Origin of the sequence: Haloarcula rubra (assembly GCF_019599465.1) — an archaeon.
Lineage (GTDB): Archaea > Halobacteriota > Halobacteria > Halobacteriales > Haloarculaceae > Haloarcula > Haloarcula rubra.
Genome location: NZ_RKLR01000013.1, coordinates 1 through 85,384 on the forward strand (window position 1 = coordinate 1; position 85,384 = coordinate 85,384).

Here is an 85,384-nt window from a genome sequence, read left to right on the forward strand (position 1 = left end):
GTGCGCTCATTCTCCCAAACGTCTTCATTGTCCTCGTTCAACGTCTCGCTGAGGAGGTCTGCGAGTTGCATGAGCACTTCTCGCTACGGCCTCCTCGCTTCTCAAACTCGCTCAACTAGACAGTGCCCCGTTACGAGTGTTGTTATGATATTGAAATGATTATATTAGGACGTATCGGCTCGTCTTCTCGGGGCTGACGCGGCGGATACGGGTGAGCGGTGCTGTCTGTCGCCTGCCGGCGTCGAGATAGCCACCGGTTTCGGATACGTACTAGTGGTGTATAATTGCATATCGTGCGATGGAAGTCCTAGCCGACGAGCCTTATGTATCAGAACCGGTGACTGTCGGGTATGTCGACTACTGAGACGTGGAACGACCCGAACCGATGTCCGTTCTGTGACGAGGTACTCGCCTCGCCGGGTGCGGGGTTCGTAGCGCACATCGAATCTCGGTCCGAGTGTGCGGACGCCTTCGGCCGGTGGCGCGACCGTATCGGCGACGACGTCGCGGGTGGCTGGAGCGGGTGACCCTCCCACCGACGGAACCGACAGCGGAAAGACCGTCGGTCGCTAACGGCCGCACATGACAGAGGCCGACGAGCCGGTCGACCCCAGCGAGGTCGGCGAGCAAGACGCGCCGCCGGTCGAGGAGAAGCCGTACAAGATAATCTTCGAGGCCAACAAGTGCTTCGGCGCGGGGAAGTGTGCCGAGGTGTCGACGAACTGGTCGCTGGACCTCGACACCGGCATCGCCAAGCCGAAGACGTACTTCTTCGGCGAAGCGGAACTCGACCACAACGTGAAGGCGGCGGAGGTGTGCCCGGCGAAGAAGGACCGCGGGGTCATCCACGTCGTCGACCGGCGAACCGACGAGGAGATCGCCCCCGACCCCGACGGCGACGGCACGCTCTCGGTCGACTGGTAACCGAAACCCGTTTTCCCCCTGAGTGTGGAGAGGTGCATACGCGAGGGTCGCCTAGCCTGGCCAATGGCGGTGGGCTTAAGACCCGCTCCCGTAGGGGTCCATGGGTTCGAATCCCATCCCTCGCACTTTCCGACTCGCCAGAACACGTAGCCGCAGTGCTCGCAGTCGTAGGCGGCGACACGGCCGACGATGTGTCTCGTGCCAGCCTCGACGATACGACGCGTTTTTCCTGTCGAGACGGCTAGAGAGGGACGATGACTGACGTGCCAGCAGACGTCGAGAAGGTCTTCGGTGACCGCGAGGGGTTCGTCGCCAGCGGCGACGGCTACGCGTTGGAGACGACGCGGTTCGACGGTCGAGTGACGGCGACCGAGGGCGAGGCGTGGCGGACGGACTACGAGGTGACGGTTCGGGCCCCGTCGTTACAGGCCGCGACGGCCGACGAGGTGGGGCCGGCCGTCGTCGACGGGTGGTTCGAGACCTTCGAGCGGCGCCTCGAGGACGTGCCGAAGTCGACCCGCGTGGCCGTCGAGTTGGACGAGTACACCGTCGAACGTGACGGCGAGGACGTGGTCGTCACGTACCGCTACAGCCTCGGCGGCGAACGGGAGGCCGCCGACGCGGCGAAGGCGTTCGTCGAGTACGTCGAAGGGACGTACGTCGAGGGCATCGTTCCCGGCTACGACTACGTCGGTACCGTCGCAGACCTGATGGACTCGGCGAGCACCGGCGGGAGCGAGGGGACGCGCGGCGGCACGCCGCTGTAGGCAGGAGTCACAGGTTCATCTCGACGGCAGTTCCGGCCTCGCGACAGGTTTCGAGGGCGTGTTTGGCGGCCATGCCCGCGCCCTGTGCGGTGCGGTCCCGGCCGACGCCCACCTTCAACTCGACGCCGACGGCGTCCTCGACGTGGTCGATGGCGTCGGCGTACTCCTCGGCGTCCATCTTCGGGCAGACGGCGATGACGTTGTCGCCGCCGACGAAGAAGGAGAGACCGTCGTGGGCCCGACGCATGTACTGCATGAGTTCGGCGTAGCCCTGCTCTATCTCGATGAACGTATCGAACTCGTTGAGTTGGTCGGTGTACTTCTCGGTCGCGTTGTCGACGTCGAAGTGCGCGAGTTGGACGTCCTGTCCCGTGCGTTCGACCTCTGGGAGGGGGTCGCCGCGGAGCACTTCGGTCCGCTCGGCGTCCTGTGCGGAGCCCTCGTCCTGTAACTGCGAGGTGGCCGTTTCCAGCGCCTCGGCGGGCGACCCGTCGACGGCCACGCTCATGCTGATCGTCACGGGGTACCGGTTGCGCACCGACTCCTGAATCAGCGAGTGGTCGGCCATCGAGAGGCCGTTGGTGACCGCGATCATGTTGTCGAACCGCGAGAAGAACACGTACCCCTCGCGGTTGCCGACGAGTTGCGAGAGGTCGGCGTACAGTCGTGACTGCAGGGTCTGGAGGTCGACTTCGCGCCGCGGCGACGGCGTCACCGTCCACGGCCCGTAGTTGTCTATCTGCAGTAACGTGACTTGCGTGTGTGTCACTACCGACTGCTTGTAGGTAGGGCTATTCGACTGTTTGGATTTCCCGCGAAGACTGCCGGAGAGTCAGTCCATCGCGATGTACGTCTGGGTGCTCTCGACGCCGGAGATCTCCTGTATGTGGGTGGCGGCGACGTCCTTGACTTCGGCCGGCGTCGCCACGTCGACTTTCGCGATGAGGTCGACGTCGCCGGCGACGATGTGAGCCTCCACGACCCCGTCGATAGCCTCGATTTCGTTCTTCAGTCTGTCCGCGTCGCCAGTGTGAGCTTTGACCATGACGTAAGCAGTAACCATCGTTAGGCACCTCCGAGTGCAGTCGCGTGGCCGCTCTCGCCGACGACGATAGAGCGGACGTCGGCGAGCGTGTCGAAGTCGGCGAGGACGACCACGTGGTCGCCCAGTTCGAGCGTCTCGTCGGGGTCGGGAATCGTCAGCGCCGACTCGCCTTTCCCGTGGGCCATCAGTTTGGCGTTGGCCGGCAGTTCCAGTTCGGAGAGCGAGTAGCCGTTCATCGGCGAGGACTCGGTGATAGTGAACTCCACGAGTTGGAGGTTCTGGGCGATGTCCGCGACGGCGCGGATGTTCCCGCCGAGGAGGGCGTTCTTCGCGGCGATGGCACCGAGCCGTTCGGGGTAGATGACCTCGTCGACTTCCGAGGCGTAGCGGCGGTATATCTCCTCGCGGTAGTCCTCGTCGATGCGCATCACCGTCCGACAGCCGTGTTCTTTCCCGATCATGCAGGCGACGAAGTTGTCGTTGAGGTCGCCGGTCAGCGCGCCCAGTGCGTCGGCGGCGTCGAGGTCGGCCCCGTCGAGGATGGTCTCGATGGCGCCGTCGCCCTCGATGACCTCGAAGCCGGCGGTACGCGCTCGCTCGACAGCGCCCTCGTCCTGTTCGATGAGGACGACGTCGTGCCCGCTCTCTTGCAACACGCGTGCGGTCCGGAGACCGACGCGTCCTGCACCCACGATAACAAATCGCATGTGATGCCGTACGCAACGGGAGTGAATAAAAGTATCCCGCCGGACCACCGGCGTTCGGGGAGTCGGTCTCGGACACGCCGGGCCCACGAGGCCCCGGAGCGCTCCCGTTGGTCGGTCGCGCGAAACTTTTTGAGGTATGGTACCGCATAGCACTGTATGGTCAGCGCGTTCATCATGATAAAGACCGTCGCGGGCAAGTCCGACGAACTGCTCTCGGCGGTCACGGAGTCCGAGGGAATCACCGAGGCCCACATCGTCGCCGGCCAGTACGACATCATCGCGGAGGCCACCGGCCCCGAAGTGTACGACGTGATGCAGTCGGTCGCGACGCGGGTCCGTAATCTGGAGGGCGTGGCGGACACGCGGACGTACATCTGTCTAGAGTGACCGATTCCGACACGGCAAAGAGCGTCGCCACCCTAGGTCGGGTATGGTCAGCGTCGTCGGTCTCGTCGGACTGGTCGTCATCGTGCTGGTGAACAGCGCCGTGGCGGCACTCGTGACGCGCTTCTTCCGCGTCCGCATGAACACGCGGTGGGGCGGTGCGCTCTACTCGGTGCTGTTCGGGGCGTTCGCGCTGTTGCTCCTCTCGGTCCTCCTGTCTGTACCCGTCGGCCCGTTCGTCACGCTGGGGACGGTGACGTTCCTCACACTGGGCGTCGTGTTGCCACTGGTCGTCGGGATGACCTTCGACTACGTCTGGATGCCCTCGCCCGACGAGATCGACCTCCCGACGTCGACGAACTAGTCGCGCCGGTCGAGAATCGCCGACCGGACGCGGTCGTACACGGTGTCCGGGGCCGCCGTCGCGTCGACCCGGACGAATCGCTCGGGGTCGGCCGCGACGAGTCGCTCGTAGTTCTCGCCGACCTCGGCCAGATACTCGGCCGTCTCGAACTTGTTGGTGGCACCGCTCCGACGGGCCGCCGTCTCGGGGTCGACGTCGAGGTACACCGTCAGGTCCGGCGGGCGAGTCCACGGCGCGTGGACCTCCCGGACGTAGTCGAGTGGGTCCTCGAAGTGGTCGGACGCGGCGAGGGTCGCGCCCTGATAGGCGTACCGCGAGTCCGAGTAGCGGTCCGAGACGACGAGGCGGCCGTCGTCGAGGGCCGGCCGGACGGTGTCGGCGAGGTGGGCGGCGTGGTCGGCCGTGTAGAGAAACAGTTCCGCCAGCGAGTCCGCCTCGTCGTCGTCGATAGAGCGCTGGACGGCCTCGCCGTACCAGCTATCGGTCGGTTCGCGCGTGAACGTGGCGTCTCCCGGCAGGGCGTCGTCGGTCCGGAGTCGCTCCCAGACCGTCGTCTTGCCGCTGCCGTCGAGGCCTTCGAGCGTGACGAGCATATCCGACCGTCGGTGCCGGGGTACGTAAGCACCCCGGAGCGCCGTCCGGTCGATTCTGAACGGGTCGACGGGCGGAAATCCAAACCAGTTGCGCCTTACCTTTACGGTGATTGGCGGCGACGGAACGGGTATGGACGTACTTGTGGTCGGCGGGACCGGCTTCATCGGACAGTATCTGTGTCGGGAACTCGACGACCGAGGCCACGAGGTCACCGCACTTGCACGGAACCCTCACGACGCCGACCTACCGACGGGCGTGATCCGGAAGGAAGGCGACGTGACCGACTACGACAGCATCGAAGGTGCCTTCGAGGGGCAGGACGCCGTCGTCTTCCTCCCGGCGCTCTCACCACTGTTCAAGCCCGACGGCGGCAACGAGATGCACGAGGTGGTCCACCTCGGCGGGACCGAGAACTGCGTGCGGGCCGCCGAGGAACACGGCGTCGAGCGGTTCCTCCAGATGAGCGCGCTGGGTGCGGACCCGAACGGGCCGACACACTACCTCCGCGCGAAGGGGAAGGCCGAGCAGGTGGTCGAGGGGTCCGACCTCGACTGGGTCGTCTTCCGCCCGTCTATCGTCTTCGGCGAGGGCGACGAGTTCGCCTACTTCACCAAGCGACTCAAACAGATATTCGCCCCCGGCGTCCCCGTGTATCCGCTGCCCGGTGGCGGCGAGAAGGCCCACTTCCAGCTCATCTGGGTCGAGGACCTCGTCCCGATGCTCGCCGACGCACTGGAGGACGACGAGCACGTCGGCGAGATATACGAGGTCGGCGGCCCGGAGACGCTGAGCCTCAAGGCGGCGACCGAACTCGTCTTCGAGGCCGAGGGGAAGTCCATCACCATCGTGCCGCTGCCGATGGGGTTGGCCAAAGTCGGTCTTCCGGTACTGGGGGCGCTCGGCTTCCCGATGGGGAGCGACCAGTACGAGGGACTGGACTTCGACAACACCCCCCGCGACAACGACGTCGGCGTCTTCGGCGTCGACCCCGAGTCCATGCGGACCTACGGGGACTATCTCGGCGTCGAGTAGCGACCCAAACGCCGTTTTTTCAGACCTAATAGCGGATTGACTCGGACAGGCGTACGCCCGGAACCGCTCGAAACCGGACTGTCCGGGACGGAACGGGGATAATGCCTCCCTAACATCAGGATATTTTTGTTTCTGATACGGACTTTCATCGGTGAGATTTGGGCAAAAAACTTATACGCGCAATCCTACTTAGGCCTTTTAAGCGGAGGACCATATTCATGAAACTCGCGATGATCGGCTTCGGGCAGGCCGGCGGCAAAATCGTGGACAAGTTCCTCGAGTACGACCAGAACACGAACTCGGGAATCGTCCGCTCGGCCGTCGCTGTCAACACAGCGAAGGCAGACCTGCTCGGACTAGAACACATACCGGAGGAGAATCGAGTGCTCATCGGCCAGGCCCGCGTCAAGGGCCACGGCGTGGGCGCGGACAACGAACTCGGCGCGGAAATCGCCGAAGAGGACATCGACGAGATACAGGGAGCCATCGACAACATCCCCGTCCACGAGGTGGACGCGTTCCTCGTCGTCGCCGGCCTCGGCGGTGGGACCGGGTCCGGTGGCTCGCCGGTCATCGCGAAACATCTCAAGCGCATCTACACCGAACCCGTCTACGGACTCGGCGTCCTGCCCGGGAGCGACGAAGGTGGCATCTACACGCTGAACGCCGCCCGCTCGTTCCAGACGTTCGTCCGTGAGGTGGACAACCTCATGGTGTTCGACAACGACGCCTGGCGGAAGACCGGGGAGTCGGTCGAGGGTGGCTACGACCACATCAACGAGGAGATAGTCCGTCGGTTCGGCGTCCTCTTCGGCGCCGGGGAAGTCGAGGCCGGCGACAACATCGCCGAGAGCGTCGTCGACTCCTCCGAGATCATCAACACGCTCGACGGCGGCGGCGTCTCGACGGTCGGGTACGCCTCCGAGGACGTCGAAGTCTCCTCGGGTGGCGGCGGCCTCCTCTCCCGGTTCAAGGGCGACGACGGCGGCGACGAGGGGATGGACACCGCCAACACGACCAACCGCATCACGTCGCTCGTCCGGAAGGCCGCACTCGGCCGCCTGACGCTCCCCTGCGAGATCGAGGGTGCCGAGCGCGCCCTCCTCGTGATGGCCGGCCCGCCCGAACACCTCAACCGCAAAGGTATCGAGCGCGGCCGCAAGTGGCTGGAGGAGCAGACCGGGTCCATGGAGGTCCGCGGTGGGGACTACCCGACCAACGCGCCGAAGGTCGCCGCCTCTATCCTGCTGGCGGGCGTCCACAACGTCCCGCGCATCAAGGAGCTTCAGCAGGTCGCCATCGAAGCGCAGGACAACATCGACGACATCAGGAAACAAAGCGAAGATAACTTAGAGGACTTGGTTGAAGACGATGAGGATGAACTCGATCCGCTCTTCTAAGGGCATCGTAACCGTCCTCTGTGTGGTCGGCTTGCTCGCCGTCGCCGGGACGGCCAGCGCCTTCACCGTCTCTGCAGAGGGCGTACCGTCCGAATCAGGCGTCGGCGACGAGGTGACGGTCACCTACACCGTCGACGACCCCTTCACCGGGACGTCGAACGAGTGGACGCTCGCGGGCGAGACGGAACTGGAGAACGTTAGCTGGACCGTGACGGTCCTCCGTGCCGGCAGTCAGGTCAGCCAACAGACCTACGGCGACCAGTCGTTCAGTCAAGACCTCGACATCGACAACAACGGCGATCAGGTCCGGGTCGAACTCACCGGGACGACGCCAGCCGTCGAGAACTACACGTACCAGCCAGAAGAGCAGTACGTCGTCGCCAGCCTCACGCGAGTGAGCGGGAGCAACGAAGAGGAGTTCCAGAACAGCACGGCCCACCACTACACCGCCGACAGCCGTGAAGCGCGACAGGCCATCGACAGCGCACAGGCGGCTATCGACGCCGCCGGCGGCAACAGTGACGCCGAGCAACTGGTCGACAGCGCCGTCTCCTCCTACGAGAACGGCAACTTCGAGAACGCCGTCAACCTCGCGAATCAGGCCCGGAACACGGCCCAGCAGGCCCAGCAGAGCCAGCAGACGACCCAGACGCTGCTGCTGGCCGGCGGCGGACTCGTCGTCCTCCTCCTGCTCGCGGGCGGCGGTTACTACATCTACACGCAGACCCAAGGCGACGACTACAGCAAACTGTAATGCGAACCGTCGTCCCCGTCTCGGGGAGCGACCCCAAAACCCGGCTTTCGCCCGTTCTCGGTCCCGACGAGCGGCGCGCGTTCACCGAGGCGATGCTGGCGGATGTCCTCGACGCACTCGACGGCGCCGGCCACAGTCCCGACGTCGTCTCGACCGGGCCGGTCGAGTGTGACGCGCCCGTGACCGTCGACGACCGGGGCCTCGACGCACTCGTCAACGACCTGCTCGCAGAGGGGCCGCTGGCGGTGGTGATGGCCGACCTCCCGCTTCTCACCGCCGACGCCGTCGAGCGCCTGTTCGCGCCCGCGGCCGACGTGGTGCTGGCGCCGGGACTCGGCGGCGGGACCAACGCGTTCGTCTGCCGGCACCCGGAGTTCCGCGTCGACTACCACGGGGCGTCGATTCGGGACCACCGGCGCATCGCCGACGACGTGGGCGCGAGTCTCGCAGAGGTCGACTCGCGGGTGCTGGCGACGGATATCGACGAACCGGCCGACCTCGCGGAGGTCCTCCTGCACGGCGACGGGCGGGCCGCCGACTGGCTCACCGACGCCGGGTTCGAGTTGTCGTTCGACGACGGCCGCGTCGGCGTCGCCCGTGAGTGAACCCTTTTGGTCGTCCGGCACAGACCGGCGGACGTGATTCCCGGGGCCGAGGCGTACGACGTCGACGTGACCATCGACGACGCGGCGATAGAGCGCCTGTTGTCGGTGACGCCGGCCGACGTGGAGAGCGCCGACGCACTCTCCTACTGTCGGAACGTGTTCGTCCCGCTGACGACCGCCTGTCGGTACACCTGTACCTACTGCACCTACTACGACCCGCCGGGGCAGGCAGACCTCATGACGCCCGAGGAGATACGCGAGACGTGCCAGCGAGGCGCCGAGGCCGGGTGCACGGAGGCGCTGTTCACGTTCGGCGACGACCCCGACGACCGCTACACAGCGATGTACGACCGGCTGGCCGAGCTGGGTCACGAGACCATCCACGAGTACCTCCGCGAGGCCTGCGAGATAGCGCTCGAGGAGGGACTGCTCCCGCACGCCAACCCCGGCGACCAGACCCGCGAGCAGATGGCGACGGTCGCCGACCTGAACGCCTCGATGGGCGTGATGCTGGAGACGACCGCGGACGTGCAGGCCCACGGCGGCCCGCGGGCGAAGAACCCCGGCCAGCGACTGGCGACCATCCGCACCGCCGGGGAACTCGGCGTTCCGTTCACGACGGGCATCCTCGTCGGCCTCGGCGAGGACTGGCGGGACCGCGCCGAGAGTATCCTCGCTATCCGCGAGATGCACGACCGCTACGGCCACGTCCAGGAGGTCATCGTCCAACCGGTCGTGGAGAACGAGCGCTGGCAGAACGGGTCGCCCGACCTCGCGACGATGCGCCGCGTGACCGCGATGGCGCGGGCGGGCCTCCCGGAGGACGTGTCCGTACAGGTGCCGCCAAACCTCGCCCCGGCCCGGGACCTGACCGACTGCGGCATCGACGACCTCGGCGGCGTCTCGCCGGTGACTGTCGACCACATCAACCCGGAGTACGAGTGGCCGGCCCTGCAGGAACTGCGGGCCGTCGCCGACAGCGCCGGAGTGCCACTCGCCGAACGCCTCCCGGTGTACGAGCGGTACGCCGACGCGGAGTGGCTCTCGCCGGAGATTCGCGACGCCATCCGCGCCGACACGCCCGCCGGTGAGCGCTTCCGGTCCGTGCTCGAACGGGGCGAGAACCCCGTGCAGACGTGAGGACGGCGGCGACGTTCCGGTTCGGAGACATCGCTCAGCGACACGGACCGAGTACCACCTAGACGGCTAGGTTCTAGATATATACCCCCTCGAACGCTTATTTGATACCGTCCGGGGCGTGCCTCTGACAGCCAACCCGGGCAACGACGTCGTCTCGGGGCGGCCGAGGACGTGGTCACCCCGATTTTACGACGGAGACATCTACTGGGGAGCGACGTCTCAGTCCAACAGCGGCGTCCCGTCGGCCCTCGGTCCGAGTTCCGGCCCGACCACGTCGGCGTCCGGGTCGACGACGCGGCGCTGTCGGTAGTCGGTCGACCGTTCGACCGGTGTCCGTCCGATGGCGGTAATCATGTCCGAGTACTCGCGGACGGAACGGAACTCGCCGTAGCCGCCGCCGGCGCGTTTCGTTATCTCCTCAGAGAGGATGGTCCCCATGAAGTCGTCGGCGCCGCAGGTCAGCATCTTCAGGCCGTGAGCGTCGCCGTACTTGACCCACGAGGACTGGACGTGGTCGACGTTGTCGAGAAACAGCCGCGAGACGGCGATCATCAGTTCGTCCTCGTCGCGGCTGGCGCCGCCCGAGACCATGTCGCGGTCGTACAGCGGCGTCTCCTCGTGGACGAACGACAGCGGGACGAACTCCGTGATAGCCCCGGTCCGGTCCTGGAGGTCCCGGACCTTCTGGAGGTGCTGGACCCGGTGTTTCGCGTTCTCGACGTGGCCGTACATGATGGTCGCCGTCATGTCGAGGCCGACGTTCGCGGCGGCTTCCATCGCTTCGAGCCACTCGCCGCTGTCTATCTTTCCGGGGCAGATGACGTCCCGAACCTCGTCGACGAGAATCTCCGCCGCCGTCCCGGGGACGCTGTCGAGGCCCGCGTCTTGCAGGCGCTCGAACACCTCCTCGTAGGTCCAGTCGGTCCCCCGGCGAGCGTGATACGCCTCCTCTGGGGTCATCGAGTGGACGTGGACGCCGTCGACGCTCATCGCCCGCAACTGCTCGCAGTAGGTGCCCGGGTCGACGTCGTACTCGCTCGCCGGGCGGTAGTTCAGGTCGCCGCGCTCGCTGGCGTCCATAATCTCCAGATGCTCGCTGTCGAGCGCCAGCGCCGGGTGGAGCCCGGAGACGGACGTGACCTCGTAGATGCCACGGTCGACGGCGTCCCGGACGACGTCACGCGATTCCTCGGGCGTCTTGGTGAACCCGCCGTGGTCGTCCTGATAGCTGCTGCGGAACTGCTCGGAGCGGTCCTTGAAGTTACAGAACAGACAGCCGGTGTTGCAGGCCGTCGTGACGTTGTTGTTGAGGTTGGCGACGAACGTCACCTCGTCACCGACCACCTCGGCCCGTCGGCGGTCGGCGGCCTCTAGGACCAGTTCTTTCCGTCGGCGGTCGATGCCCTCGTGGTCGGTGCCGGTGGTGACGAGTTCGACGCCGTCGGCGACGGAGAGGCGGTGTCCGTCGCGGGCCTTCGCGAGTGCGTTCTCGAAGGACTGGTCGGTCACCGGCCGGTGGGCGAAGTCGAACTCGCCGGCGGGGTCCGCGGCGTCGAAAGCGTCCGGCATTGCTCGTTCGAACGGGAACGACGGCCAAAAACGTGTGGGTGTCTGCGGACGGCGCGGTCCCCCGCCGGCGGCGGACTACCCCGACGGGAGGACGCCGGTGACTGCACCGACAGTCTCGGCGACCACCCACGCGACGAACGTGACGTACGCCGCCAGCAGTCCGTACGACTCCGCGGTGCTCAGCGAGAGGTCGGTCCGCAGGGCGGTGAAGAGGAGGATGGTCGCCAGCGTGAGGACGCCGAACATCGGGACGGCCATCTCGAAGTCGACGGTCCACGCGCCGACGAGGAGTACGCCCATCGGAATAGCGACGAGCAGGTCGAACGTGTTCGAACCGAGGACGTTCGCCAGCGAGGTGACGCCGCGGTTCTGGCGGGCGGCGCGGACGCTGACGAGTGTATCGGGGAGGCTGGTCGCCCCGGCGAGGACGGTGACGCCCAGCAGGAACTCGTCGGCGCCGACCGTCTCGCCGATGACCGACACCGAGTGGACGAGGTTCTCGACGGCGACGAGGATGACCGCGAGGCCGGCCATCAACAAGAGCCACTGTCGCCCGACGGCGACGTCGGCGGCCTCGCTCCCGTCGCTCTCGAAGTCGGCCGTGTCCTGATACTGGATGAAGACGTAGAGCCCGTACAGCGCGAGCGGTATGGCCGCCAGCGGGCGGGTGACCGCCCCCGAGAGCGGCGCCTCGCCGGGGTAGTAGATGACCGCGAGCGCGAAGGTGATGAGGAGGACGGAGACGGCCAGCATGTAGAACTGCGCCTCCTTGTAGACGAGCGTCCGGTTGGACTCGATGTCGTCGTCGGTGGCGATGCCCGCGACGGCGGGAATCACGAGAACGTTGAAGATGGCCGACCCGACGATGGCGCCGACGCCCAGCGGCATCGACCCGTCGAGCGCCGCGAACACGACGGTCGCGAGTTCCGGGAAACTGGACCCGACGGCGACGAGTATCGCCCCCTGCACCACGTCCGGCAGGCCGTAGTGGGCCGCCAGCCGTTCGCTCGCCGTCTCCAGCCACTCGCTACCCTTCCATATCGCCACCGTCGCCGCGACGACGACGCCGACCGCGACCAGCAGATTCCCGGCCATGTGGTCGTGGATGACCGGGCGACGGCAAAGTGGTTGTCCTCTCACGGTTCGAACCGCTAGCAGCCCCTCCGAGTCTCACAAGTGTTTAAGGACTAGTCGTATATGCCGCCGTTCGTCAGGTCTCCACGTAGGAGCGATACAGACGTACACCAATGACGAATCAGATGCAGTCTCCAGACAGTTTCGTGCAGTCCCCCTCCGACGACGTGGCCGAAGTCGAGTCGGCCGTCGTCTCCTTTCTCCGGGAGCGCGTCCGGGCCGCCGACGCTGACGGCGTCGTCGTCGCGATGAGCGGCGGCCTCGACTCGACGGTGACGGCCACGCTCGCCGCCGAAGCGCTCGGCCCGAAGCGCGTCCTCGGGCTCGCGATGCCCTGCCACAAGACGGACGCCACCGCGGCGATGGAGGCCGAAACCGTCGCGGACCAGCTCGGCATCGCGTTCCAGCGAGTCCACCTCCGTCCGTTGCTCCACCAGTTCGACCACGACGTCGTCCCCAGCCTCGACCCCGGCGAGACGGACGGGTCGGTGCCGACCGACGACCGCGCGCTCGGCAACGCCGTCGCCCGGTTCCGAATGACCTGTGCGTACTACGCCGCCAACCGGACGAACCGCCTCGTCGTGGGCACCGCCAACCGGTCGGAACTCCTGCTGGGGTACGTCACGAAGTTCGGCGACGGCGGTGCCGACCTGTTCCCCCTCGGCGACCTCTACAAGACGGAGGTCCGGGCGCTCGGTCGCCACCTCGGCCTGCCCGACGCCATCGTCGAGCGGACGCCGACCGCCGGCTTCCGGGCGGGCCAGACCGACGCCGACGACCTCGGTGCGACCTACGACGTCGTCGACTCGGTGCTGTGGCGCGTCGTCGAGCAGGGCGACCCGGTCGACAGCGTGGCCGACTCGCTCGGCGTCGAGACGGCGACGGCGAGCCGACTCGTCTCGATGTGTTCGGAGACGGCCCACAAACGGGCGATGCCGCCGACGCCGGGACTCGGTGAGCGGCCCCGGCGGCCCACGGACTCCGACCCGGCGTGACCTGCCGCGGAGGCACTCTGACGCCGCGGCTCGGTTGCCTGCCGCGGAGACTCTCAGACGCCGCGGCTCGGTTGCCTGCCGCGGAGACTGTTCGCGCCGAGTGAGAAACGTCTTTGTCCCCGCCCGCAAAGCGCCGGCAATGACGAGCGTCAAGGAGTTCCGTATCGACGAGGCGGCGACGGCCACCGACCTCGGCCGCGGCGCGTTCGTGTTCACGGACGACTACTCGGTGTTCGACTGGGGGAAGATGCCCGACCAGATTCCCGACAAGGGGGCGTCGCTGTGTACGATGGGCGCGTTCAACTTCCAGCTGTTGGAGGAGAACCACATCCCGACGCACTACGAGGGCGTTCGGGTCGCCGACCACGACGAGGTACTGGACCTCGGCGAGGCGCTCTCGACGGGCCACACGCCGGCGGAGATGGTCATCTCGCTGACGCAGGTGCCGGACCTGCCGTTCGCGGACGGCGAGTACGACTACGAGGCCTACCACGCCGAGGCCGGGCAGAACTACCTGATTCCGCTCGAAATCGTCTTCCGGAACCGCGTGCCCGTCGGGTCGTCGCTCCGCAAGCGCACCGACCCCGCGGACCACGGCCTCGACTTCGAGACGTGGCCGGACGAGGCGGTCGATCTGGACCAGCCAATCGTCGAGTTCTCCACGAAGTACGAGGAACAGGACAGCTACCTCGACCGCGCAGAGGCCGACCGCATCGCCGGTGCCGCCAGTATCGACCAGCTAGAGGAACTGGCGCTCGCGGTCAACCACGTCGTCACCGACCAGGCGGCCGACGCCGACCTCGTCCACGAGGACGGGAAGATCGAGTGTCTCTACCACGAGGGACAGATTCACGTCGCCGACGTCGTCGGCACGTTCGACGAGAACCGCTTCTCCTACGACGGTCAGCAGGTCTCGAAAGAGGTCATCCGCCAGTACCACAAGCGCACCCAACCCGAGTGGGTCGAGGCCGTCGCCGAGGCCAAACAGCAGGCCACCGAGCAGGGCGTCGCCGACTGGAAGTCGCTGTGTGACGTCTCGCCTGAACCGCTCGACGAGTCGGTCGTCATGGCCGCCCGGGACCTCTACTGTGCCGGGACCAACGCCTACGTCGGCGGCGACGTCTTCGACGCCCCCTCGCTGTCGGCCGCCGTCGACGCCGTCCGGGACCTGTAGCGAGTTCGACACCCGGGTCTCAGTCGTCGAGTCGCACGTCCACGTCGGTCACCGCCACCGTCGTCTCGTCGGTCGTCAGCACACAGGAGACCGTGTCGCCGGCCGCGGGCGTACAACTCACCTGTGGCCGGCTATCGAGGTACCGACCCCACGCCTCGTGGCGCGGCGAGGTCACGTTGAGGTAGACGGTGTCGCCTGCCGTCCCGGTCTGTGCGACTGTCGTCTCGTTGCGGGTCGTCCGGACGCTGGCGGTAGTCTGGCCGCCGACAGACGTCGCCGCCACCGGTCGTGTCCGGACGACGTGAAGCCGTGCGTAGTCGGCCGTGACGAGCAGTCGCGGCGGTCTGGCCATCACCTGTCCGTCCCGGTCCGCGCGGATGACGGCCCCGTTCGCGTAGACGACCCGCGTCCCACTCTTGGCGTCCAGCACGAGCGGACGGGTCTCGACCGTCTTCCGGACCCCGTCGGCCGGGACGTGGACCTCGAACGTCACGTCCTCCCCGACCGACAGCGAGACGCCGTCGAGTTTCACCGTCGTCGTGCGACTCGGGACGCCCTCGCCGGCGACGTCGTCGACGTTGGCCGCCAGCACCTCGAACGACCGGACGCCGTTGGTGACTCGTTCCTCGTCGCGCACGTCCTCGAGGGCCGCGAATCCGCCGACGCTGACGAGACCGACCATCACGAGGACGGTGCCGAAGATGACGACGAACCCGACGGTCGTGCTCTGAGCGCGGTCGGTCACGCGTCCACCTCCAGCGTGTCGGCCCCCTCGTCGTAGGTCACGACGACCGGGCCACCGTCGACGGTCGTCTCCGCGATTGCGGTGCCGGTCTTGAGGTGGACTGCGACGGAGGTGTCGGCCACGTCGCTCACGAGGACGATACGGTACCGGTAGAACGCGCCCGTATCCGCTCGCTCGTCGATACTGAGGCGGTACTGCCCGTTCGCGACTCGGTCGGGGAGAGCGGCCCGCACCGTGACCGCCTCGGGTGCGTCGGCCGCCCGGGCCATGCTGTCCGCCGAGGTCAACGCCGAGGCGAGGCGGTTCCCGAGGACGGACAACTCAGAGTGGACCGCTTTACTGCGCTCGTCCTCGACGAGCGAGACGGATACCGAGAGCAGGGTGACGACGAGCAACAGTGTGATGCCGAGCGTCAGGACGTACCCGACGGCCGTCGAGGCGCCGCGGTCATGCATCGGCATCACCCGCCAGCACCGTCGTCTCGGTGACGTACTCGGTCGTCGGCGTCTCGTAGGTCACTCGAATCGACACACTGTAGATGCGCTCGGTCACGTGCGGGTCGCCGCTGCCCGCCGTCCCGTAGTCGCTGTCATCGACGAAAGGTCGAGACCGGTCGACGATCATGGAGTAGTTGCCGGCGGCGTTCGAGCCCCAGTAGTAGGCGACGTCGTAGGAACTCCCGACGGCGTCGAAGCCCGCGACCTGCGGACAGTCGGTCCCTTCGACGGACCCGTTCGAGAGGTCGACGACGGCGTAGCCGTCGGCCCCCGCCGAGACGGAACACGCGGGCAGTAGCGACCCACTCGTGTCCTGCACCCTCACGACCACGTCGCCGCCCTCCCGGTAGACGAACAGTCGCCAGACGTCGGCCCCGTCGGCCACGTCGAGGTGGAACACGCGGTCCTCGTGCAACGTGGTCGCGTTGGTGTCGTCCGGCGAGGCGACGAGTGCGCTCTCCGAGACGTTCAGTCGGGCGTCGCGGGTGCCGGAGACGCCGCTGGCGAGCGTCCAGTTGTCGGCCCCGGACACGTTCGTCATCGGGCGCGTCGCGTTGGCCTGTAGGATTCGGGTCCCCTCGGTCGTCCCGGTGACCGAGACGGTCGCTCGCGCCCCGCGCCGGGCCGCGTAGCCGTCGGCCTGTTCGCTCCAGTCGGCGACGCCCTCGTCTAGTTCGGTCTGGAGCGTCGTGTAGCTGGTGTCGTTGTGGCGGTTGACGTACGCGAGCGTCCCGTCCGCCCCCTCGGCGGCCGCGTCGGCGAACGCGACGGCGTCTCCGCCGTCGGCGTCGTGGCTCGCGACCATCGTCTGGGAGTACGCCGACGCGTTCAGCGCCAGCGCGAGCACCACGAACAGGACGGCGATGCCGAACGTCGTCACGAGCAACACCTGTCCGCGGTCACCCCGCTCGCGTCGCATCAGGTCGACCACAGGACCACCTCCACCCGGACCACGTTGTAGACGCCGCTGTTCGGGGCGCTGTCCGGTATGTAGAGCGACGCGTTCGCCAGCGTCTGCTCGGTCGGCGTCTCCGCGGCCGTGTAGCGAACGTCGTCGTCGTAGAGCGTGAGGAACGCGGCGACGCTGACGGCGTCGTCGCTGGGGGTCCCACTGTCGACGACCGCTCTCGTCTCCGTCGCGCCCGACGCGTCGCGATACTGGACGTCGACGTTGTAGGCCACGCCGTCGGCGCCGACGCTCCGGTCGAGACGGTCGCCGAAGTCGGTCGGGAGCGTGCCGTTGGCGTAGGCCGACTCGTACGGTTCGAGGCCGTGGAACGTCCCCGTCGCGTCGTTCCAGTACAGCACCGTCCGGCGGAGCGACCCGTCCTCGACGGCGGCGTCTAGCACGCCGCTCCCGACGCGTTCGAGTTGCTGCTGCTGGGACTCGCTGGCCGTACTCGCGGTCTGTGGCGTCACGGCCGTCGACTGGAGCGCGAAGACGACGGCGCCGAGGAGGAGGAGTGCAGCGACGAACGCTTCCAGCGTGTACGCCTGTCCACGGGTCGACATCGTCACCACACCTCCACTCGTAACGTCGCCGCCGTGCCGTCGAGCGAGACGTGCCGCCGTGCCGTGGCGACGGACGCGTCGCCGGTGTGGGGCGGGGGTCCGACCGCCAGCGGTGACCCGCCGCTCGAACACGGCACGACGGTCCCGCCGTCGGCACACAGTACCTCTCGGGTCGCGTCGCCGGCGACGTCCCGCCGGAGCGTCACGTTCACGCCGTAGCGCTCGCCGACACCGACCTGATCGGTGAGCGTCGCGCTCGTGTCGAAGGTGGCACAGGGGTTGGCACCGCTCTGGTTGAAGAACCAGAAGGCACAGGTCGAGAGCGTCGTCGTCCCGGGGTCCCCGAGGTGCAACTCGACGAGTTGGGTCCCCACCCTGTCCGCGACCAGCGCCGTCTCCTGACCCCCGTCGGTCGGCGTGAGCAGGTCCGGGACGAACAGGAGGACGAACCCGACGACGACGAAGAACACCGCCATCCCCGTCAGGAAGTCGATGGGCATCTGCCCCCGCGTCGACGATGCTGGCGCCATCTCACCCCACCACCATCCAGACGGCGAGCGAAATCGTCAGGAGGACCACGACGAACTTCGCGCCGCCGCGCAGGGTCGCCTCGCGCAGATACCCCGCGATGAGCCCCGCGGAGACGGCCTGTATCGTCACCGCGTGGAAGAACATCAGCGAGAGCAGGTCGGCGTCGACCCCGGCCAGCGACATCCCGCCGCCGGTCCGGGCCGTCTGGTCGGCGCCGAACTCCGCCATGACGTCGATGAACTGCACTTTCAGCAACGCCATCACGCCCAGCAGGGTGACGTACGTCATCAGGACGATGGCGACCTGCATCAGCGTCCGCGACCGACGTTCCCGCGCCAGGTCGTCCTGCACCTCGCTCGCCTTCGCGGCCGTCGACAGCACCTCGGAGATGTGACTGGACGCCTCCTGGGCCTTCGTGACGAGTTTCACCGTCCGCGCGAGTCGCGGAATCCGGTACTTGTTGTTGAACTCGATGAGCGACTCCTTGAGACTCATCCCGTAGTTGACCTTCCGGTAGATGACTCGGAACTCGTCGGCGAGTTTGTCCGAGGACGTCTCCGAGACGGTCTTGATAGATTCGAGCGTCGTCGCGCCGGTGTCGTTGACCGTCGAGAGTTTCAGGAGGGTGTCCGAGAGGGACCCGAGCAGTGCGCGACGGGAGCGGCGGTCCCACTCGTGGAACACCGCGAGCGGCGTCACGACGAGGAACAGCGGCACGTAGCAGTAGACGAACGTCGCCCACACCGGTCGTGCGACGACGCCGTCCCACGACACCGGGACGGCCCCGGAGAGGGCCGCCGCGCCGACCAGCGAGACGGAGGCCGGCACGGAGAGGGCGAGGGTGTACAGCGGGTTGTCCCGGAAGAACAGGTGCGGGTTCCGCAACAGGTCGACCGTCTCCTGAAGCCCCTTCTTGCGTTCGATGCGGTCGAAGATGTGGTAGGTGCCGCTGAAGGCGGTGATGAACCCGAGGTCACGGAGGCCACGTCGACCCTGCGTCTCGAGCCACGCACTCTGCTCGCGCGGTCGGATGACCCCGTCGCCGAACTCGTCTTGCTTGACCGTCGTGACGAGGACGAGGAAGGCGGCGGCGATGAGCGGAATCAGCCCGTAGACGGTGACGTACAGCAGTAGCTCCGAGGCGTTCCCGAGCATGTTCATGATGACGAGGATGATGACGAGCAGCAAGGGGAACAGCGACAGCGTGATGTACATCTCCCCGAGGAGTTCGAGGACGTCGAGCGTCTGTTCCTGCTCCTGTTTGGCCGCTCGCATGTACTTGTGCTTCTTGTTGTCGAGGAACGAGGTCATGTCACCGCCGCTGTTGATGACCGCGAGCATGTCGACGAGGAACTCCCGGAGTTCGTCGCTCGGTGTCTGTTCTAGCTGGTGTCGAATCGCCGTCCGGTAGTCGGTGTCCAGCGAGTTCGTCTCCCTGACGATGGCCTGGAACTCCTGTGATACCTCCCCGTAGGTGTCCTCGGCCTTCGCCATCGCCTCCAGCAGTTCGAGTTGGCTGAGGCCACCGATGGAGAGGGCGTACATGAACGACACCGAGTCAGAGAGGAGCATGTTTATCTCCCGACGGCGGGCGCTCGCACGCGAGTACGGAATCGCGAGAAGGCCTCCGAAGCCGAGTCCGAACCCGAGGCCGCCGAGGACGAAGCCGAGGACGACGACGACGAACGGCACGCGGAGCGTCCGGACGAGCGTGACGAGCGTGCTGTTCTCCGGGAGCGGGACGCCCAGTAAGGGGCCGGACAGGAAGCCGATAGTGGCGAGCAGGTAGCCGAGGGCGATACCGACGAACCAGAGAGCGACCCCCGTGACGAGACCGACACCGACGGCTCGCGAGAGGTACATCTCGACGGTCACGGGCATCCGCGCCTCGGCGAGTTTCCGCTCTACGGTCGTGACGAACTGGTCGTCGTCTTCGAACACGTAGTCGTAGACCGGGTAGAACGCGTTCCCGAGTCTGTCCGCGCCCCCCTCGAGCGTGCGGACCGTCGGGTGGTCGCCGGTCTCGGTACTCATCTATGCCCCCGTCTCGTCGTCTGAGTCCGTGTCCTCGCCGGCGTCGAGCGATCGCTCGTCGTCCGACGTCTCCCCGACAGCGTCCGCTGGTCCGGGCCCCTCGTCGTCGTCGAACAGGGTATCGAGCGACCCGCTATCCGAGGGGCCGTCGTCCACGGCGGCGGGTTCGAGGTCCGTGTCGTCGCCGTCGTCGGGCACCGCGAGTGCGGCCTCGCCCGCCGGCATAGTCTCGGCTTTCGTCGCGGCGAGGTCGACGTCTTCGAGTGCGGCCACGATGGCTTTCACTCGGGATTCGGTGACCTCCTCGCCCGCGGACTCGAGGACAGCCGTGAGGTTCGATTCGTCGATCTCCGCGCCGGTCTCGTGCAGGATGAGTGCTGCGTAAACGTATTCCATGGTGTATCACTCCGTGTCGCCGTCGGTCCGTTCGTCGCCCTGTTCCACGACCACGGGGTCGGCAAGGGGGGCCGTCCCCATCCCGTCGGCCGCCAGCCCGCTCCGTATCTCGGCGCCCTTCGCCCGCGCGTGTTCCGGCAGTGCGTCCATCAGCGAGAACGCGTCGCGGTCGCGGTACTCCTCGAAGAGTGTCCCGTCGGCGGTGTCGAGAATCTCTCTGGCCGCCTGTCGCGTCTCTGGGTCCGGGTCCGGTCGCGGGACGACCGCTTCCTTCTCCGGGTCGATGTCTATCTCGACGCTCTCCATCTCCCGGAGGTCCGAGAGGCTCTCGCCGAGTTCCCCCCGGGCCAGCAGTGCGAGAATCGCCTCGGGGTCGTTGATGAACGCCTGCAGCGTCGCGGCGACCTCCGCGTAGTCGTTGAGGTCGCTGTCGACGAGGTACGCCAGCACGACCTTCCGCTTGAACAGTTCCGTCTGGAGGCGGTCGTGGTCCCACCCCCTGTCGAACTGTATCTCCTGGAGCGTGTTCGAGCGACCGAGTTGCAGGAACTCGTCGCTCTCGGGTTGCCACTCGAAGATGTCGCGGATGTTTATCTCGTCGTTCTCGGCGTCGTAGTGGTTGACCTCGGTTATCGTCTTGTTCCGCCGGACCTTGCGGCCCTGCACCCGGGTCTGGGTCTGAATCGAGACGAGGTCGAGGCCGGTGAACATCGTCTTCGAGACGTTGATGGGGTCCGTCGTGAACCGCTTCAGCACCTCGCCGACGGAGTCGGCGTGGAACGTCGTCAGCGTCGTGTGCCCCGTCGACATGATCTGGAACAGCGTGCGGCCCTCCTCGCCGCGGACCTCGCCCATGACGATGAACTCCGGCCGCTGGCGGAGCGCCGCTTCCAGCAGGTCGAACTCGTCGACGTCGCCCACGTCGTCCTCGCCGAAGGAGGGGCGGGTGACGCTGGCGACCCAGTTGCGCTGTGGCAACTCGACCTCGCGGGTGTCCTCGATGGAGACTATCTTCGAGTTCGAGGGGATGAACAGCGAGACGGCGTTCAGACTCGTCGTCTTCCCGGACGCCGTCCCACCGGCGAAGATGAGGCTCCGGTTGTTCTCGATGGCGAGCCAGAGGAACGCCATCTCCTCCAGCGAGAACGTGTTCCAGTTGATGAGGTCGATGGGGGTGAACGGGACGTCCTTGAACTGCCGAATCGTGTAGTTGGTCCCGTGGTCCGAGACCTCCCGACCCAGCGTCAACTGGGCGCGAGAGCCGTCCGGCAGCGTCGCGTCGACCTGCGGTCGCCGCTTCGAGATGCCCTTCCCCGAGCGCTGTGCGAGTTTGACGACGAAGTTGTCCAGTCCCGTCTCGTCGTGGCTGACGTTCGTGATGACGTTCTCGTACTCCGTGTGGTAGACGAAGACCGGCGAGTCGTAGCCGTCACAGGAGATGTCCTCGACGTTGACGTCGTGCTTGATGGCGTCGATGCGCTCGTAGCCGAGGAAGTCGCGCTGGAGTTCGTACAGGAGGCGCTCGACCTGTGCCTCCGTCAGCGTCCCGGCGTCCTCCTCGATGACCGCCGGTTCGGGTCGGGCCGCGAGACCCTGTAGCTCCCGATCGGAGCGCTCCACGGCCTCGCCGATGTCGAACAGGTCCTTGAACTGCCCGACGACGCTGTCGTCTCGGACGCCGTCGCGGAGGTCGTACTGGTCCAAGAGCCGGAGCGTCTCCGAGCGGATGACGTCGGCTCTGTCGGCCTCGCTGCCGTCGATGAGGGCGTCCTCGTCGGAGTACTTCACCGCCGTCCTGAGGCGGCCGGTCAGGTACTCCTTGACCCGCGCCTCGATGTCGTTCATGTACGGTTCGACGACGGTGTACTTCTTCTCGTTCTCCTTGATGGAGTGGAAGACGACGACGCAGGCGTAGGGTTTGTTCACCCAGTAGCGCTCCACCTCGACGAAGTGACGCTTCTTCTCCATCGGGACCGCCTTCTCCAGGTCGTAGCGGTTGGCGAGCGTCGTCAGCCCGTCGTGGGTCGAGAAGAAGCTGTCCTCGTCGATCTCGGGGTTGACGTTGACCGTGCGCCGGTCGACGATGTCGTCGACGGCCGCGGCGAAGTCGCTGGCCCGCGTGAGACGGTCCTCCATCTCCTCGGGCGGGAAGCCGAGGAACGATTCCGGGTCGAACGGCTCGGCGGTCCCGTCGCCGTCGCTCGGCGGGTGGCCGTCCTCGTCGTAGTGGTACTCCCACTTGAAGTGTTCCCACGTGTACGCGTCTTTCGTGACCGGCGTGGCCGCTATCCACTCGGCGTACTGGTCGTAGAGCCGGTTTGCGTTCGCCTTCGCGTGGCCGACGCGTGCGGGGAACTCGTCCGGGTGACACCCGAGGTACGTCGCGGGCGAGAACTCTGTCGCCGCCCAGTCTCGCGTCCGGACGGGCGCATCGTCGGTCGTCTTCCTACCGAAGGCCCCGAGGACGCCGCCGTCGTCGTCGGACTGCTCCGTCTCGACGATTCGCTCGACGTCCGCGCTGTACCCCATCTCGGCCAGCAGGTCGTCCCACGTGTACGTGCCGACCGCGACCGGGCGGTCCCGCTGGTCGTCGTCCGTGGGCGGTCCGGACGCGGACGTCACGGACCGTCACCCCGCCGTTGCGAGTCCCCACCGTTCGGATTGCTGTGTTCACTCATTGTAGTCCCGACACACTGCCCTCGGCGCCGTCGGCCACCGATAAATCGGTGCCTGACCCGGCGACGCCGGAGCGCGTGTGGCTGGGTATCACCACACACCTACACGGTGTTGGTAATGTGTGGTTTACCTGAAATTATAGACGGTATACCGCTGCTACGACCACGTCCGGGACGGCGGCCCACAGACCCACGTGTGGGAGTAGCGGGCATATACGCCAGTATCCGACGTGAGAACGAGACGTGACGAGCGAAGGCACCACGTTATCTCGGCGTCGAGCGGAACGACACCCGAATGATAGAAAACCAATACGAAATCACAGGGCAGACGAGATGGACGAGCAGTAAGCGACTACTGTACCGAGCGGCGACCGACAGAAAGTATCAGTCAAGCTATATCTCGGCTGGTGTCGATGGCGACTTCCTGCGTCAGTTCGAGTTTCACCGTCTCGTCGAACGGCGCACCGCCCCGGAACTTCGGCACGATGAGGCGGTTCTCGATACTCTCGCCCCGGACCTCCGTCGAGAGCTCGAAGATGATGTCGGCGAGGTACTCGGTGACGTCGCGCTGGACGGGGACCTGCCGACCGTCGAGGCCGTGCATGACCGCGAAGCTATCTTTCTCGGCGAGTTCGTCGCGGACGTCGTTGAGGAAGTGGAGGTACTCCTGGGTGTTCCCCGTTTCGAGCATGTCGACCGTGTCGACGACGATAGTCGACTGGGCCGGACTGTCGCGGATGACCTGATACGTCTCTTTCAGCGGGCGCTCGCCGATAGCGTACAGGTCCGTGGTGTCGAGCGTCCCGCCGGCGTTCCGCATCGCGGTCCCGACCGCCCGCTTCGACCGTGCCGTGGTGAGATAGGCTGTCCGCCGCGGGGTGGTCAGCTCGTAGAGGAACTGTTCGGACTGGCTCGCCGGGTCCGCAGAGAGGAGCGCGAGGCTCCCCGGCGGGACGCCGCCGTTCAGTTTCCGGTCCAACACGTCGATGCCCGTCCGGAGGACACGCGTCATCGTCCACCCCGCTGGTCGTCACGCACTCGCTCGCACACCCGTGCGCGAGGTCCGTCACTGCTTGGTCGGTCAGTACTGTGTGGTCCCATCGATATGGGCCCTTTCGACAGTACACACGTTGTTACAGCCCCCATACGACCGACGTGGCGCGGGAAGAAACCGGCTACTACCGTAAACGGTTCTGAACAGTAGTTGAACGTTTCAGGCACATCTATCAGAGTAACGAGGTATTTATCGAATAACAATATCCCACTGAGCGGTTGGATGAGGTGCAGCGATGGTCGAGAGTGCAAGGGAGTCGGCGCGGTGGGGAGATACGACGGCATCCGCTGGCCCGCGACGCCGCGGGCGGGACGGGTGTGCGGCCGTCGAGGACACCAGTGTCGGGCGGCGTGACGTGTCGACGCGACTGCCGAACCGTACTCGGGAACCATCCACCACAGAACCATGCAACTACGAAACCTCAAAGCACTGTTCGCAGACGACGACGCGGTCTCACCGGTCATCGGCGTCGTGCTGATGGTCGCGATTACGGTCATCCTCGCAGCCGTCATCGGGTCGTTCGTGCTCGGGCTGGGCAGCTCGACGAGCGCGACGCCGCAGGCGAGTTTCACGTTCGACTACGATAGCGGAAACGTGACTATCGCCCACGACGGCGGTGACACCCTCAGCAAGGCAAACCTAAAAATTACGGACAGCAACAGTGACGACCTTTCGATATCGGGGGCTGCGCCCTCGGAGATATCGGCAGGCGACGAGCTCGTGTCGAGCGGCACCTACGACTCGGGCGAGACCATCAAGGTCGTCTACAACTCGCCGAACAGCGACAAGAGCGCGGTCCTCGCCACGTCGACGGCACCGTGACCGCGCACGCACAGACATAACACCAAACTGCGGTCCCGGTCCCCGTCTGGCGTTCGGTATCCGTCGTCGGTGACGGATAACTCCGGGCACAGGGGACGACGACACACGGGACACGACGAGACACACAATGAACGCAGACACGACCCGACGAACCGAGGAGACGGGCACTACGACCAGCGGTCGCCGGACGACCGCACGCGGCCAGTCGGAGGTCATCGCCGTCGTCCTGTTGCTGGTCGTCGTCGTTCTGAGCCTGTCCGTCCTCGTCGCGAGCGGGACGACGGCCATCGTCGAGACGCGCGACAGAGCGGAGATAGGCGCCGCCGAACACGCGTTCGCGGCGTTCGATACCGACGTGAGCGCCGTCGCGTTCGGCCAGTCCCGCGCGAGTACCGATCTGGGCCTGCGTGCCAACGACGGCGAGGTACGGTACCACGACACCGGGTGGGTTCGCGTCGTGGTCGACAACGAGACGAGCGCCGAGGCCGTCGTCGTGAACGAGTCGCTCGGGACGGTGCAGTACAGGCAGGGCGAGACGACCATCGCGTCACAGGGTGGCGGCGTCTGGCGGCGTGACGGCGACGGGTCGGTGATGCTTTCTCGGCCCGAGTTCCACTACCGAGACCGAACCTTGACGCTCCCACTCGTCTCCATGGACGGAGAGACGGGGCTATCGAGCCGACTCGACAGCCGGCCCGACGGCGCGCCGGTCCAGCGGTACCCGAACCGGACGCTCGGGTTCTCGAACCCGCCCGACAGCGGGTCGGTGACGGTGACGGTCCAGAGCGAGTACTACGACGCGTGGGGTCGCCACTTCGAGGCCGAGACCGACGCCATCGTGAGCTACGACCACGCGAACGAGCGCGTGACCGTCACGTTCGTCGTCTTGCCGGGCCACACCACCTTCGACGCTGGCATCATCGCGACGTCGAGTACGGGTGAACTGGCCGTCGCGGGGACCGGCGCCTACGTGAACAGCTACGACTCCGCCGACGGGAACTACTCGCAGACTCGCTCGGCGGACGGGCTGATACAGTCGGCTGGCGACGTCACGGCGTCGGGGAACTCGCTCGTCGACGGCGACGTCAACTCAGGGGGGACGATCGAACTGCAGGGCAGTACGACCATCAACGGAAGCGTCTACTGGACGAAGGTCCCCGAACCGGACAGCACCAAAGTATCGGGCGAGGTGAGTTCTAGCAACGGCGTACAGTCGGTGAATCCCATCGACACGTTCGTCGCGACGTACGCCCAGCGTGTCAGAGACCGGAACGACAACGACCGGACGTCGGCCATCAGCGACGAGCAACTCACGATAACGGGGTCGTCCGCCGAACTCGACGCGGGTCGGTACTACGTCCACAACGTCACGCTGGACGGCGAGTCCATGACGCTGAACACCACCGACGGCGACGTGACGGTGGTCGTTCGCGACTACGTGAAACTGGAACAGGGCGGGAATCTCACCGTCGAGGGCGACGGCATCGCTCGTCTCGTCGTCGCCGGCGAGAACGACACGACCGTCTCGCCGACGGGGCTCGGGAGCAAAGCTGTCAACTTCCACGTCGGCAAGGGCAGCGCCGTCCACGTTCCCGGCGAAGACTCGCGGCACCTCAGAGTGTACGGCAACCGGTCGTTCAACGCGACTATCGCCGGTTCGAACAGCAACCGGGCGAGTTTCGACGGCCTCGTCTACGCGCCGGCGGGCACCGACGGGAGCGGCTACGTCTACATCAAACAGGGCGACCTGTACGGCCTCGCCGTGACCGGTAACCTCACCGTCGGCCAGTACGGCGCCGCCCACTACGACTACGGGCTCAAGGGCAAGACCCGGATACGCTCGCCGTTCTCGGAGCTAGAGCAACTGTACGTCACAGTCCACCGAGTGCGAATCGAGTCTGGGAGCTAACACGATGGGACGAACACGTATCTCGACACGACGGACGGCATCGACCCGCCCCGACGGGCGTCGAGACAGCGCAGTCGACCACGCGGGCCGTCGTCGGTCCGCTCGCGGGACGGACAGTCGCGGACGGTGGAGGGACGACCGATGACCGTCGTGGAGCGGTTGGTCGCGTACGTCGCGTTCGGTGGGTCGTCGTGTCCCCGGTGTGGCGACACGTCGACGGTGGTCCACGAGTGCTGTCGCTGTGGGACCTCGGTCGACGCACACGTAGAACGGTGCCCTCGCTGCGCGTCCGTCGACATCGCTCGCTACGAGATTTGAGCACGACGGAGAGTCGCGCCTGCGAACGGGTGGGGAAGAATCCGGCACGCGCTCCCGCGCGGTCGGCTACGTCTCAGTCGTCTGCCTCGGCCCCCGGTTCGTCACCGGCGACGAACTCGCCGAGGCCGTCGATGGGGCGGTCCGGGTTCTCGTCGTCGAGCGTCTCCGGCGCGCCCAGTTGGACCTCGGTCTCCTCGGGGTCCCGGAGCTTCGTCCGGCCGCGGTGGACCGTCACCTCGTCGTTCAGGTGGAGTTTGATGGCCTCGATGAGCGCCTCCGCCTCCAGCGGCTGGCCGAGTTCCTGCAGTTCCTCCTCGGTGGCGTCGTCGGGGACGTTGAACGCTCGCTGGGTGATGATGGGGCCCTGGTCTAAGTCGGTCGTCACGTAGTGGCCGGTGACGCCGGCGATACGGACCCCCTCCTCGATGGCCTGCATGTACGCCGAGGCACCGGGGAACGCGGGCAGGAGGCTCGGGTGGACGTTGATGATGCGGCTCTCGTAGCGGAAGACGACGTCCGGCGAGAGGATGCGCATGTAGCGGGCCAGCGCGATGAGGTCGGCGTCGTACTCCGCGAGCAGTTCGAGAAGTCGCTCCTCGTCGGGCGTGCCCTTCTCGTCGCCGATGTCGTGGAAGGGGACGTCGTACTTCCGGGCCAGCGGTTCGAGGTCGTCGTGGTTGCCGATGACCACCTCGATGTCCGCGCCGAGGTCGCCGTTGGCCCACGCCTCGAACAGGGCTTCGAGGCAGTGGGACTCCTTCGTGACGAGGACGGCGATGGACTGGGTCTCGCGGTCGGCGGGGAACCGGACCTGTAGGTCGACGCCCAACTCGTCGCCGAGTTCGGTGAGGTCTTCCCGGAGTTTCTCCTCCGTCGTCACCATCTCGGCGGTGTCGACGTGCATCGTCATCCGGAAGACGCCGTCGCGGACCGCCTGGTCCAGGTCCTCTATGTTGATGCCGCGCTCGAACAGCAGGGACGTGACCTCGGCGATGAGTCCCGTGTCGTCGTCACCGACGACGGTAATCTCGGTGAGACCGTGGGTCATACCTGCCACCTCCGGCGGATACAGGGGTTCATTGGCGTCCAGTTCGGCAGGGGCGATGCAAAAGCCTTCGTTTTCCGCCCTCCAACGGCGGTATAGCTTAGTTGTTGGGGCCACAGGGTGGGCACGTGAGAGGTACGTTGGCGACTGTGGTCTGTGCCGACGCCGACGACGAGCGTCGGTCGGCAACGGTGACAGCGCTCGAATCGGCCGGTTTCGACGTGCTGGCGGCGTCGTCCGTCTCGGCCGTCGAGGCCGCGCTCGACGACGACGTCGACTGTGTCGTGACCGCGTTCAGGTTCCCCGACGGCGACGGGTTCGACGTGGTGGGGACCGTCCGCGACCGACGTCCGGACTGCGCCTGTGTCTTCTTCACCTCTGCGTCGCCCTCGGAGTTGCCCCGTGGCGGCCGGGACCAGATCGTGGAGTACGTCCCGCAGTCGGTCCCGGACGCCCGCGACCGACTCGTCGACGTCGTCGAGGGGGCCACCGCCGAGGCGACGCAGGCGGCCTACCCGCTCCCCGAGAACGAGACCGAGCGACTGGCGGCGGTCCGGGCGTACGACGTGGCCGAACTGTCCGCCGAGGCGACGTTCGAGCGCCTGACGGCGCTGATGACGACGCACTTCGACATCGACGTCGCCTTCGTCGGTCTGGTCGACGAACACGAGGAGCGGTTCGTCGCCTGTACGGGGGCCAACTGGCGAACGCTGGCGCGGGAAGACAGCATCTGTACCCACACCATCCTCACCGACGAGGAGATGGTCGTCGAGGACACCCACGAGGACCCCCGTTTTGCCGAAGTCGACCGGCTGGACGAACTGAACATCCGGTCGTACGCCGGCGCTCGCATCACCGACGAGGAGGGGAACGCGCTGGGCGCGGTCTGCTGTATCGACGACGAACCGCGCTCGTACACGCGGGCAGAACTGGACGACCTCCGGCGGTTCGCCGACGAGGTCGAAGAACAACTCCTGTTGCGCCGTCGACTCGGCGGCGGAGGTGAGTGAGGTGTCGTTACAGGGGGACACGGTCTACGAGTTCGAGCGCCTGCCGCTGGAACCGGTGGCGACGGGGACGAACCTGCTCGTGACGGGGCCGACGCTTGGTGGGACCCGAGAGTTGCTCCTCCGCCTCTTGCTCGGCGACGACGCCGTCCTCGTCATCACGGCCGACACGAGCGCTCGCGAGACGCTGGCGGACTACGAGCGAGTCGGCGGCGAGGGCCCCAGCGAACGAGTCCGCGTCGTCGACTGCTCGCAGGACGACGACGCCGACCTCGGCGAGTTCGTCTCGGCCGTCGGGTCCCCCGGAGACCTCACCGGCATCGGTATCGAGTACGCCGGGCAGTACGAGTCCGTCTACGCCCGCGGGTACGACACGGCCCGGACGGGCATCTACACGCTGACACCGCTCCTCGTCTACAACGACGACGTTCGGCCGGTGTTTCGCTTCGTCAACACCGTCACCAGTCGCATCCGGACCGCCGACGGACTGGGCGTGTGTGCCATCGACCCCGACGCCCACGAGGACCGAGTCCTCGGGAGTATCGCCCAGTCGTTCGACGGCCGCGTCGAGGTGCGCGATACCGACGACGGCGTCGAAATCCGGGTACGGGGGCTGCCCGACCAGCCACGCGAGTGGACGGCGGTGCCCGCGCTCCGATAACACAAGCGTTTTCTCCGCCCCCCGCCCGGCTCTCAGTAATGACTGCCTTCACCGCGACCGTCACCGTTCGCCTCAAGCGGGGCGTCCTGGACCCCGAGGCCGAGACTACCCAGCGGCAACTCGAACGCCTCGGCTTCGACCTCGACGACCTGCGGTCGGCCGACCGGTTCGAGATCGACCTCGACGCCGACGGGGCCGACGAGGCCGCCGAACGCGCCGAGGAGATGGCCGAACGCCTCCTCGCGAACCCGACCATCCACGACTACGACGTGGAGGTCGCCGAACGGGAATGATAGCCGTCACACTGACGCCGATGCTCGGTTCCCACACGGGGTGGTCACTGTGACCATCGCCGTCATCCAGTTCGGCGGGTCGAACTGCGACCGCGACTCCGTGCGCGCCCTCGAGACGCTGGGCTTCGACGCCGAACTCGTCTGGCACGAGGACGGTCTGCCCGACGACGTCGACGGCATCATGCTCCCCGGTGGGTTCTCCTACGGTGACTATCTCCGGGCCGGCGCGATGGCCGCTCGCTCGCCCATCATGGAGGAGGTGCGGGAGGCCGCCGCCGACGGGACGCCGGTGCTGGGCGTCTGCAACGGCGCCCAAATCGGCTGTGAGTCCTCGCTCACCCCCGGCGTGTTCACCACTAACGAGAGCGCCCGCTTCCAGTGTGAACACGTCCACCTCCGCGTCGAGAACGCCGACACGCCGTGGACCCGCCACTACGAGGAGGGCGACGTCGTCGAACTCCCCATCGCCCACGGCGAAGGGCGCTACGAGATTACCGACGAGCGACTCGACGAACTCGAAGCCGAGGACCGAATCATCTTCAAGTACTGCGACGCCGAGGGCAACGTCACGCCCGAAGCGAACCCCAACGGGTCGAAACACGCCGTCGCGGGTGTCACCGGTGACTCGGACCACGTCGCCGTGATGATGCCCCACCCCGAGCGGGCGTCGCTCGACGATTTGGGCCGCACCGACGGCAAGCCCGTCCTGCAGGGCTTCGCCGACTAACCGCAGGCTATCGTCGTTCCCGTTCTCGTGAGTGCGGTCCGGCCGTCTGTTTCTATCGCGACGCCGTCGCGCTGGTCGTCGCAGTCGAACTGGTCCCGATAGAGTGACTTCGTGCTGTGGCCGCTCGCTGTCGTCACTCTCGGTCGGTAACAACCCCCTCTGTCCGGTCGCTACGGGAGTGTGGTCCAAAGGGGATAGGATGGGGCCAGTGGAGCGTGTGACATGTTCCGCGGCCCCTACGAATCAATATAGCCCCCGATGGTAAAAACGCCAGCCTACCGGAGTGAAAGTGAAACCGGCCGTCTCGAGGACTGGGAACAGTCACCACACTCATCTTCTGCCGACACCTACCCGACAGTATGAGCACGGACGACACCACCGCCGCCGACGAGTCGGTCCGAGTATGGCTGGTCGAACGGACTTACTCCGACGACGAGCAGAACCTCATCGTCCTCACCTACGCCACCCCGGACGGCCAGCGGGACTTCCGCAAAGAGCGGGCGCTGACCTCCTACACCGGCGACCACCGGGAGACGCCCGTCTCGATGGCCGTCGACCCGGACAACCTCGGGCGCGTCGACGACGCCGAGACGCGAGACCGCTACGCTGGCGAAGTCGAACGGATGCAGGCGAAACACGACCCGGACGACGTGCTCTGACACGCCGGTCCGTCCTGCCGTCCCAACCCCGCAGTCTACGCGGCGCTCTCGCGACGCCACAGCGAGACGTACACGGCGGCAGTGGCGAGCAGTCCGACGCCGACGGCCACCTCGACGGTGAACAGCGACCGGCCGACGTTCACGTACGAGAGCGCGAGTACCAGCAACACCGCCGGCCCGAACGCGGCGTAGGCGAACAGCAGACGGCGACGCTCCGGCGGCAGGTCCGCGAGTTCGAGCGCCACCGCCATGAGCGTCCCGAGGCCGGCGAGGAGTCCGAGGGGGAGCGCGACGAGCGCGGAGAACTCGACGTTCACGAGTTCGATGATGGTCACAGTCACTAACAGGAAGGTCGTGACCGCCCCACCGACCGCAGCGAGCGATGTCCGGTAGTCCACGTGGACTGGTTGGGCGAAATCCGGTATAAACGTACGTGAAAGCGGGACGATTACCGCGCCAGCGGCATCGAGTAACTGGTCTCGCGTTCGATGACGGCCTCGTAGGTGGCTTCGCACTCGCAGTCGACTTGCTCGAAGACGCTCGGGTCCTGTCGCAGGTCGAAGTCCTTGATGGCTCGCTGGACCCGGTCGTCGCACTCACCGCAGTTGTGCGGGCCGCGGTCGCTGCCGTGGCCGACGGGGTCAGAGACGACGATGACGTCCTCGTCGGCGGTCGACTCGAGCACTGCGGCGACCGACCAGAGCCACGGCGGGCGGTAGCCGCCGTCGTGGTACAGTTCCTCGACCATCGTGTACCGCTGGACGTTACAGGGGTTCATCGAGACGGTGTGACAGCCGTCGACGGCGGCACACTTCCTGACGGAGCGCTTCATGTCCGCGACGGCCTCGCTCTCCGAGAGGAACGGCGGCTTCATCAGGAGGTAGGCCTTGACGCCGGCACCCGCGTCCCGTGCCGCGGCACAGGCCTCTTCGAAGTCCGCGAAGTCGAAGTACTTGTTCACGCAGTCGTGGCGCACGCGGTCGGTCGCCGTCTCTAGCCCGACGGCCACGTCCGTCTCTAGTCCGGCGTCGACGAAATCCGCGACGCGGTCCTCCTGGACGAAGTCCGGCAAGGACTCGACGACGATGCGCTCGCGGTCGGCGAACGTGTCGGCGATGGCCTGCCGCGTCTCGGCGGGGACTTCACGCTCGTCGAGGAAACTCCCGGAGGTGTAAATCTTGATGAGGCCGCTCTGCTCGTCGGCCTCCTCGGCCTCGTGGTCGAGACAGTGCCGAATCTGTGCCATCAGGTCCTCGTGGGCGACGCTGCCGCCCTCGACGGACTCGGCGACGTACCCGCACATCGTACACCCGCCGGCGCGGGCCCACCGACAGCCGCCGGTGTTGAGGATGATGGTCAGGCTCTGGTAGACGCCGTCGGGCGTGTTGTCCTCGTCTAGCCAGACGCGCGTGGGTTCACGGGGGTCGTACGTCGAGTCGTTGCGCGACCGGATATCGCGCATCACCGAATTGTGGGCGTCCATGCCCTTGCCCTGCTCGTAGACGTCGGGACTGGGCTTGCTCATTACGCCGCTTTTGCCGACGGGTGCGTATATCGCCTTCGTTAGGCCTCGCGAGCGATGCGGTCGCGCACCGCCAACCATCCCACGCCGGCGAGGCCGGCGCCGACGGCGTTGGCGAGGAAGTCCGCACCGCTCGTGTCACGGGTCGCGACCAACCCTTGCAGGAACTCGATGCCGGCGCCGTAGCCGACGGCGAGAGTCGCGAGAGCGGCGACGACGGCGACAGTCCGGGTTCGCCGCCCCCACGCGAGGAGCGTCGTCAGCACCCCGTAGCTCCCGGCGTGGACCCACTTGTCGAGTGCGACGCCGAGCAGTGTCGGCACCGCGTCCGCGCCGCTCTCGGGCACCGGCACGAGCGACGTGACGAGTAACAGGCCGGCGAACGCGACGGCGGGCGCGTACCGACGGAACCGCGACGGGTCCATACGCGTCGTTCGTCGCGTCCGCCGATAAGTCACGCGGTGCTCAGGCGACGCCGAAGACGAGCGCCAGCGCCCGGAGTCCCACGAGGACGCCGACGGTGCCGGCCACACCGTACATCGCCGCCCGGTTCCGGTACCGGGTCGCCGCCGTCGACAGCGACCCCACGGCGATGTGGACGTCCTCGCCGAGGACGAGTCCGTCGTCGGTCTCCCGGACGGTCCCCGCGACGGCGACGTGGTCGTCCGGCGCGACGACCGACTCCGCGTACCGGCGGGGTTTGTCTCTGTGGTCGCGTTCCACCTCCGGCGCAGGGTTCGGGAACGCCTCTGGCGGGCGCTCGTCGGCCTCTCGGACGAATCGCTCCTCGGTCGGTACCGAGAGCGTTTCCGGAGCCGCTACCCCGGTAACGTGCTACTACTTATCCTGACACATGTTCACAATAAACACAGATAACTCGGAGGAGGATAGCCAAAACTGGATGAGAAGCAGCCCGTCTCGCCGAAACAGTGGATTGAGAAAAACTGAGAAAGAACGAACATGACTGATCGACCTTCAATCGAGGAATTGGACCTCAGTGACGCAGAGCTACTCGAAGTAATCAAAAACCACGGTATCGACCGTCGGTCCGTGATGAAGCTTCTCGGTGTCGGAACTGCAGTATCTCTTGGTACCGGTAGCGCGGTCGCAAAGCACGACGACCCGCATCCGCCGCGTATCGACTCACATTACGGCTATTCGACCCCGAACGCCGACGATATCCCGAAGAGATTGGAACCGGACCACGTGGTCGAACTGCACGTAATCCCGCCAAACCCTCCGGAGCCGCCGATGTTCCACTTCGCGCCCAGTGGACTCTCCGTGGACCCCGGTGATATCGTCCAGTTCACATTTAAATTCCCGGACCACACGATTACGGCGTATCACCCGGCACATGGGTTCCAGCGGCGGGTTCCAGAACAGGCCCCACCGTTCTCGTCACCGGTCGTCAACGCCGGTGGAGCGTGGCTCTATCGGTTCGAGACCGAAGGCCTCTACGACATGTACTGCGGGCCACACCACGTTCTCGGTATGGCAATGCGAATCGTCGTCGGCGACCTCAGCGGCGAGGATATCCCGGACTACGAGGGTAAGTTCGAAGCTCCATCGCCGCTGTTGGCACCGTTCAGTAAGGAATTTCTCGAACACGAACTCCATGATTTCACTGCGTTCATTGATGGAGACAACGAAGGCTGTAAATGGGTATGGCTGACCCCGAAAGAAATCCTCGATACGGACGCGCTCGACCCAGAGAACATACAGGCGGATGATGGAAAAGTGTCGTTCGACGAGGTTCTCGCGGACATCAATCGTGCCGACGTCACTCACGAACACGACTAGGTCGTGAGGGCAATCGAGACGGGTCTGCTACCTTTCGATTTTTGCTGCGCGGGTGGCCCTACCGCTCTTCGACGTGGCGCATCTGGACGGCGATGCCCCGCGTCGAGGACTGCATCTCAGAGCCGTGCATCTCCGCGCGACCGACGCCGAAGGCGGCGTCGCCCCGCACGACGACTTCGTCGCCGACGCGGATGTCGTCGCTGGCGTCGACGATGCCCGGCGCGAGCACCGACCCGTGAGGGACGAACGGCTCTATCTCGACGGTCTTCGTCGGGACGGCGCTCTCGACCCAGCGGCGTGCGCCCGCGAGCGTCATCGAGAGGACGCCGTACTGCTGGGCCAGCGCCGCCAGTTGCTCGCCGTCTTCGTCGTCGGCCCGTAGCTGTGGGTACCGACCCTGCGTGCCGATGTCGGGGAACAACTCGTCGCCGGCACCGGCGCCGAACTGGTAGTCGGCGACGGCCCGAATCGTGTTGGCCTCGCGGGTGGACTTCTGGTAGGTGTCCCACCCCTCCAGTTCGGCCGCGAGGTTACCGAGCGAGTCGGCCGTCGTCGGGTGGTCCGTGACGGTGTACGTGAAGTCCAGTCCGAGCGAGTCCTCGACGCGTTCGCAGATGTCGCGGTACCCCTCGCCGGGGACGTGCGCGATGATGTCGGGGTAGTCGGCGTCGGCGAGGTAGCGTTCGAGCACCTGCGAGACGAACTCTATCTCGTTGGCAGTCCAGCGGCCGGTCACCACGGAGTCGTAGTGCTGGGCGGGGTAGGTGAGTTCGAGTTCCTGCGGAACGACGCCGATGGGCGACGTCATCGACAGCATGTGGGCGCGCCAGTGGACGGCGTCGTGGTACTGCTTGTGGCTCTGGGAGTCGCTGTAGGGCTTGCGGGCCGAGCAGGGGACGATGACCAGCGGCCGGTCGTCGAACCGCGGGACGTAGCGGTCGGTGACGCGCTCGGCGAAGCGCTGAATCTCGACGCGGCGGATGGAGTCCTCGCTCGCCGCCGAGAGTTGGGCGCGGCGGATGAGCGGCGTGCGCTGTTCGACGTATCCGTACTGCTGGTCCAGTCGGCGGAACGTCGCCGTCAGCCAGTTGTCCTGTCGGGCCTGCCCCTCGACGTAGTCACGCAGACGGCCGTCGCGGATGCGGCGGCGGACCCGACGGAGTTCGGCGGCGAGGGCGTTGACGTTGTGTTCGACGCAGTCCTCGCGCGTGAACGCCTCGCGCGGCGTCTGACAGGCCGGACACGAGCAGGGGAGTTCGTCTAAGTCTTCGAGGAAGTACGCCTCGTCCGTCGTGAGGTAGCGACCCTCGGTGCCGCGAATCACGGCCCGGTGTGGGTCGACCACGTCGGCGCCCGCGTAGACGAGCGTCGCGACGTTCCGGGGGGTGGCGACGCCCGGGAGATAGAGTGCGGTGTCGGCGGGGACGGCCTCGCGCGTCGCCGTCACGGCATCGACGAACGCCGAGGCGTGGCCGACGTAGCCCGGCGCGCCCGCGAGGACGTACACGTCGCTGCCGTGGTCGGTGGCGGTGTCGGGCGAGACGACGGCGCCGCTCGGGAAGTCGACGTCGGGGTAGTCGGGAGCGAACGCGTCGGCGACTTCGTCCGGCGTGCCCGCTGGCAGGCCGCGGTGGGGGAGTATCGTCACCTGCGAGTCGTCGCCCGCCGGCGTCTCCTGTGGCGTCGGCCAGCGACTGCCGGCGTCGTGGAGGAGACGGTGGACGTCTCCGGGCGTGTCGGCGTCCACGTCGTCGACCAGCGCCGGGGTCGTCACGGACTCGGCGAGGCGCAACTCGCCCAGTCGCGCGGCGCCGTCGCGCTCGTGGACCTCGAAGTAGTCGGTCATGCCACCTTCTCTGCCACGGGCGCTCAACTATCTTGCTCTTCGAGGGCCGAGACGGGCAAGGGTAATCCCCGCCGCGTCCGAAACCGTGTCCATGGAGGTCACAGTGTACGGCCACCTCCGGGGAGCCACCGGCGAGAAGACGGTGCCCGTCGACTTCGACGGCGGGACGGTTCGTGAGGCGGTGTCGGCTCTCGTCGAGGCGTACCCGCGTGCGGAGCGTCACCTCTTCGACGACGGCGCCCTCGAATCGAGCGTCCGGCTCTCTGTCGACGGGACCACGGTGGATGCCGACGACCACTGTCCGGCCGACGCCGAACTCAGCGTCCACCCGCCGATGCAGGGTGGCTGAGCGCGACGCGGCGCACGTCGACGGCACGCACGCGGCCGACTACGCTATCCGCTCGCCGCCGTCGGTGACGTCGTCCAGCGGTCGGAGGCGATACTCGCCGGACCCGGTGTGCTGTTCGAGGACGGCCCGTTCGGTGTGGGGCGGCGCCGTCACCGTCGGCGTCGTGATTATCTCTCGCTCGACGATGGCACAGAATCGCCAGTACCCGTCGGCGTCGGACATGGCTAGTCGACTATCGTCCCGCGGCAGACAAAAGCGTGCGGTGTGGTCACGTGGCACGTCCCGGGAGCCGTGGGGTTTTGCCCCTCGGACGGTAACGCCCCGGCATGGTCGGGTCCCGAACCGTGACGGCCGTCGTCGGCCTCGTCGTGAGCCTCCTCGTCACTGTGGCGCTCTGGTGGTACTTCGATAGCCTGTTCGTCTTCCTGTTCCTCCCGTTCGTCCCGTTCCTCTTCCGGGGGTTGGGCGACGACGAACCGACTGTCGTGCAGGAGTGTCCCCACTGCGGGTTTCAGGCGACGGTGGACTCCTACGACTACTGCCCCAGAGACGGTACACGGCTGGAGCCGGCGTCGGACCGGTAGCACCCGTTCCTGACAAGCATTTATTACGAACGCGTTGATAGGTCCGCGTATGTCGGGGGTTCGAAAGGGGACCTGCGAGGACGTGCCAGCGGTCCAGCGCGTCGCTCGCCGGGCGTGGCACGGCGCCCACGACGACATCGTCGGCGCGGCCACCGTCGACGCGTTCCTCCAGCGGTACTACACGCCGTCGCGGCTGGACGACGCCGTCACGGACTCGGACCGCGTGTTTCTCGTCGCGACGGTCGACGGCGACGTGGTCGGGTTCGCCGAGGCCGGGCCGACGGAGGCCGACCGGACGTGGTCACTCGCACGCTGTTACGTCGACCCGGGGCACTGGCGCGAGGGTATCGGCACGGCGTTGCTCGACGCCATCGAGTCTGGCGTCCGGGACCGCGGCGGGCGACGCCTGCGGTTGGTCGTCATGGCCGACAACGACGACGCCGTCGCGTTCTACGAGTCGCGTGGGTTCCTCCGCGTCGACGACCACTACGACGAGTTCCTCGACGTCGACGGCTACGTCTACGCGAAGTCGCTCTAGTCTCGGCGCTCTGCGACGAGGACGCCGACCTGTTCGGAGACCATCTCGACGGCCGTGAGTGCGTAGCCCGCGTCGGTGAAGGCATCGGCGAGGACGCCGACCGTCGCCGGGTCGTCCACCTCGGGGCTGTAGAAGGGGTCCTCTGGGTTCGGTTCGCCGAAGAACATCACGTCGCCGAGGACGATGCGGCGCGGCCCCAGTTCGGCGATGACGTCGATGGCCTCGCGCTTCTCGTCGTCGCCGAGGTGGTGCATCGCGAAGTTCGAGGTGACGATATCGACGGCGACGCCGTCGGGCACCTGCGGGTCGCGGAAGCGACCCTCGCCGAAGGTGACGTTCGCGACGCCGTCCTCGGCGGCCTTCTCGCGGGCCTGTTCGATCATCCCCTCGCTGATGTCGCGGCCGACGACCTCGCCGGCGGCGTCGGCCAGGCCGAAGGCGATAGCGCCCGTCCCGGTGCCCAAGTCGAGTACCACGTCGTCAGATTGGGGGTCGGCGTGGGCGACGACGAGGTCCGCACAGGCCCGGTACTCCGGGGAGTCCTGACTCTCGTCGTAGTCGGCGGCGTGGTCGGAGAAGCGGTCCGCGTGTTCGTCAAGCGACTTCTTCATACCCGCCGCTACGGGCGGTGGCGTGAAAGGCGCCGCGGATGCGGTCGGCGCCCTGAGAGGGGTGGCAGAGAGGGCAGGAACCGAGCGGGGACCGGGCGGCGAGAGGGGTGGGGCTCGGTGGAGTGGGGTCACGCGCCGGTCGCCATGTCGACGGCGCGCGTGGGAGCGTCAGCGGTCAGGGGACGTTACTTGCCGGACGCGCCAGCCGCGGCCTCGCTCGCGTTGGCCGCCGTGTCGGCGCCCTCACCGCCGCCCGGTGTCAGACCGCTGATGGTCTCACCGATGCCGTCCTTGGCCTCGCCGGCCGAGGGGCCGACCTCCCCGAGGATGTCGCCGACGAACTCCGGTACCTGCGCGGGCAGGTCTGCGGGCGGGCCGGCCTGCATCGCCATCCGCGCCGCGTCGTTTGCGAACGTTGCCATCGTGAGCGGGTCTGCTTCGAACATCGCAACTCGGTCTTCCGGGGACAGGTGTAAAGTGGGGGGTGGCAGTGAAGGCGATTTCCGGCCGGTTTCGGGCCGACTTTACGACGTTTAACGCAGATTAAACCGGCCTAAAGCGAATCGATCAGGTCGCAGGCGCCGGGTTCCAGATTCGGACCGATTCGCCACCGAGGGCGCGCCGTGCGCGGCCGACTACAGGTCGTACTGCTCGCGGACGAGGTGGTCGAGCCCCCGGTCTTCGAGGCGGTCCATCGGTGCGAGCATGGTCAACTGGACGACCCCCGGTAGCCGACCGATTTCGACGCCACCGGTGAACGTACACCGAGTGCGCACCTCGCCCTCGGTCATGTCCAGCAGCGTCCCCGCCCGGTCGAAGGCGTTCTCGGTGGCGTCGTTGACCGTCGCGCCGGAGCCGACCACCTGAATCGGCCCCATGTCCGTCTCGACGTCGACGCCGTACTCCGCGCCGAGTGCTTCGCCGGCCTCAACGTCGTCGTCCGTGTACGGTTTGGCGATGTGCGGGAGGTCCTCGTCGTTGGGCAGGAGTATCGGCCCATCGATGTCTAGTCCCTCGATGACCTCCACCTCGAACTCGGTGTGGCCGCTGACGTCGGTGGTGTGCAAGGCCAGTTCGCCGTCGCCCTGATTGGCGTGCATGTCGCCGACGTAGATGCCGCCGCCGTCGATCTTCACCGGGCAGACGAGGATGGCCCCCTCCCGAACGGCGTTGATGTCCATGTGCCCGTCCGTTCGCTCGGCGAGTTCGTCTTCGCTGTCGAGGCCCCAGTCGTGGTCGGCGCCGATGAGGAACTGGCCGAAGTCCCCGGCGTTGTGCGAGTCCGGCAGTTCGATGGGCGGCGTCGTCCCGATGTTCCCGAGGAACGGCCGGAGGTGTCCGAGCGTCCCCGGCATCTCCGAGGGTTCGTACAATAGGATGGGGTGCTGGCGGGAATTCTCCGGGAGCGCCATGGCCTCGTCGGCCCGTTCGGCGAGGTCGTGGGCGGCCTCGCTGTCGACCGTCAATCCCACCTCGCCGTCGTGGTCGAAGACGGCCGTGATACCGTACTCGAAGGCGAAGGAGGAGGCGTTGGCCCCACACTCCGCACACCGGATGGACTCCTCGCCGGTGCCCTCGACGACGCTCTCGGGCCACTCGGCACCGCACTCCGGGCACTTGTGGTCGACGAACGGGTCGTCACCGAAGGCGCCCTCGCGTTCGTCCATCGACCCGGTGCTGGTGGCGACGCTGGTCACCTCGATGTCGTTGATGCGGATGGCGATGGCGTCACCGACCTCTGCGCCGTCGACGCGAATCGGTTTCGTCACCTCGTGGCCACCCCGGAACTCGGGCGTAATCATCGGCCCCCAACAGGCCGGTGGCGTGTGTGTCCGCACCGTGCCGCCGTCGGCGACCGTTCCCGCCCACTCTTGCTCTGGCCCGACCAGTCCGAGCGTGTACTCGTCGACTTCGAGCTCTTTCGTGACTTGCTGTGACATACCACGCTACTGTTGGGAGTCGAACAGAATAAGCGTACGGCCCAATCGACGACCGGGTTCGCGTCGACGGCCCGGAGACGACCGTTCGCCGTCGGACTCGCTACTGCTCGTCGGTTCCCTGCGGTCACCGCGTCGCTTCGAGGGCCGCTCCTCCGGTCGCGCCCCTCGCTACTGCTCGCGGGTCGCTCCGCTCCCCGCTCGCAATCCGAGACCCCTCACTTCGTTCGGGCTCTCGCTAGTCCCTCGCGTGCAGGTCACGCAGTCGCACCCCGTCGGGCACCGTCTCCAGCGCCGTCGCGGGCCAGTCGTCGTGGACCAGCGTGAACTCCACGTCGGGGTGCAGGCTGACGAGACGGGCGACGCCGTCGGCGGCGGCCTCGTAGGCCGCCCGGTCGGTCCGCTCGGGCACCTCGGCGGTCAGCGGATACGTCTCCGCGAGTTCGCGGGGGTACGGACCGAACGGTGGGACGACGCCCCACGTCTCGTCGTAGCGGTCGTTCGACCCGCCCTCGGTCAGGAGCACCGAGTCGGCGTCCAGTTCGAACCGGTCCAGTCGCTCGTGGTGGCGCAGCACCTCGGGTCTGCGCGCGCTCTCGGTGGAGGTGTAGAAGAAGGCGTCCTTCGAGACGGGGTCGGTCCGTTCGAGTTGCTCGGCGTGGGAGAGCAGTGCGCGGTAGCCGTCGAGCATCGTCGGGTGCCCGCGGGCGCGAGAGTCGACCAGTTCCATGAGGTTCCCCGAACGGATGGCCTGCCGGACGGTCCGAATCTCGCCGTAGGTGACGTGGAGGTTGTGCCGGGCCAGCAGGTCCTCGCGGGTATCGTCGGCCATCGAACGAAGTCCCGCGGGGGTGTGGTCGGTACAGACCGGGCACTGACACGGGAAGTACTCGAGGTCGTCCAGCAGTTCGGTGCCCCGGACCGTGAGGTAGCGGTCGTCGCGGGCGTACAGGGCGTAGGCCGCCGAGTCGAAGAGGTCACAGCCCAGCGCCGCCGCCATCGCGAACATCATCGGGTGGCCGGCACCGAACAGGTGGACCGGTCCCGTCTCGCCGAGGCCGCGCTTGCAGGCCGCGACGACGTCCGCGAGGTCGGCGTAGCGGTACTCGTTCATCAGCGGCACGACGGCACCCAGCGGGAACACGTCCAGCCCCGTCGATTTGGCGTCTCGCGCACCCTGCTCACGCAGGTCGGGGTACGTCGACCCCTGCACCGGCGCGGAGACGAGCATCTCGCCGGTGTCGACCGCGGTCGCTCGCTCCAGTCGCTCCTGCGTGGTCTCGAGTTCCGACTCGGCGCGTTCGCGGTCGACGTCGGGCGGCGTCGGGATGTCCACCGGCGTCCCGATGTCCGACCCGATGTCGTGCTGGAACTGGAGAATCTCCTCGGTGGTCACGTCGATGTCGCCGTACTCGGCGAGTTGGAACGACCCCGAGTCGGTCATGATGGCACCCGAGAAGTCCAGCAGGTCGTGCAGACCCCGTTCGAGGGCCGGCTCACGGAGGTCCTCGGAGCCGTGGAGGATGTAGCTGTTCGTGATGAGAATCTCCGCGCCGAACTCGGATTCGAGCGCCGACGGGTCGACCGTCTGGACGTGGGGGTTGACCACGGGGAGGATAGTCGGCGTCTGGACCGTGACGCCGGCGCGCGGCACCTCGAGTTCGCCGAGACGGCCCGCAGCGTCGTAGGCCCGGACCTCGAAGTTCGTCATGAGCGTCGTCGGCGGGGCGCGCGCCTAAGGGTTGTGTTCTACAGGTCGGTCGGGTCCAGTCGGTCGACGAGGCCGTCGAAGTCGTCGTCGAAACTGAGGACTGCATCGATGTCGTGATGCTCAGCCTGCGCGACGAGAATGGAGTCGGTGAAACTCAGGTTCTGGTCGTCGTAGCGCTCGAACACGTCGATACCGTCTGTGAACAGCGCGTGAGACACGTGCAGAATCTCGTACACCTCCGGAAACGACCCAGTTCCACGGAGGCGTCGTCCCAGTCGATGAGCAGCCTCGATAGAGTTGCTCCGCTTGAGCGTCAGCGTGACCGCCTCGTCGTAGACGTACTCGCTGACGTAGGGCTGCCCGTGTTCGCCGTCGTACACCGTCTCCAATGCATCGCTGGCGGCTGTGTGCCGAGCCGAATCGGTGTCGTGGTCGGCGTAAAGAACACCCGTATCGACGAGGACAGTCATCCGTAGAGTATATCGTCGATATCTTCTTCGTCAGTCTCGGTGCCCGAACTGAATCTACCGCGCTGCATCGCTTCTTTCTCGTCGTCAGTGAGTGGGACCGCGGACTCCCGGAACGAGTCGACGACCTCTGCCCGCGACTCGTACGCGTCGTCGATGAGCCGTGAGAGGAGTTCCTGCTGCGTGACCGTCTTGCCGGCTTTCAGCCGAATCTCGGCCTGTAGCTCTTCGAGACGGGACTTGGCGTCCTCGTCGACCTTGACCGCTGTCGCCATGATTACTTGGTAACTCTCTCTACCCGATAAACGTTGGTACGAGTCAGCGCTCGAACAGCGCGTAGTACATGATACCCACCGCCGAGCGGCCGTCCTGCAGGTCGCCGGCCTGCACGGCCTCTAGTAGCGCCTCGAACGTCGTCGTCTCGACGCGGATGGACTCGTTGAAGTCGAGGTCCTGTTCGGCCGTCGGCGTACACCCCTCGGCGAGGAAGTAGTGGAACACCGAGTCGGCGTAGCCGTTGGCCGGTTCCGCGGTGTAGAGGTGGCGCACGTCGTCGGCCTCGTAGCCCGTCTCCTCGCGGAGTTCCCGGTCGACGGCGGCCCGCGGTGCGTCGTCGTCGGCCTCCATACTCCCGGCCGGGAGCGCGCGATTGAGGCGCTTGACCGCCTGTCGCCACTCTTCGATGACGACGACGTCGCCGTCTGCGGTAAAGGGCAGTATCACGACACTGTCGCCCTCCCGCAGGAAGTCGAAGTCCGACTCGGTCCCGTCGGGCAGTCGCACGTCCTCGTGGACGATGTCGAACCCCGGGCACGTGTAGGCCGTCTCCGTGTCGAGCGTCTCCCACGCGAGGTCGTCTGGCATGCGCGGGTCTGGGGACGGGACTGATAAACCCGTGGCGATTGCAAGCCTAGCGCGTATCCGAGCGGCCGTCGTAGTAACGACTCGATGAGAACATCCTCGATAGTCCTCGTCTGTGGCGCACTCCTGTTCGCACTCCCGGTTCCCGGCACGTTCATCGCCGGCGCACTCGTGATGCTCGGCGGCGGCGTGGCCCGCTGGCTCGGGTCGTAGACGGCCTCGAGCGCGGGTTCGCGAGCGGTCTTCCTCGAATATTTCGACCGGTGAGCGACGGCAGTCCTCAGAGTTTCTCGGCGTTCCGGGCCTGTTCCGTGCGGCGCCGTGCCTGTTCGAGGCGGCGCCCAGCGGCGTTGGCCAGCGGGTCCGGCAGGTCGTCGCTCGCCTCGGCGAGGCGGGTCGCCACTCGCTGGAGTCGCTCGGCGACGGCGTCGAGTCGCTGGTCGGCACCGTTCCCGTCGCCGGCCCGCGCCCGTTCCGCCGCCTTCCGGGCCGACTCGGCGACGGCGGCGAGCGCCTGCTCCAGTCCCTGCACGGCGTTCTGCGAGCCGCCGTCTTCCACCCCGTTGCGACTATCGGCGTCCGTCTGCTGGTCGCCGTCGCCGCTGCCGTCGGCCGTCTCGGCCACCTCGCCGCGGGTCTCCTCGGCGATGTCCGCGAGGAACGTCGACAGCGACGCCTTCCCCGTGTCGGGCCGCTCGATGCGGACCGACTCCTCGGCCGCCGGGTCCGGGTTCACGCGGAACGCGCCGACGGCGTCGTCGGCGTCCCGGACCTCCGTCGTGTAGGCACCGCCGTCGTGGACGTACACCGCGTCCGCGCCGTCGAGCGGCGAGTCGTACAGTCGGCCGGCGAAGTCGTCTTCGACCGCGAGGTCGGTCAGGTCGCTGTCGGCGTCGGCCGGGTCCAGTTCGAGTTTGCGGGCGCGCTCGTTGGCGACGGTCGGTATCTCGCCGTCGACGCCGGCCAGCGTCGGCCCGCCCTCGTCGGCGACGGCCACCTGCTCACTGTGCGGGGCTGCCCCGGCGCGGTTGACCGTCAGTCGGTGGTCGCCCGCCGGCACGTCCTGTACGGCGGCGACGCCGTCGAAGGTGGGCACCGCCTCGGGGTCGCTCTCCAGCAGCGCGAACGCCTCGACGGTCGACGACTGCGTGGTCAGGCCCTCGTCCTCCGGGGCGTCGCCGCTCGGGACGGCCTCGGAGATGCTCGCGACGATAGTGTTGATAGGGGCCGCCTCGCCGATGGCGTCGTAGCGCTCGGCGAGCGCCGCGCGGTGGTTCGGTTCGGAGATGTCCGCCGCCGGGTTCTCGTACCGTGGCTGGCCCCACGGCGCGCCCGTCGTCGTGATGTGGCCAGCGATGGCGTCCTCGCCGAACTCCGGGACGGCGAACTCGAAGCTCAACTGCGGCCCCGTGAAGTCCGTGATAGACTCTATCTCGCCGGTCGGGACGAGGTCGTACTCGACGTCGGCCTCGTCGCCGCCCTCGCGTTCGGCGTGTTTGAACACGAGTCCCGTCGACCGGTCGGGGAGGTCCGTCGGCGGCGACGAGAGCGAGTCCAGCGAGCGCACCGTCAGGGCCTCGTCGACGAGGTCCGAACGCTCGACGGACGGGAGGTCTGGGTGGTCGTACAGCGGAGCCCCCTCGTACTCGGGGACGACGTAGGGCAGTCGGTGACCCTCGTCACGCGGCAACCCGTAGGCGAAGGGGATGGCGGCCACGTCCTCCAGCGTCTCGATGGCGCTGTTGGTGATGTCCGCGAAGGACCCGTCCTCCGGGAGTCGCTGGAACTCGTCGGCGGAGTCGTTGACCGACAGCGCGCTGGAGTGCGAGCCCAGTTCCGAGAGGATGCGCGGCACCCCCTCCGGGTCCGGGTCGAGGAACTCGTTGTTGGGCACCTTCCGGGAGTGGGAGCTGGCGACGTACAGCTGTGGCTCGTCGGTCTCCGTGTCCACGAAGACGTGCAGCACTTCCCAGTCGTGCCAGTGGAAGTTGGTCGTGAACTGGTCGAACGCGGAGTACAGCCAGAACTGGACGACCGCCAGCGGCGAGTCCTCGTACTCGACGGCGTGGTAGAACACCGTCGGGTTCGGCGGTTGCTCGCCCGTGAACCGCTCGTGGTAGCCGTCGAAGGCGTCGAACCCGTCGACGACCGTCTCGCCGTCGCGTTCGCTCGTGTACGGTCGCGGGTCCGTCGGGAACCACGGTTCGTTCTCGTCGAAGTACAGGGTGGGTGCGAAGCGGGTGGCGAGTTCGCTGGCACGGTCGGCGTCCACCTCGCTCGCGTCGCTGTCCTCGCCGCCTTCGAGGACCGAACAGCCGGCGACCGAGGCCGCCCCGACGCCCGCCAGCGACGCGAGGAGCGTCCGTCGGTCGAGTGTCGACTCAGACATCTCGTCTCTCACCCCGTCGCACGTGCCCGTCGCCGGTGGGCGGGCAGCGCTCGTCGGTTCGACGGACCGTCTGCATCATACGGCGTCGTCGGGAGCGCGAGTGAAATGTCTTCTGGGGCCGGTCAGTACCGCGTGAAGCCGTCCGTGTCGAGATAGTTGTGTGCGACGGTGACGGCGTGGTCGGCGTGCAGTCGCTCGGGGCCGAGCGAGACGCGCTCGTCGGCAGCCTCGGCCAGCAACTCGGCCTCGCTCGCCGCGAAGTCGTGGTGGTCCGAGAGGACGAACACCGGGTCTGTCGGCGGCCCGACGTCGACGACTGGGTCGCCGTCCTCGTGGAGCTGGACGACGGTCCCGTCTCGTGCTACGTCCTCCAGCGTTCCCTCGAACCCCCGGCGAGTGAGCGAGACGCCGGGCGACGTCTCGACCGGGACGTGACCGATAGCCTCCGCGCGCTCTTCGAGCGCGTTGCGGACGAGCGCCGCCGTCGACCGCTCGTCCGGGTTGAGTCGCCGCAGGTCGCTCCCCTCGAAGGTGACGGTGTACTCGTCGGCGAGGACGAGGTGCGTGCGGACGTCCTCGCGGATGTCGTGACTCAGGAAGAAGGCGCTGTTGACACAGCGACAGAGCACGTCTAGGCGACCGGCGGCCCCGGCGAGGTCGTCGAGCGAGAAGTCGGGCGTGGTGGGTGCGTCGTGGCCGACGACGACGAACTGGCGCATACTCGGTGGTGACTGTCGGGGCTGTTAGGTGTGTCGAGACGGCCGGGACGACAGCGGACCACTCGAAGACGTCGGGGTGCCAGTCGTCGTTTACAGACGACGGCGCACGGTCGGTGGACCGACACCGCTCCGGTCGGCCACCGGTAATCCGAGGTTGTCCCGTGGCTAGTTCTGATAAGTGCGCCTTTCGAATCCGGGCTAGTGACAACGTCAGAATAACAATCAGCACGACTCCGTATACCTGCGACAGACCATGACGGAGTCGAACGGGGCTTCACGACGGCTGTTTCTTCGACGAACCGGCAGTGTACTGGGTGTCGTCGGTAGCCTCTATCACACATCTGACATCGCTCGCGGACACGACGACGAGGACGAAGACGACGACCGGGAGCGGGACCGGGAACGGGACGCCGCCGTCGACGAGTTGCGAACGGCGTTCGCCAGCCCGGACCGATACGTCGACGTCGGGGACCGCGTCGACGACTTCGAAGATCTCGACGAGTGGGATGTCGAGAACGGGTCGCTCAACGTCGAAGAGAGGGACGTCTATCAGGGCACCCAGTCGGCGCGGCTATCCCTGGAGTCCGGCGATGGCGGGACGCTCGAAATCAGTCGCGAGTTCGACGACGACCTCGACCTCTCGGACCGGTCGCTCTCGCTGGCGCTCAAACTCGAAGCGCCCGAGGTCGAGCAGTTGACCGTCACCGTCGAGGACGACGACGGCGACGAAGTGCGGATGCGCCGCCGGACCATCACGCCGACCTACGGGTGGTTCCGTCTAGACCTCGGCATCACGGGGGTCGACGGCGACCCGGACCTCGCGGAGGTCGAGGAGATTCGGCTCAGCATGAACCAGGACTACGGACGCCCCATCGAACTGTTGGTCGACGACCTCCGCGCGACCGAACGCGGCGACGGCGGCTACGTCGTCCTGACCTTCGACGATACAGAGGCGTCCCAGTACACCCGGGCGTTCCCCGTGATGGACGAGTACGACTTCCCCGGGTTCGCGGCCGTCAATCCCGACCGAGTGGGGGACGACGACTACCTCTCGGTCGACCAACTCCGCGACCTGCAGGACGCCGGGTGGGAGATCGGGAGCCACACGGTCGACCACGAACGGCTCACGGAACTCGAGACCGACGCGATTCGTTCACAGGTCCGCGACGCCAAAGCGTGGCTCCTCGACAACGGGTTCGAGGACGGCGCCAGCAGTTTCGTCTATCCGTGGGGCAGCAACGACCCGCGGACGCGCGACGTCGTCGAGAACTACCACTATCTGGCGTTCACGGACGGGAGCAACACGCACGGCCACCAACTCGGCGGGCCGCTGACCGTCGGCCGCATCTTCGCCGAGGAACGGGACCGGGTCGATGACGCAATCGAGTTGGCCGCTGAGTACGACCAGCTCGTCGTCCTCGCCTACCACGAGATCGGCGACGAGGACTGGATCAGCGAGGCAGGGTTCCGCAACCAGATGCGACGAATCGACGAGACCGACGACGTAGAGGTGGTCACCCCGTCGTACCTCCTGACCGACCTGTTCGACCCGCCGGTGTTCGAGTCCGACGACGGCCTCTTCGACTGAGCGGCGAGTTTTTGTTTCCGGTCACCGGAACGTGACCGGTCCGTGTACAACAGTTTCGATGAGGGCAGGCAGATTGGCGGAGACGCCCCTCGGATTCGCGACTCGAAGGCACGCCGTCGACACAGCGACAGCAGACGTGGGGTGGCCAACGACGTCGTCGGCAGCGGTGTTCTGGCCAAGGTGCGCTTTAGCACCTGTGTCCGTGCCATACACGATGTTGGCCAGACCGACGGGTATAGTGCTACGTCGAGGGCGTGACGGAAAGTCGAAACACCGTCCCCTATCGAGGAGGAAACGTGGTGTTCGGATCCGGCGATTCCCGATACAGGTCGGTGACCGAACGATGCCCAGGAAACTCTCTGTCTGGGGATTACGCAGGTGAAGGAAAGTAGTCGAAACCGGTCCTGATGGACTGAATGGATGGTGTTAGAGCGACAGCGACTGGTTCACCACAGCAACACCGTTCAGATTAACATTGACGAATGTCCGGCCGTCGATATTCGCGACGTTGGATGGTTGCGTGTTCACGGAAACCGTGAGGCGGTTCTCTGGTGTAGCTGCAAGGTAGAGAGTATCACCGCCGCTAATCGTCGAGGACGTTTGCCCGAAGGCACTACCGTCGGCGAAAGAGAGACTACCAGAGATATTCGATGGGAGTGACCCGTCGCCCTCGATGTCTATGGCGACGTACTTCGGGTCATCGCCGCCGGCAGGGCGTGCGGTGAACGTGACCGCGTCTGCCCTGGCAGTCGAAAGCCACGATGGTTCCGATACAGAAGTCGAACCGACCGCCTTGGTTGCGAACGAGAACTCTGTGTCGGTCGAGCGGTCGTTCCGAGAAAAGGTCATATCGTATTTCAGATCGACTATGCGGCCGTCTTCTGTCAGGAGAACAGTGCCACTGTAAGAGTCGATAGTGTCGATAGCCCGGCGTCGGAATCGCTCTGTCAGCGAGGCATCGTCTGCTTCGGCCCGAATCAACAGACTGCCGTTCTGTTCGACGGCGTCGGTCGGCGTATAGTTGCCTGCTTCGATATGCCGACGGAGACGGCGGATCTGTGAGACAGCATCGCGGTTGACTGTCGGATCGACAGTGAAGTGGAACTCACCGTCGTTTGCACTCGCGAACCCGATATCTCCGTTTTTGTAGAACGACCGGTTGGACGTGTTCGAAGAGACCTGTTCCTGATGAATACTGTTCGATCCAATCTCGACCGTCGTCTGCGTGAGACGACTCCCCTCCACAGACTCCATCTCGATGGTATACTGTTCACCGAGCAACTGACGTTGGTGGCTCGTCACCACATCAGCCGAGACGTCATCGCCGGTTACTCCGTCGGGAAAAGAAACATCCTCCAGCGTTGGTTCGGGCGTCGCAGTCGGTGTATCGGTCGGCGTCTCTGTCGGGGTCGAGGTATCTGTATCAGTCTCGGTCGTGGAAGAATCGCTCCCACTGGAACAACCAGCGAGCAAAGACGTTCCGACAGCAGCGAGATACGTTCTACGTTGCATGCATTTTCAGGCCTCCATCCAATTATATAAAAGCTGTTAATTACACTTATAATATAAAATATTACATACTGGTCGCGGTAGTGTCAGTCCTCTGTTTCAGCTATTACGTACGTCATGTACCTTGCCGCGTGGAAGGGAGGTGCCGTTCGAGTTTCCGACGGTTCCGGCGTCGCCATGGGTGGAATGCTGCAATCAAATCCGTCGTATTCTTCTCCGAAAATCGAAATGCCGGACAGTCATCACTCGCTCCGTCATCCCCCAAACTCGTTCTCTTCGCACGGCTGTTCGACAGGAGCACCGAATCAACCCCTACTCGTAGCCCCGAAAAATATCGTCGTACCTGGACGGACTACCGTTGGGCGGTACGGTCTGTACTCCCGTCGTCGAGTGCGGGCAGCGTTGGAGTGGTTCGTCGCTATACTCGCCGCAGAAGTCGCGGATAAGCCGCTCGTTGGTGTCCAAGAGACTCACGGAGACCGCCCGTAGGGCGGCCGCTAACTGTCAGGAAACCCATAAAAGAGGGTTTGTAGGTAGTGGGCCGGCGCGAATTCGAATCGCGGTTACGGCCACCCGAAGGCCGAAGGATACCAGGCTACCCCACCGGCCCGTGCGATAGCATCTGAAGGAAGGCGAGGGCGATTTTTAACCCTTCCGGAACGGCCGAGCGGTCGTGGGTCACCGGCACGGCCGACCCCTCGAAATGGCAGAAGATATTTACCCGAGTGTAGTTACTCACGAGTTGAGTAACTATGAGCATCCTCGTCACCGGGGCCGACGGCTACATCGGCTGGCCCACCGCCTTGCGCATCGCGAACCGAACCGACAACCGTGTCCTCCTCGTGGACAACTTCGCCCGCCGTGAGTGGGTCGAAGAGGTCGGCGCGACCAGCGCCACACCGGTCGCGTCCATCGACGAGCGCATCCGCGCCGCCGAGGAGACGCTCGGCGTCTCGAACATGTCCTTCGTCGAGGGCGACCTGACCGAGCGAGCGTTCGTCGACGAACTCCTGCAGGTCCACGAACCGGAAACCATCGTCCACGCGGCCGCCCAGCCCTCCGCGCCGTACTCGCAGATCAACGGCGAGCGGGCCAACTACACCCAGCACAACAACATGCAGGCCACGCGGAACCTGCTGTGGGGCCTCGAAGAGCACGACCTCACAGATACGCACTTCGTCGAGACGACGACGACGGGCGTCTACGGCGCGCCGGAGTTCCCCATCCCCGAGGGCGGCGCGACGATGGAGAATCAGGGCGAGGCCGACGACGTGCCCTTCCCGGCGATGGCTGGGAGCTGGTACCACCTCACGAAGTCCCACGACGCGGCCAACATGCGACTGGCCCACAAGCAGTTCGACATCCCCATCTCGGACGTGCGCACGGCCATCACCTACGGCACCGAGACCGAGGAGACCCGGGAGGACGACCGACTGAAGACCCGCTTCGACTTCGACTACTACTTCGGGACCGTCGGCCACCGCTTCTGCGCCCAAGCCGTCGCCGGCTACCCGGTCACCGTCTACGGCAAGGGCGAACAGCGCAAACCGTTCGTCTCGCTCGAGGACGCTGTCGAAGGCCTCGCACAGCTCGCACTCGGCGACGCCGACGACCGACCCGACGGCCTGACCGTCTACAATCAGGTCACGCGGGCCATCAGCATCGTCGAGATAGCCGAGACCATCGCCGACGTGGGGAGCGAGTTCGAGTTGGACGTGGCCGTCGAGCACTTCGAGAACCCGCGCGACGAGGACGAGACCCACAAGATGGAGATCGAGAACGAGCGCTACGACGACCTCATCGGCGGGCAGGCTCAGACCTTCGAGGAAGGCGTCGAGGACATCTTCGAGACGCTGACGCGGTACACCGAGACCATCGAGTCCCACGAGGACCGCTTCCTGCCGGGCGTCCTAGAGGAATGACGACCGACGTCCTCGTCACGGGTGGCTGTGGCTACATCGGGAGCGACCTGATTCCGCGCCTCCAGGCCGACGGCCGGGTGGGCGAGGTGGTCGTCCTCGACAGTCTCACCTCGGGGTCGCCGCGGGCCCTGATGGGTGCCGTCGACGGCAATCTGGAGTTCCGCCGCGGCGACGTCCGCGAGTACGGCGACGTCGAGAGCGCCATGCGCGGCGTCGACACCGTCGTCCACCTGGCTGCCATCACCGGCGCGTCCAGCACCCGCGACCGGCGCGAGGAGACGGTCGCGGTCAACTACGACGGCACCGAGAACGTCCTGAAGGCCGCCGGGAAGTTGGGCGTCGAGAACGTCGTCTTCGCCTCCTCGTGTAACGTCTATGGCCGGGCGACCAGCACGGACATCGACGAGACGGTCACGCCCGACCCCATCAACCCCTACGCCGAGACAAAACTCGACTCCGAGACCCTGCTGCGGGAGTACTGCGAGGAGTTCGGCATGGACGGCACCGCCCTGCGGATGGCGACGAACTTCGGCTACTCGCCGGGTGTCCGGTTCAACCTCGTCGTGAACTACTTCGTGTTCCGGGCGCTCACCGGGCGCACGCTCACCGTCTACGGCGACGGGTCGAACTGGCGGCCGTTCATCCACGTCTCCGACGCCGCCCGCGCCTACAAACACGCCGCGCTCGAACCGGGCGAGTGGGACGAGACGGTGTACAACGTCGGGAGTTCCGACGCCAACTACCAGATTTCGGAGATAGCCGACGTCGTCGACGAGGAGGTCGGCGCCGTCGACATCACCTACCTCGAAGACGAACACCCCGGCCCCTCGTACCACGTCAATTTCGACCGACTTCGCAGAACAGGCTTCGAACCGCAGACCACCCTCCGCGAGGGGGTTCGCGACCTCGCACGGAGATTCACCGATGCCTGAACGAGACATAGACACGCCACACATCGCTATCACGGGCGCGGCCGGCTACATCGGCAGCCGCGTCCTCGTCGAACTGCAGGAACAGCACCCCGACTGGGAACTCACCGCCGTCGACAACTTCTACCGGGGCGACCTCCGGACCGTCGGCGACGTCGACGTCGACCACGTCGACATCCGGAACCGCGACCGGCTGGAGGCCGCGTTAGAGGGTGCCGACGTCGTTCTGCATCTGGCCGCGGTGTCGGGCGTCGACGACTGCGACGAGAACCCGGACCTGGCCTACGAGGTCAACGTGCAGGGGACCGAGAACGTCGCGTGGTTCTGCCGGAAGACCGGTGCGGCGCTGGCGTTCCCCTTCTCGATGGCCGTCATCGGCGACCCACAGGCGTTCCCCATCACCGTCGACCACCCGCGGGACCCCATCAACTGGTACGGCCGGACGAAACTCCTCTCGGAGCGAGCCATCGACACGTTCTCCGACGGCGCGTTCCCGGCCCACCAGTTCATGATATCGAACCTCTACGGTGGCCACGAGGTCGGCGGGGAGCGCATCTCGAAGGGGACCGTCATCAACTTCTTCCTCGGCCGGGCGCTGGCCGGCGAGACGCTGACCGTGTACGAGCCCGGCACCCAGTCGCGGAACTTCGTCCACGTGAAGGACGTGGCGCGGGCGTACGTCCGGAGCGCGGAACGACTCGTAGAGCAGCTACAGGCCGGCGAGACCGGCGTCAAGAAGTTCGAGATAGCCAGTGACGAGGACCCGAGCGTCCACGAAGTCGCGAGGCTCGTCCGTGACACGGCCGTCGAGTTCGGCTACGACCCCACGGTTGAACTCGTCGAGAACCCCCGTGCCGGTGAGGAGACACTCGTCGACGACTTCCCGGTCGATACCACGGCTGCTCGCGAACATCTCGGCTGGGCCGCCGAACACGACGTGGCCTCGGTCGTTCGGGACGCACTGGCCGACACGGAGTAGCGCCCACACGCCGCCTGCGGAAACCGCAACGACCATCTATCTGACTGCGCTCACCGGATGACGTGAAGGTCCGGTACCGTGCCGTCGTCGCACTCCTGTTGCTGTCGGTCCTCGGGGCGAGTTTCGTCCACTACGAGGCCACCGAGGACCAGCGCTGGCCGTATCCCGACGCCGACGAACTGGCGGCAGATTACGACACCTACGTCGGCAAGCAGGCGTTCCTGTTCGGGGAGGTGACCGCTGTCGACGCCGACGGGGCTGCATTCACTATCAAGGTCGAAGCTACCGGTGAGATTATCACCCTCAGCGTAAACGGTAGCGACGCCGATGTCGAACGAGGCGGGACCGTCCAGGTGTACGGGACACTCGAACCCGACAGGACCGTCGACGCGCAGGTCGTCAGAGTGGTCAACGCGAGTACCGGGGCGCTTCTGTACAAGTACGGGGCCTCGTTAGTCGGTGTCCTCCTGTTCCTCGTCCTGTTCGCCCGGTACTGGCGCGTCGACACCGGCCGCTGGGTTCTGGAGGCGAGACGCGATGGCTGACCTGCTGACACACGTGCTGGTCCCGTTCGTCCTGCTGACCGTCGCCAGCTGGCGTGTCGACTGGCTGGACCGGCGCTGGGTCGTCGTCGGGATGGGTGGCGGCGCCATCCCTGATCTAGTCAAGGTCGACCTCGTGCTCGAGGCCGATAGCGTCGGCGCGATGCTCGGTGTGCCACTCTCCTACGGTTCGTTCTCGACGCTCGGCGGCGTCCTCGTCGTCGCAGCACTCATCACGCTGGCGTTCCGGCGCGACCACTGGCGGCGGGTGTACGGCCTGCTCGTCGCCGGGGGCCTGAGCGCGCTCGTCCTCGATGGCCTTCGGGTGTTCGCCGACGGCCACGCTTCGGCGTGGCTCTATCCGTTCACGAACTGGCGTCCGCCGACGCCGAGCCTCTACGTCTCCTCTGACCCTACGGTACTCGTCGTGACGCTCGCGCTCGCGATGGTCGTCCTCGTCGCCGACCGGTACCGGGAACCGTCGTAGCCCGACCTACCACGTCAGGCCTTCGTACGTAATCCCGTCACGCCGCTGGACAATCCGCCGACCATCTACCACCACGGGGTCGGCCATCGCGCCGAACTCGTCGTCGAGCGCCGCGAACTCGTCCCAGTCCGTGACGACCACCGCACCGTGAGCGCCTTCCAACGCCTCGGCAGCGGACCCGGCGTACTCGACGTCGGGATATCGCTCACGCATGTTCTCGACGGCGACGGGGTCGTACGCCACCACTTCGGCGCCCCGCTCTCGCAGGCCCTCGATGACCGGCACGGCGCGCGTGTTCCGGATGTCGTCGGTACCGGGCTTGAACGCCAGTCCGAGCACGGCGACGCGCTTGCCGGCGACGTCGACGTGGTCGTCTAACAGGGAGAGCAGGCGCTCGGGTTGGGTGTCGTTCACTTCGACGGCGGCCGACAGGACCGCTGGGTCGTAACCCTCTTGGCGGGCCGCAGAGATAATTGCATCCGTATCTTTCGGAAAGCAACTCCCGCCCCAGCCGACCCCACTCCGCAGGAACTGCTCGCCGATGCGGTCGTCGAGACCGATGGCCTCGGCCACCTCGTAGGCGTCGACACCGAACTCCTTGCAGACGTTCCCGATGTCGTTGATGAGCGAGACCTTGCTCGCGAGGAAGGTGTTGTTGGCGTACTTTATCATCTCGGCCTCGGCGATACCCGTCTCCACCACGGGCACGTCGTCGTCGGCGGCCTCACGGAGGGGCGCGTAGAGAGCGCGTAACCGCTCGAACGCGCGTTCGTCGTCGGCGCCGAAGACGAGTTTGTCGGGGTTCAGGAAGTCCTCGACGGCGGTACCCTCCCGCTGGAACTCGGGGTTCGAGGCGACGAGGAAATCCTCCCCCCGTGTGAGTCCGGCGTCGGCGATGCGCGGGGCCAGTCGATCGTCGGTCGTCCGCGGGATGACCGTCGACTTCGTGACGACGAGGTGCGGGTCAGCAGCGTCGTCGGCGTCGGCGAGTGCTTCTCCGACGGACGTCGCGCCGGCCTCCATGTACTGCAGGTCGATACTGCCGTCTTCGTTGGAGGGGGTCGGCAGGGCCAGCATCGTCAGGTCCGTCTCGCGGACGACGCCGTAGTCCGTGGTCGCGCGCAGTCGGTCGCCGCCGTGGTCGGCGACCAGGTCGTCCAGTCCCGGTTCGTGGATGGGCGACTCGCCGGCGTTGACCGCGTCGACGATAGCCTCGTCGACATCGATTGTCGTCACCTCGTGGCCCAACTCGGCGAGACAGGCCGCCACGGTCGTCCCGACGTAGCCGCTCCCGACGATGCTGACGTTCATCGGCGGAGGGTTGGCCACCACCGCACTTGAGAACTCGGGTCCTTCGCCGGCGTCGTTCGGCGCTCTCTTCCGCTACGGCCTCGGGGATAATCCCCCTATAACAACGCCGTGCTGTGACGCAGGCGTGACCAGTCAGGCGACTCAGGTCGCCGTTCGGACACCAATGGACACTGAACGACTCGTGTCGGTCGGCGTCGCCTCTGTCGTCGTCGTCGCCATCGGCCTCTCGGCCGCGACGCTCGGTTCGTCGATGTCGACCGACCCATCGGACGCGATAGACCCGGATTACGACATGCTCCCCGTCGGTGACGACCGGGCCGGCGAGATAGAGGACGCTGCACAGAATCTCCACGACCGCTACACGGGCAATCCAGCACCGACCGGAGAGCGGAGCGAGAACGCGAACAGGGACCCCGACGGCTCCGATAGGCAGTCAGCCAGCGAGTCGAGTAGCGCGAACTCGGAATCGAACGCGGGGTCGGGCGGCGAGAACAACCAGCAGCAAGCGCCGAGCGAGGGCGAGGGGACCGGCGTCGTGCCGTCGGAGTCGAACCTGCAGGCACTCCTCGTGGCGCTCCTCTCGCTGGTGGCGCTCGCGGCGCTCGTAGGCATCGCGTACCGCTACCGCGAAGAGATTATCTCGCTGTTAGGAATGATAGTGGGGGCCGAAGCCCCGCCCGACGAGGGGAACGAAACGTTGCGACCGGCACCAGAGAACGAAGTCCAGCGAGCGTGGGTAGCCCTGCTTCGACGCGCCGGTATCGTCCGACAGCGGACGAAGACGCCCCGAGACTGTGCCCGTGCGGCCGTCGAGACGGGGTTGGACGCCGACGCGGTCCACCAGCTCCGGCGGACGTTCGAGGACGTCGAGTACGGTGGCGCGCCGCCGTCGGGCGAGCGAGAGCGGATCGCCCGGGAATCGCTCGAGACGCTGGGGGACGACGCCGATGAGTGAGCGAGCGGTGACCGGCGTCCGGCGACTCGGGTGGTACCTGCTCGTGGCCGTCGGCGTCCTCGCGTTCGCGCTGGCGGTCCTCCCCGGCGGGTCGGGCCTCTTCCCGACGGAGTCGCTCATCGACCGGGTCGGCAACGAGTACTTCCTGCTGGGGATTCTCGGCGGCGTCGCCGTCGGCGTCCTCGGGTGGATGGTCGTCCGCCGAGCGAGAGAACACGTCACGCAGGCGGACCCGCCGGAACCGGAGACGGTTCGGGACGCGCCGCCGCCCGGCGCCGAGTTCGACCGGCTGGTCGAGGGCCTGCCGACGCTCTCGGCGCGTGAGGGGAGCGAAGACGCCGAGGAACTCCGCCGGCGGTTGCGGTCGACGGTGGTCGCGACGCTGATGCGCGAGGAGGACCTGAGCGAGGAGCGTGCCGAGCGGTGGGTCGCCGAGGGCGCGTGGACCGACGACCCGGTCGCCACGCGGTTCCTGGACGAGACGGCGAGCGGCCCCCCACTGAGCGAGCGCGCTCGACTCCTGCTCCGCGGTGACTCGTGGGTCCAGCACGGCGCCAGAGCGGTCGCACGCGCCCTTCTGGAGCAGACCGACGCGGCCGACGAGCGTGGGGAAGGGAGCGAGGAGGCATGACCACGGTCCGGACGACCGGCCGCTGGCGCGGTATCGTCGCCGTCGGCCTGTTCGCCGTCGCCGTCGGCGTCCTCGCCGACCGGCCCGCAGTGTTGCTCGTCGGGGCCGTCGGCGCCGGCTACGCGGCGTATCCCCGACTGCTCGGCCCACCGTCCGTCGAGTTGGAGTTGGAGCGCCGGCTCGACGACGGCCATCCGGCACGCGGCGACCCGGTGACGGTGACGACGCGGCTGACGAACACCGGCGACCGCACACTGACGGACGTGCGCGTCGTCGACGGCGTCCCGCCGATGCTCACCGTCGCGTCGGCCAGTCCGCGCCACGCCGCCGTGTTGCGGCCCGGCGAGACGACGGAGTACACCTACGCCGTCGAGGCCGAACACGGCCGCCACCAGTTCGACCCCGCTACCGTCGTCGTCAGGGACGTGACCGGCGGGCACGAGGTGGAGACGACGGTGGCGACGGGCACCGAAATCGACTGCGCCGAGTCCGTCCCCTCCCTGCCGGTGCGCCAGCAGACCAACGGCCACGCCGGTCGTCTGGTCACCGACGACGGCGGGAGCGGCATCGAGTTCCACGCCGTCCGTGAGTATCGCCGTGGGGACCCGCTGGGTCGCATCGACTCGAAACGGTGGGCCCGCACCGGCGAACTCACGACCATCGAGTTCCGCGAGGAACGGCGCACCTCGGTCCTCCTGCTGGTCGACGCCCGCGAACCGGCCTACCGGTCAGCGCGCGAGGGAACGCCCAACGCCGTCGCCCACAGCCTCGCGGCCGTCGAGCGACTGCTGGCGACGCTCGACGACACCAACGACTTCGTCGGCGTGGCCGCGCTAGGCCGGGAGTTCTGCTGGGCCGCGCCCGGCGTCGGCCCGGACCACCACGCCGACCTCCGCCGACTGCTCGGGACCCACCCTGGCCTGTCGGCGACGCCGCCGGTACCCGGGGAGGACGGCGACGTCGCTCGGCAGACGGAGATGCTCAGGAAGCGCCTCGACACCGACACGCAGGTGCTCGTCTGCTCGCCGCTGGCCGACGACGCCATAGTACGGACCGTGCGGACCCTGGAGGCGGCGTCCCACACCACGACGGTGCTGTGTCCGGACGTGACCGCCGACCGGACGCCCGGGCAACGGCTGGCACGCACCGAGCGCGAGAACCGGATACACGCGCTCCGCGAGGCCGGCGTCCCGGTCATCGACTGGACGCCGACCGAGTCGCTGGGCACCGTGCTTCTGGGCGAGCGACGACGGCGGTGGTCGGCGTGACTGGCGTCGACCACCGGCCCACGCCCGTCGCCAGCGCGCTGGCGATACTGCTGGCGGGCGTCTCGACGGTACTCTTGGCGCCCGGCCCCGACCAGCGCCTGGCCGTGTTCGGGACGGTCGCGGGCGTCGCGCTCGTCGTCTTCGGCGACCGGGACGACCTGACCGGCGAGTACCCCCCGCTGGTCGGGCAGGCGGTCGTCGCCGTCGGGGCGATAGTCGTCGTCGCGTCGCTCTCGCACGCCCTGAGCGCGGTTAACGAGTTCGGCGCACAGGCGGAACTCGTCCCGGGACTGGTCGGTATCGTGTGCGTCGGCCTCGGAACGCGGCCGCTCAGACAGCGCATCGCCCGCCGGTTCGTCTCGGCGGGGCTGGCCGCCCTCGTCGTCGGCGTCGTCCTCACCGGCATCTTCGAGCGCGCGGAGCCACCGGCACTGCTGGCGGCGACGGCCGCCGCTATCGTTGCGTGGGACCTCGCGGAACACGCTATCAGCCTCGGCGAGCAGTTGCGGGCCGACGCCCGCACCTACACCGTCGAACTCGTCCACGCCGGTGCTAGCGGCGGCTACGGGGCCGTGCTGGTCGTCGGTGCGCTGGTCCTCTACGAGAACGGGGGGACCGGAGTGCCGCTGGGTGCGCTGGCCTTGCTCCTCGCCGCCGCCGTCACTCTGATGGCTGTTCTGTATAGGTGACCGTGGGCACCTCGACGTCGTCCAGCAGGTCCGCCACGACGGCGCGCTTCTCGACGTCGTCGACGCGCGCGTCCGGCGTCAGGACGAGGCGATGCGAGAGGACTTCCGGCGCGATGCGGGCCACGTGGTCGGGCGTGACGTAGTCCCGGCCGCGGACGACGGCGAGCGCTCTGGCCGCCTCGAACAACCGCTGGGTCGCTCGCGGGGAGACGCCCGTCTCGACGCGCGAGTCCTCGCGGGTCGCGCGGGCCAGTCGGACGACGTACTTCCGGACCTCTTTCTCGACGTGGACCGATTCTGGTGCCTGCCGGAGTTCTGCGGGAGCCATGGAGACGGCCTCCGTCACCGACGGCGTCCGGTCGGTGCGGGCCGCACGCCGGTCGATAATCTCCAGTTCGCCGTCCTCGTCGGGGTAGCCCAGACTCGTCTTCACGACGAAGCGGTCGACCTGTGCCTCCGGCAGCGGGAAGGTGCCGTCCTGTTCGATTGGGTTCTGGGTCGCGATGACGAAGAAGGGGTCCGGGAGGGCGTGAGTCTCCCCGTCGATGGTGACCTGCCCCTCCGCCATCGCCTCCAGCAGTGCGGCCTGCGTCTTCGGCGACGCGCGGTTTATCTCGTCGGCGAGGACGACGTTGCCGAAGATGGGGCCCTCGCGGAACTCGAACTCCTGGGTCTTCTCGTTGAAGACGTAGGTGCCGGTGACGTCGGCCGGCAGGAGGTCCGGCGTGAACTGGATGCGCGAGAACTCGAGTCCGAGCGCGTTCGCGAGCGACCGCGCGGTGAGCGTCTTGCCGGTCCCCGGCACGTCTTCCAGCAGGACGTGGCCGCGAGCGAGGAAGCCCGACAGGACGGTTTCGAGCGTCTCTCGCTCGGTGATGACCGCGCCGGAGACGGTGTCGAGGACGGTCCCGCAGTGGTCGGCGACAGCGTCGACGTCGGTGTCCGTACTCATCGAGCGGTGACAGAGGGATTGCGGGCTTAGTTATCGCCGGCCTACCGGTTCCCCTGGCGACGAGAGGGGACAGCAGTCGGGTCGGTACGAAACGGGTACTGGGAGACTGGGACGGTGGTCTGTCTGCGTGGACGTCGACACTCCCCCTCCCAGCGCCACCGGTCGGTCTTTACACGTGAAGCACTCCACATCGAGCTATCGCGCCACTCAGCTAGCGTCGAGCAATGCGCGGCTCAATTCGCTCTTCCGGTGTGCGGTCTGCAGATGTCGATAGAGCGTCTTCGGGTCGTTCTCGAAGACGCAGAGCGGACAGCGGGCCGTCCCGTCGTCGCTCGGGTCGCCGCCGTCAACGTCCTCGGTACGAGTAGCGAATGCGATTTCGTCGGTCGCCATGATACAGTAGCCAGTATCGCTGTCGACGGTCTAACTCTTGACTGCAAGTAGCTAGACCGGATGGTTCGCGACGACACCGAGAGCGACAGTACCGGGCCGAACGCCCGTGCGTACTGGTGCGCTACACTGTCGCACTCGGATCCGAATCGACAGCCAGCACGGTCGTTCGAGGCGAACGGCGACTGGGCCGTGCGTAGTGTCGCAATGCCTAAGCTGTATGGTTGTGATTACCAAGCATGGGCAAATCGAAACTATTCAGACGTGAATTGCTATACGGACTCGGCGGGGCCGGTGCCGGAGCGCTCCTCCTCGGAACGGGGACGGCGGGTGCCGTCGACACGGCGCGTCACATCGTCGGGACGAGTACGCCGGCCGCGACGGCCGCTGCGAAACGAAAGGCAGACTCGGTCTACCGGGTCCTCGATTTCGGCGACATCGGGCAGGCAGTCGCCGGTCGGTTCTCCACACAGGCGCTGGACGCCCTCAGACGAAACCCGAACGTGCGGTACGTCGAGGCCGACGGCAAGATGCGCGTTATCAGCATCGACTCCAGTGACCCCGAAGTCCCGTGGGGCGTCGACCGGGTCGACGCCGAGAAGGCCCAGGCCGACGGTGCCACCGGTGACGGTGCGGACGTCTCGATACTCGACACTGGTATCGACTCGAACCACCCGGACCTCCAGGGCAACCTCGGCACGGGTAAGGCGTTCGTGAAAGCGAAAGGGCCCTACGCCGAGGCGTGGGACGACGACAACGGCCACGGGACCCACTGCGCGGGCACCGCCGACGCGGTGGACGACGGCGAAGGCGTCGTCGGCGTGAGTTCGGCGGCGACGCTGCACGCGGTGAAGGTACTCGACAAGAACGGAAGCGGGTCCTACTCCGACGTCGCCGCCGGCCTCGAGTGGGTCGCAGACCAGGGCTACGACGTCGGAAGCCTGAGTCTCGGCGGCCCGAAATCGAGCACTATCAAAGACGCCTGTCAGTACGCCTACGACAGGGGCGTCCTGCTCGTCGCCGCCGCAGGGAACGACGGCAGCGACGTCGAGGGGACGGCGCCCGCTACCTACTCGACGGTGATGGCGATAAGTGCCACCGACGACACCGACGGCTTCGCGAGTTTCTCGAACTACGGCAGCGACATCGAACTCGCCGCCCCCGGCGTCGACGTCTACTCGACGTACAATGGCGGCGGGTACGAGACGCTCTCGGGGACGTCGATGGCCTGTCCGCACGTCAGCGGCGCTGGCGGGCAGCTGATGGCACAGGGCTACGGGCACACCGAGGCCCGCACGCAACTCAACGATACGGCGGAGGACATCGGGCTGTCGGACAGTAAGCAAGGGAACGGGTTACTGGACGTCGAAGCCGCAGTGTCGGGGTCCGGGTCTAACGATGGTGCGCCGACCGTCTCGTGGGTCACGCCCGCCGACGGTGAGACGGTGTCGGGGACGATAACGGTCCAGATAGACGCCAGCGATAGCGAGGACAGCGACGACTCGCTCGACGTCACGTACACTGTCGACAGCGGCTCCGCACGCGCGACCACGTACAACTCCACCTCGGGCTACTACGAGGACTCGTGGGACACCACGGGCGTGGCGGACGGTGACCACACCCTGACCGCCAGTGCGACGGACTCCGCTGGCAACACGACCAGTGCGAGCATCACCGTCACGACCGACAACACCGAGAGCACCCTCGCCGTCGACGGCCTCTCGGTGAGCGAGGACAACAGCGGCGGCAGTCCACACGCCGACTTCGACGCCTCGTGGCGCGTCAGCGACTCCGACGGCGACCTCCAGACGGTCGACCTGACGCTCACCGATGCCGATACGGGCGCGACCGAAGACACGGCCAGCGTCGACGTCAGCGGGTCCGATGCCTCCGGCACGACCGGCCTGAGTGCCAAATTCGACGAGAACAACGGCCACACCTACGAGGTCGAACTCGTCGTGACCGACGCCGCCGGCAACACCGCGTCTGCGACCGCCACCGAGGTCGAAGACGGGAGCTAGCGACTCTGGCGGACAGTGCGATTGAAACTGGACGCACAATTCGACAGGTGAGCCGTCACCCCGCCGAATTCACGAGAGCCTGCGAGCGAGCCACGACCGCGCTCGCTGTGGACGCGTGGCGACTATGACGGTCGTCTCGGCGCGCCGGCCGACTGTGCGGGCGGTCGACCCGACGACGACCCGGCGGAGTCGACCGCCACCGCCGCCACCGATGACGGTCACGTCCCGTTCCTCGGCGGCCGCGACCAGCGTCTCGGCGACATCCTCGCCTTCCACAACGTTCGTCGTCGTGGCCACGTCTCCGACCGCGGACGCCGCCTCCGCGACGAGCGTCTCGGCCTCCTCGCGCGTCTCGTCGGAGGCGTCGGGTGCCACCACTCTGAGCACGTCGACGCGGGCCTCGTTCGCCCGAGCGATGGCGTGACACACTCCCGCCGCGAGGGCCGTGTGTGCCCCGGGTCCAGCGGGGAGGCAGATGGTCTCGACGCCGTTCGCGGTCGGGCCTATCTTCTCGACGAGGACGTCACAGGGGGCCGAGGCGACGACGTCGTCGACGATGTGTCCCAGCACGATGTCGCTGTGGCGACGCGCGTGCCAGCCCATCAGTATCGCGTCGGCGTCGCAGTCCGTCGCCGCAGTGACGATGCCACTGGCGACGCTGTCGGCGACGACGAGGCGCCCGTCTACGTCGACGTCGGTTCCCTCGGCGACGTCGATTGCACGGTCCAGTAGCTCGCGGCGGTCACCGCTGAACTCCTCCTTGATGACCTCGTCGCGGAACACCCAGAACGGCGACGACCGGGACTCGCCCACGACGCTGATGACGAAGACGTCCCCGTCGCGGTCGCGGGCGATGTCGAGCGCCGTCCGCATCAGCTGCCCGATTTGGTCGGATTCAGCCACCGAGACGGCGACTCGATAGTCGGTCGCTGTTGGGTCGGTCGCCATTGTTCATTGTTAGCACTACATTGACAAAAGTATGAGCACGAATAGACGAGTCGGAGAGACGGGGCGGCGACACCGCACGTCACGCCCTCAGTAACCGCCGTCGTCGTCCGGTACCGGCGTCGGCGTCGCTGTCTCTGTGGGGGTGTCCGTCGCTGTCGACGTGGTCGTCGGCTGCTCGGCCGCCGTGACGACGAGTCTGCCGAGCATCCGCGGCGGGTGAAACGTACAGACGTAATCGAACGTCCCGGTCTGCTGGACCGTGAACGACACCGACGCCCCGCTGTCGACCGTCTCGTCAACGTCCAGCGCCGGCACCGTTATCGTGTGTCTGGCCACGTCCTCGTTGGTGACCGTCAGCCCGGTACCCGACGTGACCTCGGCGACCAGCGGGTGGAACTCGGTGTTCGCCATCCGAATCGTGGTCGTCGGTTCGGGTTCGACCCCCGAGAGCCGGCCCCACTCGTAGCCCGGATACGCCTGCTGTCCCGCCGTCGGCGTCCCCGTCGTCGTCGGCTCTGACGCGGTCGGCGTCTCTGTCGCCGTCTGCGTCGCTGTGGGTGTTCGCGTGTCCGTCGGCGTTTCCGTGTCGGTTACCGTCGGTGACCCGCCGCCGTCGCCCTGCTGGCCCGAACACCCCGCGACCAGCGGTGCCGTCACGAGCGCACCGCGAGTCAGAAACGTCCGTCGGTCCATCAGTACCCGCCTCCCGCGTCGCCGCCGTCACCGCCGTCGCCGCCTCCGAGCGGTCGCTCAATAGTCGCCTCGCCGACGCCAACCTTCATGCTCATCCCCGTCAGGTCCGAACTGCCGTGGAACCGACAGTACACGTCGTACACGCCGTCGCCGTCGAACGTGTGGGTCGCCGTCTCGCCGCCCGGCACCTCCACGTCCGCGTCCCAGTTGTCCGACGCGCTGGTCACGGTGTGGGCGTCGCCGTCCTCGTTCGTCCACGAGACCGTCGCGCCCGCCTCGACGTGGACGTTCCGCGGGTCGAACTGGCTGTCGACCATCGTGACGTCCGTCGTGTCTTCGACAGACGACTCGCCACCGTCACCACCGCTGGCACACCCCGCGAGTACCCCGGCCACCGCGCCGCAAGTCATCTGGAGCACTGTCCGCCTGTCTGGAGCCATAGTGGAGCCTCCAAGTCTAGTGTTGAGTGTCCAACACGAAGTAGGTGCGGTACGGGTCGTACGTCTGTCGATGAGGTCGGAGAGACTCACTACCAGGTAGAGACGACGTGGTTCGAGGGCTGTCCGTCGGTGCCCGAACACCCTCGACGAACGCACGAGCGAATCGCAACCGCCGTTCGACGGCCGCTGTGGATTCCCTGTCGGTCGTTACTCTCGACAACTCCCGGAAGAGTCAGAGTGACCGTCTGCATCCGACGCAGTGTCCAACGTGATACCACAGCGTCGTTCGGCCTCGGACAGCTGGACGACGCCGACGTCCGGTGCTGTCTGTTCCATGTCGTCCGTCTGTTCACACTCGCCATCCCGCTGATTCGTAGCCTCACCCATGGCGGGCGTCTCGCCGGATACGTGATTGTTACGCGGTGTATACCACCGGCAGCGAGCACCGGTGAGTTCGTCAAGGTCGGTGCCCGTACGTACTGGACAGACGGATTGCTCACTCGGGTATCGTCGGCCCGCAGGCAACCGAAGTGGTCTCAGTACCGGAGTAGACTGAATCGAAATATGCCAGTCGGCAATCTACACGGTCGGCGTCCCGAGTCGTATCAATGTCTGCAACCGGAGGAACATTTTAGTCGACGTCGTGCTTCGGGCGATGGACCTAGTGCCTGACAAGCGCTACGACAGCGCGACGATGCTACGTCAGGACCTCGCCGAGAGACTACAGTAGCGATGGCCGGCTCGTCGCACCCAAACTACCTACGGGTCGAGTGAGTAGGGCGGGACACGCTGATTGAGTGAGTCTACAAGCATGAAACAGTACCCGTCGATTCCACACGCCGAAAACGCGCCGGCCGGACTCTTCGAATCAGGCCACCTGTGGCTGCTGGAGAAAGTCGACGGGGCGCTCCTTCGCTTCCAGTTGCAGGACTCGGGCCTCGTTCGGTTCGGCGACCGGGACCGGGTCTACGACGACCCCGATACCGTCCCCGACCCGTACCAGCACGCCGTCCGCCACGTCCGAGAGCACCTCGACCGGGAGGCGCTTCGGACCGCCGTCGACGACGTCGAGGACGTCGTCTTCTTCGGCGAGGCGACACACCGCCACACGATCGCCTACGACTGGGCGCAGACGCCGTCGTTTCTCGGCTTCGACGTCTGGTCGGACAGCCGCGAAGCCTTCCGCCCACCGGACGCCGCCGAGCAGATATTCGACCGCCTCGGCCTCCAGCCCGTGAACGCCTTCGAGCGGGAACAGCAGGCGCAGTATTTCGACCCCGATTCGTACACGTTCCCCGAATCAGCGTGGTACGATGGGCCGCCAGAAGGTGTCGTCATTCGAAACAAGCGCGGCCAGCGAGCGATACTGCCAAATCCCGACGTCCGGGAGGCTGACGGACCGGACCCAGTCGACGCACCGGAATCCGAATTGGCAGAGCGATACGCGACGACGCGTCGGTTCGAGCGGGTCGTCGACGAACTCGAAGCCAGTAGCCGACCGGTGACGTTCGACGCACTCTACGACCGCGTGCTGAAGACCATCGTTCGGGAAGCGTACGGCCGCCTCTACCATGCACGGAGCGACGTCGACATGGGCGATTTTCGATCCGAGGTTGCCGCACTGACGCGGGCGTTTCTCGACGACCGAGTTGCTGACCGCTAACACGACGTTCCTGTGCGTATCGGAGCGGCCCGAATCCCGATGCAGTTATTCGGAGATTGCGTAGCCACAGAAACAGCCTCGGTCACGGTGTCCCAAGGATTATCTTGGTTCCCCCAGCGGTGCACAAACACTCTCTGTTCCGCGAAGGATAGGCCCGTCTTGCCGTCGAGAAGCCTTCAGACCGTCGGTGGCGGGACACTGACATCGACGCCGCACTGCCACCTGCTCGCCTCGCGTTCCTGCTTCCCTCCACAGCAGTCAGTTTTCGCTCAGACAGTTCTCCCAAACCGGGCTCGTACCAAGGTTGAGCCAACGAAACACCGGGAAGCGTGACTTTGGAGTGCTTCGGACGATAGCGGGGCTCTCTGCAGTGTGTTCGCATCAGTGTCAGGTGAATCCGAGCGTTCTTTTCTCCCCAACCCCAGGCCACAGCTATGTGGCCATGGGGACACGCCGCCGTCGGCTATCTACTCTGTACGCTCTGGCTGCGGGCACGCTATGGTCATCGGCCGACGGCCGGCGTCGTGCTGCCACTCGCCGTCGGCACCCAGTTTCCGGATCTCGTCGATAAACCGCTCGGCTGGACGCTCGGCGTGCTGCCATCCGGTCGTGCTGGTGCTCACTCGTTACTAATCGCCCTCCCACTGCTTGTCGTGCTCTGGTGGCATCTCGATAGCCGCCATGGTCGCACAGCGGTGGCCGGCTTCGCACTCGGCTATCTCTCACATCTCGCTGGTGATGGGATCTATGCCGTCTTCGACGGTGAAGTGCTCTATCTGGGATATCTCCTCTGGCCCGTGACGCCACTCCCACCATACGAAGAGTCGGCTGGGATTCTCGCGCACTTCGCAGCAGCGGAAGTTACGCCACACCTCCTTCTCGAGGTTGGCCTGTTCGTCGTCGCCACAGCACTCTGGCTGGTCGATGGCGCCCCGGGGCTTCGCGTATTGGGACAATGGTGTATGCGACAGGCCAACGCCGCGGCGTCGACGCTTGCTGGTCGATAAGTATCTGTACGGGACTGAAAGACCGACGCCGTGCCCGCCGCTTCGACAAGAGTTTTATCGCTGCTCTGACCACAGAAATGTATGAAGGCTGTCGTACTCGCCGCCGGTGAAGGGACCCGCCTTCGTCCCCTCACCGAGGACAAACCGAAGGGCATGGTCGAGGTCGCGGGCAAGCCCATCCTCACGCACTGTTTCGAGCAACTCATCGACCTCGGCGCCGACGAACTGCTTGTCGTCGTCGGGTACAAGAAACAGGCCATCATCAACCACTACGAGGACGAGTTCGAGGGCGTCCCGATCACGTACACCCACCAGCGCGAGCAGAAAGGACTCGCCCACGCGCTGCTTACCGTCGAAGAGCACGTTGAGGACGACTTCATGCTGATGCTGGGGGACAACATCTTCGAGGCGAACCTCAGCGACGTCGTCAACCGACAGCAGGAGGACCGTGCCGACGCCGCCTTCCTCGTCGAGGAGGTCCCCTGGGAGGAAGCCAGCCGGTACGGCGTCTGTGACACCAACAAGTACGGCGAAATCACGGAGGTTATCGAAAAGCCAGAGGACCCACCATCCAATCTCGTGATGACTGGCTTCTACACCTTCACGCCGGCCATCTTCCACGCCTGCCATCTCGTCCAGCCCTCTGGTCGCGACGAGTACGAGATCAGCGACGCAATCGACCTGCTGTTGCACTCGGGCCGGACGATCGACGCCATCCGCATGGACGGCTGGCGAAACGACATCGGATATCCCGAGGACCGCGACGAAGCCGAAGAGCGTCTCCAGGGTGAAGTCGACCCAGAACTCGCCGCCGAGAACATCGCGGCGAGCGAGTAGCCGGAAGCCGGCCGACAGACAGCATGTCGATTGAAGAGGCACAGATCCGCGAGCGATGTACGGAGGCGATGTTCGAGCGTGGCCAGAACTACCGTACAGAGGGGCGGATCGGACGCCTGACTCGGTTCGGAGATGTGATCACCGCCGACGTACAGGGTTCGCAGTCTTACGACGTGACCGTCGACCTGGCCACGACACCGTTCGAGGCAACCTGTACGTGTCCGTACGATGGCCCCGGCATCTGCAAACACGTCGTCGCCGTTCTGTTGGACGTCGCTGAGCAGCCACCGGACGACGAACGTGAGCAGATCGAACGCCTGTTGCAGGACACCGACCCGGATGCACTCCGGTCGTTCCTCCTCGACGAACTCGCTCGGAATCCCGAACTGCGCGACCGGCTCCGCGCACGATTGGGCGATGAGCATCGTTCGGTCGACGACTACCGAGCCGACGTCGACCAGCTGTTCGACGATTACACAGTCGAGTATCCGGTCGTCACGGAAGCCATCGACTTCTCGCACTTCCTTGAGCAGGCCGAGCAGTACCGGTCACGCGGTCGCTATCGCGAGGCCGCGATCATCTATCGCGCCCTTGCAGAGGGAATCGAAGCCAACGAGAATCTGATCGACGCTGCCTACGACCACTACGCCAAAACCTTCCAGACCGCACTGGACGGCTACGTCGAGTGCGTACAAGCATCTGATTTAGGTGATGACGAACGGCAGGAGGCGATTGCAGCCCTGTCCGAACGGGCCGGTGACGCAATCGGACCGTACGCTGAGCGGTATCGGGAGGCCGTCGAGACGCTCGACAGCAGCTGAGTCAGTTATACGGCTCGCAGACCCGCTGAATCCCCTCTTCGAAGGAGATCTGTGGTTCCCACCCAGTGGTGGCGTGCATCTTCCCGTAGTCGCCACAGGTGTCGTGGACGTACACGTCGTCGGGGATGGGGTTCTCGACGAACTCCGGATCGATGTCGGTCCCGAGTTCGTCGTTGAGCATGTCGACGACGGTGAGGAAATCGTAGGCCTCGCCGGTCCCGAGGTTGTAGATGCCGTGCAGTTCGTGGTCGGCCGCCTGTTCGAGCCCGCGGACGATGTCCTCGACGTGGGTGAAGTCCCGCGTCTGCGTGCCGTCGCCGTACAGCACCGGCGCCTCGCCGGTGGCCATGTCGTCGGCGAACTGCGCGATGACGTTCGCGTACTCGCCTTTGTGTTCCTCGGCGCCGCCGTAGCCCTGATACACGGAGAAGAAGCGCATCCCGGCCAGCGAAATGTCGTAGTGGTTGTGGAAGTACTCGGCGTAGGTTTCACGGGCCATCTTCGACGCCTCGTACCCCGTGTTGACGGTCACGTCCATGTCCTCAGGCGAGGGCTCGGTCTGGCTGCCGTAGATCGAGGAGGTCGAGGCGTAGACGATCGTATCACACCCGTCGTCGCGGGCCTGTTCGACCGTGTTGACGAACCCTTCGACGTTGACCCGAGCGCCGTGGGTCGGGTTGTCCTCGTGCATCGCATACGACGACAGCGCCGCGAGATGAAAGACGACGTCGACGTCCGTCGGCAGGTCGTCCTCGACGACGCTCCGCTCGACGTACTCGACCGCGTCGTCGACGTTCTCGGGCGTGCCGAGATAGCCGTCGTCGACGACGATCACGTCGTTGTCGACAGCGAGCGTATTCGCGAGATTCGAGCCGATGAAGCCGCCACCACCAGTAACCAGCACGCGTTGTCCGTCCATACGCAACGGAAACTGTCGACATGGCAAAATCGTGTTGGTTGGCTCCGGGATTTGGCCACACGTGGGTTTTTGCAATCAATCCAGACCCTCGACGACACTCGGATATATCGATATCACAACGATTTCGATTATCTCGAATACCCATAGACCGGTTCGGCGCCCGCCTATTGACCTGTCCTATTAGAGTATTACCACAGTCTCGGAGTGGATGGCCGTCGACAGTTAGTCATGCTGTCTGAGAACGGACCCCGGAGCCGTTTGTGATCGGTAGATTGACTGACTCTGTCAGATGTATCCAGGGTCCATCGTATCTCTCGCGTTGACGACACAAAAGTGCTTGTCTACTCAGGGGACACAACGTCAGGCTTCGGCAATCCTCCAATATGATAGTGCCCGATATCAGCAACGTCGTCACGGAAATCGTCATCTCACGGGCACCGTGAGCTTTCGCCTTGCAATTCTGTACCCGTATCGACTGTCATCAGTTTACTACCGTAGCGCCATCTCACTTGATTCAACAGCGGTACAGTGAGATTATCCTAGCTGTGAACGGTGGGATTCTCTCGCTGAATCAAGATGGCGAGATAAGGTGACGATATCCCGGTTATAGTATAAGCTGGTTAACTATTCCATAGCCCCGCATAGTCCCGTTCTACGGGGAGTCAACGTGTCTAAAAACGGTACGCTGGATTCGAACGGCCGACAGTCACAGATGAGACGATGCCGACGTAGGAGCGCCGAGGATTGCTTCGCTGTTCTGTGGCAGCAGGTCGCTCAACACGAAGGAGGCCAATCGACGGCCTTTCACACAGCAGCTACTGCGGGTAGGTTCCTCGGGCGACACTTCGCTCGGCACGCGTGCCCCGAGGCGGTCACTGAGATCCATCAGTGCTTCCAGCCGGCCGGTTGGCTCCGCGTGCAGTGCCGTGTTGACTCGCCAGTCGGGACACGTCTCTCCTATGACCCGTTGCAGCGAGACGTCGGTGCAACTCCGGCGGCGGGTCTTCGCGATCAGTGCCCTGCTGGGTCGCGACTGGCCGGGGAGCTCCCCAGCGTTTGAATCCATGACACCACAATCGACCACTGACATCGACGATCTCGACATAGCAATCGCGCACAAACATGCTCCACAATGGGGCGGTGCCGAGCACGTCGCTACCGAACTCGCCCGAACGTTCGATGCACCCGTCTACACCGGACTGGTCGGTCCCGATGTAACGCTACCGAGCGACGTGGACTGGCACACGCTCGTCACCGGACGTCTCGCCGACTGGTGGAGTACGAAAAGTACGCTCGCCGAAGCCACGCGAGACTTCGCCTATCAGGTTATCTGGGATCACGTTCCCGAATTGGGCAACTACGACGTCGTCATTGTCTCGGGTAACAGTCCATCGTGGAACGTGCCGCCGGATACGCAGACGACTATCAAGTACGTCCACTCGACACCACGGACAGCGTACGACCGGTATGTAGACAAGGGCGAGTCGTTGTTCGTGAAGTGCTATGCGAAGGCAACGCGGGTACTGACCCAGCCGACGCTCGCGTTCCCTGATCGCTACGTCTGTAACAGCGACCTGGTCGCCCGCCGGTGTGTCAAGTACTGGGACCGAGGTTCAGCCAATCTCGAGGTGGTCTACCCACCGACAGATGTCACACAATACGGACCAGAGCACGCTGTTGGAGGCAGCGACTACTACCTCACGTATTCACGCCTCGTCGATGCCAAGCACGTCGACGAGATCATCGCAGCGTTTGCCGGTCTCGATGAACGGCTGGTCGTCGGCGGTGACGGACCACAGCGCACGGCACTCGAACGGCAGGCCGCTGAACACGACAATATCGAGATCATCGGCTACATGGACGAAGCGGCGAAACGGCGTCGACTCGCAGAGGCCGAGGCAGTCATTATGAACGCTGCAAACGAGGACTTTGGGCTCGTCCCGGTGGAGGCCTTTGCCTCCGGGACACCCGTCCTTGGCGTCGCGGAAGGATTCACGCCCCATCTCATCAAAGACGGCAAGAACGGGTACGTATACCAGCGCAGTATCGATGCACTTCGGGCGGCCGTCCGGACTCATGCGAGCACGGGCGTCACGTGGCAACCAGAAACGATACAGCGGTATACCCAGCAGTTCAGTCGGTCCCGCTTCCAGAGCGAGATGCGACGAATCGTCCGGGAAGCACATGCAGCAACGCGGATTAGCGGGCCAGACAGCGTTCCCAGGGAACCAGTGAGCGACGAGGCTGCGACGACGCTACCGGATGGTGGTCAGGATGCATGATTGTTCGGTTGAGCGGCAACTGCCGGCGACGGAAGTGCCATCGCGTCTGAATCTCGGATGTGGTGAGGATTATCGCGAGCAATGGCACAATGTCGACATCCGCTCGGCTGTCGATCCCGATGAAGAGGTGAATCTGAACGTCTATCCCTGGCCGTGGGACGACGATACGTTCCAGCTGGTACTCGCACGGCACGTCATTGAGCATCTCGACGATCAATACCGGGCACTCGATGAACTGGCGCGTATTACTGCTGCTAATGGGCAGATCCGTATTCGCTGCCCGCACTGGAACAGTGCGTCACAGGCAATCGATCCCACGCACACGACCCCAGTCGATCCTCGAACGCTGAGGCATGCACTGGCACCTGACTGGAATGTCGAGGACGTCCAGTATACGCGAGTTCGCATCGGCCGACTGTTACCCGAGCGGATCGCAGTCTGGATAGCCGATATGGTCGGCCACGTCGTCACCGAGTGGGAAGCAACGATTCGCTTGCCAAAAGAAACAGTATGAGTCGAACAACCGATAGCGGCTACCAGCAAGACAGCAGTGTCGCAACTCCGACTCTCGATGCGCACGCCAGGAGAACGGAGATAGACGGTTCGTCCCAGGTTCGATTGGCAGTCGAGACGAGGGTGTCAGCGCGAGGAGTGTGATGTTAGATGACGCTCACTGATTGGCTCAATAATTGTCAGGACTACTTTGCTAACCACGACTATCGCAGTGCGACCCGCGCGTCGGCGCTCTCGTTCTGGCGTGGCGTGGTCGACCGAGCCTGTCGACCACTTCCGAACTATGGGATGAACGTGTTTGAGCGCGATTGGGACGTCCTCATCATTCTAGATGCGTGTCGTCCGGACCAACTCGAAATCGTCGCCGACGAGTATGACTTCCTGCCTGCCAACGTCCCGACGATATACTCGGTGGGATCCTCGTCGAAGCCATGGATGCAATCGACGTTCGTTCCCGAGTATCGCCAAGACGTCGCAGAGACAGCGTATATCAGCGGCAATGGTTTCACGAAAGATTTCCTGCCGACTGACGTCCTCGCTGGACAGACAGCGACCACAGCGGGAAACATCCCGCTTGTCGCCGACGATTTCGCTCACTTCGAAGCCGTCGCGTATCAGGACGGGGCTCACGATGATACTCTGGGTACGATCCCGCCCAGAGAAATCACGGCACGCGCCGTTGAATACTGGCGCAACCATCGAGATGCGAATCGGCTCCTCCTGCACTACATGCAGCCACATGCACCATATCCATCGCTTGGCGGTGTTGAACGCCTGGCGAGCGATGAAGTCGGCACCTACGCCCAGCGATGGACGGTGTGGGATCGCTTGTTCGTCGGAGAGCTGAGTCGAGACGCGGCGCTGTCGGCGTACCGTGACTGTCTGCGGTGGGTACTCGACGACATCGCAGTCCTGCTAGAAAACATCGATGCCGAAGATGTGGTACTCTCCGCGGATCACGCCGAGCTATTTGGTGAATATGGGATGTACAGTCATCCAAACGTCCCTATTCCAGACTTACGGCGTGTTCCTTGGGTCGAAGTAACGGCTACGGATACAGAAACATTGGTCCCCGAGTGTCCACCCGTTGCCATACGGCAACTTACGAGTGGTGCAGTGTCCGACGAACAAGTTCACAGTCGGCTCGCGGATCTCGGCTACAGATAGCGATTGGCGTTCGCCGTCTTGCAGCGATTTCAGCAACACCTTGTTACACTCGCTTCGGGCGTGTCGGCTCTGGCACGTGGTAGTCGAGAATGATGGCGAGACACCCCGGTATGTACTTTCCAAGCCACAGGTTGGTATGCACATCGTGCGCGGACAGGTGTCGCACAAAAATGTGGATAGGTGTCGAAGTCAGTTACGTGCCGACCGTCGAGGACCCGGAACCGCCACTCGTGGTCGTGGCATCCTGATTGTTGATCGTCACGGTGAACGTCCCTTCGGCGACGGCAGACTGGACCGTTCCATCATCGTTGCCGAGGAGGTTCCCGTTGTCGTCGTAGAGATACACCGTCTTCTTGTAGGTGATACTCGTGCTATTCGATTCGCCATCGGTCGGCTCTTCGATCGACGTGTTGTTCAGATCCGCCGGCGACTCGACCGAGTTGCCGCCACCACCGCCATCGGTGAGGATCTTCCAGTTGATGTCGGCGTTCACGAAGCCGGCTTTCGTCGGGCCGGTCGCCTTCGTGTAGCTGTTCGGGTCCTCCGAGGCGTATTCGCCGTCGCCACCCCAGCCATCGGAACTGTTTTTTTCGGAGAAGTCTTCGAGATCGACGGGATTGTTGCGTCCGTCGTAAATCGTCGCCGTGAACGGGGTGCTGGAGTTCGGTGCGACGATAATCTGGTCGACGTAGGCCACCTTGGCGACTGGCTTATCGAACCCGTCCCACTGGAGACGGTGGGTCAGGGCGACCTCCACGTAGGAGACTTGCCCGTCGTCGGTCTGGACTGCGCTGGCGTCCTGGATATCGAGCCCGCTCTGGACTGCTGCAACCGATCCAGTGGAAGCGAACAGGCCTGCGCCGCCGATTACACTCGCTGTTGCGATACCTCCGGCCGTTTTGATATAGTCTCGTCGTTGCATTGTCGTACCCCCCACAGACCCCCTGAGATTCGTTACCGACGCGGTCGCAGACAGCTACCGGCTGGCGCCTACTCACCCAGAGAGCGTGAGGCGTTCAGTTGACAATATTCCGACTGTAATTGGTATAAGACATGTAAGTAACCGAAGGTAGAAGCTTATTGGATAGTAGAGAGTCTATAATTGGAAAGTTCTCGGATGTGGATCCATATTCCGGATACCTCGATCGTAGACGGCTGTCGCGGTGGCGTCGTCGTTTCTATCCAGTTCCTGTCAGTCAATCGTACTGAATGTCGAATGTCATCACTCTCCGGTCCGTCAGACAGACGAACTGGGTCGCGCTAAGCGCATCACCGGCCTCGACTGCGTTGGCAACAGCGTGACTGAACAGCTGTGTTCCGTCGTCGGGCCGCAACTGCCCGAGTGTCGCGGCTTCGGTTCCGGTCCAGAGTGTCTCTCTATCGCGAAGGAGTACGTTGACAGCCCCATCGAGCTGTGTTCGCCAGCGCTGTGATCCGTCGGTTGTATCGAGCGCGTACACAGCATTGTCCTCGGCAGCGACATACAACGTCCCTGGCTCGTATTGGTATCGGCGGGGGCTGTCGAAGGGCTCGAATCGCCACCGACGCGTCCCGTCGGGCGCGAGCGCGGTGACACCGTCCTGTGTGGGCACGTAGACGCCGTCGGTGTCGGCGAACATGCGCTTTGCACGGTATGGCGTGTGGCTAATGTCGTCCCACTGGACATCGTGGGGGCCAACCCGCCACGCTCGGCTGCCATCGGACAGCGAGTGTGCCTCGATGCGGTTGTGTGTTCGCAGATAGAGCCTGTCTTCGTGAATCGCGGTGGCCGATACCGGGTCTCCGTTTGCGGTTTCGACCGACCAGATTTCTGTCCCATCAGTGTCGAGGACGTACAGATATGTCGGGTCGAACTCCGAGTTTCCGACCGAGCCGACCGTCTTGCCGTCTGACTCCCCGGCACCGACGACGATACGATTTTGCGCCGTCGCGGCGAGTGGGACCGTCGTCACGCCGGTCCCGGCTTCGAACGTCCAGGTGGTCGACCCATCAGACCGCGAGAGCGCGTACAACGTTCCATCGTGTCCAGGGGCGTAGACCGTCGACGCCGAAATCGCGGGTAGTGCGAAGACAGGCGCTGTCTCTGCCGTCCACTCAACGGCGCCGTCGGCTGGTGATACCGCACTCACACCGTGTCGCCCACCGAGGACGATACTGTCGTGGTCGGGTGCTGTCCGGATGACCGACGTCGGACCCGGTGGTTCGGTGCTCCGCGTCTGTCTGAGACCGGTAGGGGCTACGCTAGTGTTAGTCGCAGTTGTCGTGCTATTGCTGACCATCGGCGTCGTCATGTCTGTCTGGTCCCCTCGAGCGGTCGGTGTCGCGTTACCGGTCCCCGTTCGGAGACAGCCGGCAGACAGCACGCCTACGAGGAGCGTGGCGAACCCGCGTCGCGTCCAGCGGTGACTGTCGGATTGACCACGCGTCATGGCTGTGTGAGTGCGCGGAGACGAGCATCGCTGGTCGTCACGAACACACGACCGTCGGCGACGGCCAATCCGTCGCTGACGCCGGTCCCGGCGACATCGACACCCCCAAGTGAGAGGTCACCCGCTGCCGATGCAGTACCGCTGGCGACGTCGACACGGGAGAGACTGGTGCCTGAAAGTGCCCAAAACGTGCCATCGTCGGCAAGATACGTAGCGTCGTGACTCCCGGGTCCGATGGCTGTAGTCCAGGTTACGTCCCCGGTCGACCCAGCGATCCCCGCCAGTTTCGTCCCACGACTGACGACGATTGTGTCTGCTGTCGTGTCGTAGATCCGTCCAATGCGCGAGTCCGTGACCTCTGTCTGCACATCGCCAGATCGGGCGTCGATGAGCATGTGATGGTCGCCGCCGTTGTAGGCGAGACACGTCCCACCTGCGACGCCTACCCGTGGATTGGCACTAGAGTCCGCGAGATCACGCTCGATATGCCATAGCTCCTCACCGGTCGTGGCGTCGAGTCCGGCGAAAGCCCACGGTGGTTCACCGTGGTGGCCGGTGGGTTGGATCCCGATACAGACCGTCTCACTGTCGTTATCGACGGCGACGCGTGGTCCGTCACCGGTGTTTGTCCACTTGGCGTCGCCCGTCGTCGGATCGAGCGCTCTGAGGGATTTCTGCACCCCACACTGGAATACTGTCCCACCGGCGACGGTCTGTGCGCGAGTGCCGTTCTCGAAGCCGGATGCCCGATACGAGACGGTCCCGTCGTCGATAGCGACGCCCAGTTGTTCTTCGAACCCTGCCGCGACGGCGATGCCACCGGTTGCTGCGAGTCCCTTCTCGAGTTCCGTGTCGCTCGTCACGGTCCACTGTTTCTGACCTGTCGCCGCGTCGAACGCGTACACGTGTCTGTCGATACTGGTCGCAAGGACAGTCCCGTCGGTGACGACCGGGCCGGAAATGAACGGGGCTTGGGCGTTGGCGATCCACTCGGTACCCGGCGGGAGGTCTGCCGTTGGCGTGTCCGTCTGTGTGTTCGCACCGGCCGTCGCTGTCGAGTTACTACCGGCCTCGCCAGATGCGTCTGCGGCGGCGTCAGTGCTAGTCTGAGTCGCTGCTGACTCGGAAAATTGGAGGCAGCCACCCAGACTGACAGTCGCGGCGAGGGCAGTCAGGTACTGGCGTCGGCGTGACGTCTGCGTGGAGCGGTCCATGCCCGCCACCGGATCACTCCGCTCGCTGGGCACAGGTTCTGATGGCTTCGTAGACCGTTTCGGGTTCGTCAACGTTCTCCAGTCGGAGCGGCCCCAACCCCCGGTTCATAGAGATCGTTCCGTAGCCCAGAATGGTCTGAATGCGGTTCTGGCTCAGTTCGTGGCTCCGGACCTTGTCGAATCGGATGCCCTTCGAGTGCGTCCGGAACAGCAGTTCGTACTGCTGTTCGACGCGACTCCGGGTGACGACGTACGTTGTCCTGACAAGGACGATCGTCCGGATCAGAAACCGTACTGTCAAGATGAGTCCGAGCAATAGGATGATGAGTGCAGCGGTATTCGTGATGTCGGACGATCCGAGCGCCTCGGGGTTGAGCTGGAGGTAGCCGAACACGCCGAGGCTGAGAAGCAAGACGACACCGAGCCGAATCAGCGTCGGTCTAGTCGTCGGGTTCGTCCGGAGAATGATTTCGTCGCGATCATCGGACTGGTCTGCAGTGGTTGACTCGCTCGCTCCGTTCGACGTTTGTGGATCTTGTCGTGCCATATTACGCGATGATGTATGTGATGATGGAACCGGTGACGTACACGACCGGTGAGAGGGCGACAGCGATAACAGCGATAACCGCATTACTTCGCGTCGCTCGATGGTTGATTCGGGCGCCGAGATACAGCGAAAACAGGTAATATAGGAGTGTCAGCGTGAGGATTGCCAGTATCCACTGGCCTTGTGTCGAGATGGTCTCAACGCCCAGTGAGTTCGGACGGCCGCCCGGCAGTTCCAATCCTGCCCCGAGAGCGTCGATAATGGCATAGACGAACGCTGCCTGGAGGGTTCTGACGAGTTGGCGTGCGCCACTCACGCCAGCCTGGTTGGTGAGATACCAGACGGCGGAGAACGTCGCGACGAGATACGCACTCGTCGTGTACACGACGGTGTGCATGCTCTGGACGATGCCCTGTGAATCCCGGACGATGAGTACTCCCACGTGGAAGGTCACCAGCGTGATGGCGGTCGCGATCGATATGAACAGAGAGTTCTGGACGAACGCGACGAGCAACTGCCAACTGGCGGTCGCATCGATACCGTACGAACTGACGACGTCCGCAAAGCCGGCTGGGGCCCGTTGTGAGGATTGAATACCGATGCCGGCGAGCGTCAACGGAATCGCGTAGGCGACGAGATTGACCAGGTACACACCGAGTAGTGAACCTAGCTGCCGGATTACCCCGAGTCTAGAAGCACCGTACGAGTCTGTCTGGAATTCGACAAACCGATGCGGGCGGAAAATCGCGTCAAATGCCCCCCGTACTATCGCACCGACACCTCTCACAGCCATACACTACCCTGTCCTATCATGGCTGTATAACTTATGCTTTCATATTACTTTTCGAATAGTCTGTTTTTTGTACCGACAATTACAGTGTTTGGATATGACTCGTCGCGCCGGGAAATTGCCGCTCATCGCCACCGTGACTGTGTCGCTCTGGACCGCCGGCCTCGTTCTCGCATACCTGCTCGAGCTCGGGACTCTACAGGAACTGCTCTGGGCGTGTTGGGCTGCCTCGTTGCTCCTCGTGCCGATCGTCATCGTCGACAGTCGGCATACAGGTGCGTTCTCGTGGCCGGTCCTCGTCGGCCTCCTGTTGCCGGGGCTTAATCTGCTGGTCGGCACAGCGTACGCGCTCTCACAGTTCCGCCGTCGGCACGGTCAGCCCAATGATCGACACGGCCTGCTCTTTTTTGCCGGCGTCTTCACCGCTGCACTCGCCGTCGTCGTCACCCCGTATGTACTCGGCCCCATCGCACTCCTCTGTGGCCTTCTGGTACGTCGGCAGTACAGTACTCGCGAGGGCGCACTCTTGCTAACGGTTGGGGGCGTTACCACGCTGTTCGGGCTGGCGCTGAACGTGGTCGTGTTCCTGTTCGTCCGTCCCGGTCCGGTCGCTTAGATGAGATATTTTGTGAGCAAACCAATGACGAGATCAGCCGATTCGACACGGTGTCCGAGGCAGTCGCGGTGGATGAGTCACTATTACGCAGCCCGAGACAGTGCGGCAAACCGGTTATAGAGTCAGATATGACTGATTCAAACCTGACAAACTACAGTCGACGGACGCTCCTAGCAACGCTCGGCACCGGGTTCCTGACCGGGTGCCTCAGAACGGGTGCTGATACAGCCCCGACACAGACAACATCAACGGCGGCACAGTCAGAGACGGCGACTGCGACAGATGTCGCGACAGCGACCAAGACGCCTGAACCCCCGGTGTCGCTGTCCCGAGAGTGGAACGCGTTTTTCGAGCCGACAGGAGCACCATTTGTCGACGGCAAGACGATCTATTCCGGGTCACGAAAGGGCGTTCGAGCAATCGTTGCGGATGACGGCACGGAGCGCTGGCGAACGGAACAAGAACTGATCTCGCTGCGTGGCACGCTCGATAACGATGCGTTGTACTATACGTCGTTTCTAGAGCCCGGGCTGTACAGAGCAAACGCCGGGACAGGGGCAGTCGAAGCGACGGCCGATGTCGGCCCCGCGGGTGGCCGACCCGTCGTCACGAGCGACTACGTCGTCGTCGGAACCGATCACAACTCCGGCGGCGATACTACGAACGAGATCGTCGGCTTATCGAAACGTGACTTCAGTCGTATCTGGTCTGTCTCTGAAACCGATACTAGCTACGGGGGCGGTATCGCGTTCGATGGGCGCGCTATCGTCGGGTTCGGCACCCCGAACCAATCACGTATCGAGGCTCGAAATCCAGCGACCGGTGTCGTCGAATGGGCTGTCGACGGGTACCTTACCGCACCGCTCCAACAGTACGACGGCAGCCTGTACGCGCCGGTCGCCAGCGCCGGCGTGGATCTACTGAAAATAGCGCCTGCCGATGGCACAGTTGTGTGGCGTCATACGCTCGAGCAACTGAACGATTCCATGTATGTCTACACTGCAGCACCAACCTTCGACGGCGACCGTGCGTATTTTGCGTCCTACTCGCAGGTTCATGCAATCGACCTAGCGACAGGCGAAACGGTGTGGAAGACGACGACTGACCGGCCGATAAAAGCGACACCAGCAATCGTCGGTGACTACGTGTGGGTTGTTCCGACGGCTCTGCCCGATGAAGAGCGCAATCGAGAGTTGTACGGCTTCGACATCGAGACGGGAGAGAAAGTGATCCAAACTCGCTTCGCCGCGTCAACTCACAACGCCCTCTCGTTAGGTGACACGCTGGCGGTCGTCATGGAGAATCAGGTGGCTGCATTCTCTCCGGAGGCAAATACATGAAGCGACGACAACTGCTTACGCTGCTGGCGACTGCCGGGACCGGTGGCTGTCTCAGCTTTCAGGAAGCCGGGCAGTCGAACACGACGACACGGACAGGAACAGGGACGACAGCCGAACCGAACTCCACACAACAATCGACCGATACGCCATCGGACTACGCGTCGACAGCTGCCTCCGTCGAGACAGTGCAGACGCTTCCACTAGATATCACCGCACTGTCGGCCGCTGGCTCGTCGTACTCGGTCGCCACGTACGAACAAGTCCAGCTCCGCAAGTTCGGTTCGTCCACCCCCAAGTCGACACTCGAAATTACGCTCAACAGTCCGGTACTCGAATTGACTGACTCAGCATGCTACGTCGGGAGCCGAGTGTCTGATTCGGGGGCCTCGACGATTCACCGATTCGACCCGGAAAGCGGACAGCAGCAAGCGCAGACCCAGATTGAGGGTTATATAGAGGGACTCACTGCAATCGGGAATCTACTCGTCTGTAGCACAGTCGAAGAGTCAAGCGCCTACGAAGAGCGCTACGCGAATCGAATTATCGCAGTAGACCGGACGAGCCTCGAGCAGCAGTGGACGAACGCGGTTGGAAACGACGCCTTCCCAAGTAGCGTGACGCGACTCGACGATACGTTGCATGTTGGCTTTTCCAACTTTCTCGTCGGGTTTGCGGTGTCAGACGGGACGATTCAGTATCGTGCGCCGTTGACTACTGGCTACCCAGTGGCTTACCAAGGCGACCTGATTGCAGATGTGAATCGGAAACTGCGCCGCATCAACACCGAGACATTGGAATACGAGTGGAGTGTCGGGAGTGAGGTCGCTGGTCGACCGGTGTTCGTTGGTGACAGCGTTGCCGCTCCGACGACGGACGGCATCATGTGTGCGACGCTCGCAGACGGGCAACAGCGGTGGTCGCGCACACTGGAGGACGTGAGTGGGCTCACGCCGGATCGACTTGTGTACCAAGACGGTCTCCTGTGGTATGGAACCGCGACAGAGGAACTCTACGGCCTCGTTCCGACGACCGGCGAAACCGCGTTTTCGATGGACGCCGATCTCACGCACATTGCCGCGACAACGCAGGGCGTCGTCATCAATTCGGGCTACGAGACGCTCGAACTCCAAATCGCTTTAGCAGAGTGACCGCTGATACAGCGATTCGAATTGTGCTCATGATAAAGATATTTTTCTTTTTCGGCTTATATCGATACATTTAGATATTATAGGTTATGTGAACAGGATGTGTCCCTGAATATTGGCTCCTCCTTACGCGGCGGATTCCGGCGAGTCGCGAACAGAAACGGGGTGGTTCTCACCCTCGCATACGTGGTGATCGGTCTCATCTGGCAAGTCGCATTCTATAGTGCATTCGTCACCTGGTTGCAGGGGTCTGGCGTCCCCGCGACAGAGGTACCACTTCCAACGATAGACGTTCCGCTTGGCGTTTCAGCGATTGTGGCTCTTATGTCACTACTATTGCTTCAGGTCGCCGCGATCGTCTCAATTCGAACTTTCGTTGGAGGTCATACCCAGTCGATTCCGGCGGAATATTTCTCTCGGAACATGATCTTGGTACTGATCAATGCACTCTTGGGTAGCCTTGTGTACGGAATCCTCGTGTTCATCGGCTCGGTGTTGTTCCTCATTCCGGGCATCATTGCGTATGTGGCATTCCTGTTCATGCTGGTCTATATTGCCGTCGAAGACGAGAATTTTATTGCAGCACTGCGTGATAGCTGGAATCTAACACGTGGTAACTGGTTACCCCTATTCGGGCTACTCCTGATTGTCTTCGTTGTTGTTGGAGTCGTACCTGGAATTCTGTCAGCGCTCGTTTCGTTCGTGGTGAGTTCGGTTGTCGGTCCGGCCATAAGCACTCTCGTGTCTGGTGTGATCACGCTGCCGTTCTCACTGCTTGTGCTGGGCATTCTGGCAGAAGCGTTCGTCCAGCTTCGTGATGACGAGACCATGCCAAAGATGTAACAGAGCGAGTCCTTTTCTGAAAGACAACTTTCTGAATCCGAACCCGGTCGGTAGAAACCAATACGATACGGTTCACTCCAAACAATATGGATGACAATCAGCCACAAGACGACGCAAACGATAGTAATCAGATCAACGAACGTCTCGATCGGCTCCTCGATTTGCTGGCGACGTATTTACCGTGATGTGACAGTCTTCCTGACGTAAACGGCGATATTCTCTTCTTGAGGGAGATAGCGGACGTACCACATGATACTTGTCCACGGCCTCGATACTGCGATATCTTTAGATGCCCGGGACCGAAGTATGGTCACTCCACACTGCCACGAGCGTCAGGAGTCTTGCCATGACCACGTCGTTCGGCCAGCCAACCACCAAACCGTCCGGCGAGTGCACCAAGGACCGCGATGACGGACAGTATAGTCCCTCCAAACACGAGGATGACAATGATACTGGTCGCCTGAAACCACAATGGGTTCGGTAAGGTTGGCACAGCCTGGAGTAATTCAGTCAGCGCCCAGAGCGCCGGAAGTCCCCCTACGAGTGCGGCTCGGAGTCCGGTCGCAGTGCTATTACCGCCGTCTCGCTTGATGAGGTATCCAGCGAGCGCGCTCCCGACCACGATCATTTCGAGAGTCATATTCTCCGGGGATTGCCACGCTTCCAGTGCGGTGAATGGGGCGGCGAGTACCCCGCCAATCATGGCATACTTCCACGTTTTCGAGAGGTCGAGGTGGAGGGGCATCGTAGGTAGCTATGCCCCCATATGTAATTAATCTGTCCTATTGGTAGTTTGTTGAGCGTTCGAAGACCAGTGAGTGTCTACCAATCCGCGTGATGAACCACCGTTCTGGCACGTTGATAGTAGTTTAGTCAGCAACTCAGTACAGATAATTGAGAGAGTGTTTTTGTATATGCTTCCCTGAGAGTGCGCTGTGTATCCACCCTCCAGTAGTTCCGCTGATAGCGACAATCGCGGAGCTTCACCGATCATCGGCAACATCCTCCTCATCGGTGTTGTCGTCATACTCGGGACCGTTATGACCGTAGTTGCCTTCGGATATGTGGATTCGCTACGAGCCCCAGCGCCGCAGACAGCGTTTGCAGGCGAGTTCTCTAATCAAGGGCGTCTCACTATCAGCCACACAGACGGTGAGACCGTCCCAGCGCAAGATATCCTCGTCAGGGTCTCTGATTCCACAGGCGACACAACATTAGGAACATGGAAAACACTCTACGGAACGCCAACAGATGTCTCGGCTGGGAATAGCATCACACTGTCCGGATTCAATGGCGACGAAACCGTCTACCTCGTGTGGAAGCCGCTATCACAGGACCGCTCACAGATTCTCTCGAGATTCCAGACACGGAATATCCCATCACCGCTCTCGTCGGCAACTGTCTCTGACAGCACCGGGCAATTCGCGAGTCAGCGGAGTCCGCCGTTCGGATCGACAGCGTGGCAGTCACTGGCTCGAATCGGTGGGGCAATTGGGAACTGAGCACTAGCCGGGACGATACGCCCAATCCCAGCATCTCCTCACAGGAAGCAGACTACCCCTGGCAAAACGGGCAGACCGTTCCGTTCACGCTGGCATACAATCAGGACGGAAACGACGAAGCACGACTCACAATCGATGGTTCAACCGCCGTTGCAGACACGACCTCGTACCCCGCCACGGGCGACAGTATCGGTATGACTCTCAAGGTAACTTCGCCGTCGACGATGTCGGTCTCGGTCTCAAATCTCCGTCTCGACGGGCTTCGACTCTCTCAACAATCTGCTCAAACGGGTAGCAACAACGCAGTCAATCTCCACATCAATAGAGATTCAATCAGCGACGGATTCGTCCTAACCGGGTCAGTCACGTTCGGGTGGTCTGGGAGCAGACCGAGTGAGTCTAATATGCAGCTGAATTTCGAGATCGAAGAGGACGGAACCGGGTCGAGCTGACTGACGGCGTGCTTTCTGGTGACTGATGGCGACGGGGGCAGGCAATTAGAATTCTGGGCTAGGTTATCCAAAATACACGTACCATGTGTATTCCACTCATCCAATCAAAGGCACTGTCTAGTTGAGCGAGTTTGAGAAGCGAGGAGGCCGTAGCGAGAAGTGCTCATGCAACTCGCAGACCTCCTCAGCGAGACGTTGAACGAGGACAATGAAGACGTTTGGGAGAATGAGCGCAC

The 85,384-nt window shown here is 65.0% G+C and carries 94 protein-coding genes, 2 tRNA genes and 1 pseudogene; 50 read left to right on the forward strand and 47 right to left on the reverse strand.

Going from position 1 to position 85,384, the window contains the following annotated elements:
* The first annotated feature begins 350 nt into the window (after positions 1-350).
* The 4 genes from EGH21_RS20135 (at position 351) to EGH21_RS20150 (ending at position 1,691) form a co-directional block, all read left to right on the forward strand.
* Positions 351-527, forward strand: coding sequence for a DUF7501 family protein (locus EGH21_RS20135; RefSeq protein ID WP_220620206.1), 177 nt, complete (start codon positions 351-353; stop codon positions 525-527).
* Between the two features lie 55 nt (positions 528-582).
* Positions 583-924, forward strand: a complete 342-nt coding sequence (locus EGH21_RS20140) for a ferredoxin (protein WP_220620207.1) — start codon at positions 583-585, stop codon at positions 922-924.
* A gap of 40 nt (positions 925-964) precedes the next feature.
* A tRNA-Leu gene (locus tag EGH21_RS20145) sits at positions 965-1,049 on the forward strand.
* 129 nt (positions 1,050-1,178) lie between these two features.
* A complete protein-coding gene (locus EGH21_RS20150; protein WP_220620208.1) occupies positions 1,179-1,691 on the forward strand; it encodes a DUF5813 family protein in 513 nt (170 codons plus the stop codon).
* Between the two features lie 7 nt (positions 1,692-1,698).
* Here the strand turns inward: EGH21_RS20150 and EGH21_RS20155 are convergent, their stop codons facing one another.
* The 3 genes from EGH21_RS20155 to EGH21_RS20165 form a co-directional block, all read right to left on the reverse strand.
* Positions 1,699-2,460, reverse strand: coding sequence for a GTP cyclohydrolase III (locus tag EGH21_RS20155; RefSeq protein WP_220620209.1), 762 nt, complete (start codon positions 2,458-2,460; stop codon positions 1,699-1,701).
* 63 nt (positions 2,461-2,523) lie between these two features.
* The gene (locus EGH21_RS20160) at positions 2,524-2,754 is read right to left on the reverse strand and encodes an Lrp/AsnC family transcriptional regulator (protein ID WP_220620210.1); all 231 of its coding nucleotides are present in this window, start codon (positions 2,752-2,754) and stop codon (positions 2,524-2,526) included.
* A gap of 2 nt (positions 2,755-2,756) precedes the next feature.
* Positions 2,757-3,443 (reverse strand): potassium channel family protein, encoded by a 687-nt coding sequence (locus EGH21_RS20165; RefSeq protein ID WP_220620211.1) that lies wholly within the window; start codon positions 3,441-3,443, stop codon positions 2,757-2,759.
* Positions 3,444-3,599: 156 nt separating this feature from the next.
* Between EGH21_RS20165 and EGH21_RS20170 the strand changes: the two genes are divergently transcribed.
* Both EGH21_RS20170 and EGH21_RS20175 read left to right on the forward strand, forming a co-directional pair.
* Positions 3,600-3,830, forward strand: a complete 231-nt coding sequence (locus tag EGH21_RS20170; protein ID WP_220620212.1) for an Lrp/AsnC family transcriptional regulator — start codon at positions 3,600-3,602, stop codon at positions 3,828-3,830.
* 43 nt (positions 3,831-3,873) lie between these two features.
* The gene (locus EGH21_RS20175; RefSeq protein ID WP_220620213.1) at positions 3,874-4,191 is read left to right on the forward strand and encodes a DUF7991 family protein; all 318 of its coding nucleotides are present in this window, start codon (positions 3,874-3,876) and stop codon (positions 4,189-4,191) included.
* Here the strand turns inward: EGH21_RS20175 and tmk are convergent.
* The gene (gene tmk / locus EGH21_RS20180; protein WP_220620214.1) at positions 4,188-4,784 is read right to left on the reverse strand and encodes a dTMP kinase; all 597 of its coding nucleotides are present in this window, start codon (positions 4,782-4,784) and stop codon (positions 4,188-4,190) included. The genes EGH21_RS20175 and tmk overlap by 4 nt on opposite strands.
* Positions 4,785-4,914: 130 nt before the next feature.
* Between tmk and EGH21_RS20185 the strand changes: the two genes are divergently transcribed.
* The 5 genes from EGH21_RS20185 (at position 4,915) to cofG (ending at position 9,716) form a co-directional block, all read left to right on the forward strand.
* Positions 4,915-5,817 carry a complex I NDUFA9 subunit family protein gene (locus tag EGH21_RS20185; RefSeq protein ID WP_220620215.1) on the forward strand — a complete coding sequence of 301 codons (903 nt, stop codon included), beginning with the start codon at positions 4,915-4,917 and terminating at the stop codon, positions 5,815-5,817.
* A 218-nt stretch (positions 5,818-6,035) separates the two neighbouring features.
* A complete protein-coding gene (locus tag EGH21_RS20190; RefSeq protein ID WP_220620216.1) occupies positions 6,036-7,217 on the forward strand; it encodes a tubulin/FtsZ family protein in 1,182 nt (393 codons plus the stop codon).
* Positions 7,195-7,971 carry a hypothetical protein gene (locus EGH21_RS20195; RefSeq protein WP_220620217.1) on the forward strand — a complete coding sequence of 259 codons (777 nt, stop codon included), beginning with the start codon at positions 7,195-7,197 and terminating at the stop codon, positions 7,969-7,971. Before EGH21_RS20190 ends, EGH21_RS20195 begins: the two co-directional genes overlap by 23 nt.
* Positions 7,971-8,576, forward strand: a complete 606-nt coding sequence (cofC, locus tag EGH21_RS20200; RefSeq protein WP_220620218.1) for a 2-phospho-L-lactate guanylyltransferase — start codon at positions 7,971-7,973, stop codon at positions 8,574-8,576. The genes EGH21_RS20195 and cofC overlap by 1 nt, the downstream gene beginning before the upstream one ends.
* Before the next feature lie 33 nt (positions 8,577-8,609).
* Complete coding sequence (gene cofG / locus EGH21_RS20205) at positions 8,610-9,716, forward strand: 7,8-didemethyl-8-hydroxy-5-deazariboflavin synthase subunit CofG (protein WP_220620219.1); 1,107 nt, start codon at positions 8,610-8,612, stop codon at positions 9,714-9,716.
* Between the two features lie 219 nt (positions 9,717-9,935).
* On the opposite strand, the gene cofH is transcribed toward cofG, so the two are convergent.
* Positions 9,936-11,285, reverse strand: coding sequence for a 7,8-didemethyl-8-hydroxy-5-deazariboflavin synthase subunit CofH (gene cofH, locus EGH21_RS20210; protein WP_220620220.1), 1,350 nt, complete (start codon positions 11,283-11,285; stop codon positions 9,936-9,938).
* A gap of 75 nt (positions 11,286-11,360) precedes the next feature.
* Complete coding sequence (locus tag EGH21_RS20215; RefSeq protein WP_220620221.1) at positions 11,361-12,380, reverse strand: sodium:calcium antiporter; 1,020 nt, start codon at positions 12,378-12,380, stop codon at positions 11,361-11,363.
* Between the two features lie 164 nt (positions 12,381-12,544).
* Between EGH21_RS20215 and EGH21_RS20220 the strand changes: the two genes are divergently transcribed.
* Positions 12,545-13,414 (forward strand): NAD+ synthase, encoded by an 870-nt coding sequence (locus EGH21_RS20220; RefSeq protein ID WP_236035716.1) that lies wholly within the window; start codon positions 12,545-12,547, stop codon positions 13,412-13,414.
* A 139-nt stretch (positions 13,415-13,553) separates the two neighbouring features.
* The gene (locus EGH21_RS20225; RefSeq protein ID WP_220620223.1) at positions 13,554-14,588 is read left to right on the forward strand and encodes a phosphoribosylaminoimidazolesuccinocarboxamide synthase; all 1,035 of its coding nucleotides are present in this window, start codon (positions 13,554-13,556) and stop codon (positions 14,586-14,588) included.
* 19 nt (positions 14,589-14,607) lie between these two features.
* On the opposite strand, the gene EGH21_RS20230 is transcribed toward EGH21_RS20225, so the two are convergent.
* The 9 genes from EGH21_RS20230 to EGH21_RS20270 form a co-directional block, all read right to left on the reverse strand.
* Complete coding sequence (locus tag EGH21_RS20230; protein WP_220620224.1) at positions 14,608-15,333, reverse strand: DUF7289 family protein; 726 nt, start codon at positions 15,331-15,333, stop codon at positions 14,608-14,610.
* A complete protein-coding gene (locus EGH21_RS20235) occupies positions 15,330-15,788 on the reverse strand; it encodes a DUF7266 family protein (protein WP_220620225.1) in 459 nt (152 codons plus the stop codon). Before EGH21_RS20235 ends, EGH21_RS20230 begins: the two co-directional genes overlap by 4 nt.
* Positions 15,781-16,761, reverse strand: coding sequence for a hypothetical protein (locus EGH21_RS20240; protein WP_220620226.1), 981 nt, complete (start codon positions 16,759-16,761; stop codon positions 15,781-15,783). The genes EGH21_RS20235 and EGH21_RS20240 overlap by 8 nt, the downstream gene beginning before the upstream one ends.
* A complete protein-coding gene (locus tag EGH21_RS20245) occupies positions 16,749-17,342 on the reverse strand; it encodes a DUF7288 family protein (protein WP_220620227.1) in 594 nt (197 codons plus the stop codon). Before EGH21_RS20245 ends, EGH21_RS20240 begins: the two co-directional genes overlap by 13 nt.
* Positions 17,343-17,344: 2 nt before the next feature.
* Complete coding sequence (locus tag EGH21_RS20250) at positions 17,345-17,872, reverse strand: DUF7287 family protein (RefSeq protein WP_220620228.1); 528 nt, start codon at positions 17,870-17,872, stop codon at positions 17,345-17,347.
* Between the two features lies 1 nt (position 17,873).
* Complete coding sequence (locus tag EGH21_RS20255) at positions 17,874-19,907, reverse strand: type II secretion system F family protein (RefSeq protein ID WP_220620229.1); 2,034 nt, start codon at positions 19,905-19,907, stop codon at positions 17,874-17,876.
* Positions 19,908-20,303: a 50S ribosomal protein L12 gene (locus tag EGH21_RS20260; protein ID WP_220620230.1), complete on the reverse strand. Its 396-nt coding sequence runs from the start codon at positions 20,301-20,303 to the stop codon at positions 19,908-19,910. It abuts the gene before it with no gap.
* A gap of 6 nt (positions 20,304-20,309) precedes the next feature.
* Complete coding sequence (locus EGH21_RS20265) at positions 20,310-22,925, reverse strand: type II/IV secretion system ATPase subunit (protein WP_425433321.1); 2,616 nt, start codon at positions 22,923-22,925, stop codon at positions 20,310-20,312.
* A 441-nt stretch (positions 22,926-23,366) separates the two neighbouring features.
* Positions 23,367-23,990, reverse strand: a complete 624-nt coding sequence (locus EGH21_RS20270) for an RAD55 family ATPase (RefSeq protein ID WP_220620231.1) — start codon at positions 23,988-23,990, stop codon at positions 23,367-23,369.
* 447 nt (positions 23,991-24,437) lie between these two features.
* Between EGH21_RS20270 and EGH21_RS20275 the strand changes: the two genes are divergently transcribed.
* The 3 genes from EGH21_RS20275 (at position 24,438) to EGH21_RS20285 (ending at position 27,081) form a co-directional block, all read left to right on the forward strand.
* Positions 24,438-24,854 (forward strand): type IV pilin domain-containing protein, encoded by a 417-nt coding sequence (locus EGH21_RS20275; protein WP_220620232.1) that lies wholly within the window; start codon positions 24,438-24,440, stop codon positions 24,852-24,854.
* A gap of 127 nt (positions 24,855-24,981) precedes the next feature.
* Entirely contained in the window at positions 24,982-26,763 is a 1,782-nt protein-coding gene (locus EGH21_RS20280; RefSeq protein ID WP_220620233.1) for a DUF7289 family protein, read from the forward strand.
* A 141-nt stretch (positions 26,764-26,904) separates the two neighbouring features.
* Positions 26,905-27,081, forward strand: a complete 177-nt coding sequence (locus tag EGH21_RS20285; RefSeq protein WP_220620297.1) for a hypothetical protein — start codon at positions 26,905-26,907, stop codon at positions 27,079-27,081.
* Positions 27,082-27,154: 73 nt separating this feature from the next.
* On the opposite strand, the gene EGH21_RS20290 is transcribed toward EGH21_RS20285, so the two are convergent.
* Positions 27,155-28,129 (reverse strand): formyltetrahydrofolate deformylase, encoded by a 975-nt coding sequence (locus tag EGH21_RS20290; protein ID WP_220620234.1) that lies wholly within the window; start codon positions 28,127-28,129, stop codon positions 27,155-27,157.
* A 125-nt stretch (positions 28,130-28,254) separates the two neighbouring features.
* Between EGH21_RS20290 and EGH21_RS20295 the strand changes: the two genes are divergently transcribed.
* From EGH21_RS20295 to EGH21_RS20315, 5 genes are all read left to right on the forward strand, one after another.
* Complete coding sequence (locus EGH21_RS20295) at positions 28,255-29,136, forward strand: GAF domain-containing protein (protein WP_328765730.1); 882 nt, start codon at positions 28,255-28,257, stop codon at positions 29,134-29,136.
* Between the two features lies 1 nt (position 29,137).
* The gene (locus tag EGH21_RS20300) at positions 29,138-29,794 is read left to right on the forward strand and encodes a DUF7504 family protein (RefSeq protein ID WP_220620235.1); all 657 of its coding nucleotides are present in this window, start codon (positions 29,138-29,140) and stop codon (positions 29,792-29,794) included.
* A gap of 38 nt (positions 29,795-29,832) precedes the next feature.
* Positions 29,833-30,087 carry a phosphoribosylformylglycinamidine synthase subunit PurS gene (gene purS / locus EGH21_RS20305; protein WP_220620236.1) on the forward strand — a complete coding sequence of 85 codons (255 nt, stop codon included), beginning with the start codon at positions 29,833-29,835 and terminating at the stop codon, positions 30,085-30,087.
* A 49-nt stretch (positions 30,088-30,136) separates the two neighbouring features.
* Entirely contained in the window at positions 30,137-30,814 is a 678-nt protein-coding gene (gene purQ / locus EGH21_RS20310) for a phosphoribosylformylglycinamidine synthase I (RefSeq protein WP_220620237.1), read from the forward strand.
* Between the two features lie 359 nt (positions 30,815-31,173).
* Complete coding sequence (locus tag EGH21_RS20315; protein WP_220620238.1) at positions 31,174-31,473, forward strand: DUF7967 family protein; 300 nt, start codon at positions 31,174-31,176, stop codon at positions 31,471-31,473.
* A gap of 35 nt (positions 31,474-31,508) precedes the next feature.
* Here the strand turns inward: EGH21_RS20315 and EGH21_RS20320 are convergent, their stop codons facing one another.
* Genes EGH21_RS20320 through EGH21_RS20335 form a run of 4 tightly spaced genes read right to left on the reverse strand, consistent with a single transcriptional unit; the run spans position 31,509 to position 33,718 of the window.
* The gene (locus tag EGH21_RS20320; RefSeq protein WP_220620239.1) at positions 31,509-31,871 is read right to left on the reverse strand and encodes a DUF8147 domain-containing protein; all 363 of its coding nucleotides are present in this window, start codon (positions 31,869-31,871) and stop codon (positions 31,509-31,511) included.
* A 50-nt stretch (positions 31,872-31,921) separates the two neighbouring features.
* Positions 31,922-32,998, reverse strand: a complete 1,077-nt coding sequence (locus EGH21_RS20325) for an archaeosine biosynthesis radical SAM protein RaSEA (protein ID WP_220620240.1) — start codon at positions 32,996-32,998, stop codon at positions 31,922-31,924.
* 38 nt (positions 32,999-33,036) lie between these two features.
* The gene (locus EGH21_RS20330; protein ID WP_220620241.1) at positions 33,037-33,420 is read right to left on the reverse strand and encodes a VanZ family protein; all 384 of its coding nucleotides are present in this window, start codon (positions 33,418-33,420) and stop codon (positions 33,037-33,039) included.
* Positions 33,421-33,460: 40 nt separating this feature from the next.
* On the reverse strand, positions 33,461-33,718 hold the full coding sequence (locus EGH21_RS20335) for a hypothetical protein (protein WP_220620242.1): 258 nt from the start codon (positions 33,716-33,718) through the stop codon (positions 33,461-33,463).
* Positions 33,719-33,982: 264 nt separating this feature from the next.
* Here EGH21_RS20335 and EGH21_RS20340 point away from each other — a divergent pair, with 264 nt between their 5' ends.
* Positions 33,983-34,795: a cupredoxin domain-containing protein gene (locus EGH21_RS20340; RefSeq protein WP_220620243.1), complete on the forward strand. Its 813-nt coding sequence runs from the start codon at positions 33,983-33,985 to the stop codon at positions 34,793-34,795.
* Positions 34,796-34,853: 58 nt separating this feature from the next.
* Here EGH21_RS20340 and arcS read toward each other — a convergent pair whose 3' ends face one another.
* On the reverse strand, positions 34,854-36,641 hold the full coding sequence (arcS, locus tag EGH21_RS20345) for an archaeosine synthase subunit alpha (RefSeq protein WP_220620244.1): 1,788 nt from the start codon (positions 36,639-36,641) through the stop codon (positions 34,854-34,856).
* Between the two features lie 91 nt (positions 36,642-36,732).
* Between arcS and EGH21_RS20350 the strand changes: the two genes are divergently transcribed.
* Positions 36,733-36,990 carry a ubiquitin-like small modifier protein 1 gene (locus EGH21_RS20350; RefSeq protein WP_220620245.1) on the forward strand — a complete coding sequence of 86 codons (258 nt, stop codon included), beginning with the start codon at positions 36,733-36,735 and terminating at the stop codon, positions 36,988-36,990.
* A 39-nt stretch (positions 36,991-37,029) separates the two neighbouring features.
* Here the strand turns inward: EGH21_RS20350 and EGH21_RS20355 are convergent, their stop codons facing one another.
* The gene (locus EGH21_RS20355) at positions 37,030-37,212 is read right to left on the reverse strand and encodes a hypothetical protein (protein ID WP_220620246.1); all 183 of its coding nucleotides are present in this window, start codon (positions 37,210-37,212) and stop codon (positions 37,030-37,032) included.
* A gap of 104 nt (positions 37,213-37,316) precedes the next feature.
* Between EGH21_RS20355 and EGH21_RS20360 the strand changes: the two genes are divergently transcribed.
* The gene (locus tag EGH21_RS20360; RefSeq protein ID WP_220620247.1) at positions 37,317-37,574 is read left to right on the forward strand and encodes a hypothetical protein; all 258 of its coding nucleotides are present in this window, start codon (positions 37,317-37,319) and stop codon (positions 37,572-37,574) included.
* Positions 37,575-37,623: 49 nt separating this feature from the next.
* Positions 37,624-38,112, forward strand: coding sequence for a GNAT family N-acetyltransferase (locus tag EGH21_RS20365; RefSeq protein WP_220620248.1), 489 nt, complete (start codon positions 37,624-37,626; stop codon positions 38,110-38,112).
* On the opposite strand, the gene EGH21_RS20370 is transcribed toward EGH21_RS20365, so the two are convergent.
* The 7 genes from EGH21_RS20370 to EGH21_RS20400 all read right to left on the reverse strand — a co-directional run bounded on the left by EGH21_RS20370 (position 38,109) and on the right by EGH21_RS20400 (position 43,702).
* Positions 38,109-38,723: a class I SAM-dependent methyltransferase gene (locus EGH21_RS20370; protein ID WP_220620249.1), complete on the reverse strand. Its 615-nt coding sequence runs from the start codon at positions 38,721-38,723 to the stop codon at positions 38,109-38,111. The two genes, EGH21_RS20365 and EGH21_RS20370, sit on opposite strands and share 4 nt — an antisense overlap.
* 185 nt (positions 38,724-38,908) lie before the next feature.
* The gene (locus EGH21_RS20375; RefSeq protein ID WP_220620250.1) at positions 38,909-39,169 is read right to left on the reverse strand and encodes a hypothetical protein; all 261 of its coding nucleotides are present in this window, start codon (positions 39,167-39,169) and stop codon (positions 38,909-38,911) included.
* Positions 39,170-39,358: 189 nt separating this feature from the next.
* On the reverse strand, positions 39,359-40,663 hold the full coding sequence (locus tag EGH21_RS20380; protein WP_220620251.1) for an acetamidase/formamidase family protein: 1,305 nt from the start codon (positions 40,661-40,663) through the stop codon (positions 39,359-39,361).
* Between the two features lie 235 nt (positions 40,664-40,898).
* A complete protein-coding gene (gene tgtA / locus EGH21_RS20385; protein ID WP_220620252.1) occupies positions 40,899-42,371 on the reverse strand; it encodes a tRNA guanosine(15) transglycosylase TgtA in 1,473 nt (490 codons plus the stop codon).
* Positions 42,372-42,409: 38 nt separating this feature from the next.
* A complete protein-coding gene (locus EGH21_RS20390; protein WP_220620253.1) occupies positions 42,410-42,841 on the reverse strand; it encodes a type II toxin-antitoxin system VapC family toxin in 432 nt (143 codons plus the stop codon).
* Positions 42,838-43,113, reverse strand: a complete 276-nt coding sequence (locus tag EGH21_RS20395) for a hypothetical protein (protein ID WP_220620254.1) — start codon at positions 43,111-43,113, stop codon at positions 42,838-42,840. The genes EGH21_RS20390 and EGH21_RS20395 overlap by 4 nt, the downstream gene beginning before the upstream one ends.
* 43 nt (positions 43,114-43,156) lie before the next feature.
* Entirely contained in the window at positions 43,157-43,702 is a 546-nt protein-coding gene (locus tag EGH21_RS20400; protein ID WP_220620255.1) for an NUDIX hydrolase, read from the reverse strand.
* A gap of 84 nt (positions 43,703-43,786) precedes the next feature.
* On the opposite strand from EGH21_RS20400, the gene EGH21_RS24485 reads away from it, so the two are divergent.
* Entirely contained in the window at positions 43,787-43,912 is a 126-nt protein-coding gene (locus tag EGH21_RS24485) for a hypothetical protein (RefSeq protein WP_268899093.1), read from the forward strand.
* 67 nt (positions 43,913-43,979) lie between these two features.
* Here EGH21_RS24485 and EGH21_RS20405 read toward each other — a convergent pair whose 3' ends face one another.
* Together EGH21_RS20405 and trmY are read right to left on the reverse strand one after the other, a co-directional pair.
* Entirely contained in the window at positions 43,980-46,088 is a 2,109-nt protein-coding gene (locus EGH21_RS20405) for a hypothetical protein (protein WP_220620256.1), read from the reverse strand.
* A 122-nt stretch (positions 46,089-46,210) separates the two neighbouring features.
* Positions 46,211-46,807 (reverse strand): tRNA (pseudouridine(54)-N(1))-methyltransferase TrmY, encoded by a 597-nt coding sequence (gene trmY / locus EGH21_RS20410; protein WP_220620257.1) that lies wholly within the window; start codon positions 46,805-46,807, stop codon positions 46,211-46,213.
* Positions 46,808-47,060: 253 nt separating this feature from the next.
* On the opposite strand from trmY, the gene EGH21_RS20415 reads away from it, so the two are divergent.
* On the forward strand, positions 47,061-48,395 hold the full coding sequence (locus EGH21_RS20415; protein ID WP_220620258.1) for a polysaccharide deacetylase family protein: 1,335 nt from the start codon (positions 47,061-47,063) through the stop codon (positions 48,393-48,395).
* A gap of 426 nt (positions 48,396-48,821) precedes the next feature.
* Here the strand turns inward: EGH21_RS20415 and EGH21_RS20420 are convergent, their stop codons facing one another.
* The gene (locus EGH21_RS20420; RefSeq protein WP_220620259.1) at positions 48,822-49,907 is read right to left on the reverse strand and encodes a DUF7537 family lipoprotein; all 1,086 of its coding nucleotides are present in this window, start codon (positions 49,905-49,907) and stop codon (positions 48,822-48,824) included.
* Positions 49,908-50,441: 534 nt separating this feature from the next.
* Positions 50,442-50,514, reverse strand: a tRNA-Pro gene (locus EGH21_RS20425).
* Between the two features lie 142 nt (positions 50,515-50,656).
* Between EGH21_RS20425 and EGH21_RS20430 the strand changes: the two genes are divergently transcribed.
* From EGH21_RS20430 to EGH21_RS20450, 5 genes are all read left to right on the forward strand, one after another.
* Complete coding sequence (locus tag EGH21_RS20430; RefSeq protein ID WP_220620260.1) at positions 50,657-51,826, forward strand: NAD-dependent epimerase/dehydratase family protein; 1,170 nt, start codon at positions 50,657-50,659, stop codon at positions 51,824-51,826.
* A complete protein-coding gene (locus EGH21_RS20435; RefSeq protein ID WP_220620261.1) occupies positions 51,823-52,758 on the forward strand; it encodes an NAD-dependent epimerase/dehydratase family protein in 936 nt (311 codons plus the stop codon). Before EGH21_RS20430 ends, EGH21_RS20435 begins: the two co-directional genes overlap by 4 nt.
* Complete coding sequence (locus tag EGH21_RS20440; RefSeq protein ID WP_220620262.1) at positions 52,751-53,734, forward strand: NAD-dependent epimerase/dehydratase family protein; 984 nt, start codon at positions 52,751-52,753, stop codon at positions 53,732-53,734. Before EGH21_RS20435 ends, EGH21_RS20440 begins: the two co-directional genes overlap by 8 nt.
* Positions 53,735-53,796: 62 nt before the next feature.
* Positions 53,797-54,279 (forward strand): OB-like fold-containing membrane protein, encoded by a 483-nt coding sequence (locus tag EGH21_RS20445; RefSeq protein ID WP_220620263.1) that lies wholly within the window; start codon positions 53,797-53,799, stop codon positions 54,277-54,279.
* The gene (locus tag EGH21_RS20450) at positions 54,272-54,763 is read left to right on the forward strand and encodes a metal-dependent hydrolase (protein WP_220620264.1); all 492 of its coding nucleotides are present in this window, start codon (positions 54,272-54,274) and stop codon (positions 54,761-54,763) included. The genes EGH21_RS20445 and EGH21_RS20450 overlap by 8 nt, the downstream gene beginning before the upstream one ends.
* Before the next feature lie 6 nt (positions 54,764-54,769).
* Here EGH21_RS20450 and aglM read toward each other — a convergent pair whose 3' ends face one another.
* Positions 54,770-56,074 (reverse strand): UDP-glucose 6-dehydrogenase AglM, encoded by a 1,305-nt coding sequence (gene aglM, locus EGH21_RS20455; protein WP_220620265.1) that lies wholly within the window; start codon positions 56,072-56,074, stop codon positions 54,770-54,772.
* Positions 56,075-56,237: 163 nt separating this feature from the next.
* On the opposite strand from aglM, the gene EGH21_RS20460 reads away from it, so the two are divergent.
* The 4 genes from EGH21_RS20460 to EGH21_RS20475 are packed head-to-tail and all read left to right on the forward strand — an operon-like array spanning position 56,238 to position 59,617.
* Positions 56,238-57,029 carry a DUF4129 domain-containing protein gene (locus EGH21_RS20460; RefSeq protein WP_220620266.1) on the forward strand — a complete coding sequence of 264 codons (792 nt, stop codon included), beginning with the start codon at positions 56,238-56,240 and terminating at the stop codon, positions 57,027-57,029.
* Entirely contained in the window at positions 57,022-57,660 is a 639-nt protein-coding gene (locus EGH21_RS20465) for a DUF7269 family protein (RefSeq protein WP_220620267.1), read from the forward strand. The genes EGH21_RS20460 and EGH21_RS20465 overlap by 8 nt, the downstream gene beginning before the upstream one ends.
* Positions 57,657-58,928: a DUF58 domain-containing protein gene (locus tag EGH21_RS20470; RefSeq protein WP_220620268.1), complete on the forward strand. Its 1,272-nt coding sequence runs from the start codon at positions 57,657-57,659 to the stop codon at positions 58,926-58,928. The genes EGH21_RS20465 and EGH21_RS20470 overlap by 4 nt, the downstream gene beginning before the upstream one ends.
* Positions 58,916-59,617 (forward strand): DUF7519 family protein, encoded by a 702-nt coding sequence (locus EGH21_RS20475; RefSeq protein WP_220620269.1) that lies wholly within the window; start codon positions 58,916-58,918, stop codon positions 59,615-59,617. The genes EGH21_RS20470 and EGH21_RS20475 overlap by 13 nt, the downstream gene beginning before the upstream one ends.
* Here the strand turns inward: EGH21_RS20475 and EGH21_RS20480 are convergent.
* Positions 59,589-60,569: an AAA family ATPase gene (locus EGH21_RS20480; protein ID WP_220620270.1), complete on the reverse strand. Its 981-nt coding sequence runs from the start codon at positions 60,567-60,569 to the stop codon at positions 59,589-59,591. The two genes, EGH21_RS20475 and EGH21_RS20480, sit on opposite strands and share 29 nt — an antisense overlap.
* Positions 60,570-60,776: 207 nt before the next feature.
* Positions 60,777-60,962 carry a hypothetical protein gene (locus EGH21_RS20485; RefSeq protein ID WP_220620271.1) on the reverse strand — a complete coding sequence of 62 codons (186 nt, stop codon included), beginning with the start codon at positions 60,960-60,962 and terminating at the stop codon, positions 60,777-60,779.
* Between the two features lie 236 nt (positions 60,963-61,198).
* On the opposite strand from EGH21_RS20485, the gene EGH21_RS20490 reads away from it, so the two are divergent.
* Positions 61,199-62,980, forward strand: coding sequence for a S8 family serine peptidase (locus EGH21_RS20490; RefSeq protein ID WP_220620272.1), 1,782 nt, complete (start codon positions 61,199-61,201; stop codon positions 62,978-62,980).
* Positions 62,981-63,049: 69 nt separating this feature from the next.
* On the opposite strand, the gene EGH21_RS20495 is transcribed toward EGH21_RS20490, so the two are convergent.
* The 3 genes from EGH21_RS20495 to EGH21_RS20505 all read right to left on the reverse strand — a co-directional run bounded on the left by EGH21_RS20495 (position 63,050) and on the right by EGH21_RS20505 (position 65,061).
* Positions 63,050-63,928 carry a universal stress protein gene (locus tag EGH21_RS20495; protein ID WP_220620273.1) on the reverse strand — a complete coding sequence of 293 codons (879 nt, stop codon included), beginning with the start codon at positions 63,926-63,928 and terminating at the stop codon, positions 63,050-63,052.
* 87 nt (positions 63,929-64,015) lie between these two features.
* Positions 64,016-64,621 (reverse strand): cupredoxin domain-containing protein, encoded by a 606-nt coding sequence (locus EGH21_RS20500; RefSeq protein ID WP_220620274.1) that lies wholly within the window; start codon positions 64,619-64,621, stop codon positions 64,016-64,018.
* Positions 64,621-65,061 (reverse strand): cupredoxin domain-containing protein, encoded by a 441-nt coding sequence (locus EGH21_RS20505; RefSeq protein WP_220620275.1) that lies wholly within the window; start codon positions 65,059-65,061, stop codon positions 64,621-64,623. The genes EGH21_RS20500 and EGH21_RS20505 overlap by 1 nt, the downstream gene beginning before the upstream one ends.
* 811 nt (positions 65,062-65,872) lie before the next feature.
* Between EGH21_RS20505 and EGH21_RS20510 the strand changes: the two genes are divergently transcribed.
* The 4 genes from EGH21_RS20510 to EGH21_RS20525 all read left to right on the forward strand — a co-directional run bounded on the left by EGH21_RS20510 (position 65,873) and on the right by EGH21_RS20525 (position 69,389).
* The gene (locus EGH21_RS20510; RefSeq protein ID WP_220620276.1) at positions 65,873-66,724 is read left to right on the forward strand and encodes an RNA ligase family protein; all 852 of its coding nucleotides are present in this window, start codon (positions 65,873-65,875) and stop codon (positions 66,722-66,724) included.
* A gap of 434 nt (positions 66,725-67,158) precedes the next feature.
* A complete protein-coding gene (locus tag EGH21_RS20515; RefSeq protein WP_220620277.1) occupies positions 67,159-67,731 on the forward strand; it encodes a metal-dependent hydrolase in 573 nt (190 codons plus the stop codon).
* Between the two features lie 81 nt (positions 67,732-67,812).
* Positions 67,813-68,568 (forward strand): UTP--glucose-1-phosphate uridylyltransferase AglF, encoded by a 756-nt coding sequence (gene aglF, locus EGH21_RS20520; protein WP_220620278.1) that lies wholly within the window; start codon positions 67,813-67,815, stop codon positions 68,566-68,568.
* Positions 68,569-68,591: 23 nt separating this feature from the next.
* The gene (locus EGH21_RS20525) at positions 68,592-69,389 is read left to right on the forward strand and encodes an SWIM zinc finger family protein (protein WP_220620279.1); all 798 of its coding nucleotides are present in this window, start codon (positions 68,592-68,594) and stop codon (positions 69,387-69,389) included.
* 1 nt (position 69,390) lies between these two features.
* Here the strand turns inward: EGH21_RS20525 and EGH21_RS20530 are convergent, their stop codons facing one another.
* On the reverse strand, positions 69,391-70,308 hold the full coding sequence (locus tag EGH21_RS20530) for an NAD-dependent epimerase/dehydratase family protein (RefSeq protein ID WP_220620280.1): 918 nt from the start codon (positions 70,306-70,308) through the stop codon (positions 69,391-69,393).
* A 983-nt stretch (positions 70,309-71,291) separates the two neighbouring features.
* Between EGH21_RS20530 and EGH21_RS20535 the strand changes: the two genes are divergently transcribed.
* The 3 genes from EGH21_RS20535 (at position 71,292) to EGH21_RS20545 (ending at position 74,270) form a co-directional block, all read left to right on the forward strand.
* A complete protein-coding gene (locus EGH21_RS20535; protein WP_220620281.1) occupies positions 71,292-72,590 on the forward strand; it encodes a glycosyltransferase in 1,299 nt (432 codons plus the stop codon).
* Positions 72,571-73,104, forward strand: coding sequence for a class I SAM-dependent methyltransferase (locus tag EGH21_RS20540; RefSeq protein WP_220620282.1), 534 nt, complete (start codon positions 72,571-72,573; stop codon positions 73,102-73,104). Before EGH21_RS20535 ends, EGH21_RS20540 begins: the two co-directional genes overlap by 20 nt.
* Positions 73,105-73,253: 149 nt before the next feature.
* The gene (locus EGH21_RS20545; RefSeq protein ID WP_220620283.1) at positions 73,254-74,270 is read left to right on the forward strand and encodes an alkaline phosphatase family protein; all 1,017 of its coding nucleotides are present in this window, start codon (positions 73,254-73,256) and stop codon (positions 74,268-74,270) included.
* 193 nt (positions 74,271-74,463) lie between these two features.
* Here EGH21_RS20545 and EGH21_RS20550 read toward each other — a convergent pair whose 3' ends face one another.
* The 6 genes and pseudogenes from EGH21_RS20550 to EGH21_RS20570 all read right to left on the reverse strand — a co-directional run bounded on the left by EGH21_RS20550 (position 74,464) and on the right by EGH21_RS20570 (position 79,112).
* Positions 74,464-75,192, reverse strand: coding sequence for a hypothetical protein (locus tag EGH21_RS20550; RefSeq protein ID WP_220620284.1), 729 nt, complete (start codon positions 75,190-75,192; stop codon positions 74,464-74,466).
* 274 nt (positions 75,193-75,466) lie between these two features.
* A complete protein-coding gene (locus EGH21_RS24210) occupies positions 75,467-75,889 on the reverse strand; it encodes an outer membrane protein assembly factor BamB family protein (protein ID WP_236035717.1) in 423 nt (140 codons plus the stop codon).
* A gap of 264 nt (positions 75,890-76,153) precedes the next feature.
* A pseudogene (locus tag EGH21_RS24790) lies at positions 76,154-76,699 on the reverse strand (outer membrane protein assembly factor BamB family protein); the annotation flags it as partial.
* A complete protein-coding gene (locus tag EGH21_RS20560) occupies positions 76,696-77,913 on the reverse strand; it encodes an outer membrane protein assembly factor BamB family protein (protein ID WP_220620286.1) in 1,218 nt (405 codons plus the stop codon). The pseudogene EGH21_RS24790 and the gene EGH21_RS20560, both read right to left, overlap by 4 nt.
* Before the next feature lie 13 nt (positions 77,914-77,926).
* On the reverse strand, positions 77,927-78,460 hold the full coding sequence (locus EGH21_RS20565; protein ID WP_220620287.1) for a PH domain-containing protein: 534 nt from the start codon (positions 78,458-78,460) through the stop codon (positions 77,927-77,929).
* A 1-nt stretch (position 78,461) separates the two neighbouring features.
* A complete protein-coding gene (locus EGH21_RS20570) occupies positions 78,462-79,112 on the reverse strand; it encodes a hypothetical protein (RefSeq protein ID WP_220620288.1) in 651 nt (216 codons plus the stop codon).
* A gap of 235 nt (positions 79,113-79,347) precedes the next feature.
* Between EGH21_RS20570 and EGH21_RS20575 the strand changes: the two genes are divergently transcribed.
* From EGH21_RS20575 to EGH21_RS20590, 4 genes are all read left to right on the forward strand, one after another.
* Entirely contained in the window at positions 79,348-79,866 is a 519-nt protein-coding gene (locus tag EGH21_RS20575) for a hypothetical protein (protein ID WP_220620289.1), read from the forward strand.
* Between the two features lie 128 nt (positions 79,867-79,994).
* Positions 79,995-81,206 (forward strand): outer membrane protein assembly factor BamB family protein, encoded by a 1,212-nt coding sequence (locus tag EGH21_RS20580; protein ID WP_220620290.1) that lies wholly within the window; start codon positions 79,995-79,997, stop codon positions 81,204-81,206.
* A 368-nt stretch (positions 81,207-81,574) separates the two neighbouring features.
* Entirely contained in the window at positions 81,575-82,354 is a 780-nt protein-coding gene (locus EGH21_RS20585) for a PQQ-like beta-propeller repeat protein (protein WP_220620291.1), read from the forward strand.
* 99 nt (positions 82,355-82,453) lie between these two features.
* The gene (locus EGH21_RS20590; protein ID WP_220620292.1) at positions 82,454-83,194 is read left to right on the forward strand and encodes a DUF7847 domain-containing protein; all 741 of its coding nucleotides are present in this window, start codon (positions 82,454-82,456) and stop codon (positions 83,192-83,194) included.
* 310 nt (positions 83,195-83,504) lie between these two features.
* On the opposite strand, the gene EGH21_RS20595 is transcribed toward EGH21_RS20590, so the two are convergent.
* A complete protein-coding gene (locus EGH21_RS20595) occupies positions 83,505-83,939 on the reverse strand; it encodes a DUF5518 domain-containing protein (RefSeq protein WP_220620293.1) in 435 nt (144 codons plus the stop codon).
* A gap of 190 nt (positions 83,940-84,129) precedes the next feature.
* Between EGH21_RS20595 and EGH21_RS24795 the strand changes: the two genes are divergently transcribed.
* Together EGH21_RS24795 and EGH21_RS24800 are read left to right on the forward strand one after the other, a co-directional pair.
* Positions 84,130-84,696: a type IV pilin domain-containing protein gene (locus tag EGH21_RS24795; protein ID WP_220620294.1), complete on the forward strand. Its 567-nt coding sequence runs from the start codon at positions 84,130-84,132 to the stop codon at positions 84,694-84,696.
* Positions 84,654-85,148 carry a choice-of-anchor W domain-containing protein gene (locus tag EGH21_RS24800; RefSeq protein WP_425433322.1) on the forward strand — a complete coding sequence of 165 codons (495 nt, stop codon included), beginning with the start codon at positions 84,654-84,656 and terminating at the stop codon, positions 85,146-85,148. Before EGH21_RS24795 ends, EGH21_RS24800 begins: the two co-directional genes overlap by 43 nt.
* Positions 85,149-85,384: the final 236 nt, after the last annotated feature.

Bases quoted from the DNA above. Each gene is read 5' to 3' on its own strand.
- EGH21_RS20135 (WP_220620206.1), top strand. From the start codon at position 351: ATGTCGACTACTGAGACGTGGAACGACCCGAACCGATGTCCGTTCTGT.
- EGH21_RS20140 (WP_220620207.1), top strand. From the start codon at position 583: ATGACAGAGGCCGACGAGCCGGTCGACCCCAGCGAGGTCGGCGAGCAA.
- EGH21_RS20150 (WP_220620208.1), top strand. From the start codon at position 1,179: ATGACTGACGTGCCAGCAGACGTCGAGAAGGTCTTCGGTGACCGCGAG.
- EGH21_RS20160 (WP_220620210.1), bottom strand. From the start codon at position 2,754: ATGGTTACTGCTTACGTCATGGTCAAAGCTCACACTGGCGACGCGGAC.
- EGH21_RS20165 (WP_220620211.1), bottom strand. From the start codon at position 3,443: ATGCGATTTGTTATCGTGGGTGCAGGACGCGTCGGTCTCCGGACCGCA.
- EGH21_RS20170 (WP_220620212.1), top strand. From the start codon at position 3,600: ATGGTCAGCGCGTTCATCATGATAAAGACCGTCGCGGGCAAGTCCGAC.
- EGH21_RS20175 (WP_220620213.1), top strand. From the start codon at position 3,874: ATGGTCAGCGTCGTCGGTCTCGTCGGACTGGTCGTCATCGTGCTGGTG.
- tmk (WP_220620214.1), bottom strand. From the start codon at position 4,784: ATGCTCGTCACGCTCGAAGGCCTCGACGGCAGCGGCAAGACGACGGTC.
- EGH21_RS20185 (WP_220620215.1), top strand. From the start codon at position 4,915: ATGGACGTACTTGTGGTCGGCGGGACCGGCTTCATCGGACAGTATCTG.
- EGH21_RS20190 (WP_220620216.1), top strand. From the start codon at position 6,036: ATGAAACTCGCGATGATCGGCTTCGGGCAGGCCGGCGGCAAAATCGTG.
- EGH21_RS20195 (WP_220620217.1), top strand. From the start codon at position 7,195: ATGAACTCGATCCGCTCTTCTAAGGGCATCGTAACCGTCCTCTGTGTG.
- cofC (WP_220620218.1), top strand. From the start codon at position 7,971: ATGCGAACCGTCGTCCCCGTCTCGGGGAGCGACCCCAAAACCCGGCTT.
- cofH (WP_220620220.1), bottom strand. From the start codon at position 11,285: ATGCCGGACGCTTTCGACGCCGCGGACCCCGCCGGCGAGTTCGACTTC.
- EGH21_RS20215 (WP_220620221.1), bottom strand. From the start codon at position 12,380: ATGGCCGGGAATCTGCTGGTCGCGGTCGGCGTCGTCGTCGCGGCGACG.
- EGH21_RS20220 (WP_236035716.1), top strand. From the start codon at position 12,545: ATGCAGTCTCCAGACAGTTTCGTGCAGTCCCCCTCCGACGACGTGGCC.
- EGH21_RS20225 (WP_220620223.1), top strand. From the start codon at position 13,554: ATGACGAGCGTCAAGGAGTTCCGTATCGACGAGGCGGCGACGGCCACC.
- EGH21_RS20235 (WP_220620225.1), bottom strand. From the start codon at position 15,788: ATGCATGACCGCGGCGCCTCGACGGCCGTCGGGTACGTCCTGACGCTC.
- EGH21_RS20245 (WP_220620227.1), bottom strand. From the start codon at position 17,342: ATGTCGACCCGTGGACAGGCGTACACGCTGGAAGCGTTCGTCGCTGCA.
- EGH21_RS20250 (WP_220620228.1), bottom strand. From the start codon at position 17,872: ATGGCGCCAGCATCGTCGACGCGGGGGCAGATGCCCATCGACTTCCTG.
- EGH21_RS20255 (WP_220620229.1), bottom strand. From the start codon at position 19,907: ATGAGTACCGAGACCGGCGACCACCCGACGGTCCGCACGCTCGAGGGG.
- EGH21_RS20260 (WP_220620230.1), bottom strand. From the start codon at position 20,303: ATGGAATACGTTTACGCAGCACTCATCCTGCACGAGACCGGCGCGGAG.
- EGH21_RS20270 (WP_220620231.1), bottom strand. From the start codon at position 23,990: ATGACGCGTGTCCTCCGGACGGGCATCGACGTGTTGGACCGGAAACTG.
- EGH21_RS20275 (WP_220620232.1), top strand. From the start codon at position 24,438: ATGCAACTACGAAACCTCAAAGCACTGTTCGCAGACGACGACGCGGTC.
- EGH21_RS20280 (WP_220620233.1), top strand. From the start codon at position 24,982: ATGAACGCAGACACGACCCGACGAACCGAGGAGACGGGCACTACGACC.
- EGH21_RS20285 (WP_220620297.1), top strand. From the start codon at position 26,905: ATGACCGTCGTGGAGCGGTTGGTCGCGTACGTCGCGTTCGGTGGGTCG.
- EGH21_RS20290 (WP_220620234.1), bottom strand. From the start codon at position 28,129: ATGACCCACGGTCTCACCGAGATTACCGTCGTCGGTGACGACGACACG.
- purS (WP_220620236.1), top strand. From the start codon at position 29,833: ATGACTGCCTTCACCGCGACCGTCACCGTTCGCCTCAAGCGGGGCGTC.
- EGH21_RS20315 (WP_220620238.1), top strand. From the start codon at position 31,174: ATGAGCACGGACGACACCACCGCCGCCGACGAGTCGGTCCGAGTATGG.
- EGH21_RS20325 (WP_220620240.1), bottom strand. From the start codon at position 32,998: ATGAGCAAGCCCAGTCCCGACGTCTACGAGCAGGGCAAGGGCATGGAC.
- EGH21_RS20330 (WP_220620241.1), bottom strand. From the start codon at position 33,420: ATGGACCCGTCGCGGTTCCGTCGGTACGCGCCCGCCGTCGCGTTCGCC.
- arcS (WP_220620244.1), bottom strand. From the start codon at position 36,641: ATGACCGACTACTTCGAGGTCCACGAGCGCGACGGCGCCGCGCGACTG.
- EGH21_RS20350 (WP_220620245.1), top strand. From the start codon at position 36,733: ATGGAGGTCACAGTGTACGGCCACCTCCGGGGAGCCACCGGCGAGAAG.
- EGH21_RS20355 (WP_220620246.1), bottom strand. From the start codon at position 37,212: ATGTCCGACGCCGACGGGTACTGGCGATTCTGTGCCATCGTCGAGCGA.
- EGH21_RS20360 (WP_220620247.1), top strand. From the start codon at position 37,317: ATGGTCGGGTCCCGAACCGTGACGGCCGTCGTCGGCCTCGTCGTGAGC.
- EGH21_RS20365 (WP_220620248.1), top strand. From the start codon at position 37,624: ATGTCGGGGGTTCGAAAGGGGACCTGCGAGGACGTGCCAGCGGTCCAG.
- EGH21_RS20370 (WP_220620249.1), bottom strand. From the start codon at position 38,723: ATGAAGAAGTCGCTTGACGAACACGCGGACCGCTTCTCCGACCACGCC.
- EGH21_RS20375 (WP_220620250.1), bottom strand. From the start codon at position 39,169: ATGTTCGAAGCAGACCCGCTCACGATGGCAACGTTCGCAAACGACGCG.
- EGH21_RS20380 (WP_220620251.1), bottom strand. From the start codon at position 40,663: ATGTCACAGCAAGTCACGAAAGAGCTCGAAGTCGACGAGTACACGCTC.
- tgtA (WP_220620252.1), bottom strand. From the start codon at position 42,371: ATGACGAACTTCGAGGTCCGGGCCTACGACGCTGCGGGCCGTCTCGGC.
- EGH21_RS20390 (WP_220620253.1), bottom strand. From the start codon at position 42,841: ATGACTGTCCTCGTCGATACGGGTGTTCTTTACGCCGACCACGACACC.
- EGH21_RS20395 (WP_220620254.1), bottom strand. From the start codon at position 43,113: ATGGCGACAGCGGTCAAGGTCGACGAGGACGCCAAGTCCCGTCTCGAA.
- EGH21_RS20400 (WP_220620255.1), bottom strand. From the start codon at position 43,702: ATGCCAGACGACCTCGCGTGGGAGACGCTCGACACGGAGACGGCCTAC.
- EGH21_RS24485 (WP_268899093.1), top strand. From the start codon at position 43,787: ATGAGAACATCCTCGATAGTCCTCGTCTGTGGCGCACTCCTGTTCGCA.
- EGH21_RS20405 (WP_220620256.1), bottom strand. From the start codon at position 46,088: ATGTCTGAGTCGACACTCGACCGACGGACGCTCCTCGCGTCGCTGGCG.
- trmY (WP_220620257.1), bottom strand. From the start codon at position 46,807: ATGCGCCAGTTCGTCGTCGTCGGCCACGACGCACCCACCACGCCCGAC.
- EGH21_RS20415 (WP_220620258.1), top strand. From the start codon at position 47,061: ATGACGGAGTCGAACGGGGCTTCACGACGGCTGTTTCTTCGACGAACC.
- EGH21_RS20420 (WP_220620259.1), bottom strand. From the start codon at position 49,907: ATGCAACGTAGAACGTATCTCGCTGCTGTCGGAACGTCTTTGCTCGCT.
- EGH21_RS20430 (WP_220620260.1), top strand. From the start codon at position 50,657: ATGAGCATCCTCGTCACCGGGGCCGACGGCTACATCGGCTGGCCCACC.
- EGH21_RS20435 (WP_220620261.1), top strand. From the start codon at position 51,823: ATGACGACCGACGTCCTCGTCACGGGTGGCTGTGGCTACATCGGGAGC.
- EGH21_RS20440 (WP_220620262.1), top strand. From the start codon at position 52,751: ATGCCTGAACGAGACATAGACACGCCACACATCGCTATCACGGGCGCG.
- EGH21_RS20450 (WP_220620264.1), top strand. From the start codon at position 54,272: ATGGCTGACCTGCTGACACACGTGCTGGTCCCGTTCGTCCTGCTGACC.
- aglM (WP_220620265.1), bottom strand. From the start codon at position 56,074: ATGAACGTCAGCATCGTCGGGAGCGGCTACGTCGGGACGACCGTGGCG.
- EGH21_RS20460 (WP_220620266.1), top strand. From the start codon at position 56,238: ATGGACACTGAACGACTCGTGTCGGTCGGCGTCGCCTCTGTCGTCGTC.
- EGH21_RS20465 (WP_220620267.1), top strand. From the start codon at position 57,022: ATGAGTGAGCGAGCGGTGACCGGCGTCCGGCGACTCGGGTGGTACCTG.
- EGH21_RS20470 (WP_220620268.1), top strand. From the start codon at position 57,657: ATGACCACGGTCCGGACGACCGGCCGCTGGCGCGGTATCGTCGCCGTC.
- EGH21_RS20480 (WP_220620270.1), bottom strand. From the start codon at position 60,569: ATGAGTACGGACACCGACGTCGACGCTGTCGCCGACCACTGCGGGACC.
- EGH21_RS20485 (WP_220620271.1), bottom strand. From the start codon at position 60,962: ATGGCGACCGACGAAATCGCATTCGCTACTCGTACCGAGGACGTTGAC.
- EGH21_RS20490 (WP_220620272.1), top strand. From the start codon at position 61,199: ATGGGCAAATCGAAACTATTCAGACGTGAATTGCTATACGGACTCGGC.
- EGH21_RS20495 (WP_220620273.1), bottom strand. From the start codon at position 63,928: ATGGCGACCGACCCAACAGCGACCGACTATCGAGTCGCCGTCTCGGTG.
- EGH21_RS20500 (WP_220620274.1), bottom strand. From the start codon at position 64,621: ATGGACCGACGGACGTTTCTGACTCGCGGTGCGCTCGTGACGGCACCG.
- EGH21_RS20505 (WP_220620275.1), bottom strand. From the start codon at position 65,061: ATGGCTCCAGACAGGCGGACAGTGCTCCAGATGACTTGCGGCGCGGTG.
- EGH21_RS20510 (WP_220620276.1), top strand. From the start codon at position 65,873: ATGAAACAGTACCCGTCGATTCCACACGCCGAAAACGCGCCGGCCGGA.
- EGH21_RS20515 (WP_220620277.1), top strand. From the start codon at position 67,159: ATGTGGCCATGGGGACACGCCGCCGTCGGCTATCTACTCTGTACGCTC.
- aglF (WP_220620278.1), top strand. From the start codon at position 67,813: ATGAAGGCTGTCGTACTCGCCGCCGGTGAAGGGACCCGCCTTCGTCCC.
- EGH21_RS20525 (WP_220620279.1), top strand. From the start codon at position 68,592: ATGTCGATTGAAGAGGCACAGATCCGCGAGCGATGTACGGAGGCGATG.
- EGH21_RS20530 (WP_220620280.1), bottom strand. From the start codon at position 70,308: ATGGACGGACAACGCGTGCTGGTTACTGGTGGTGGCGGCTTCATCGGC.
- EGH21_RS20540 (WP_220620282.1), top strand. From the start codon at position 72,571: ATGGTGGTCAGGATGCATGATTGTTCGGTTGAGCGGCAACTGCCGGCG.
- EGH21_RS20545 (WP_220620283.1), top strand. From the start codon at position 73,254: ATGACGCTCACTGATTGGCTCAATAATTGTCAGGACTACTTTGCTAAC.
- EGH21_RS20550 (WP_220620284.1), bottom strand. From the start codon at position 75,192: ATGCAACGACGAGACTATATCAAAACGGCCGGAGGTATCGCAACAGCG.
- EGH21_RS24210 (WP_236035717.1), bottom strand. From the start codon at position 75,889: ATGTTCGCCGACACCGACGGCGTCTACGTGCCCACACAGGACGGTGTC.
- EGH21_RS20560 (WP_220620286.1), bottom strand. From the start codon at position 77,913: ATGGACCGCTCCACGCAGACGTCACGCCGACGCCAGTACCTGACTGCC.
- EGH21_RS20565 (WP_220620287.1), bottom strand. From the start codon at position 78,460: ATGGCACGACAAGATCCACAAACGTCGAACGGAGCGAGCGAGTCAACC.
- EGH21_RS20575 (WP_220620289.1), top strand. From the start codon at position 79,348: ATGACTCGTCGCGCCGGGAAATTGCCGCTCATCGCCACCGTGACTGTG.
- EGH21_RS20580 (WP_220620290.1), top strand. From the start codon at position 79,995: ATGACTGATTCAAACCTGACAAACTACAGTCGACGGACGCTCCTAGCA.
- EGH21_RS20595 (WP_220620293.1), bottom strand. From the start codon at position 83,939: ATGCCCCTCCACCTCGACCTCTCGAAAACGTGGAAGTATGCCATGATT.